111 protein-coding genes, 1 tRNA gene and 1 riboswitch (1 of these 113 only partly in view) are annotated in these 112,437 nt (G+C 55.8%); of the genes, 63 read left to right on the top strand and 49 right to left on the bottom strand.

Annotation, left to right across the window (positions count from 1 at the left end; genetic code table 11):
* The 7 genes from PLU01S_RS09660 to tcuC all read right to left on the bottom strand — a co-directional run.
* Nucleotides 1-1,071 carry the 5' portion of a hybrid sensor histidine kinase/response regulator gene (locus PLU01S_RS09660; protein ID WP_074827691.1) on the bottom strand. 45 nt of this gene lie to the left of the window's left edge, so 1,071 of the gene's 1,116 nt are visible here — the first part of the coding sequence; its start codon is at nt 1,069-1,071; its stop codon lies off the left edge, out of view.
* Nucleotides 1,064-2,824 carry an ATP-binding response regulator gene (locus PLU01S_RS09655; RefSeq protein WP_074827689.1) on the bottom strand — a complete coding sequence of 587 codons (1,761 nt, stop codon included), beginning with the start codon at nt 2,822-2,824 and terminating at the stop codon, nt 1,064-1,066. The genes PLU01S_RS09660 and PLU01S_RS09655 overlap by 8 nt, the downstream gene beginning before the upstream one ends.
* On the bottom strand, nt 2,817-3,803 hold the full coding sequence (locus PLU01S_RS09650; protein ID WP_083397946.1) for an ATP-binding protein: 987 nt from the start codon (nt 3,801-3,803) through the stop codon (nt 2,817-2,819). The genes PLU01S_RS09655 and PLU01S_RS09650 overlap by 8 nt, the downstream gene beginning before the upstream one ends.
* Complete coding sequence (locus PLU01S_RS09645; protein ID WP_010797537.1) at nt 3,794-4,192, bottom strand: anti-sigma regulatory factor; 399 nt, start codon at nt 4,190-4,192, stop codon at nt 3,794-3,796. Before PLU01S_RS09645 ends, PLU01S_RS09650 begins: the two co-directional genes overlap by 10 nt.
* Nucleotides 4,152-4,574, bottom strand: coding sequence for an STAS domain-containing protein (locus tag PLU01S_RS09640; RefSeq protein ID WP_010797538.1), 423 nt, complete (start codon nt 4,572-4,574; stop codon nt 4,152-4,154). Before PLU01S_RS09640 ends, PLU01S_RS09645 begins: the two co-directional genes overlap by 41 nt.
* A 9-nt stretch (nt 4,575-4,583) precedes the next feature.
* Nucleotides 4,584-5,423, bottom strand: coding sequence for an STAS domain-containing protein (locus tag PLU01S_RS09635; RefSeq protein ID WP_010797539.1), 840 nt, complete (start codon nt 5,421-5,423; stop codon nt 4,584-4,586).
* 277 nt (nt 5,424-5,700) lie between these two features.
* Nucleotides 5,701-6,990, bottom strand: a complete 1,290-nt coding sequence (tcuC, locus tag PLU01S_RS09630; protein ID WP_074827687.1) for an MFS transporter — start codon at nt 6,988-6,990, stop codon at nt 5,701-5,703.
* Between the two features lie 613 nt (nt 6,991-7,603).
* On the opposite strand from tcuC, the gene PLU01S_RS09625 reads away from it, so the two are divergent.
* Nucleotides 7,604-8,965, top strand: a complete 1,362-nt coding sequence (locus PLU01S_RS09625) for an OprD family porin (RefSeq protein ID WP_074827685.1) — start codon at nt 7,604-7,606, stop codon at nt 8,963-8,965.
* 36 nt (nt 8,966-9,001) lie between these two features.
* Here the strand turns inward: PLU01S_RS09625 and PLU01S_RS09620 are convergent, their stop codons facing one another.
* Nucleotides 9,002-9,724: an SOS response-associated peptidase family protein gene (locus tag PLU01S_RS09620; protein ID WP_074827832.1), complete on the bottom strand. Its 723-nt coding sequence runs from the start codon at nt 9,722-9,724 to the stop codon at nt 9,002-9,004.
* Between the two features lie 202 nt (nt 9,725-9,926).
* Between PLU01S_RS09620 and PLU01S_RS09615 the strand changes: the two genes are divergently transcribed.
* Nucleotides 9,927-12,152: a hybrid sensor histidine kinase/response regulator gene (locus PLU01S_RS09615; RefSeq protein ID WP_074827684.1), complete on the top strand. Its 2,226-nt coding sequence runs from the start codon at nt 9,927-9,929 to the stop codon at nt 12,150-12,152.
* Between the two features lie 244 nt (nt 12,153-12,396).
* Here the strand turns inward: PLU01S_RS09615 and PLU01S_RS09610 are convergent, their stop codons facing one another.
* From PLU01S_RS09610 to PLU01S_RS09585, 6 genes are all read right to left on the bottom strand, one after another.
* Complete coding sequence (locus PLU01S_RS09610; RefSeq protein ID WP_074827682.1) at nt 12,397-12,693, bottom strand: cyd operon YbgE family protein; 297 nt, start codon at nt 12,691-12,693, stop codon at nt 12,397-12,399.
* The gene (cydX, locus tag PLU01S_RS09605; RefSeq protein WP_010797545.1) at nt 12,690-12,800 is read right to left on the bottom strand and encodes a cytochrome bd-I oxidase subunit CydX; all 111 of its coding nucleotides are present in this window, start codon (nt 12,798-12,800) and stop codon (nt 12,690-12,692) included. Before cydX ends, PLU01S_RS09610 begins: the two co-directional genes overlap by 4 nt.
* A 95-nt stretch (nt 12,801-12,895) precedes the next feature.
* Entirely contained in the window at nt 12,896-14,038 is a 1,143-nt protein-coding gene (gene cydB, locus PLU01S_RS09600) for a cytochrome d ubiquinol oxidase subunit II (RefSeq protein ID WP_074827681.1), read from the bottom strand.
* 10 nt (nt 14,039-14,048) lie between these two features.
* A complete protein-coding gene (locus PLU01S_RS09595) occupies nt 14,049-15,656 on the bottom strand; it encodes a cytochrome ubiquinol oxidase subunit I (RefSeq protein WP_074827680.1) in 1,608 nt (535 codons plus the stop codon).
* Nucleotides 15,653-15,856: a cytochrome oxidase putative small subunit CydP gene (gene cydP, locus PLU01S_RS09590; RefSeq protein WP_010797548.1), complete on the bottom strand. Its 204-nt coding sequence runs from the start codon at nt 15,854-15,856 to the stop codon at nt 15,653-15,655. Before cydP ends, PLU01S_RS09595 begins: the two co-directional genes overlap by 4 nt.
* Nucleotides 15,857-15,973: 117 nt before the next feature.
* Entirely contained in the window at nt 15,974-16,267 is a 294-nt protein-coding gene (locus tag PLU01S_RS09585; protein WP_074827828.1) for a metal-sensing transcriptional repressor, read from the bottom strand.
* A 971-nt stretch (nt 16,268-17,238) separates the two neighbouring features.
* Between PLU01S_RS09585 and PLU01S_RS09575 the strand changes: the two genes are divergently transcribed.
* Nucleotides 17,239-18,468, top strand: a complete 1,230-nt coding sequence (locus PLU01S_RS09575) for a GGDEF domain-containing protein (RefSeq protein ID WP_074827825.1) — start codon at nt 17,239-17,241, stop codon at nt 18,466-18,468.
* On the opposite strand, the gene PLU01S_RS25340 is transcribed toward PLU01S_RS09575, so the two are convergent.
* Entirely contained in the window at nt 18,423-18,695 is a 273-nt protein-coding gene (locus PLU01S_RS25340) for a hypothetical protein (protein WP_139208847.1), read from the bottom strand. The genes PLU01S_RS09575 and PLU01S_RS25340 overlap by 46 nt on opposite strands.
* A gap of 139 nt (nt 18,696-18,834) precedes the next feature.
* On the opposite strand from PLU01S_RS25340, the gene PLU01S_RS09570 reads away from it, so the two are divergent.
* The 3 genes from PLU01S_RS09570 (at nt 18,835) to PLU01S_RS09560 (ending at nt 20,339) form a co-directional block, all read left to right on the top strand.
* Nucleotides 18,835-19,335, top strand: coding sequence for a UPF0158 family protein (locus tag PLU01S_RS09570; RefSeq protein ID WP_074827676.1), 501 nt, complete (start codon nt 18,835-18,837; stop codon nt 19,333-19,335).
* Between the two features lie 198 nt (nt 19,336-19,533).
* Nucleotides 19,534-19,863, top strand: a complete 330-nt coding sequence (locus PLU01S_RS09565) for a hypothetical protein (RefSeq protein WP_010797552.1) — start codon at nt 19,534-19,536, stop codon at nt 19,861-19,863.
* A 107-nt stretch (nt 19,864-19,970) separates the two neighbouring features.
* Nucleotides 19,971-20,339, top strand: coding sequence for a DUF1475 family protein (locus tag PLU01S_RS09560; protein ID WP_010797553.1), 369 nt, complete (start codon nt 19,971-19,973; stop codon nt 20,337-20,339).
* A 10-nt stretch (nt 20,340-20,349) separates the two neighbouring features.
* Here PLU01S_RS09560 and PLU01S_RS09555 read toward each other — a convergent pair.
* Nucleotides 20,350-20,423, bottom strand: a tRNA-Gly gene (locus PLU01S_RS09555).
* Nucleotides 20,424-20,597: 174 nt separating this feature from the next.
* On the opposite strand from PLU01S_RS09555, the gene PLU01S_RS09550 reads away from it, so the two are divergent.
* Both PLU01S_RS09550 and PLU01S_RS09545 read left to right on the top strand, forming a co-directional pair.
* The gene (locus PLU01S_RS09550) at nt 20,598-21,656 is read left to right on the top strand and encodes a M4 family metallopeptidase (protein WP_074827674.1); all 1,059 of its coding nucleotides are present in this window, start codon (nt 20,598-20,600) and stop codon (nt 21,654-21,656) included.
* Between the two features lie 10 nt (nt 21,657-21,666).
* Entirely contained in the window at nt 21,667-21,990 is a 324-nt protein-coding gene (locus tag PLU01S_RS09545) for a protealysin inhibitor emfourin (protein WP_010797555.1), read from the top strand.
* Nucleotides 21,991-22,003: 13 nt separating this feature from the next.
* Here the strand turns inward: PLU01S_RS09545 and PLU01S_RS09540 are convergent, their stop codons facing one another.
* The 3 genes from PLU01S_RS09540 to PLU01S_RS09530 all read right to left on the bottom strand — a co-directional run bounded on the left by PLU01S_RS09540 (nt 22,004) and on the right by PLU01S_RS09530 (nt 23,980).
* On the bottom strand, nt 22,004-22,990 hold the full coding sequence (locus PLU01S_RS09540) for an aldo/keto reductase (RefSeq protein WP_074827673.1): 987 nt from the start codon (nt 22,988-22,990) through the stop codon (nt 22,004-22,006).
* A gap of 67 nt (nt 22,991-23,057) precedes the next feature.
* The gene (locus PLU01S_RS09535; protein ID WP_074827671.1) at nt 23,058-23,759 is read right to left on the bottom strand and encodes a 16S rRNA pseudouridine(516) synthase; all 702 of its coding nucleotides are present in this window, start codon (nt 23,757-23,759) and stop codon (nt 23,058-23,060) included.
* A complete protein-coding gene (locus PLU01S_RS09530) occupies nt 23,759-23,980 on the bottom strand; it encodes a cysteine-rich CWC family protein (RefSeq protein WP_074827669.1) in 222 nt (73 codons plus the stop codon). Before PLU01S_RS09530 ends, PLU01S_RS09535 begins: the two co-directional genes overlap by 1 nt.
* A 249-nt stretch (nt 23,981-24,229) precedes the next feature.
* Here PLU01S_RS09530 and PLU01S_RS09525 point away from each other — a divergent pair, with 249 nt between their 5' ends.
* Both PLU01S_RS09525 and PLU01S_RS09520 read left to right on the top strand, forming a co-directional pair.
* Nucleotides 24,230-25,369, top strand: a complete 1,140-nt coding sequence (locus tag PLU01S_RS09525; protein WP_074827668.1) for a glycerophosphodiester phosphodiesterase — start codon at nt 24,230-24,232, stop codon at nt 25,367-25,369.
* A gap of 208 nt (nt 25,370-25,577) precedes the next feature.
* Entirely contained in the window at nt 25,578-25,994 is a 417-nt protein-coding gene (locus tag PLU01S_RS09520) for an NUDIX hydrolase (RefSeq protein WP_074827666.1), read from the top strand.
* Nucleotides 25,995-26,466: 472 nt separating this feature from the next.
* Here the strand turns inward: PLU01S_RS09520 and atzF are convergent, their stop codons facing one another.
* The 7 genes from atzF to PLU01S_RS09480 all read right to left on the bottom strand — a co-directional run bounded on the left by atzF (nt 26,467) and on the right by PLU01S_RS09480 (nt 36,301).
* Entirely contained in the window at nt 26,467-28,260 is a 1,794-nt protein-coding gene (atzF, locus tag PLU01S_RS09510) for an allophanate hydrolase (protein WP_074827817.1), read from the bottom strand.
* Between the two features lie 106 nt (nt 28,261-28,366).
* Entirely contained in the window at nt 28,367-31,984 is a 3,618-nt protein-coding gene (gene uca / locus PLU01S_RS09505; protein WP_074827663.1) for an urea carboxylase, read from the bottom strand.
* A gap of 224 nt (nt 31,985-32,208) precedes the next feature.
* Nucleotides 32,209-32,844, bottom strand: coding sequence for an urea amidolyase associated protein UAAP2 (locus tag PLU01S_RS09500; protein WP_074827661.1), 636 nt, complete (start codon nt 32,842-32,844; stop codon nt 32,209-32,211).
* Nucleotides 32,845-32,855: 11 nt separating this feature from the next.
* Nucleotides 32,856-33,581 carry an urea amidolyase associated protein UAAP1 gene (locus PLU01S_RS09495; protein WP_074827659.1) on the bottom strand — a complete coding sequence of 242 codons (726 nt, stop codon included), beginning with the start codon at nt 33,579-33,581 and terminating at the stop codon, nt 32,856-32,858.
* 10 nt (nt 33,582-33,591) lie between these two features.
* Entirely contained in the window at nt 33,592-34,365 is a 774-nt protein-coding gene (locus tag PLU01S_RS09490) for an ABC transporter ATP-binding protein (RefSeq protein WP_074827657.1), read from the bottom strand.
* Nucleotides 34,362-35,180 carry an ABC transporter permease gene (locus PLU01S_RS09485; protein ID WP_074827654.1) on the bottom strand — a complete coding sequence of 273 codons (819 nt, stop codon included), beginning with the start codon at nt 35,178-35,180 and terminating at the stop codon, nt 34,362-34,364. The genes PLU01S_RS09490 and PLU01S_RS09485 overlap by 4 nt, the downstream gene beginning before the upstream one ends.
* Before the next feature lie 56 nt (nt 35,181-35,236).
* Nucleotides 35,237-36,301, bottom strand: coding sequence for a putative urea ABC transporter substrate-binding protein (locus PLU01S_RS09480; protein WP_074827651.1), 1,065 nt, complete (start codon nt 36,299-36,301; stop codon nt 35,237-35,239).
* A gap of 54 nt (nt 36,302-36,355) precedes the next feature.
* A riboswitch (guanidine-I (ykkC/yxkD leader) is annotated at nt 36,356-36,455 on the bottom strand.
* Nucleotides 36,456-36,726: 271 nt separating this feature from the next.
* Between PLU01S_RS09480 and ung the strand changes: the two genes are divergently transcribed.
* Complete coding sequence (ung, locus tag PLU01S_RS09475; protein ID WP_074827649.1) at nt 36,727-37,416, top strand: uracil-DNA glycosylase; 690 nt, start codon at nt 36,727-36,729, stop codon at nt 37,414-37,416.
* Nucleotides 37,417-37,458: 42 nt separating this feature from the next.
* Here the strand turns inward: ung and PLU01S_RS09470 are convergent, their stop codons facing one another.
* From PLU01S_RS09470 to PLU01S_RS09455, 4 genes are read right to left on the bottom strand one after another with little or no spacing between them, the layout of a single operon-like run.
* Entirely contained in the window at nt 37,459-38,136 is a 678-nt protein-coding gene (locus PLU01S_RS09470) for a DUF4197 domain-containing protein (protein WP_074827647.1), read from the bottom strand.
* Nucleotides 38,137-38,150: 14 nt separating this feature from the next.
* On the bottom strand, nt 38,151-38,636 hold the full coding sequence (locus PLU01S_RS09465; RefSeq protein WP_074827645.1) for a YbaY family lipoprotein: 486 nt from the start codon (nt 38,634-38,636) through the stop codon (nt 38,151-38,153).
* Nucleotides 38,637-38,660: 24 nt separating this feature from the next.
* Complete coding sequence (gene plsB, locus PLU01S_RS09460) at nt 38,661-41,162, bottom strand: glycerol-3-phosphate 1-O-acyltransferase PlsB (RefSeq protein ID WP_074827644.1); 2,502 nt, start codon at nt 41,160-41,162, stop codon at nt 38,661-38,663.
* A gap of 16 nt (nt 41,163-41,178) precedes the next feature.
* Nucleotides 41,179-41,487 carry a hypothetical protein gene (locus tag PLU01S_RS09455; RefSeq protein ID WP_074827643.1) on the bottom strand — a complete coding sequence of 103 codons (309 nt, stop codon included), beginning with the start codon at nt 41,485-41,487 and terminating at the stop codon, nt 41,179-41,181.
* A gap of 74 nt (nt 41,488-41,561) precedes the next feature.
* Between PLU01S_RS09455 and PLU01S_RS09450 the strand changes: the two genes are divergently transcribed.
* Nucleotides 41,562-41,771 (top strand): cold-shock protein, encoded by a 210-nt coding sequence (locus tag PLU01S_RS09450; protein ID WP_010797575.1) that lies wholly within the window; start codon nt 41,562-41,564, stop codon nt 41,769-41,771.
* 58 nt (nt 41,772-41,829) lie between these two features.
* On the opposite strand, the gene PLU01S_RS09445 is transcribed toward PLU01S_RS09450, so the two are convergent.
* The 3 genes from PLU01S_RS09445 to dapE are packed head-to-tail and all read right to left on the bottom strand — an operon-like array spanning nt 41,830 to nt 44,173.
* Nucleotides 41,830-42,210: a hypothetical protein gene (locus PLU01S_RS09445; RefSeq protein ID WP_074827641.1), complete on the bottom strand. Its 381-nt coding sequence runs from the start codon at nt 42,208-42,210 to the stop codon at nt 41,830-41,832.
* Between the two features lie 20 nt (nt 42,211-42,230).
* Nucleotides 42,231-43,034, bottom strand: a complete 804-nt coding sequence (locus PLU01S_RS09440) for a putative RNA methyltransferase (RefSeq protein WP_083397950.1) — start codon at nt 43,032-43,034, stop codon at nt 42,231-42,233.
* Nucleotides 43,034-44,173: a succinyl-diaminopimelate desuccinylase gene (gene dapE / locus PLU01S_RS09435; protein WP_074827635.1), complete on the bottom strand. Its 1,140-nt coding sequence runs from the start codon at nt 44,171-44,173 to the stop codon at nt 43,034-43,036. Before dapE ends, PLU01S_RS09440 begins: the two co-directional genes overlap by 1 nt.
* Nucleotides 44,174-44,308: 135 nt before the next feature.
* On the opposite strand from dapE, the gene tcdA reads away from it, so the two are divergent.
* A complete protein-coding gene (gene tcdA, locus PLU01S_RS09430) occupies nt 44,309-45,106 on the top strand; it encodes a tRNA cyclic N6-threonylcarbamoyladenosine(37) synthase TcdA (RefSeq protein ID WP_010797579.1) in 798 nt (265 codons plus the stop codon).
* Between the two features lie 9 nt (nt 45,107-45,115).
* On the opposite strand, the gene mltF is transcribed toward tcdA, so the two are convergent.
* Nucleotides 45,116-46,588 (bottom strand): membrane-bound lytic murein transglycosylase MltF, encoded by a 1,473-nt coding sequence (gene mltF, locus PLU01S_RS09425; RefSeq protein WP_037030091.1) that lies wholly within the window; start codon nt 46,586-46,588, stop codon nt 45,116-45,118.
* 334 nt (nt 46,589-46,922) lie between these two features.
* Between mltF and purL the strand changes: the two genes are divergently transcribed.
* Together purL and PLU01S_RS09415 are read left to right on the top strand one after the other, a co-directional pair.
* A complete protein-coding gene (gene purL / locus PLU01S_RS09420) occupies nt 46,923-50,822 on the top strand; it encodes a phosphoribosylformylglycinamidine synthase (protein WP_074827633.1) in 3,900 nt (1,299 codons plus the stop codon).
* A gap of 64 nt (nt 50,823-50,886) precedes the next feature.
* The gene (locus tag PLU01S_RS09415; RefSeq protein ID WP_010797582.1) at nt 50,887-51,198 is read left to right on the top strand and encodes a YqfO family protein; all 312 of its coding nucleotides are present in this window, start codon (nt 50,887-50,889) and stop codon (nt 51,196-51,198) included.
* A gap of 50 nt (nt 51,199-51,248) precedes the next feature.
* Here the strand turns inward: PLU01S_RS09415 and PLU01S_RS09410 are convergent, their stop codons facing one another.
* A complete protein-coding gene (locus PLU01S_RS09410; RefSeq protein WP_037030094.1) occupies nt 51,249-51,752 on the bottom strand; it encodes a L,D-transpeptidase family protein in 504 nt (167 codons plus the stop codon).
* An 89-nt stretch (nt 51,753-51,841) separates the two neighbouring features.
* Nucleotides 51,842-52,384: an NUDIX hydrolase gene (locus PLU01S_RS09405; protein WP_010797584.1), complete on the bottom strand. Its 543-nt coding sequence runs from the start codon at nt 52,382-52,384 to the stop codon at nt 51,842-51,844.
* 113 nt (nt 52,385-52,497) lie between these two features.
* Here PLU01S_RS09405 and PLU01S_RS09400 point away from each other — a divergent pair, with 113 nt between their 5' ends.
* The 3 genes from PLU01S_RS09400 to purT all read left to right on the top strand — a co-directional run bounded on the left by PLU01S_RS09400 (nt 52,498) and on the right by purT (nt 54,646).
* Entirely contained in the window at nt 52,498-53,094 is a 597-nt protein-coding gene (locus PLU01S_RS09400; RefSeq protein WP_074827631.1) for a CoA pyrophosphatase, read from the top strand.
* Nucleotides 53,095-53,188: 94 nt separating this feature from the next.
* Nucleotides 53,189-53,380 (top strand): DUF1289 domain-containing protein, encoded by a 192-nt coding sequence (locus PLU01S_RS09395; protein WP_073450372.1) that lies wholly within the window; start codon nt 53,189-53,191, stop codon nt 53,378-53,380.
* 84 nt (nt 53,381-53,464) lie between these two features.
* Entirely contained in the window at nt 53,465-54,646 is a 1,182-nt protein-coding gene (purT, locus tag PLU01S_RS09390) for a formate-dependent phosphoribosylglycinamide formyltransferase (protein WP_074827629.1), read from the top strand.
* 43 nt (nt 54,647-54,689) lie between these two features.
* Here the strand turns inward: purT and PLU01S_RS09385 are convergent, their stop codons facing one another.
* Together PLU01S_RS09385 and PLU01S_RS09380 are read right to left on the bottom strand one after the other, a co-directional pair.
* Nucleotides 54,690-56,000, bottom strand: a complete 1,311-nt coding sequence (locus PLU01S_RS09385; protein ID WP_074827627.1) for an MFS transporter — start codon at nt 55,998-56,000, stop codon at nt 54,690-54,692.
* Between the two features lie 235 nt (nt 56,001-56,235).
* Nucleotides 56,236-57,036, bottom strand: coding sequence for a cytochrome C assembly family protein (locus tag PLU01S_RS09380; RefSeq protein ID WP_010797588.1), 801 nt, complete (start codon nt 57,034-57,036; stop codon nt 56,236-56,238).
* A 135-nt stretch (nt 57,037-57,171) separates the two neighbouring features.
* Here PLU01S_RS09380 and ffh point away from each other — a divergent pair, with 135 nt between their 5' ends.
* The 15 genes from ffh (at nt 57,172) to PLU01S_RS09305 (ending at nt 71,527) form a co-directional block, all read left to right on the top strand.
* A complete protein-coding gene (gene ffh / locus PLU01S_RS09375; protein ID WP_010797589.1) occupies nt 57,172-58,548 on the top strand; it encodes a signal recognition particle protein in 1,377 nt (458 codons plus the stop codon).
* 156 nt (nt 58,549-58,704) lie between these two features.
* Entirely contained in the window at nt 58,705-58,956 is a 252-nt protein-coding gene (gene rpsP / locus PLU01S_RS09370) for a 30S ribosomal protein S16 (RefSeq protein ID WP_010797590.1), read from the top strand.
* A 5-nt stretch (nt 58,957-58,961) separates the two neighbouring features.
* The gene (rimM, locus tag PLU01S_RS09365) at nt 58,962-59,501 is read left to right on the top strand and encodes a ribosome maturation factor RimM (RefSeq protein WP_074827625.1); all 540 of its coding nucleotides are present in this window, start codon (nt 58,962-58,964) and stop codon (nt 59,499-59,501) included.
* A gap of 3 nt (nt 59,502-59,504) precedes the next feature.
* The gene (gene trmD / locus PLU01S_RS09360; RefSeq protein ID WP_074827623.1) at nt 59,505-60,248 is read left to right on the top strand and encodes a tRNA (guanosine(37)-N1)-methyltransferase TrmD; all 744 of its coding nucleotides are present in this window, start codon (nt 59,505-59,507) and stop codon (nt 60,246-60,248) included.
* Between the two features lie 45 nt (nt 60,249-60,293).
* Complete coding sequence (gene rplS, locus PLU01S_RS09355; protein WP_019366570.1) at nt 60,294-60,644, top strand: 50S ribosomal protein L19; 351 nt, start codon at nt 60,294-60,296, stop codon at nt 60,642-60,644.
* Nucleotides 60,645-60,742: 98 nt separating this feature from the next.
* Entirely contained in the window at nt 60,743-61,162 is a 420-nt protein-coding gene (locus PLU01S_RS09350; RefSeq protein WP_074827621.1) for an acyl-CoA thioesterase, read from the top strand.
* 15 nt (nt 61,163-61,177) lie between these two features.
* Nucleotides 61,178-62,068, top strand: a complete 891-nt coding sequence (gene xerD, locus PLU01S_RS09345; RefSeq protein WP_372238859.1) for a site-specific tyrosine recombinase XerD — start codon at nt 61,178-61,180, stop codon at nt 62,066-62,068.
* Between the two features lie 55 nt (nt 62,069-62,123).
* Nucleotides 62,124-62,852, top strand: coding sequence for a bifunctional protein-disulfide isomerase/oxidoreductase DsbC (gene dsbC, locus PLU01S_RS09340; RefSeq protein WP_010797596.1), 729 nt, complete (start codon nt 62,124-62,126; stop codon nt 62,850-62,852).
* Between the two features lie 161 nt (nt 62,853-63,013).
* Complete coding sequence (locus tag PLU01S_RS09335; RefSeq protein ID WP_074827617.1) at nt 63,014-64,318, top strand: homoserine dehydrogenase; 1,305 nt, start codon at nt 63,014-63,016, stop codon at nt 64,316-64,318.
* 58 nt (nt 64,319-64,376) lie between these two features.
* On the top strand, nt 64,377-65,786 hold the full coding sequence (gene thrC, locus PLU01S_RS09330; protein WP_074827616.1) for a threonine synthase: 1,410 nt from the start codon (nt 64,377-64,379) through the stop codon (nt 65,784-65,786).
* Between the two features lie 94 nt (nt 65,787-65,880).
* On the top strand, nt 65,881-67,023 hold the full coding sequence (locus PLU01S_RS09325; protein WP_233432206.1) for a GGDEF domain-containing protein: 1,143 nt from the start codon (nt 65,881-65,883) through the stop codon (nt 67,021-67,023).
* 62 nt (nt 67,024-67,085) lie between these two features.
* Nucleotides 67,086-67,625, top strand: a complete 540-nt coding sequence (locus tag PLU01S_RS09320; RefSeq protein WP_074827614.1) for a YaeQ family protein — start codon at nt 67,086-67,088, stop codon at nt 67,623-67,625.
* A gap of 113 nt (nt 67,626-67,738) precedes the next feature.
* Nucleotides 67,739-69,454 (top strand): single-stranded-DNA-specific exonuclease RecJ, encoded by a 1,716-nt coding sequence (recJ, locus tag PLU01S_RS09315; protein WP_074827611.1) that lies wholly within the window; start codon nt 67,739-67,741, stop codon nt 69,452-69,454.
* Between the two features lie 98 nt (nt 69,455-69,552).
* Nucleotides 69,553-70,656 (top strand): NADH:flavin oxidoreductase/NADH oxidase, encoded by a 1,104-nt coding sequence (locus PLU01S_RS09310; RefSeq protein WP_074827610.1) that lies wholly within the window; start codon nt 69,553-69,555, stop codon nt 70,654-70,656.
* Nucleotides 70,657-70,810: 154 nt separating this feature from the next.
* Nucleotides 70,811-71,527 (top strand): tellurite resistance TerB family protein, encoded by a 717-nt coding sequence (locus PLU01S_RS09305; protein ID WP_074827607.1) that lies wholly within the window; start codon nt 70,811-70,813, stop codon nt 71,525-71,527.
* Here PLU01S_RS09305 and PLU01S_RS09300 read toward each other — a convergent pair whose 3' ends face one another.
* Nucleotides 71,528-72,442 carry a LysR family transcriptional regulator gene (locus PLU01S_RS09300; RefSeq protein WP_074827605.1) on the bottom strand — a complete coding sequence of 305 codons (915 nt, stop codon included), beginning with the start codon at nt 72,440-72,442 and terminating at the stop codon, nt 71,528-71,530. It abuts the gene before it with no gap.
* 132 nt (nt 72,443-72,574) lie between these two features.
* Between PLU01S_RS09300 and PLU01S_RS09295 the strand changes: the two genes are divergently transcribed.
* The 7 genes from PLU01S_RS09295 (at nt 72,575) to PLU01S_RS09265 (ending at nt 81,646) form a co-directional block, all read left to right on the top strand.
* The gene (locus tag PLU01S_RS09295) at nt 72,575-74,242 is read left to right on the top strand and encodes a GMC family oxidoreductase (RefSeq protein WP_074827603.1); all 1,668 of its coding nucleotides are present in this window, start codon (nt 72,575-72,577) and stop codon (nt 74,240-74,242) included.
* Nucleotides 74,243-74,364: 122 nt separating this feature from the next.
* A complete protein-coding gene (locus tag PLU01S_RS09290) occupies nt 74,365-75,987 on the top strand; it encodes an MFS transporter (RefSeq protein ID WP_010797606.1) in 1,623 nt (540 codons plus the stop codon).
* A gap of 250 nt (nt 75,988-76,237) precedes the next feature.
* Nucleotides 76,238-77,333 (top strand): peptide chain release factor 2 gene (gene prfB / locus PLU01S_RS09285; RefSeq protein ID WP_100217761.1). Its coding sequence is split into 2 segments (ribosomal slippage): nt 76,238-76,309 and nt 76,311-77,333, totalling 1,095 coding nucleotides; the frame shifts between segments, so codons are not numbered across the junction.
* Nucleotides 77,334-77,395: 62 nt separating this feature from the next.
* On the top strand, nt 77,396-78,898 hold the full coding sequence (gene lysS, locus PLU01S_RS09280; RefSeq protein ID WP_010797608.1) for a lysine--tRNA ligase: 1,503 nt from the start codon (nt 77,396-77,398) through the stop codon (nt 78,896-78,898).
* A 144-nt stretch (nt 78,899-79,042) separates the two neighbouring features.
* Nucleotides 79,043-80,338 (top strand): flavohemoglobin expression-modulating QEGLA motif protein, encoded by a 1,296-nt coding sequence (locus PLU01S_RS09275; RefSeq protein ID WP_010797609.1) that lies wholly within the window; start codon nt 79,043-79,045, stop codon nt 80,336-80,338.
* Nucleotides 80,339-80,376: 38 nt separating this feature from the next.
* Entirely contained in the window at nt 80,377-81,114 is a 738-nt protein-coding gene (locus PLU01S_RS09270; protein WP_074827601.1) for a TIGR00266 family protein, read from the top strand.
* A gap of 25 nt (nt 81,115-81,139) precedes the next feature.
* The gene (locus PLU01S_RS09265) at nt 81,140-81,646 is read left to right on the top strand and encodes an O-acetyl-ADP-ribose deacetylase (RefSeq protein ID WP_074827599.1); all 507 of its coding nucleotides are present in this window, start codon (nt 81,140-81,142) and stop codon (nt 81,644-81,646) included.
* Nucleotides 81,647-81,701: 55 nt separating this feature from the next.
* Here PLU01S_RS09265 and lptF read toward each other — a convergent pair whose 3' ends face one another.
* The 3 genes from lptF to PLU01S_RS09250 form a co-directional block, all read right to left on the bottom strand.
* Nucleotides 81,702-82,475: a lipotoxin F family OmpA-related lipoprotein LptF gene (lptF, locus tag PLU01S_RS09260; protein WP_010797612.1), complete on the bottom strand. Its 774-nt coding sequence runs from the start codon at nt 82,473-82,475 to the stop codon at nt 81,702-81,704.
* A 46-nt stretch (nt 82,476-82,521) separates the two neighbouring features.
* Complete coding sequence (locus PLU01S_RS09255) at nt 82,522-82,965, bottom strand: DUF4398 domain-containing protein (RefSeq protein WP_074827598.1); 444 nt, start codon at nt 82,963-82,965, stop codon at nt 82,522-82,524.
* A 245-nt stretch (nt 82,966-83,210) separates the two neighbouring features.
* Complete coding sequence (locus tag PLU01S_RS09250) at nt 83,211-83,549, bottom strand: hypothetical protein (protein WP_019366554.1); 339 nt, start codon at nt 83,547-83,549, stop codon at nt 83,211-83,213.
* A gap of 123 nt (nt 83,550-83,672) precedes the next feature.
* Between PLU01S_RS09250 and ppc the strand changes: the two genes are divergently transcribed.
* The 8 genes from ppc (at nt 83,673) to PLU01S_RS09210 (ending at nt 91,324) form a co-directional block, all read left to right on the top strand.
* Nucleotides 83,673-86,312, top strand: a complete 2,640-nt coding sequence (ppc, locus tag PLU01S_RS09245; RefSeq protein WP_074827594.1) for a phosphoenolpyruvate carboxylase — start codon at nt 83,673-83,675, stop codon at nt 86,310-86,312.
* A 275-nt stretch (nt 86,313-86,587) separates the two neighbouring features.
* Nucleotides 86,588-87,235 (top strand): adenylate kinase, encoded by a 648-nt coding sequence (adk, locus tag PLU01S_RS09240; RefSeq protein WP_010797616.1) that lies wholly within the window; start codon nt 86,588-86,590, stop codon nt 87,233-87,235.
* Between the two features lie 161 nt (nt 87,236-87,396).
* On the top strand, nt 87,397-87,585 hold the full coding sequence (locus PLU01S_RS09235) for a CsbD family protein (RefSeq protein ID WP_074827592.1): 189 nt from the start codon (nt 87,397-87,399) through the stop codon (nt 87,583-87,585).
* A 95-nt stretch (nt 87,586-87,680) separates the two neighbouring features.
* A complete protein-coding gene (tsaB, locus tag PLU01S_RS09230) occupies nt 87,681-88,358 on the top strand; it encodes a tRNA (adenosine(37)-N6)-threonylcarbamoyltransferase complex dimerization subunit type 1 TsaB (RefSeq protein WP_074827590.1) in 678 nt (225 codons plus the stop codon).
* Nucleotides 88,359-88,518: 160 nt separating this feature from the next.
* Nucleotides 88,519-88,875 (top strand): hypothetical protein, encoded by a 357-nt coding sequence (locus PLU01S_RS09225; RefSeq protein WP_074827589.1) that lies wholly within the window; start codon nt 88,519-88,521, stop codon nt 88,873-88,875.
* A 6-nt stretch (nt 88,876-88,881) separates the two neighbouring features.
* Nucleotides 88,882-89,739 (top strand): DUF72 domain-containing protein, encoded by an 858-nt coding sequence (locus PLU01S_RS09220; RefSeq protein ID WP_074827587.1) that lies wholly within the window; start codon nt 88,882-88,884, stop codon nt 89,737-89,739.
* A gap of 46 nt (nt 89,740-89,785) precedes the next feature.
* Complete coding sequence (locus PLU01S_RS09215) at nt 89,786-90,478, top strand: extensin-like domain-containing protein (RefSeq protein ID WP_074827585.1); 693 nt, start codon at nt 89,786-89,788, stop codon at nt 90,476-90,478.
* A gap of 60 nt (nt 90,479-90,538) precedes the next feature.
* The gene (locus tag PLU01S_RS09210; protein WP_074827584.1) at nt 90,539-91,324 is read left to right on the top strand and encodes a class I SAM-dependent methyltransferase; all 786 of its coding nucleotides are present in this window, start codon (nt 90,539-90,541) and stop codon (nt 91,322-91,324) included.
* Between the two features lie 3 nt (nt 91,325-91,327).
* On the opposite strand, the gene PLU01S_RS09205 is transcribed toward PLU01S_RS09210, so the two are convergent.
* The 4 genes from PLU01S_RS09205 to PLU01S_RS09190 all read right to left on the bottom strand — a co-directional run bounded on the left by PLU01S_RS09205 (nt 91,328) and on the right by PLU01S_RS09190 (nt 95,406).
* Nucleotides 91,328-92,332, bottom strand: coding sequence for an AbrB family transcriptional regulator (locus PLU01S_RS09205; protein WP_074827583.1), 1,005 nt, complete (start codon nt 92,330-92,332; stop codon nt 91,328-91,330).
* 67 nt (nt 92,333-92,399) lie between these two features.
* Nucleotides 92,400-93,917, bottom strand: coding sequence for a tripartite tricarboxylate transporter permease (locus PLU01S_RS09200; RefSeq protein WP_010797624.1), 1,518 nt, complete (start codon nt 93,915-93,917; stop codon nt 92,400-92,402).
* Nucleotide 93,918: 1 nt separating this feature from the next.
* The gene (locus tag PLU01S_RS09195) at nt 93,919-94,377 is read right to left on the bottom strand and encodes a tripartite tricarboxylate transporter TctB family protein (protein ID WP_074827582.1); all 459 of its coding nucleotides are present in this window, start codon (nt 94,375-94,377) and stop codon (nt 93,919-93,921) included.
* Between the two features lie 45 nt (nt 94,378-94,422).
* Entirely contained in the window at nt 94,423-95,406 is a 984-nt protein-coding gene (locus tag PLU01S_RS09190; protein ID WP_173869112.1) for a Bug family tripartite tricarboxylate transporter substrate binding protein, read from the bottom strand.
* A 348-nt stretch (nt 95,407-95,754) separates the two neighbouring features.
* On the opposite strand from PLU01S_RS09190, the gene PLU01S_RS09185 reads away from it, so the two are divergent.
* Nucleotides 95,755-96,426, top strand: a complete 672-nt coding sequence (locus PLU01S_RS09185; RefSeq protein ID WP_010797627.1) for a response regulator — start codon at nt 95,755-95,757, stop codon at nt 96,424-96,426.
* Nucleotides 96,427-96,484: 58 nt separating this feature from the next.
* Entirely contained in the window at nt 96,485-97,897 is a 1,413-nt protein-coding gene (locus PLU01S_RS09180; protein ID WP_074827813.1) for a sensor histidine kinase, read from the top strand.
* On the opposite strand, the gene PLU01S_RS09175 is transcribed toward PLU01S_RS09180, so the two are convergent.
* Together PLU01S_RS09175 and ygfZ are read right to left on the bottom strand one after the other, a co-directional pair.
* Nucleotides 97,891-98,727, bottom strand: a complete 837-nt coding sequence (locus PLU01S_RS09175) for an HDOD domain-containing protein (RefSeq protein ID WP_010797629.1) — start codon at nt 98,725-98,727, stop codon at nt 97,891-97,893. The two genes, PLU01S_RS09180 and PLU01S_RS09175, sit on opposite strands and share 7 nt — an antisense overlap.
* A gap of 33 nt (nt 98,728-98,760) precedes the next feature.
* On the bottom strand, nt 98,761-99,699 hold the full coding sequence (gene ygfZ / locus PLU01S_RS09170; RefSeq protein WP_074827581.1) for a CAF17-like 4Fe-4S cluster assembly/insertion protein YgfZ: 939 nt from the start codon (nt 99,697-99,699) through the stop codon (nt 98,761-98,763).
* Nucleotides 99,700-99,846: 147 nt separating this feature from the next.
* Here ygfZ and PLU01S_RS09165 point away from each other — a divergent pair, with 147 nt between their 5' ends.
* Both PLU01S_RS09165 and PLU01S_RS26130 read left to right on the top strand, forming a co-directional pair.
* Entirely contained in the window at nt 99,847-100,101 is a 255-nt protein-coding gene (locus tag PLU01S_RS09165) for an FAD assembly factor SdhE (protein ID WP_010797631.1), read from the top strand.
* Entirely contained in the window at nt 100,085-100,537 is a 453-nt protein-coding gene (locus PLU01S_RS26130) for a protein YgfX (protein ID WP_073450332.1), read from the top strand. Before PLU01S_RS09165 ends, PLU01S_RS26130 begins: the two co-directional genes overlap by 17 nt.
* Here PLU01S_RS26130 and nadB read toward each other — a convergent pair.
* Nucleotides 100,500-102,116 carry an L-aspartate oxidase gene (nadB, locus tag PLU01S_RS09155; RefSeq protein WP_074827578.1) on the bottom strand — a complete coding sequence of 539 codons (1,617 nt, stop codon included), beginning with the start codon at nt 102,114-102,116 and terminating at the stop codon, nt 100,500-100,502. The genes PLU01S_RS26130 and nadB overlap by 38 nt on opposite strands.
* Before the next feature lie 335 nt (nt 102,117-102,451).
* Here nadB and rpoE point away from each other — a divergent pair, with 335 nt between their 5' ends.
* The 11 genes from rpoE to pdxJ all read left to right on the top strand — a co-directional run.
* Nucleotides 102,452-103,033 carry an RNA polymerase sigma factor RpoE/AlgU gene (gene rpoE / locus PLU01S_RS09150; RefSeq protein WP_010797633.1) on the top strand — a complete coding sequence of 194 codons (582 nt, stop codon included), beginning with the start codon at nt 102,452-102,454 and terminating at the stop codon, nt 103,031-103,033.
* A 31-nt stretch (nt 103,034-103,064) separates the two neighbouring features.
* Nucleotides 103,065-103,667, top strand: a complete 603-nt coding sequence (locus PLU01S_RS09145; protein WP_074827575.1) for a sigma-E factor negative regulatory protein — start codon at nt 103,065-103,067, stop codon at nt 103,665-103,667.
* An 18-nt stretch (nt 103,668-103,685) separates the two neighbouring features.
* Nucleotides 103,686-104,618, top strand: coding sequence for a MucB/RseB C-terminal domain-containing protein (locus PLU01S_RS09140; RefSeq protein WP_074827573.1), 933 nt, complete (start codon nt 103,686-103,688; stop codon nt 104,616-104,618).
* A 208-nt stretch (nt 104,619-104,826) separates the two neighbouring features.
* Nucleotides 104,827-106,242, top strand: a complete 1,416-nt coding sequence (locus PLU01S_RS09135; protein WP_019366536.1) for a DegQ family serine endoprotease — start codon at nt 104,827-104,829, stop codon at nt 106,240-106,242.
* Nucleotides 106,243-106,382: 140 nt separating this feature from the next.
* Complete coding sequence (gene lepA, locus PLU01S_RS09130; RefSeq protein WP_010797637.1) at nt 106,383-108,182, top strand: translation elongation factor 4; 1,800 nt, start codon at nt 106,383-106,385, stop codon at nt 108,180-108,182.
* Nucleotides 108,183-108,186: 4 nt separating this feature from the next.
* The gene (lepB, locus tag PLU01S_RS09125) at nt 108,187-109,041 is read left to right on the top strand and encodes a signal peptidase I (protein ID WP_074827571.1); all 855 of its coding nucleotides are present in this window, start codon (nt 108,187-108,189) and stop codon (nt 109,039-109,041) included.
* A 14-nt stretch (nt 109,042-109,055) separates the two neighbouring features.
* The gene (locus PLU01S_RS09120; RefSeq protein WP_074827569.1) at nt 109,056-109,433 is read left to right on the top strand and encodes a DUF4845 domain-containing protein; all 378 of its coding nucleotides are present in this window, start codon (nt 109,056-109,058) and stop codon (nt 109,431-109,433) included.
* A complete protein-coding gene (gene rnc, locus PLU01S_RS09115) occupies nt 109,430-110,119 on the top strand; it encodes a ribonuclease III (RefSeq protein ID WP_010797640.1) in 690 nt (229 codons plus the stop codon). Before PLU01S_RS09120 ends, rnc begins: the two co-directional genes overlap by 4 nt.
* Nucleotides 110,112-111,011: a GTPase Era gene (gene era, locus PLU01S_RS09110; RefSeq protein ID WP_037030114.1), complete on the top strand. Its 900-nt coding sequence runs from the start codon at nt 110,112-110,114 to the stop codon at nt 111,009-111,011. The genes rnc and era overlap by 8 nt, the downstream gene beginning before the upstream one ends.
* Nucleotides 111,011-111,685: a DNA repair protein RecO gene (gene recO / locus PLU01S_RS09105; protein WP_010797642.1), complete on the top strand. Its 675-nt coding sequence runs from the start codon at nt 111,011-111,013 to the stop codon at nt 111,683-111,685. Before era ends, recO begins: the two co-directional genes overlap by 1 nt.
* Before the next feature lie 12 nt (nt 111,686-111,697).
* Nucleotides 111,698-112,437, top strand: a 740-nt coding sequence (gene pdxJ, locus PLU01S_RS09100; RefSeq protein WP_139803980.1) for a pyridoxine 5'-phosphate synthase, incomplete at its 3' end; no start/stop codon positions are given.

Raw genomic sequence — 112,437 nt, 5'->3', positions numbered from 1 at the left:
GTGGTCGTCAATATTCTTGAATTCAGCATGGCCGCCAAAGCTTTCACATAACGCCTTGACGATGGGAAGGCCCAGTCCCCAGCCGCGATCATCGCTGCGGGTGGAAATGAAATAAGGCGTTGCCAGGTTGACCAATACCTCGTCAGGCATCCGGCCCTGGTTGCGAACGCATAGGACAATGCGTTCGGCAGACATTTTCTGACTGACTTCAATTCGAGTGTCTGGAGCGCCATGCTTGGAAGCATTGATGACTAGATTATCGATGATTCGCAGGAAGGCGTGTTTGTCCCAATAGACGATTTGTTCGGGCGAATTGAGGGTTAGCGTAATTTCGTTCGTTATCTGAATACGCAGGTTGCTGACTGCCTCGCCAAGCAATGTACCCAGATTTAGCCTCTCGCCGTGTAGCTTAACGCCGCCACCCAGACTGGTATGGGAAATATCCAGTACGTTCGTGATCATCTGATTCATGCGCTGCAGGTTTTCCTCGAGCAGCTTCAGCATGTCATCGGTGCGTCGGGCAGGCGTGCGACGCATGAGGCTGGCTACCATGGTCGCGGCAGTCAGCGGGGAGCGAAGGTCATGGTTCAGCGAACGCATGAAGCGCTCCAGCATGATCTTTTCGGCCTCCAGGTTTTCACTGCGGGCAATGGCGACGTTGCGCTGGTTTTCGATGCTCGCCAGACGAGTGCTCGATTTGAGCAGGGACGAAATGGTAGCCAGGACTTCGTCCCGGTTGATCGGGTGGGTCAGATAGGCTTGGGCGCCCTGGTTGAGCCCCATAGCCTTGTCCTTGCCGCTGACGAACGTGGCCGAAATATTGATAATGGCCGGCATCTTGTTCTGATCCAGCTTCTTTTCAATGGCCTGAATCAGTTCGAAGCCGCTCATGTCCGGCAGGTTGATATCAATGATCACCAGGCTGGTCTGATCGTTGATCAGCTCGAGGCCAGCACTGCCGCTTCCGGCCTCGAGAATATCGAAGTCAGGCTGGGACAGCAGAATCTTCCGCAGCACATAACGGTTCGCATCCGTATCATCAATGATGACGATGCGCTTACGGTCACTCATTTCTCAAGCTCCTGGACAAACTCTGTACCTGACAGAGCAACTGCTCAAGATACCCAGGTTGGGATTTTTGCAGAATGGCATGGCAATAGGGTCTGAGACGGGCCAGCTCTTCATCATTAAGAGCCTTGGCCGTGTTGACCAAGACGCGACGGTGCATGGACCAGTCCATGCTCTCCAGCAGCTCTTCACCGCTGATATCCGGCAGATCGAGGTCACGGAAGATGATATCTGGTCGCACGGCATTGAGCTTGTCCATGCTGGCCTTGGCGCTATCAGCCTCGATCATGATCGGGGCGTAGCTTTCCAGGGCGCGGGTAACGATATAGCGATCGGCTTCGCTGTCGTCAATCAGCAGAATCGTCATGCCGGCGAGGGCGTTCTGCTCGAGCGTGGAGGCGTTTTCCTCCAGCGCTATCGGGATGCGCAGGTAAAACTTGCTGCCCACGCCTTCCTGGCTGGTCAGATCAATTTCGCCTTTGAGCAGGGTGGCCACCTTCTGCGCCAGGGACAAGCCCAGCCCCGTCCCTTCAATGTTCTTCCTGCCCGGTGATTTGATGCGGTAGAACTCGTCGAATACCTTTTTCTGGTTTTCTTCGGAAATGCCGATTCCGGTGTCGGCCACCATGAATTCGATCTGCTGGTCGTCCGGGCGAAAACAGCGAATCGTCACGCTACCCTTGGGCGTGTACTTGAAAGCATTGGAAATCAGGTTGCGCAGGATCTGGAACAGACGCTCCCGGTCCGTATTCAGAATGACGTCTTCCGGCAGGCGGTCGAGCCGGTAGCTGATATTCTCGTAGCGGAACGAAAGCGCGGCGGCAAAGGCTTCGATTCGCTCCAGAAGTTCATTCAGGCTGAACGGTTCAGCCATGACTTTCATTCGACCGGACTGCACTTCAGCCAGATCCAGTAGCTCATTGACCAAGGTTGAGAGTTCGGCAGCAGCATCACTGATGAATTTGACCTGACGGTACTGTTCTCCATTCAGTGGTCCGTCCTGACCGGAGATCAGGAGCTTCGAGATGTTCTCGATAATGTTGATCGGCGTCCGGAACTCATGGGTCATGTTGGAGAAGAAGCGACTCTTGGCTTCGCTGGCATCCTGCAGCTCCTGAGCGGTCTTTTCCAGCTCGGAGTACAGGGCCACAACCCCCTTGTTGGTTTCCTCCAGCTCCTTGTTGGTGTCCTCCAGTTCCTGCTGCTTGGCGCGCAGTTCCGAGGTGGTCACCAGCAGGTCTTCGCTCTGGAGCTGCATTTCCTTGTAAGGGTCCAGCGCACTCTTGTCGGTGAGCTGATGCAGCAACCGGCTCAGCTCCGCCTCGCTGGGAAAGGGCTTAGGTACGGACAGGTATTTGGCGGCGCGGATGCGGGTACCGCTCGAAGAGGTGTCAATCTGGAAATCATCCATCAGGCGCTGGGCGCCCCGCAGACCTACACCCATACCGGTCTGAGAGACGTAGCTGCCATTAAGGATATCGTCCAGATTCTGGATGCCTGCACCGTTGTCCTGCGCTTCAAATCGCAGGCCGTTCAGGCGCCCTTCGGCAGTGGTCATCATGTAAAAGCTGAATCGACCCTGTTTGGCGTACTGGTAGATATTGCGTGCCAACTCAGAAACCGTGGTGGCAACGCGAATCTGGTCGAGCCTGGGTAGCCCAATCCAATCGGCAAGCTGCTTGGCACGTTGGCGACACCAGACGATGTCCTGTTCGCTTTCGATGCGCAGGCTAGAAATCAGGCGGTCATTAGGCATGACGTACTACCAGCGCCGTGGCGTCATCCGTTGAACGCTTGAAATCACGATGAATCAGGGCGGCGATGATGGCGGGATGCTTGCCTAGCAGGCCGGTATACCCTGCAAGGTTGACCCGGGAATTGATACCATCCGAATTCATGACCAGCACGGTAGATTCATCCCAGGGATAGGAAAAGGATTGTACGCGGCCTATCTTGTAGCCAACAGTACCGTTGGCCGAGACCATGCTTCGCGGCCGATCTGCCATCAGGGTGCCGGCAATGTTGCCAACACCACAGAAATTGACAGTGCCTTGTTCCGGTAGAATTTCAGCAAAGGCCAGGGCTGCACCACGTGTACTTGTCAGGGCACGGTGCATGCGCTCCATCAGCTCGGTCAGGGGAAGGCCGGTGGGGTGGTTGAGAAATATATCCCGAGCCTTAGCACTGGCTTCTCTAGCCTGTGTGCCATGCCCAAGCCCGTCACACACCATAATCCGGTTGTTCAGCACAGCCCAGCTGTCGCCACAAACTTCCTCCCGCGGATGCGGGGTGCACAACACACCGTCTTCAAACCGCTTGCCTGGGGGCGAGGGCACCAGTTGCGTTCGGGAAAACACAATAGTGCCCTTGCCCGGCTGCGAGTAGATATCGAAGCGATCAGACATACGCCGGATCGCCCCCAGTCCGGCCCCCATCGTACCCTTGGTGGAATAGTTGTCGCTCAGGCACTGCGCCACGTTGACCATGCCTGGACCGCTATCGACCGCGATCAGGTCCAGCTCATGGTTATTATGGCTCAGGTACAACTCGCCTTCGCCGGCATGGTTGACCAGATTGCGTGCCAGCTCCTGGACAACAAGGGTCAGCTTGCCCAGCACTTCTTCGTCATCGGTCAGTTCGCGGGCATGGCGGATGACTGCCCGGCGCGCAGCATCCACGTGGGCGACATCGGAAACCGAGAATGTCTGGCTGCAATACAATGGGGTCAACGCCACTTCCACAACTCCACACGTGTACCCTGGCCGGGTGCACTTTCGATTGCGAATTCATCCACCAGCCGCTTGGCTCCACTCAGGCCCAGGCCCAGACCATTGCCTGAGGTATAGCCGTCCACCATGGCTTTGCTGATGTCATCGATTCCCTTACCCTGGTCGGTGATGACCAGATGAACGGCACTGCGGCCGTTACGCATCGTATCCTCGATCACGCATTCGCCACCGCCGCCGTAAATCAGAGCATTACGGGCAATCTCGCTTGCGGCCGTAACGATCTTGGTCTGTGAGACAAGCCCCAGCTTGGCTGTCTCGGCAGATTGGCGTACACGCTGCCGGATGAGGACGATATCAGTCTCCTGCTTCAGCGGAAGTATGTCTTTCTTCGCCACGCTCTAGCTCCAGGAGTTCATCATCCGCGACCATCTGTTCCAGACGGGCCATCCCTTTTTCTACATTCAGTGCCGTGGCAATGCCGTCGAGTGATAGGCCTAATTCGACGAGCGTGATTGCGACGGCAGGTTGCATGCCCACGACGATGACCTTGGCGTCAAGGATGCGAGAGACATTGGCAATGTGGGACAGCATGCGGCCAATGAACGAATCGACGATCTCCAGGGAAGAGATATCGATCAGCACGCCCTTGGCTCGGTGCTTGACGATTTGATTGGTCAAATCCTCCTGCAGGTCCAGGGCCAGTTGGTCGTGCATGTCGACCTGGATGGACAAGAGCAGGTATTTGCCCATTTTGAGAATAGGGATCTTGTCTACCATGGCGGCTCCTTAGCGTGCCGTAGCAGAAACGAGACGAACGTTGAGCTCTTTCAGAGCCATCTGGAATGCATCGGCCAGCGAGGCTTTGGTCACGACGTCACCGAGCTCTACGCCCAGATGGACGATGGTGGCGGCGATTTGCGGACGAATACCGCTGATGATGCACTTGGCGCCCATCAGCTTGGCGGCAGTCACTGTCTTGAGCAGATGCTGGGCGACCATGGTGTCCACAGTAGGCACGCCGGTAATATCGATAATGGCAAGGTCGGACTCGGTCTGGACGATCTTTTCCAGCAGGGCCTCCATCACGATCTGGGTACGGTTGCTGTCGAGCGAGCCGATCAGGGGGATGGCCAGGATGCCTTTCCAGAGTTCAACGACAGGGGTCGACAGCTCCAGCATGCTTTCCTGCTGCTCGCGAATAATCGCCTCCCGGCTTTCCATGTGGCTTTCAACACAGTACAGGCCGAGCTTGTCCAGTAATTTGCTGGCAATCCATACCACTTCTACGGGATTGGCGCACTGCGCTTGAATCCGTGCAAAAAGAGGCTCTTTCAGCGAGAAGACAAAAGTTGCCGTTTCAGACGGTGAGAATCCCTGCCGGCTCTGGCTGCGAGACAGACGATCCAGCATGGCTTTGACCGGGGTCCATTGGTCATGATGAAGATCATCCAGGCCTTCGGCAGCCGCAACGGTCAATAGCTTGAGCATTTCTCTGGAGTTGCTCTTGACCGTTTCTTCATCAATCAGATCGGTACGAATACCTGCTGAGCGTTGCGCAGTGATCCATTCCTCTAACAACTCGCGTTCATGCTGTTGTAAAAGCTCGGCAATAACAGATGCAGGCATTGCTTATCCTCGTAAGAAGAGCGAGGTCGCCAGACGCGTACCTCATGGACATCAGATTCAACCTGAGTGTCCATCATGCAGTATTTTGCGGGCTGGCATGATGGAATCGTGGCGTCGGGTCATTGATGCTGAATAATCAGCCTTTTAATGTGGCCTTCGACCCGCGATTCAAGGGATGGTGCACACACTGAATCAAAGAATTTCAGCGGCAGACAAGCGGAGGGTAGCGCGTGCAGGGCATGAAGCGGTATAGCGTTTCATGCCCTGCCAGGGAGAGTTACTGCGAGCTCAGTGCCTGCTGACCCGCGCCCTGCAGATCCTTGCGGCGGAACAGAACCAGCGTAGCCGTCAGGCCAAGTACGGCCGCCAACGTCAGCCAGATGCCCGGTGCGGCACGGTTATCCAGGGTATGGATCAGCCAGGTACAGATGACCGGGGTGAAGCCGCCAAAGGTCGCCGTGGCCAGACTGTAGGCCAACGAAAAGCCTGTAGTCCGTACGTCAGCCGGCATGACCTCAGCCAGGGCCACGACCATCGCGCCGTTATAGCTGCCATACAGGAAGGACAGCCACAGTTCGACTAGCAGCAGACGGGTGAACGAGGGTTCGTTCGTTAACCAGATCAGCGCAGGGTAGGCGGTAAAGATAGCCAGAACCGTTGCTACGATCAGCAAGGGGCGACGCCCGATCCGGTCCGATAGCGAACCCATCACAGGCAACCAGATGAAGTTCGAAACTCCTACGCACATGGTGACCAACAAACTGTCAATGTCGCTCAGGTGCAGTTCGGTCTTGCCAAAGGTCGGGGTATAGGCGGTGATCAGGTAGAAGGATGCTGTGGTCATCGAGACCATGGCCATCCCGGCGATGATCAGACCGAAGTTGCTGCCAATGGAGCGGATTACCTCGCCCAGAGTAGGACGGTGGTGACGCGCCTGGAACTCGGGCGACTCCTCCAGCGAACGGCGAATGATGAACAGCACGGGTACGATCAGGCAGCCAATCAGGAAGGGAATACGCCAGCCCCAGTCACCCATGTCTTCTGGAGACAGGAGACGATTGAGCATGACGCCCAGCAGGCCGGCAAAGACCACCGCTACCTGCTGGCTGGCTGACTGCCAGCTGACAAAGAAGCCGCGGCGGCCGGGCGTTGCGATCTCGGCTAGATAAACGGATACACCACCCAGTTCGACACCCGCCGAGAAACCCTGCAAAAGACGACCCAGCAATACCAGGATGGGCGCAAGCACGCCCAGCGTGGCATAGCCGGGCACCAGTCCAATCAGCAAGGTTCCGGTGGCCATCAGGGCCAATGTGATGACCAATCCCTTGCGACGGCCATGACGGTCGATATATGCCCCTAGAAAGATGGCGCCTAGAGGACGCATCAGAAAGCCCGCTCCGAAGGTTGCCAGGGACAGCATGAGCGAGGCGAGGGGGTTGTCGCCGGGGAAGAAGGTTTTGGCAATGGCGGTGGCATAGAAGCCATACACCATGAAATCGTACATTTCCAGGAAGTTGCCGCTGACAACCCGGAAGATGGCTTTGCCTTTGGAGTTGTTCGCCATGGGTACACACTCGATGTTGGAATAATCGGCCCTGACGTATCTGGTTACAAATATCAGGCTCTTTTGAGTCACACACTTGTAACCATATGTGTAATTGCTACCTTACGGCAAGGCTTGTCAGCATGCGCATTTCCAGTTATGGGTGTCTGGCATCACTATTTTGGAAAAGCAAGAGGGGCAGGCTCTGGCTTGAGACGCCAGACGGACGTGGGTCCGCCTTTCGGCAAGCCTTGGCGCTTACAAAATCGCTTGGCCGACAGCGGGTTTGTGCCCCATCAGTTTCGCTTTTGCAAAATGTGACCGTTTGGGCGTAGTGAGGAGGATTCAACCCGTTCATTCAGCGGGTTCGGCTTTAACTGTCCCGTTTAGCTCTGCTAAGACAGCACATCTCGGCCGGCACCGGTGTGCCTATAAGGTTAGTTTGCTAAGCAATTTAATGGCACACTGAGCGGGCAGCGCGTCGTCTGCACCGGGCTTTTGGCTGAATTGCCGAGCCGTGGAAAGCGATGCGTACCATAAAGACAAACGACAAATGAATTGAGTCTCGACTGCCAATGAGATCTTGCACCTCTCGATTTTTACGGTGCACCATTTTTAAGGAGAGCCACCCCTGATGAAGACCTTCAGACTGAGCACGCTAACCCTCTCGTTAATGGCTTGCAGCAGTACAATGGCCTTCGCCGGTCAAGCGGATTCCAATGGATTTATCAAAGACAGCCATCTTCAGCTCCTGAATCGCAGCATGTACTTCAATCGCCAGGTCAAAGGCGATGGCCACCACGAAAACGCGCATAACCAGCGTGATCCTCGCGATTGGTCCTATGGTCTTCTCGCCAATTATGAATCGGGGTTCACCCAAGGAACGGTAGGTTTCGGGGTAGATGCCTTCGGGTATCTTGCGCTTAAACTCGACGGCGGTAATGGCCATGCTGGCAGCGGCAATGTCCAGGTCAACTCGAGCGGCGAAACGCAGGATGAATATTCAAAGGCTGGCGGCGCGGTAAAGCTACGAATCTCCAACACTATTCTGAAGTATGGCGAAATGCAGCCGACGGCCCCGGTCTTCGCGGCAGGTGGTAGTCGGCTGTTGCCGCAGACTGCACGTGGTCTGAACATCATTAGCAAGGAAATCGATGGTCTGACTCTGGACCTGGGGCATTTCACGGCGGGTACCGAACCAACCTCTACCAGCACTGATGGCGGATTGTGGGCGACCTATGCTGGCGTCGAGACCCGCAAGGTCGACTACCTGGGTGGCGCCTATCAGGTTAATGACAACCTCAGTGTCTCGCTGTATGGCTCGGAATTCCAGGACCTCTGGCGTCAATACTACGGTAACGTTAACTATGCGCTGCCCTTGCAGGATGATCAGTCGCTAACCTTCGACTTCAACATTTACCGTACCAATGATGAAGGGCGTGCCGAGGCGGGCTCCATCAGTAACACGGCCTGGTCTCTGGCAGCGGCCTATAACCTAGGCGCGCATACCTTTACGCTGGCGCACCAGCGCATTCACGGCGATACGCCCTTTGATTACGTAGGCTTCGGTAACAATGGCGCAGGCGGCGGCGGTGATTCGATCTTCCTGGCCAACTCGATCCAGTGGTCTGACTTCAACGCACCGAATGAAAAGTCCTGGCAGGCGCGTTACGATCTGGACATGACGTCCTATGGCGTGCCAGGTCTGAGCTTCATGGCCCGCTACATCTATGGCTATGACATCGACGGTACTCATGCGGACGCTGGCGGTGCCTACGTATCCCGAGACGAGGCGGGTGCGGTAACAGGTTATGCCTATGATCATAATGACAAGGAGCGTGAAACCAACCTGGAGGCCAAGTATGTCGTTCAGGAGGGGCCGGCAAAGGATCTATCCCTGCGCGTTCGTCAGGCGTGGCACCGTGGCGCTGCCTCGACGGGCGGGTCGGTCAACGAGTTCCGCTTGATCGCGGATTACCCACTCGACATCTTCTGAATACGAAAGCCCGGCGCTGTCGGGCTTCTGATTGGCTTACACCAACGGTTTGGGTTCTCGCTCAAGCAGGGCAGGGCTGTCGTTACGAACACTGCCGACAGCCTTGTTCACCGGATACCACTCGAACTGATCGACAGAAATCGCGCCGTCCTGGGCGATTTCCTCGGCGCGCTCGGGTGAGAGGTCTGGCTCTATCCATTCCCGGGCCGCTTCAGGCGTCAATACCAGCGGCCGTCGGTCATGAATGTCGATCATGCCTTCATCGGCAGCCGCCGTGATGATGACGAAGCCATCATCTTCATGTTCGTGTTGGTCGGTCCGATGAAACTGTCCAATGGCGGCAAAGAACATCGGCTCGTCTGACTTCAGCTTGATGAAGTAAGGCTGCTTGCGCTTGGGGTCATCGGCATCCTTTTTCCATTCATACCAGCCATCAGCTGCTACCAGTGATTTTCCATGCTTCCACAGGCTGCGAAACATTTTACTGGTGGCCGCTGTTTCTACACGGGCATTGATGACAGGAGGCCGCTTTGGCTTGTGTGACTCGGGATCACGCGCCCAAAAGGGTGCATATCCCCACGGCACTGGATCGAAGCGGATGCCTTCGGCCTCTTCATGCAGCAATTGCACCCGGGTGCCAGGTGCCACGTTGTAACGGCCAATGGGCATGGGGTCGAGTCCGCCTGCAAATTCGACCGATGTCTTGAGCGCCTCGATATAGTCTATGGCGGTCCGGTATTGCGCAAATCGTCCACACATGAAGAAATGCCTGGCTGCTAGTACTGTCCAGTCGACAACACCGCCTGGCATAAGAGTTCATTTTTAGAAAAGGCGCAGCAGGGCAGCGGGCGGTGCATCCTGATACAGGAGGCGCTAGAAGGCCCTTGGCTAGTAATAGTCAAACTCCCTAAAGGGGCCTAGAATTTCAAGCATATTCACCTTTGAATAAGGTCGCAGCAGTATGTCGATCCGCGCCAAGCTTATTACGCTGGTAATAGCCATCTTGGCTCCGACACTGTTGGCTTCTACATTCGCCATCTACTACGTCTACCAGGATCAGCGAAGCAAGGTGGAAGAAAGCATGCGGGCCACAACCCGGGCGCTTTCGCTGGCCGTTGACCGTGATCTGCTCAGGCGTGATGCCATTATCTCGACTCTGGCCATTTCGCCTTCCCTTGAGCGCAACGACCTTGAGGCCTTCTACAAGCATGCGCGACGGATTACCCAGACCTGGGAAAACTCCATCATCCTGTTCGACCTGGACGGCCAACAGCTGATCAATACCCGTAGACCTTTTGGTGCAGACCTTCCCCATAGCATTAACGCTGAAATCAATGCCACCGACTTCAACAAGCCGTTACTGGTGAGTGGACTGTATGTCGCGCCTGTGGGGAAAGAGTACAGCTTTGCGGTCCGGCGGCCTGTTTTTCGTGATGGGCAGGTCGCCTACTTTATTGCAATGGGCTCGTTTGCCTCGCAGATGGATACGGTGCTTAAAGAGCAGCAGCTGCCCCAGACTTGGCTGGGCGTTGTCATGGATTCCAAGGCTCAAGTCGTAACCAGAAGTAGCCGTCCGCAGGACTTTGTAGGAAGACAGGCTTCAGGCCCCTTGATGGATCGACTGATGGTCGATAGTGAAGGGTTTCTCGATTCGGTCTCGCTGGAAGGCATGCCCATGCGCTCTTTCTTCAGCAAGGCACCCTTGTCGGGGTGGTCAGTGGTTATTGGCCTCCCACGCGCGGAAATTCAGCGTACGGCTATTCATGCCTCGATTGCTGTCATCGTAGGATCACTGATTCTGTTGGGGTGCGCTATTCTTCTGGCCTTCTGGATGGGGCGCAGAATCGCGCAGCCGCTTCGCCTGCTGGATCAGACGGCCCAGGCGCTGGGCCGGGGCGAGGCGATCAAGCCCATTGCAACAGGCATGGTTGAAACGGACCGCACTGCCAGCGTACTGGCAAAGGCCAGCGAGGAAATACAGAGCGCCAACGCCAAGATGAACCAGCGGGTGGATGAGGCGGTTGCTCAGGCCGAGCGCTCGCAGAAGGCGTTGCTGCAAGGGCAGAAACTGGAATCTCTGGGGCGCCTCACCGGCGGTATTGCTCACGACTTCAATAACCTGCTGCAAACGCTAACCATGGGGTTGGCGCTGGCTGAGAAGTCAGCTACGACGCCCCGCGCCCAAAAAGCGATCGAAGCCTGCAGCCGGTCTGTCGAGCGGGGCACCAAGTTGACTCGCCAGCTCATGGCGTTCAGTCGCAGCCGGGTTGATGAGGCTCGTACAGTGGACCTGCGTACGGTCCTGATGGGTATGGGCGATCTGCTGGATGGCGCCTTGCCCAGCCGTATAAGGCTCACGCTGGAAATACCGGACCAGTCCTGGTCGGTATTCCTCGATCCGCTTCAATGCGAGCTCGCCGTCTTGAACATGGTATTCAACTCCCGCGATGCCATGCCTGATGGCGGCGAAATCACCGTCTCGCTGGTGCGTAAGGTAATCCAGACCGGTGAAGTAGAGGGGTTGGCAGGGGGAGAATACGTGGCGTTGTGCGTGAAGGATAATGGCCATGGCATGAGTGAAGATGTGCAGGCCAGGGCCATGGAGCCGTTCTTCACGACCAAGGAGGTGGGGCAAGGTACTGGGCTTGGGCTTGCCCAGGTCTATGGGTTTGCCAGGCAAGCGCGGGGGACAGTGCTGATCGAAAGCGCTGTAGGCGTAGGCACGACCCTTACAATCATGCTGCCCCTAGGGGAGGCCGTATTGATCGAGCACCAGGAGGCCGCTTCCGACAGCGTGTTGCCTGTTGCGTCTGCCCGGGTGTTGCTGGTGGATGATGACGAGCAGGTGAGGGAGGTGGTCGGACCGATGCTGGAGGAGTTGGGGTTTGAGGTAACCACAGCCGCCAATGCCGACGAGGCCTTGCAGCGGTACGAAACGATGCTGTCCGGCTCGCCCAGCGTACGACCCAACATCATCTTTTCCGACATCATTATGCCTGGCCGTCTGGACGGCGTCGGACTGGCGTTGGCGCTACGCGAGCGCGATCCAGGTCTGCCGATTGTATTGGCCACCGGTTATACCGAGCACGCGGTAAAGGATTATGGCTTCAAGGTCCTTTCCAAACCCTACGATTTGAAGACCCTGGCGCAAACCCTGAGAGATGAACTCGACCGCTCTGCTGCCTGAATAGGCATTAAGCATTACTCGTCCAGGACAGCTGTTGGGTATCGCTGGGCTGTACCCAACCTGCTGAGCGGAGTGTAATGGAGAGAGCAATTAGGATGGGTTGAGCAATGCGATACCCAACTGGAGCGCAAGAACCGAATCAGTAAGGTATCCAGCAGAGCGGTTGAAAATTGCATCACGGCATCCAACCGACTCGCTTATGACCATAGGATGCCAGCCTTTAGTCAGGCTGGCATCTCATACGTCAACCCATTCGGGCCTGTATCAGCAGAGCATAGCCCAGCGCCATCAGCGTCCAGGCTAACAAAGGGCCAAAGGCCCACTTCCAGACTTTCGCCCGAGGGTCGAACCCTACGCCGTGCACAAAGCCGCCCGCCACGCCCCACATCACCAGCATAAGCATGCTATGGCTGTAACGGCCTTCGGCATTCAGAAACGCAGTGGGATAGATGAGCAGCAACAGGCACAGCGGCGAGGCGAGGAGCAGGGAGAGTATCCTGAACCCTCCTCGCAGCAGCACCGGGCGGGCGTGGGTGATCACGGCTGGATCTCCTCGTCGAGATTTTCAGTTGCTTCGAGCCACAATGCATTCATGATGCCGAAGCCGCACGCCAGAGCGATACCGAGAACCCAGGTGAAATACCACATGATGATGACTCCTGAAGATATTTAGGGCCTGTCCGGCCGATCCCTGGGACTGTTCTGAGCCTCCTCAGGGTCGGCCGAACGACTAGACGAATGAATCAATAAAGGCCGTGGGGGTTGTCGTTGATATGCGTGGTAGTCACCTTGCCCCACATCTTCACGTAACCCCACAGGGTATAGGTCAGGATGATCGGGACAAAGATGCAGGCTGCTACCAGCATGATCCCCAGAGTCCTGTGACTGGAGACGGCATCCCACATGGTCAGGCTCGCCGCGGGATCAAAGCTCGACGGCATGATGAAGGGGAACAGTGCAAAGCCTGCGGTGCACAACGTACCCACAATGGCCAGGCTGGAGCCGAGGAAGGCTACCCAACTGCGGCCGGAAGTCGAGGAGAGCAGGGCCATCAGCCCACCCACGATACCGATGACCGGGGCCAGCTTGGTCATTGGATATTGAGCGTAATTGGTCATCCAGCCGACGTTGGTCTGGGCGACTTCCTTGGCTAGCGGATTCAGTGCGGCGTTGGCGTCAAAGCTGGAAAGCAGGGCGAAACCGTTGATACCACCCATCCACAGCCAGACACCCGCCCCGATAAAGGTAGCAAGGAACGCAAGCGCCAGAATCTGCGAGGCGCGGCGGGCGCGTTGGCTGATGGCACCTTCGGTGCGCATCATCAGCCAGGTACCACCATGCAGGGCCAGCATGGTAAAGCTGACGATACCGGCCAGCAGGCCGAAGGGGTTCAGCAGTTGCCAGAAGCTACCGTGATAAGAGGCACGCAACGTGTTGTCCAGTTCCAGCGGTACGCCTTGCAGAAGGTTGCCAAAGGCCACACCAAACACGACCGAGGGCACGACTGCACCGGCGAACAGTCCCCAATCCCAGGCCTGACGCCATTGGGTATTTTCCAGCTTGCTGCGGTAGTCGAATCCCACCGGGCGTACGAAGAGTGCAAATAGCACTACCAGCATGGCCCAGTAGAAGCCTGAAAACGCGGCGGCATAAACCATCGGCCAGGCGGCGAACATCGCGCCGCCTGCTGTGATCAGCCACACCTGGTTGCCGTCCCAGTGGGGCGCAATGGTGTTGATCACCACGCGCCGCTCGTTGTCCGTACGGCCAACGATGGGCATCAGAATCGCCGCACCCAGGTCGAAGCCATCGGTCAGGGCAAAGCCAATGAGCAATACCCCCACCAGTACCCACCAGATCAGTTTAAGACTCTCGTAATCAAACATAGGGGTGTTCTCAGGCAATGATGGTTGGAGTCGGAGCCGCTTCCGGCGCCTGCGGCAGTTCGGTCTTTGCGCCTTTCTCAAAATGGTAGCGACCGGTGTGCAGGCTGGACGGACCGAGGCGAGCGAAGCGGATCATCAGGTACATTTCGATCACCAGCAGGCCGCTGTAGAAGACGATCAAGGCGATCAGCGAGCCCCAGACATCACCTGTAGAGACGCTGGAAGCTGACAGGTGAGTAGGAAGCAGCTCGCCAATGGACCAGGGCTGACGACCGTTCTCGGCGACAAACCAGCCCGTCTGGCCGGCAATCCAGGGCAGCGGCAGGCTGAACAGGGCAAACTTGAGCAGCCAGGTCTTGGTGGCCTCGTTGCGGCGTGCCACGGCGTAAAAGGCGCAGGCGAACAGGATCAGCATCAGGAAACCCGAGGCGACCATGATGCGGAAGCTCCAGAAGATGCCAGATACGTGCGGGATGGTGCTCTTGGCCGCTTCCTTGATCTGGGCATCGGTAGCCGATACCACATCGGGGGTGTATTTCTTCAGCAGCAGGCCATAGCCCAGATCTTTTTTCACATCGTTGAAGGCAGCGATGTTTTCAGGGGTCTTCTCACCGCCACGCAGTTTTTCCAGCAGACTATAGGCCACCATCCCGTTACGGATGCGGTCTTCATGCTGGTCGATCAGCTCATGAATACCGGTTACCTGCTTGTCCAGCGAGCGGGTGGCAATAATGCCCATGACATAGGGAATCTTCACCGCATAGTCGGTGCGCATGGTTTCCTGATTCGGGAAGCCGAACAGGGTGAAGGAGGCCGGAGCTTCTTCGGTATGCCATTCGGCTTCGATGGCGGCCAGCTTGGCTTTCTGCACGTCACCCACTTCGTAGCCGGACTCGTCACCCAGTACGATCACAGACAGTACCGAGGCCAGGCCGAAGGCAGAGGCGATTGCAAAGGAGCGACGCGCAAAGCCTACGTCACGCTTCTTCAGCAGGTAGTAACTGGAGATGGCCAGCACGAATACCGAGCCGGTCACATAGCCTGCCGCCACGGTATGCACGAACTTGACCTGCGCGACCGGGTTCAGCAGCAGGGCGCCAAAGTCGGTCAGCTCCATGCGCATGGTCTCGAAATTGAACTCGGCACCCACCGGGTTCTGCATCCAGCCGTTGGCGATTAGAATCCATAAGGCCGAGAGGTTGGAGCCCAGGGCTACCAGCCAGGTTACCGCCAGGTGCTGTTTCCTGGACAACCGGTCCCAACCAAAGAAGAACAGGCCGATAAAGGTCGATTCGAGGAAGAATGCCATAAGGCCTTCGATAGCCAGCGGTGCACCGAAGATATCGCCCACATAGTGGGAGTAGTACGCCCAGTTGGTGCCGAACTGAAATTCCATCGTCAGGCCGGTAGTGACCCCCAGAGCGAAATTGATCCCGAAGAGCTTGCCCCAGAACTTGGTCATGTCCTTGTAGACCTGCTGGCCGGTCATGACGTAAACCGTTTCCATGATGGCCAGCAGGAAGGCCATGCCCAGCGTCAGGGGAATGAAGATAAAGTGATACATCGCCGTCATGGCAAACTGCAGACGCGACAGGTCGACGACTTGTTCCGAGATCATCTCGGTGTCTCCTCAATTTTAAGCGAAGCGGGAGTGGCACCCAAAAGGCGTTGGCTCATTTCCACGGTGCCGTCCTTGGGAACGGTGGGCGCGTCGAACCAGAGGGCCTTGATGCCCATGAGCAGGGTCAGCTTGATCAGGAGAATCACGGCGATCTCCTTGGCCAAGCGGTGTTTAAGAAAGCTGAAGGGCGAGTTCATAGTCGATACTCCGTGGAGTATCGGCATTAGAGACGATGGCAGGGTGCTATCTATTGATCTGGCGCAATGAAATCAGAGTAGAAGCATCCCTCAAGGGATGGCAGTTTGCCGCAGGGGTCAGGTGTAGCGGATGAAAACCTCGCGAACCTTGGCCAGCGCCTCGGCACTGTCCTGATCGGGATCGCTCATGGCTTCTTCAATCAATGCTGTCAGCAGCAGGCGATACGCTTTTTCCAACGCACTGCGTGAGGCAGAAAACTGCTGGGCCAACGACTCGAAGCGCTCTCCGCGTCGGATCATGGCCTGAAGGCCCCGAATCTGGCCTTCGATACGGGCCAGCCGCTTGAGCATCACCTGCTGCGCTGTGGGGTGGTCGAGTAGATCATCATTCGCGGAAAGATTCGATTTCATGAAGCGCTCAGTAAACATAACGAGGCCACGCTCTTTGAAAGCTGTTATGCCATAGGGCGAGGCGGAAAAACGTAATCAAGATCATGGCTACTGCTTAAAGACACGTCTTATCCATTAATAAAGGAGGCGCCAAAGCGGCTGATAAGCAGCAGGGCTTCCGAGTTACCTCCAGATGGAAGGGCGCAGACTACTAGCCCAGGCCCATGAGAGCTGACGCTACAGTGGCTAGAGCCTCGCAAGGGTATGTCCGATGTAGCCTAGCAGGTGATGCCGGTAGCCCTTGCCTAGGCAGCGGACTAATTCGCTCTCGATTGACTTGAATCAATCGAGGTGACGGGCTGTGCTCTTCATGAAGCGGTGAGACGTGTTTACTGCGGTCTACGGGGTATCTGTACCAAGGCGGCTTGAATGACATCAATCGGGTCGCGGCACATGAGCACAGCGGTTTACTCAAGGCAGAAGAAACTCGCTGCGCTGCACACTTTGCAACACATGGCCACTAACCTTTCCGTGTTTATTCTTCTGTCGGATCAGGCCGCTGGTAGGCCTCTGAGTGCTACCGATTTGATATTGAAGGTAACAGTTCATGAACGGTATTGATTGATTTGATTAGTAAATTTTCATGATAAATCAATCGATTAACGTGTTTTCTTAATAAGGATTCAATTTAACGTTAAGGTTCTCAGCGAGACGGCCGTTACAGTAAAGACGATTACAGATTATTGGCGTCAAGGTGTATGCTCCGCACGCATGCTTGATATCGAATGGCCATCGCTCCGCGTGATGAAGCAGCTGTTGGCTGTGCAAGGTGCAGACAGGATCGTGCAGGTCAGGCTGCCAGGGTAGGCCAGTAACTATTCATTATCCGATTTGTTTCATCGCGTGGCGGTGAACGTAGTTATCAGGATTTTCTTGTGCGGAACCGCTTCTCTCAAAGCCCGATTCATTTTGCGCCGCCCTTGTTTCTGGCAATGGTGGCGTGGCTGCTTAGCCTGTATTGGCCGGGCACGGCTTTTATGGCATCGCTGTTCAGTGTACTCCCAACGCTTCTGGTGTTGTTGGGAGGAGCCTTTTGTGTGGTCTATCAGCGGCAGAGCCAACTGTTTTCTCTGGTCACGCTTTACATTGCACATTTTTCATTGTCGCTTCAGGTCAGCCATTATCAGCAGACCCATACGCTCAACCCTGAAACGCCCTTGGTCTTTCACCTTGCCACCGTCATGACTCCACTGCTGATTGGCATCTATTGCGTCTGGCAGGTCAAGGCGCATCTGCTGCAGGACAGCATTGCCCGGCTGACGCTACTGATTGTGGCAACAGTCGTCCCGCTGGCACTGAGCCGTGTCTATCCCGAGGCGATGCTGCACGCAGTCGATACCATCTATTGGCCCATGCTGCACGGCGACTGGATGAAGCTGGCGCAGCTGGCCTACTTCACTTTTATCGTGGGGTTGGGGCTTGTCATCACGCGATATGTTCTCTTGCCAAGGCCGCAGACGGCGGCGCCTATTGTAGCTATTGGCTGTCTGATGTGGATGTGGTCCAAGGTCTTTATCGAGCCCCAGACCCTGGATGTAATGATCAGCTTTGTTCAGCTCATCATCATCGGCTCGGTCATCCATGAAACCTTCTACATGGCCTTCCGCGACGAGTTGACCGGTATTCCGGGGCGCCGTGCGCTCAATGAGCGCTTGAGTCGCCTGGGCAGCCAGTACGTCATTGCCATGGCCGACGTGGATCACTTCAAGAAATTCAACGACACTCACGGCCATGATGTCGGTGATCAGGTACTCAAGCTGGTCGCCAGCAAGATGCGCAAGGTCGGCGGTGGCGGCAGTGCGTATCGGTATGGCGGCGAGGAGTTTACGCTGCTTTTTCCAGGCAAGACGCTGGAAGAATGCCTGCCGCATCTGGAAGCTGTGCGGCGTAGCATCGAAGAGTACCCTTTGCGTATCCGGGACAAGCAGAGCCGCCCCCAGGATGACGAGCGGGGCAGGGAGCAACGTGGCTCCGGTGAGGCCAAGACTGTCTTTATCACAGTCAGCATGGGCGTCGCAGAGCGGGGCGTGGCAGCGCGCACCCCTGAAGAGGTCATCAAATGTGCGGATCAGGCACTGTATAAAGCCAAGGGCGCTGGCCGTAACAATGTCATGCCTTATGGGCAAAACGCCCAACCTGCTTCACGGGTCAGGCGGGCCTGACCTTGGCGCCGTGCAGGGGCATGGTCGACAAGCCCGTCCAGTTCCTCTGAGGTAGATGAGGGGGCTGCACCTAGAGCGGCGCGGCGCTGGGCGCCTGGAATTACCATACCGAGCAGCATGATCAACGCCTCCCTGGAATCCGGTACATGCCAGCGTCCTGCCTGGATACTTGTAGCGGTAACTAGCACATCAGTCGCAGGCGGCAACGCTCTAAAGCGTCCACTCATGGCACAGGTGCGCCTCACCGAGAAATACCTCGCGCCGTAACCGGGAAAAGCCGCGGTATCTGCTTGTCCTATGTTGGGCACCCTCCGGCCATCCCTGGGTCATACCTGTATCGATAAGCCACAGTAAGTCAGTGCAGCCATGCGACCGATCACGATAAACCTCGAAGCGCTCAAATCAGTCCTCACCAGTGAGGCCCGACACGACCACGTACTCGATCTGGAAACCGGCAAGCTCCTGAATCTGACCGAGGATGACTTTGAAGCCGAAGAACTGCACGCCATCGAAACCCAGAAAGACCGCTACGTGCCCATCGAACCACTAGGCATCGCCGAGCGCGTAGCCATGCGCGAAGCCTTTTTGTTCGATCTTCATGACCCCCATGCACATCCGGTGCTCTCCCGCGCCTTGACCGACCGCAAGCCGCTGCGCACCTTTGACTATGAACTCAAGAATTTCCCCAAAGCCCAGAAAGCCTGGGAAGCCTATGAGGCTACTCAGGTCAGCCAATATGCCCTTATCTGGCTGCACGACCACGATCTGGAGCCCGTTTCAGAAGACTACGCTTCCCAGCCTGATGTTAAAGAAGGCGTGCCCGAAGGCATTCTGCGCCGCATGAACAAGAGCAACGTTCAAGAGTAGAGCGCTACCTGACAGCAGCAGGTGCCTGAATAGATGACTCAGGCACCTGCCTGGATACCTCTGATCCCCTCTACTGGCCCGCCCGTTCTGCACAAATAAATTTGATGAAGCTATCTAGCCAACCGAACTGTCATATGGGATAGATAGGATGGACAAAACATAACAAGAAAGTCATCTGTATAACGGGGGATGGAGACCATGCGTGGTTTAGTAGTAGTAAGTCTGATCACGTTACTGACAACCGGCTGCGTCATGAGCGGGCGCAACATTGACGAGCAACAGGTAGGGCAGATCGTCGAGGGCCAGACGACCCGCTCACAGCTCATCGCCATGTTTGGCGAGCCTCAATCCAAAATCCGCAAGTCGGGCTATGAGATGCTGTACTGGTCCTATTTCAATTCAGGCTTTCTCGCTGCCTCTGAACAATCCAAGGGCCTGCGCGTCCTGATCGATGAAGACGGTACGGTCAAGAAATACCAGGCAATCAACTCGAATACCAAGTCCGCACTGGCACAAAGCGATATCTAAGCGCATTCATACCATTTTCCTGTGCGTTGCTCAGTGGCAGCGCACGGGCAAACTCATGTCTTCTGCCTACAATCCTTACAGCAGGTATATATTTTTTGAGGGATGACATGCGGAAGGTAACGGCGCTAACGCTGCTGCTTGGGGTGGGATGGCTAGTGCTGGTCGCCATTACGCTTCGCGGTACTGTCGAGATGGGCTTAGTGACGGGCCTGTACACCTTTGTAGGCGACTTTGCTCATCCGTGGCGAGCGCAGTTCCACTCAGACCTGAGCCTGAACGTTTTTCTGATTGCCCTCTGGCTTCTCTATCGAGCCCGCTCCTGGCAGGTTGGTCTGCTATGGGGCTTGCTGGCACTCATGGCGGGCGCCTTGTTTACGCTGCCTTACGTAGTGATAGCAATGATTCGGGCGAAGGGGGATTGGCGAGTGCTGCTACTGGGAAGGCAAGCCAGGATGTCAGCCCCGCTTGAATCATGAGGAAGCGAATTGGAGCGGGCGAAGGGAATCGAACCCTCGTCATGAGCTTGGGAAGCTCAGGTAATGCCATTATACGACGCCCGCTTCGGGAGGCGTCCTTTGTACCAGAAGCCGAGCCTTGGGTGAAGCCTCTTGATAAGGTTTTTGTGCGAGGGAGTCTAGGGCGGGTTTTGCGGTCTAACCCTGTGCCACGTAGAGTGGCGTGAGAGGGGTAGTGTTGTGCTGCTCCAACGCTGGCTGCTTAGGGAGGGCGTTCGTATGCCTCGCTTGGGTTCTGTTCAAGGTTTTATCCCCCCGTACATCCTCAGCCGTATCGTTGATCATGGCGATGAACGCCAGCGCTCCTGCGCGTTGGGTACGCTGAGTCATGTACGTACGCTTTTGCATAATCCAGGCCCGCCTGGTGTGCGTCAGGCACCGGTAAGTGAGCTGGAGCGTACCGATGATGAGCGTGCACAGCGCAGTATCTATGATGCAAAAAATGGTAACCAGTTGCCGGGTGTGCTGGTTCGCAAGGAAGGCCAGCCTGCCGTAAGCGACATTGCTGTGGATGAGGCTTATGACCATCTCGGCGCCACCTTCGATTTCTTCTATCAGGTGCTGGGCCGCAACTCCATCGATAACCGGGGCCTGCCGCTCTCGGGCACGGTGCATTACGGACAGGACTATCAGAACGCCTTCTGGAATGGCGAGCAGATGGTATTCGGCGATGGGGACGGCGAGATCTTCAACCGCTTTACCATTTCGCTGGATGTCGTTGCCCATGAGCTTACCCACGGGGTGACGGAAAGTGAGGCGGGGCTGGTGTATTACAACCAGTCTGGCGCACTTAATGAGTCCGTGTCCGATGTCTTTGGGGTCTTGGTTAAGCAATACAGCCTGAAGCAGCGAGCCGAGGAGGCCAACTGGCTGATCGGGGAAGGGCTGTTGACCGAGAAGATCAATGGTCGTGGTCTGCGCTCGATGGCTGAGCCGGGTACGGCGTATGATGATCCGATGCTGGGCAAGGACCCGCAGCCTGGCCATATGCGTGACTTCATTGAAACGCGGGATGACAATGGCGGTGTGCACCTCAACTCGGGCATTCCAAATCGGGCATTCTATCTGGCGGCAACCGGGATCGGTGGATACGCATGGGAGACAGCGGGCCGCGTCTGGTACGACACCCTATGCGACAGCCGTTTGACCAACGATGCTGATTTTGCGGCCTTCGCTCGACTCACCGTTTCGAATGCCGGTCGCCGCTTCGGCGCAGAAGCGTGCGAGACCCAGGCAATTAACAAGGCCTGGGAAGACGTTGGGGTAGAGCTGACCTGAGGAGGTCATTATGAAAGAGCTACCAAAGTTGGGGCCGGATGCCTTGTTAAGGCTTTCTCGACAGGGCGGCTTTGCAGCGATCCATGCGCTGGCGCGCCCACGGGAGATCGATTTTTCCAGTTGCAATGAGGATGAGCGCGGACGAATCTGTTCCGTGCTCGAGCGTTCGCTGCCAGCCTCGGCGGAAAGCGTAGGGCGTGGCGATCAGCGGTATTACAAGATCGAGTTGCGCTTCAAGGACAAGCCCGACGAGATCACAATTACCGTTCCGGAAGACCGTGCACCCAACGAGCTGGTAAGGCTGTGGGATAAGGGCGACGCCAAGGTGCCCTGATCCCACTTCACGCCTAGTGTCTAGCCGTCTCGCCTGGCACCGGCGCATCAGGGGGCAGGACGCCCTGCTCCCGTAGTGTTGTCCAGAGTTCCTGCGGGATTGGTACCTGCATCAGTTCAACGTTTTCCCTGACCCGCTCAGGTTTGCTGGTGCCCGGGATCGTGGCGGCTACAGTGGGGTGTGCGATGCAGAACTGCAGGGCTGCAGCGCGTACATCGACATCGAACTGTTCGCAGACCCATTTGAGGTGCTTGGCTTTTTCCTTAATGGAGGAATCAGCCTCAGCATAGTTGTAGTTCTCGCCGCCCGCCAAAATACCCGAGTTGTACGGACCTCCTACGACAATACCTACACCGCGCTCCAGGCATTGCGGGAACAAGGTATCCAGCGCCTCGCGATGATCCAGCAGCGAATACCGTCCAGCCAGCAGAAAGGCATCTGGGTCAGCCTGTTCCAGGGCAAGACGGCAGGGCTCAACCATGTTCACACCCAGCCCCCAGCCTTTGATGAGGCCTTCTTCGCGCATCCGGGTCAGTGCAACCGCTGCGCCTTTCATGGCCTGGTCAAAATACTCTCGCCATGTGGGGCCGAACTGGTCTTCGGATACATCATGGATCCAGACGATATCAATCCGGTCGGTTTTGAGGCGTTCGAGGCTGTCTTCAATGGAGCGACGGGCACCGTCTGCGCTGTAGTCCAGAATACGGCGGTAGGGGCGCTCGTTGACGAACGGGGCCGCATTCTCAGGCTGGTCGGCCTTTTGCAGCAGACGGCCAACCTTGGTGCAGAGGGTGTATTCATCCCGGGGTTTTTGACTGAGCACCTCGGCAAAGCGAATTTCCGACAGGCCGGCACCGTAATGGGGTGATGTATCGTACAGGCGAATACCGGCCTCCCAGGCCGCTTCAAGCGTGGCGGAGGCTTGTTCTTCGGTGAGCTCATGAAACATGTTGCCCAGCGGGGCACCGCCAAAACCGAGGCGGGGAACGTGAATGCGCATACGGCTCTCCTGGCTGATGAACGATTCTTATGCCGACCGGAGTGCGCGACGAATGTTCCTCAGTGGTCTAGGCAGGGACGCCGCATGCGATTTCTGCAGCGGTAAGAGGGCGATATTCACCGGGTGCCAGGGCGGGGTCGAGCACAATGGGACCGATCCGCTCCCGGTGCAGGTGTAGGACCTGATTTCTAAAGTGCCCGAACATGCGTTTGACCTGATGATAGCGGCCTTCGATGAGAGTAAGCCGTGCGCTGCGCTCGCTCAGGATATCCAGATGGGCGGGCAAGGTAGTAAGGTCTTCAAACTTGAAGTACAGCCCGGCGGCGAATGTGGAGACGTATTCCGGCAGGATCGGGTTGGCCGTCTCGACGTAATACACCTTGGGCAGCTTGCTGCCGGGCAGGGTCAGGCGACGAGACCAGAGACCATCGTTGGTGATGAGCATGAGGCCTGATGTGTTCAGGTCCAGACGGCCGCTCAGGTGGAGATCATCCTTGTCCTGTTCGTTCAGCAGATCGATTACCGTGGGGTGATCCGGATGCTGCGTTGCGCTCACATACCCAACGGGTTTGTGCAGCATGAAGTAACGAGCAGCCTTGCCAGGTTGAAGCAGCTCGTCCAGCAGCTCGACCCGATCGAAGAAGCGTACCTCGTAGCGGCCATCACGCACAGGCACGCCATTGATCCGTACGTGTCCATGCGCTAAATGCACGCGTGCGTCCAGGCGGTTGAGGGTAGGTCGGTTACTGATGAAACGATCCAGGCGCATCAGCCGTTAGTATCCGTTTCATGTTCTAAGGTAGCACTGGCGCAGCGGGCGCACAGGCAAGCCACGTTGCGAGCGTCTTCCGGCAAGGTCTCGAGTGCTTCGGGAGCGATACGGGTGTGGAAGCACCAGCAGTCAGTCACCGGTTGGCTGCAACCGAGCTGAGCACAGCCATTGGGTTGCCCGCAGCGTGGGCAGAGGTGGGGTGGATAGGCTGTGTTCATGTCTGTCGCCTCGTGCGCCTGTAAGGGCGTACGGAAATCGAATGTAAATAGGGGTAGACCGTAATCGTACCCCGTGTGAGGCAGTACGGCTATGAAGACCAGCCGTATGGGCTACGCTTGCTTACGTTCTTTGACTGATGGCCCGCAAGGGTGGGGATAAGCGGTATCGTCACGTTAACGTCGTGTTCATGCCGCAGCATGGGCGTTGTGTATTCAAAATCCAAAAAGTCACAACAACGGGAGACACCGATGGATAGAGGTTTATGCAAGGGATTATTGGCAGGAGCGCTAATGGTGGCCATGGGGATGATGGGGCAGTCGGCTGGTGCCGCGAGCGAGCCGGTAGGCAAGGCGCTGAGCGAGAAGGCGGGCATTCCGTATCCGGCCGTGATTGCACACCGGGGGGCGTCATATGATGCACCAGAGTCCACCGCGCCCGCGTATATGCTGGCCCGTGACTTGGGCGCCGACTATCTCGAACTGGACCTGCAGCGTACCCGTGATGGCGTCCTGATCGCCCTGCATGACGACAACCTCAAGCGCACCACTAACGTTGCGCAGCGCTTTCCGGGCCGGGCGGATCAACCTGTCAGTAGCTTTACGCTGGAGGAACTTAAAAGCCTGGATGCCGGAACCTGGTTCAATACGACCCACCCGGATCGTGCGCGGCCCAGCTTTGCTGGCCAGAAAATTCTGACCCTGGATGAGGTGATCGATATTGCCGAAGGTGGACAGAACAAGCCGGGCCTGTACATCGAGACAAAGCAGCCCAAGCTATTCCCTGGCATCGAAAAAGATCTGAAGGACAAGCTTCAGGCGCGCGGCTGGTTAAACAAGCCTGCCGAAAAACCGGCCGATACACAGCACGTGCACGTGGCGTCCATGCCAGGTCGCGTAGTCCTGCAGACGTTCGAAAAGAGCAGTATGGAACTGTTGCAGCAGGAAATGCCGCAGGTGCCCAAAGTGCTTCTGCTATGGCTGGGCGATGGCAGTATCGAACCCAAGTCGAACGTGACCTTTGCCGAGTCCGGCGAAAAGGACAAGGCAGCCTATTATGCCAAGCAGGAAGTCAAATCCAAGGCTGAGTACGAACGCTGGCTGAACTGGGCGAAAGCGCATGGCGCACTGGGAATAGGGCCTTCCTCGGCACTGACAAGTGGCGGTGATCAGAGTTATGCGGATCTGGTGAAGCCCTGGATGAATCAGATGGCTCATGAAAAAGGGCTGATTGTGCATCCATACACGGTGGACGAGGCTGTGGACTTCAAGAAAATCAGCGATGCGGGCGTAGATGGCTTCTTTACCAACCGCACTGCCGAGCTGTTGAAGTTTTACAACCGCCCTGCAAAGGACGGCATCGACACGATACTGAAGCGCCACGGTTATTGATAAACGCCCTTTAGCTTTATGATGGGTACCGCGTTGCTCCACCCCACTCTAGAAGAGACCGGCTTGGACGTAGGAGGGGGCGCAGCGATACCCGTCATGTCGCCCCCCTTATCCGTACAACCGCCTATGCGCTCACCGCAGTTCGATCACAACATGGATAAATTGGCAGGGTGGGTCTGAAAAAGAGTCTGCCAACAGGAGAGCGGTAGTGAATGATTTTTCCGGGGCTAAACTTGCCTTGTTGTGTGGTGATCAACTCCTGACCTACAAGCGAGACGATAAAGACTCGATTCCCTTCCCGGGCTGCTGGGATTTTGCTGGCGGTGGTCGAGAGAGGAATGAAAGCCCAGTCGAGTGCGCGTTGCGAGAGTTAGATGAAGAGTTTTCCCTACAGCTGACCGAAGATCGGATCATTTGGGAAAGGCGCTACACGAGTTATACCCGTAAGCCTCTTGACGCCTATTTCTTCGTCGGCGAACTAACCGCTGAAGAGGTCGAATCCATACGCTTTGGTGATGAGGGCCAGTATTGGCAGATGATGCCAATAGCGGAGTTCCTGTCCTTGCCGGACGCAGTCCCTTATCTGCAAACACGGCTGCGCGACTACCTTGAACAGGAATCCTGATCTGAAAAATCTGGTTACGTTGCTTAATGCCAGCTGAATGCCTGGGTGATTACACAGGACAGGGTTTCGCAGAGCGGTAATATGCCATTACGCACCGTTTTTTAGGGCGTGGAGGATACTGTTTTGCGGCGTCTATTCTTGGCGTTAGCGTTTGCTCTACCGTTAAGCGGGTGTGTGGTCTACGGCGATAACCCTTACCGTCATACCACCACGACCTACTACCGCTCCTATACCCCTGTTTATGTAACACCGGCTGTTCCTGTTGGGCCGCCGCCTTCTGTCATTATTTATGACCGACCTGTGACACGTTGGCGCTCGAATTTCTATTATGGCCCACCACCGCCTCCGCCGCGGTTTCGCCCTGGTTGGGGCCCCGGTCCCGGCCCAGGCTATTGGCGTCATGGACCGAGACCGTACTGGGGGCCACCACCGAGACGGTGGTAAGCCCCGGCAAGCGATTAGCAAGCCCCTCCTATCGCTGGCTGGCCATATAAGCCCGCCAGCCACCGAAGTGGGTGATGTCCTTGGCGCCTTCCAACCCATAGGGCTCACAGATAAACCCGGTTTCCCAACTGCCATCAGCCAGCTGAACCTTGCCTAGGCCGAGCGGAGCAGGAATACCTGTCAAAAATGAGCCTAGCTCGCGGCTGGGCAGTTCCCAGATTTCCACGGCAATGGCTCGACCACCTTCGGCTACACGAACCATGCCCGGGCGGAAGGGCGGTCCACCGGCCAATGCGTACAGTTTGTAGTCGGGACTGCTTTCTGTACGTGAAACCAGTTTGCCGCCCCGCTTCACGAGTTGCCAGTTGAGCGGCAATCCCTCCAGATGCGCACCGCAGGCGACCACACGAGCATGATCATGGCGCGTGACTGTAGTAGAGGCAGGGGCGTCCATCTGTGCACCGTTTACCAGAGGTAATTGCTGCACACGCTGGAAGGCATCGGCCAGGCTCAAGAGGTACTGATCGGTGAAGGCGCGTCCGAACAGCGTCACGCCCCACGGCAGGCCGTTTTGCATAAAGCCGGCCGGCACCGCCACGGCGGCATAATCCAGCATGTTCATGAAGTTGGTGTAGTAACCCAGATCGGAGTTACGGGCGACAGGCTCGGCCTGCAATTCATCCAGAGTGACGGGGCGGGGGTAGGCAGGCGTCAGTACGCAATCCAGCTCGGCCAGCGCCTGGTCACAGACAGCCTTGAGTGCTTGCAGGCGGTACTGCGCCCGGAAGGCGTCTACGGCCGTCGTGCCGGGCGCCTTGGCCAGTACTGCCTTGATGACGGGCAGTACCGCGTCCGGTTGTTCTTCGATCAGCTCACCCGCCACGCTGTAGCGCTCGGCTACCCACGGACCTTCGTAGAGCAGCTTGGCCGCTTCGAGGAACGGGGCGAAATCCAGTTCGACTGCCTCGCCCCCGAGCGCTTCCAGCTGTCTTACCGTGTGCTCGAACAGCGCGGGACTTTCCGGACAGCCGAGAAATTCGAGCTGCCTGGGTACACCAAAGCGGAACGGGCGCGGAGTACCGAAGGCCGAGGCATCGTTCCAGAGCGGATTGGCGCGACTGTACGCGTCGCGTGGATCGTATACAGCGGTCAGGGCGAGCAGTTCGCTGGCCTCTTTAGCCGTGGCGGTGAAATAGGTGACGCAATCCAGTGTACGGCACGCCGGAACGACACCCGCCGTCGAGATTAGCCCTTTGGTGGCCTTGAGACCGACCAGGTTGTTCAGCGCAGCAGGTACTCGACCCGAGCCGGCCGTATCGGTACCCAGTGCAAAGGTAGCCACGCCCAGCGCTACGGCTAGGGATGACCCCGCGCTGGAACCGCCGGAAGGGTAGTCTGGATGAACACTGTTGCGGCAGGCGCCATAGGGCGAACGTGTACCGTTGAGGCCGGTGGCAAACTGATCCAGATTGGCCTTGCCCAAGGGAATCGCACCTAAGGCGATCAGCTGCTCGACAACGGTGGCCGAGCGCTCCGGTGTATAGGCAAAGGCTGGGCAGGCGGCTGTAGTAGGAATGCCCGCCAGATCGATGTTGTCCTTGATGGCAAAGGGGACGCCATACAGCGGAAGGTCCGCGGGGGACCTGCTTTCCAGTGCCGCCAGATAGGGTTCCAGCTCCGCCAGGGAGAGCAGATGGATGAACAGGTGAAAGTCGGGATTCAACTGCTCGGCCTTGTTGCGAAGTTCGGTAATAAGCGTGCGTGGCGTGGTGCGGCCTTCACGGTAGGCGGCGCGGAGGGTATCGAGGCGCAGGTCAGTCATAAAATAGTCCCTGGTAGTCTGGATAAAGCCATTGGCAATACCCAGCAATAGCGTTCTGAGCCGGGTATCGCCTTGCTCGACCCGCCTCTGGTTAAGTTAAGTTGGATCAGGCGTGCTCGATTACCATCATTCTTTGCCCGGCGCGTACAGGAGAGCCGGGCTGCACGCGAACGTCCTTTACGAGTCCATCGCAAGGCGAGAAGAGCGGAATCTCCATTTTCATGGATTCCAGAATCACCAGCACATCGCCGGCTTTGACCTCTGTGCCCGGTTCCACCTGTACCTGCCAGAGATTGCCGGCAATATGGCTTTCCACAGCGGTCTGCCCGGCAGTCAAGGGGGCATCCTCATCGGGCTCTGGCGTGACGTCTTCGCTTTCGAAGTGCGCCTGACCGGACTCGAGCCAGCGCTGGCGCTCGGCATTGAAGGCCGCCTGCTGGTGGGTGCGGAAGGTGTGAATAGAGTCCGCCTCTTTGGCAAGAAATGCTTGATAGTCCGCCAGGGACAGCTCGGTCTCTTCGATCTGCAGGGGATAGCGACCCAGCGGAAAGTCGGCGCGTATCGTGAGCAGCTCTTCTGCTGACACCTCATAAAAGCGAATCTGGTCGAAGAAGCGCAGCAGATAAGGCTGGCCGCAGAAGGCATCGACCTGCTTGTAACGGTTCCACATTTGCAGCGTGCGGCCCACGAACTGGTAGCCCCCCGGGCCTTCCATGCCATACACGCACAGGTAAGCGCCGCCGATGCCGACGGAGTTTTCCGCCGTCCAGGTGCGGGCCGGGTTGTACTTGGTTGTTACCAGACGATGGCGAGGGTCCAGCGGTGTGGCTACCGGGGCGCCGAGGTAGACATCCCCCAGACCCATCACAAGGTAGCTGGCTTCAAAGACGATTCGCTTCACCGCTTCAATGGAGTCGAGGTCATTAATGCGGCGGATGAATTCCAGATTGTTCGGGCACCAGGGGGCGTCCTTGCGGACAGTCGTTGCGTATTTTTCGATCGCCAGTTTGCACGCCGGGTCGTCCCAGGAAAGCGGAATATGGACGATACGAGAGGGTACGCGCAAATCGTTGGCGTTGCGTAATTCCCGCCAGGTTCGCTCGACCAGGATCAGCAGGTCATTGAGTGACAATTGCTCAGGGCGATAGTGAATCTGTAGCGAACGGATGCCGGGCGTGAGGTTGATGATACCCGGTAGGTCGAGGGCTTCTAGGGACTGCATCAGCGCATGCCCCCGGAAGCGCAGGACCAGATCCAGCTCAGCCGGCCCGATCTCTAGAAGCAAATGGGTATCACCAGAGAGCCGCGCTACCAGACGCTCGTCGTCGTGGCCGATGTCCAATACGATGGGGCTGATCAGCTTAGAGTCAGTACCGGTCAACGGCAACACGTCATAATCAACGTCTGGTATCAGCGATTCAGTCTCGGCATGACGCGCCTTGACCAGTAAACGTGCCGTCTCGATGCTGACCGGCACAAAGCGCACCTTGTCACCGGCCTTGAGCTGACCCATCTGCCACAAGTCTGCCTCAATGATTGTGACCGGGCAAACGAAGCCGCCTAGGCTTGGGCCGTCTGGTCCGAGGATGACAGGCATGTCGCCCGTAAAGTCGATGGCACCGATGGCGTAGGGATTATCGTGAATATTGGAGGGGTGCAGACCAGCCTCGCCGCCGTCTTCTCGTGTCCACTCCGGCTTCGGTCCGATCAAGCGTACACCGGTGCGGCTGGAGTTGAAATGCACTTCCCACTCGGTATCGAGGAAGCGCTGGATATAGGCCTCGCTGAAATATTCCGGCGCGCCGTGCGGACCGTAGATCACGCGCAGGGTGCGGGTATCCGTCAGCGAGGTGCACAATTCGGGCGAAAGGTTGGCACCTGCATGGTAGTCCTGCGACGGGTACAGGTGCAGCACATCGCCTGCCCGCAAGGCACGACCGCCATGCCCGCCGAACTGACCAAGAGTAAAGGTGCTCTTGCTGCCGAGGTAATCTGGTAGATCCAGGCCGCCTCTCAGGCAGAGATAACTGCGCGCGCCGGCACCGCTGACCGTACCCAGCGTCAAGGTTGCCCCGGCGGGGATGAACAGCGTGGTATTCATGGGTTGCGACACGCTATCAAGCTGTACAGGCAGGGCTGCCCCTGTCACGGCTACCACCGCAGGCGTGTTGAAGCGCAAGGCCGGCCCGGTCATGGTGATCTCGAGCCCCGCAGTGCCCTCAGGGTTGCCCAGCAGGCGATTGCCCAGGCGCAAGGCGCGATCATCCATGGGGCCTGACGGCGGAATACCCACCGCCCAATACCCCTGGCGGCCTGGGTAATCTTGTACGGTCGTCTGAGTGCCCGCGCTGATGACCTCAAAGGTAGTAGCTTGATAAGTCAGGTTCTCCAGGCAGCGGGTCCAGGGGTTGCCTGAGGCGAAGGGGGTATCGGTGAGGATCTGACGCAGGTAGTCGCGGTTACTTTCTACCCCGTAGAGGCGGGTGCGTTGCAAGGCAAGGTTCAGTGCACTGCGCGCGGCGTCTCGGGAGTCGGCCCAGGTAATGACCTTGGCGATCATCGGATCGAAGTAGGGCGGGATTTCACAACCCGCTTCCACCCAGGTATCGATACGCAGGGCGCGACCCTCCGAGGGCGGAAACTCGACAGCGGTCAGCAGGCCAGGGCTGGGCTGGAAGTCGCGGCCTGGATCTTCGGCATACAGCCGCGCCTGGATGGCGTGACCTTGGGGCTTTAAGTGCTTGGCAAGCTCAGCCAGCGGCGGTAGATCGCCTGCAGCCAGCTCGATCATCCAGCGTACCAGGTCCACGCCCCAGACTTGTTCGGTTACTCCGTGCTCGACCTGCAGGCGTGTGTTTACTTCCAGAAAATAGAAGTGCTGGGCTTCGCTGTCATACACGAACTCGACGGTGCCGGCGCTGCGGTAATTGACCGCCTTGCCCAGCGTGATTGCTGCTGTGCACAGGGCTTCCGTCATGCCGTCAGGCAGGTTAGGCGCTGGGGTCTCTTCCAGCACTTTCTGGTTGCGGCGTTGTACGGAGCAGTCGCGAACACCCAGGGCAATCACGTCGCCCTGGCCGTTGCCAAAAATCTGGACTTCCAGATGGCGGGCGCGCTGGATGTATTTTTCAATGAATACGCCCGCGTCGCTGAAATTGTTCTGACCCAGACGTTTGACGGCGTCGAATGCTTCAGCAAGTTCACTGGCCGAGCGGCACACCCGCATGCCGATACCGCCACCGCCAGCGGTGCTTTTCAACATGACCGGATAACCCACGGTCTCGCCAGCCTTTAACGCAGCCTCCAGATCCTCCAGAAGCTCTGTGCCTTCGAGCATCGGTACGCCTTGAGCCTTGGCCAGCGCGCGGGCCGTATGCTTGAGACCAAAGACACGCAGCTGCTCAGGAGTGGGGCCAACGAAGGCGATGCCGGCGGCCTCGCAGGCTTCGGCGAATGCGGCATTTTCGGAAAGAAAACCATAGCCTGGATGGATAGCCTGTACGCCGGCTGATGTAGCGATAGCCAGGAGCTTGGGCACATCCAGATAAGTAGCCGCGGCTGCGCCTTCCCCCAGGCTTACGGCCTCGTCAGCGTGGCTCACATGCAGGCTGGCGCGATCGGCCTCGCTGTAAACGGCTACGCCTTTTACCTGGAGGTCGCACAAAGTACGCAGAATACGGCAGGCAATGGCACCACGGTTAGCGATCAGGAGTTTGGTGAACATGTCGCACCCTCGAAAGGGAGGCGGGCCGTCCCGCCGTAATTTCACGCTCCAGGGTCGTCCCGGGAGCCAAGTCGTTGTCATGCATAGCTGGAGGGGGTATAGCGGGGCGATACCTGTCGTTTTCGGCGTCGCTCAGTCCCTTTTGCACTCAGAGCGTCGTGTATTCAAACACTGCCCGGAGCGGCTCTGGCAAAGAGTATGCAACCAGGTGCGTAGTCGCTGTTTCAGCTCCATATCAGCACCTCTGCCGGAGTCGGGTTCCAGCCGTTGCATGGGTTGTTGAGCTGCGGGCAGTTCGAAATCATCACAATTACATCCGTCTCGGCGCGCAGTTCTACGTACTTTCCCGCGCCGGAGATGCCATCCTCGAAGGTCAGCCCGCCTTCAGGCGTCACCGGAACATTCATGAAAAAGTTGATGTTGGCAGCGATGTCGCGCTTGCCCAACCTGCCGTCATGGTGGCAGGCGCAGAGAAAGTTATCGCGGCAGCTATGCATGTAGCGCTTCTCCAGCGCATAGCGCACGGTGTTGCTCTCTTGGGCGCAGGCGCCGCCAAGCGTGTCGTGTCGGCCACAGGTGTCGGCAACGATGGTCAGGAGTGGATTGCCCAGGTTGGAATACAACACGGTCCCGGTGGTGAGGTAGACCTTGCCCTGTCGACGCAGCGTACGCTGGGCGTCATAGCGCTCGCGCGGGTTCGTTGCGCTGTAGAACAAGGTATCAACAGCCTGATTGCCTTCGAGGTCATGAATGCGAATTGTCTGGCCGGCCTTGATCTCTTTCAGGTAAGGCGCACCCGCCGGGATGACCTCACGGTAGAGGGCATTTTCAGGACGTTTTTCGCTAGCGGTTACGGTCATGGCAGTCATCCTCACAGAAAGAAGCGTTCGGTGTTGATAAAGCCGCGAATATTCTCTTCACGGGATGTACGGCAGACGTCGGCCACGCCTGGGTCGGCGCTTTTCAATGTCAGCGTGACGGATTTCGGTGCGTATTTGGGTGTTGGGTCCAGCGGGTGCTGCAAGGCGGTGAGTACAACCAAGGTATTCATGGGTGCATACAGCTCGATGTAGTCACCGGCTGAAGAGTTGCTTTCGATGAAGTGGAAGACGCCTTCGGCATCCACGTCCACCCGGCTGAACAGGTTCAGTGTCATGAGTAAATCTTCCTGCCCCAGCCCCCACTTGCCCATCTCTACCAGCAGGTTGTCAGTACCGTTGCGGTGAAAGCCGTTGCGCAGCTCCTGATATCGGCCGGGGCCGTACTTTTCGACGACTTCCTCAGCATTTGCCACGCCGCCAAAACTGTCGTGCCAGCCACAGGTATCTTCGACAATGGCGGCCAGCACGCGGCCCATGTCTGAATACAGGCAATGCCCTTTGGTGAGCTTGGCAGTGTGCTGGCATTTGAGTGTATCCGGCAGGTTCAGGCGTTCGCTCTTCTCCTGGGCGTTGAACAGCATCAGGCTGACATTGGCGCCGCCCAGTTCGTCGGTGATCCGCAGCAACTGGCCGCGTTTGACGATGAGCGAGGTGTGACCGCCTCCGGGAACGTGTTCTTCGAGCAACAGGGAAGCAACAGGGCGTGTTTCATTCATAACAGGATCCTCAGTTGACGGCGGGTTGGCCCAGCAGGGTTTCCACCGACGTCAAGGCGCCGGAGGTTTTTCTGCGGTTTACCGGGATGTTGTAAGTAATGCGTGCGCCATAGGCGTTGGGCGCATGGGGATCGATACGCATCTTGTCGAATACCAACACGCGGCTGGCGAGGGTGAAGCCTTCGGAAAGATCATGGGTGACCATGAAGACGGTCAGCTTGTGCTCCTTCCACAGCTCGGTCAGCAACACATGCATGTCCTTGCGGATGCCAGGGTCGAGCGCACCAAAAGGCTCATCCAGCAGCAAAATACGTGGCTTCACAATCAGCGCCTGGGCGATGGCCAGACGCTGCTGCATGCCACCGGAAAGCTGGCTGGGGTATTTGTAGAGCGCATGGCCCAGACCGACCCTGTTCAGCATGGCCGCTGCCGTCTCGCGAAGGCGTCGCTTGTCGGTGCCGAACAGGCGACCCAGAAGACGTGAATGGGGGAGCTCCATGCCGATTACCACGTTATCCAGCACGGAAAGATGCGGAAATACGGAGTAGCGCTGAAAGACTACTCCACGGCTGGGATCGGGCTCGGCACAAAGCGGTTGCCCATCCAACAGGATGTGCCCGCGGGTGGGGCTTTCCTGGCCTAAGAGCATCCGTAGAAAGGTTGATTTACCGCAGCCGGAAGCCCCTACCAGGGCACAGAACTCACCCTCTTGAATGCTCAGGTTCAGGTGTTCCAGTACGACCTGATCACCGTACTGCTTCCAGACATTCTTGACCTGGATCATGAACGGGCTCCTGTGTCGTACCAGGGGAAAGCCCAGCGCGTCAGCTGTCGCAGGCCAACGTCCATGGCCCAGGCCAGCGCCGTGATCCAGACGACATACGGCACGATCACATCCATCGCCATGTAGCGGCGGACCAGAAAGATGCGGTAGCCGAGTCCGTCAGTGCTGGCAATAGCCTCGGCGGCAATCAGAAATAACCAAGCCGAGCCGAGCGCCAGGCGCAGCGCGATCAGAAGACGAGGCAGGACTTGAGGCAGTACCACACGCAGAATCAATGTCCAGCTGTTGGCGCCAAGGGTTTGTGCCTTGATCAAGAGTTCCTGTGGAATCTCGCGGACCCGCTGCTCCATGTCGCGAATAAGCACCGGTGTAATACCGATGACGATCAGCATGACCTTCGACAGCTCACCCAAGCCGAACACGATAAAGAGGATAGGGAGGATCGCCAGCGGCGGCACCATGGAGAGTACGGTTACCAGCGGAGAAAGCGGCGCGCCAAACAGCGGAATGGCACCTGTGGCGATACCGATTACCAGTGCGATCGAAGCACTGATGACCAGTCCGGTAGCCAAGCGGGAGAGGCTAGACGTTGTGTCCTGCCAGAACACATAGTCACCGGTGCGCTTGTCTTCCTTGAACGCCAGACGATCTATCGCTGCGGCCATTTGAGTCGCGCTGGGCAGGAGCTTATCGTTGGGGTTCTCCGCCAGGCGGGTAGCCGAGCCGCTGAAGTAAGCAAACAGCAGCAGGGCGAAAGGCAGCAGGACGAGAAGCAGACGACTTCCGCGATCAGGCTGGCGATTGATCAGGCGCATGGTGGATTACCTGTGTAGCGGATATGGGCCGGCCCAAGAGACAGCCCAGGCCTTAGTCAAAGCGTGCCGTCGGCAGCCATTTGCACGTACGTCGGGTCGAAGCGCAGCTTCATATTGCTGGTGTCGCCCACCGTTGCACCGCCGGCGAATGCCATGCCAATGGCATTCGCATCCGGCGCACCTTCGCCCAGCAACCCATGATCAAAGGAGAACCGGGCAATCTTTTCCATCGTCTTTGGTAGCTCTGGGCTGAGTACGAAGCTCAGGGAGTCCTGAGGGGCATAGAAGAGCCTTGTATTGGCCAGCTGCGCCTTGAAACCCGCTAGGTCGGTACCCGATGCATTCGCCATGGCCGTGAGTGCTGCCTGGCCTTCAGGCGTTCCGGCTGTCATCAGGGCAGTCATTTCATACCAGGCGCCGGTCAGGGCCTTGCCGAGATTGGGGTTTTCCTTCAACGTTTCGGTATTCACCACCATCATGTCCATGATCTCGCCGGGAATCTGGCTGGAGTTGAATACTTCTGTGGTGTCTGGCGAAGTTTTGATTTCAGCGAGCAATGGATTCCAGGTCGCTACGTTCTGTACGTCCTGCGTGTTGAACGCTGCTACCATGTCGGCATCCGAGGTATTGATCGTAGACAGGTCCTTCTCGCTTAGGCCGACTGTTTCCAGCGCCCGGGCGAGCAGGTAATGGGAAACGGAAAACTGTACGAGATTGACGGTCTGGTCCTTGAGGTCCGCAACGGTTTTACTCTTGCCCTTCATGACGACGCCATCGTTGCCGTTGGAAAAGTCACTGACGATCAGAGCGGTCGTATCCACTCCGCCGGCCGCTGGAATGGTCAAGGCGTCCATATTAGTCATGGCGCAGCCATCGAACTGGCCGGCGGTGTATTGATTGATGGATTCGACATAGTCATTGAGCTGTACCACATCGATCGTAATGCCGTACTTCTTGGCCCATTTGTCGATGATTCCCTGAGTCTTGGCTTCACCCCATGGCATCCAGCCGGCATAAATAGTCCAGCAGACCTTGAAGTCGTCGCGAGGTGCTGCCAGAGAGGGTAGGCTGACCCATGCAGTCAGACTGAGAGCGAGGGTGGCAAGCAAGCATTTACGCATGGAACCTCCGAATGAGTGGTGGGCAAGCAGGAGCAGAGCAGCGCAATGCGCGTCTTCTCCCGGGCTTTTGTCCCGCCGTGTAACCTCGTCGGAGGTCGATGACTCTCGGACCAGTCACTTACTTTCGTAAGCCGGAACCCTAGTCATCTATTTCGCCAAGTTGTGGTGCTGCGGTTCCGGCATGCCGGCTGCTCCTGCACATAGGTCGTATAGCTAGCACCATGCCAACTTCTCCAAACCCTGATAGCACATGGGTTGCGTTATACATTGGGGCATTTGGAAAGAGGTATCGTGCGCAACCTTGGGGCATTGCTCTATGCTTCGCACGTTTGTGGGGCGGGAGCCTGCTGGCAGGAAATGGGATGAATGGTTGACAGAGCAGACCACCTTTCCTACGGTGCGCTCGATTGACATGAGGACATAACGTGGACGACGACCGCATCAAACTGGAACCGCAGTGGAAAGCAGCACTGCGTGATGAATTCGATGCTCCTTATATGAAGCAATTGGGTGAGTTCCTGCGCAGCGAAAAAGCGGCCGGCAAGGTGATCTATCCGCCAGGCCCCTTGATCTTCAATGCGTTGAACAGTACGCCGCTGGATCAGGTAAAGGTCGTCATCTTGGGGCAGGATCCCTATCACGGCCCAGGGCAGGCCCATGGCTTGTGCTTCTCCGTACAGCCCGGTGTCCCTGCACCGCCATCCTTGCAGAATATTTACAAGGAATTGAAGCGGGACCTGAATCTGCCCATTCCCAATCATGGCTATCTACAGCATTGGGCCGAGCAGGGTGTACTGTTGCTCAATACCTCGCTGACGGTAGAACAGGCCAAGGCCGGCTCCCATGCCAATGCCGGCTGGCAGCGTTTCACTGATCGTGTGATTCAGGTGGTCAGCGAGCAACGTAACCATCTGGTCTTTCTGCTGTGGGGTGCTCACGCACAGAGCAAGGAAAAGCTGATCGACACACAAAAGCATTTGATCCTGCGCTCACCCCATCCGTCACCCCTCTCTGCCCATCGAGGCTTTATCGGCAACGGCCATTTCAGCCGGACGAACAAGTTTCTGGAGCAGTCAGGCCTTGCGCCCATCGACTGGGCGTTGCCGCCTTTGTAAGGCATCGGGCCGGGTTATTCGATTACTCGGCCCGTTATATCCTCAAAGCGTACTGAACACTTTTTTGGCAATGTTGGTAGCGGCGGCGGCCGGGTTTTCCCGGAGTGCGCGTTCCTGGTCAGCGATTACGGTGAATAACCCATTAAGCGCCTGGTCCGTGACGTAGCTTTCAACGTTTGCACTCTTGGCATCCACCGCGCCGAAGGCAGCAGCTTTGCCAGCCAGGGCGTTGTACTGCTGAGCCAAGCCTACCTTGTCCGTTGCCTGCTTGATGATGGGCATCAATTGAGCGCGAAGCTGGTCTCGGCTGGAGCGATCCAGATACTGCGTGGCCGCATTGTCTCCGCCGGTCAGAATACCCTTGGCATCCTGAACCGTCATACGTTTGACCGCATCGATCAGCAGGGCTTGCGCCTTTGGCACAGCGGCTTCAGCAGCCTGGTTCATGCTGGTTTCCAGCTGTTCTACCTGCGCACCCATACCGAACTGCTTGAGCAGGGCGGATGCTTTGCCCAGTTTTCCAGGCAGCTCAATACGGACTTCCGGGTTGTTGGTGAATCCTCCCGGTTTACCCAGTTGTTGAACCGCGATTTGCGCGCCCTGAGTCAGTGCGTCCTTCATGGCGCTGGCGGAATCTTGTTGGGAAAAGTCAGACAGACTCAAGGCAAAGGCGTTGACCGAGAGGGTTAAGGCCCCAAGCGTAAGCGCGAAACGTTTCATCTATATCCCTTGTATCAACGGACGGGGGTCAGCTTGATTTCAACCGGCTGGTCGTTGGTGCCATTGAGTTGCACCGGTATTGCCTTTGGCGTCAGGAACAGCGGGCGGCCACCCAGCAATACGCGAGCGCTGATGGCATAGCGCTGACCAGACTTGACCTTTGACGGATCGTAGTCCAGGCGGAAAGGGATAGGTGTTTCCTGTTTCACGAAAACGGTACGTTGTGCGAGGCGCCCTGAGGGCGTATCGCCCGTGGCCGCATTGTGCAGACTGACAGTCAGCTTGGCGGTAGGCGGCAAGGGTTCGGACTGTTCGAAATAGGCATCACCTTCCAGGCTACGTTTGGCCGGTGAAGGCGTACCGGGTTGCGGCATGATGACCGGAGGTTTGCTCGTGCTGGGAGTCGTAGGGGTAGGGCCAGGTTCGGAAACTGGGCGCAGCCCGCCGCTACAGGCCGTAAGCAACAGGCTGGTCAGACTTAACAGAACAATCTTGCGCATGACATAAGGTCTCTTCTGAATGGGTCAATCGGGCGTCGGAACTGAGGGCGGAATGCTGGGTTCATCGGGCCGTTCCAATGCCACGTGTCGAATCGACAAGCGTATTTCGGCTGGCAGCATTCGCTTGCCAGCCTCTTCGGCCAGCTCGCCCAGCAGTTCATGATGGCCAAGCTTGCCTTCGGCGTTCTTGTGCAGCACGCCTTCTTTCAATAGTGTTTCGATAAAATGCCGGAACAGGCTCTTGTCAAAGAATTCCGGTGCGTTCAAGCCATGCAGGATGGAAAGTCGCCGTGCCATGACGGTACACAATTCCTCCAGCTCGCTGGCGGTTAGTCTACCCTGGCCCTGGTTTAGCAGCAGCGCAATGGCCATGTAATAACGCTGTAGCGTTTGCTGAATGCTGCGGGCCAGCAGTGCCAGACGTACAAACTGCCGTGAGCTGGGAGGCGGGCGTTTGAAGGTCTCGTCCTCTTGTTGAAGCAGGTCATACTCCACCAGCGCTGCCAGCCACTGATCAATCATGGCGGGTAGCTCGTCGCGGTCCCAGCGGATGAACAGTTCGGCTTGTAAATAAGGGTATAGCGCCAGGGTAAACCGATGGATCTGCTCTCGGCTCATGCGAGGCGTGTTCTGGAAGAAGCTGGCCAGTAATGCCGGTAATGCAAAAATGTGCAGGATGTTGTTGCGGTAGTAGGTCATCAGGATGGCATTCTGCTCATCGAGGTAGAGGATACGGCCCAGCGCATCCTGTTGCTCGGCCAGCAGATTAAGACTCTTCACGTAGTCCACCTGTGCTTGTCCGTCACCCTCGGGCAGGGTTGCAGAGGGCGAGTAAGGGACCTTTCGCAAAAGCCCCAGGTAAAGGTCGAGTACGCCAACCAAAGCGCGCTCATCCATCGCCTGTCGATGGGTGGATAGCATGATCAAGGCCACCAGATTAACCGGATTGATGGCTACCGCATCGTTGATCCTGCGCGCCACCACCTCGCCCAGGCAGTGAGTCAGCGTGCTGAACCACTCAGGGCGGGCATCATGATCAAAGGAGAGATTACGCCAGCCTTCCTGGCGCTGGTCCAGAAACTGCGGCAGGCTCAGGGGCTCGCCAAAATTGACCCACACCTGACCGAAGCGCTTGCGCAAGGCCCCTACGGCCTTGAACACATCAAAGATAGATTCCTTCTTCTTGGCCGCTCCCCGCAGCTCGCCCAGGTAAGTGCGGCCTTCAAAAACCCGCTCGTAGCCAATGTACACTGGCACGAACACCAGCGGACGACGGGAGTCCCGCAAAAAGCTGCGCAGGGTAATGGCCAGCATGCCGGTGCGCGGCTGCAGCATCCGTCCCGTTCGCGACCGCCCGCCTTCTACAAAGTATTCGGTCGAGAAGCCCCGGGAAAACAAGGTGTGCATGTATTCATTAAAGACAGCGGTATAGAGCGCATTGCCCTTGAAGCTACGGCGCATAAAGAAGGCACCGCCACGGCGCAAAATATTTCCCACGACGGGCATGTTCAGGTTGATACCTGCTGCGATGTGTGGAGGCGTCAGTCCATTGTGAAATAACAGGTAGGACAGAAGCAGATAGTCCATGTGGCTGCGGTGGCAGGGCACATAAACGATCTCGTTGCCCTGCGCCACATTCTGGACGCGCTCGATATGATTTACCCGCAGCCCTTCATAGAGCTTGTTCCAGAACCAGGTCAAGATGACTTCAAGGCAGCGTACTACCGGATACGAGAAGTCCGAGGCTATTTCCTGGGCATACTCCAAAGCCTGCTGCTCGGCTTGTGCATGAGATGTGTTCCCATGCCTGGCTTCATGTTCGATTGCCTCACGAACCTGGGGGGCCTGGATCAGGCTTTTGACCAGATTGCGCCGGTGGGAGATATCAGGGCCGATAACCGCTGTTTTCAGGTTACGAAAGTGCACTCTCAGGATACGCAGCACCATGCGCTGAGTGCGCTCCTGCCCTTTGTTCTGGGTGACAAGCCGGCTCAAATGAATGGGCTCGGAAAACAACACCCGTGTCATACGGCCCAGAACAACGATGCGTGCCAGTTTGCGTAGCCGGCCTGTAATGACCCAGTTATCCGTCCAGAGCAGTTTCCATAGGCTCGTTTCACGGTCAGGCGACTGCCCCCAGAACACGCTGACAGGTACGATCTGGGCATCTTCAACTGTGCTTTGGCCAACAGCTTCAAGCAGTCGGGTAAGGCAGGGCGGAACGTTACGCCTGGTAGGACGACCCAGCCAGTCAGGTGAGGGTGTTGTATAGATATAGGCATTCGGTTCGACCACATCCCCAATGGTTACGGGTGTTACCGGGCGGGGCAGGCCATTTTTGATGCATTCGGCATCCAGGACGGCCAGATCGCTTAGCGAATGCTCCTGCAAGACATAGATCACCGGCTTGCTGCGGTCGAGCTTGAGGGTTACCGCTGACTGGTTGATAGTCTGCGAGCGAACCCAGGTGTACAGCAGGCGTTTGAAGGCGGCAAACAGCATGCGGCGAAAAGGGGAGCGATTCATGACATGTACCTGAAATTCAAGCGAGCAGTGTGCCGTAATGGCCCGATGGCGCAAAGCCCACGATCATCAGACTGAAACACTCGTCAGCAAAACTAAAGAGGCTCAGGCACTGCTTGATTGGCGCTCTTTTTTTGACATTTCGATTACGCAATTTGTTGTTATAAAGCACGAATTTTGTGCTTTCAGCTACGATTAATACGTAATTAGCACCAAAAAAGAGCATAAAGCATTTTAGTGATAAAACCTGTTGCAATTGCCTGGAAACTTTTGCTTTATACGCCGGTACGGCGGAAACGAGCATCAGTTGTTTGGCCTGGAAGGCCATGAGGATGACTTGGATCGGCTGGGGAGCTGTCCTGCAAGGGCACAGATAATAATTGCGAAGCTTGGAGAGTGGTAATGGCTGAACGTGAGACCGGAACCGTCAAGTGGTTCAATGACGCCAAAGGTTATGGATTCATTCAACGTGAGAGTGGCCCGGATGTGTTTGTTCATTACCGCGCCATCCGTGGCGAGGGGCATCGCTCGCTGATTGAAGGCCAAAAGGTGGAGTTTTCTGTGATTCAGGGCCAGAAAGGTCTACAGGCCGAAGACGTCTCCAAGCTTTGAATCCTGAAAAAAGAGCCCGTTAGTTCAACTGACGGGCTTTTTTATTACTGGCAAATCTTCAGGTTCGCCAGATGATTTCTTCTATGCCGGCTGAGGTGACTTTTATCCAGCGATCGGCATCATCCTCGCCCTGTTCCTCTTCCCAGCTCCCAGGGGCGCACCGTACCTGGATATCCAGTGCGGCAGCGGCTGCCTTGGCGCAGGCCAGATCGTCTTCCCAGGGGGTTGCATCGCTTTCCAGCAGAAGGCTGTTCCATTTGCCGACAGCTTTGGGTAGCCAGGTTACTGGAATCACGGTGCCCTGGTAGTCGACCATACACTTGTAGGTTTGCCCCTGCTGGCGCCACTCGCTGCAGGTACCCAGCGCCTGGCTCAGCCACTCGGTAATGGCAGGCTGGTCGGCATCCTTGAGGTAGATTTCAATGTCTGGCTGGCGCATGGTTAATCTCGATAGGGCTTTCAGGTCCGGGTAATCCAATCGTAGCGTACGGCAACGGTGACCTCGAAGGGTTCAGCCAGTACGCGTTCGCGACGCTCGGCATTAACACGCCAACCATGGGGTGTCATGGATAGCAGATCGGCTCGGGCTTCGCGAGTTTCCAGACTGAGGCGAAAATTCAAGGTTTCACTGTCGGCCAATGTCAGCGCCGAAGGTAAGCCCTGCAGGTGCTTGGCCTCGTCGTAATCACGCACATCATCGTACAGCCGCTGGCGCAGTTCGATCAGATGATCACGCGCCGGACCAAGGCGCAGTACGCCGCCGCCGGGCGTCAGCAAGCGTACGGCTTCAGACCAGTCAATCGGACTGAATACGCTGGTCAGGAGCTGGCAGCTTGTGTTGGGCAAGGGGATACGGGCCATGCTGGCAACCAGCCAGTTCACCTGCGGCGCCCGGCGACTCGCCCTGCGTACCGCCTCACGGGAGATGTCCAGCGCGTAACCATCGCTCTGTGGCAGTGCTTCTGCCAGACGCATGGTATAAAAACCTTCGCCGCAACCAATATCGACCCAGCGAGCCGGTGCTTTTTCCTGTGCCAGTTCCGCCAGACGCTGCGCCAGCGGAGCATAGTGGCCAGCATCGAGAAAGCGGCGACGCGCCTCAACCATCTCGGCATTGTCGCCAGGGTCACGGCTTTTCTTGTGCTGTACAGGCAGCAGGTTCAAATAGCCCTGGCGTGCACGGTCAAAACGGTGGCCTTGCTCACAGACAACACCTTGTTGTGCCTCGGTCAGCTGGGCCGAGCAGAGGGGGCAGATCAACATCATGCCAGCAGCCTTACCAGGGTCTGGTAGTACACCTCGGTCAACAAATCCAGGTCACTGGCCAATACTCGTTCATTGACCTGATGGATCGTAGCGTTAACAGGCCCGACTTCAACCACCTGTGTGCCAAGCGTGGCAATAAAGCGACCATCCGAGGTCCCGCCGCTGGTAGAGGCTTCTGTTGTAAGACCGGTAACCGCCTGGATGCTCGAGGCGATAGCGTCCAGCAATTCGCCAGGCTCGGTGATGAAGGGCAGGCCCGAAAGAGACCAGTCAATGTGCCAGTCAAGGTTATGCTTGTTCAGGATAGCCTCAACGCGCGCCTTGAGTCCCTCTTCGGTCGACTCGGTCGAAAAACGGAAGTTGAACAGGGCATTCAGCTCGCCCGGGATTACGTTATTTGCGCCTGTGCCCGAGTTCAGGTTGGAGATCTGGAACGTGGTGGGCGGGAAAAAGTCATTACCGGCATCCCACTGCTCAGCGGCAAGTTCTGCCAGCGCGGCTGCGGCCAGATGAATGGGGTTGCGGGCCAGATGAGGGTAGGCCACGTGGCCTTGCTTGCCACGAATCGTCAACTTGCCGTTGAGCGAACCGCGGCGACCGTTCTTGACGACGTCGCCCAGAAGCGTCGTACTGGAAGGCTCGCCTACAATGCACCAGTCCAGGCGTTCATTGCGTGCACGCAGACGCTCGACAACCGCGCGTGTCCCGTGCAGGGCAGGCCCTTCTTCATCACTGGTAATCAAAAAGGCAATGGCGCCTCGATGGTTGGGATGATCGGCTACGAAGCGTTCGACCGCGATGATCATGCTGGCTAGGCTGCCTTTCATGTCCGCTGCGCCACGCCCCAGGAGCATGCCGTCTGCGTCGACCTGAGCATCGAAGGGGCCTTGTTGCCAGGCCTCGACCGGCCCGGTCGGCACAACGTCGGTATGCCCGGCGAAGCACAACACCGGACCTTCGCCTCCCCGGCGTGCCCAGAAATTATCGACGTTTTCGATACGCATGGGCTCGAGCGCAAAACCTGCTGCTTCAAGCCGCGTCATCATCAGGGCTTGGCAGCCCTCGTCGACCGGTGTGACGGAGGGGCGGCGGATGAGCTCGCAGGCAAGCTCGAGCGTCGGGGTAAGGGTCGTCATGGATGAATCCTGAAGCAGCAAGGGCACGAAAAGTTGTCCATGGTAAAGCAAAACGCCATAAGGAGCGTCGCTCTTCGGTGATCAACAATGCCGTGGCATGTCTTTATACTATTAGCTCGTTGAGTGAGAGCCGTTATGAATATTGATCAACAACGCTTTGGTGGCATTGCCCGCTTGTATGGTAACGATGCGCTCGAGCGTCTGGCTGCCAGTCATGTTGCGGTAGTCGGTATTGGTGGCGTAGGGTCCTGGGCGGCCGAGGCCCTGGCGCGCAGTGGCGTTGGCCGTATCAGTCTGTTCGATCTGGACGATGTCTGCATCAGCAATACCAACCGACAAATCCATGCGCTGGAAGGACAGGTGGGACGGGCCAAGGTCGATGTGATGGCTGAGCGCATCCGGGCAATCAACCCGGCGTGCGCCGTCCATGCCGTGGCGGATTTCGTCACGCGGGAGACCATGGCGGATTACATCACGCCGGAGATGGATCTGGTGCTGGACTGTATCGATAGCGTCGCGTCCAAGGCTGCTCTGATCTCATGGTGCAAGCGCCGCAAGATCAACATCATCACAACCGGTGGAGCGGGTGGTCAGATCGACCCGACCCAGATTCAGGTCGTCGATTTGAACCGGACCTATAACGATCCGCTGGCGTCCCGCGTACGTTCACTGCTGCGCCGCGACTATGGGTTTTCACGTAACCCCAGCCGGCACTACAGCGTGCCGTGCGTGTTCTCGACCGAGCAGCTGCGTTATCCCAAGCCGGATGGCAGCGTGTGCCAGCAGAAAAGCTTTGTAGGGGAAGGGGTACGACTGGATTGCTCTGGCGGTTTTGGTGCGGTCATGATGGTGACCGCAACCTTTGGCATGGTGGCCGCAGCCAAGGCGGTAGATAAACTGATCGCCAAGTCTTCAAAGCCAAAGACGGTCTAGGCCCGTCAGCTACATTTCCTGCTCGGGTTCCTTTTCAGCGATACCGGGCAGGTGCATGCCGCTCTTGGCCAGCTGTGAACCTTCCATCTGCGGCTGGGTCACCCAGGTCAGAATGTCGTAGTAGCGGCGAATATTCTGCACGAAGTGCACCGTTTCGCCGCCTCGGGCATAGCCGTAACGGGTCTTGCTATACCATTGCTTCTGACTGAGTCGTGGCAACATGCGTTTGACGTCCAGCCAGCGATTAGGATCCAACCCTTCGTCCTGCGCCATCTTTCGCGCATCTGCAATATGCGCACTGCCAATGTTGTAGGTTGCCAGGGCGAACCAGGTCCGATCCGGCTCCTTGATCGACTCGGGAAGCTCGCCGCGAATCTGATTGAAGTACCGGGCGCCGCCCTCGATGCTCTGGAAGGGGTCGAGCCGGTTGGACACGCCCATGGCCTGGGCTGTGTTGTTGGTCAGCATCATGAGGCCGCGTACCCCGGTTTTTGAGGTCGCATCAGCCTGCCACATCGATTCCTGATACCCGATGGCAGCCAGAAGCCGCCAATCGACCTCCCGTTGCTGTGCAGCCTTGCGGAAGTGCTTTTCATAAACAGGCAGGCGTTGTTGCAGGTGCTGGGCAAAGGTGTAGGCGCCTACATACCCCAGAACATCCACATGACCGTAGTAGCGCTCCTTGAGGTGCTGAAGCGTATTGTCCTGCTTGGCCTTGTCGATAAAAGCGTTGATGGCTTTCATCAAGGTGCCGTCTTCGCGCTCGGCTGTTACCCAGGCGAGGCTTTGTCCATCTCCGAGATCAAAGGCGACGCGCACGTTGGGAAAGTAGACCTGATTCATGGCCAGCTCGTTGGAGTCGACCAGCGTAAGATCGATCTGGCCCTCATCGACCATCTTCAGCAGGTCAGCCACCTCGACCTGATCGGACTCTTCGTAGGTAAGATCCGGCTGCTGGGGTTTGAGCGCGGCCAATTGTTCCGCCTGGCTGCTTCCCTTGAGCACCATGATGCGCTTGCCTACCAGATCGCTTACCTGTGCAGGGCGCCGTGAGCCATTGCGGTAGATGACCTGCGGAACAACGTCAAGATAGGGATGTGAGAAGTGGAACTTCTCCTGCCGTGCCGGGCTGGGCGTCAGGCCTGCCGCTGCCAGGACTGGTCCTTCAGCACTGTCGAGACGGTTGAAAAGATCATCCAGGTTATCTGCAGTTTCGATCTGCAGTTTGAGCCCCATGCTGTCGGCGAAGCTTTTCACCAGCTCGTATTCGAAGCCGGTATCACCGTTACGGTCCTGGAAATAGGTCGCCGGGCTGTTGCGGGTAATAACGCGTAGAACGCCCTCCTTCTGTATCCGTTCCAGGGTAGTGGGTTGTTTGGGAGGAGCTTCGTCAGGCTCTTCGCACCCCTGGAGCAACAGAAAGATCGCAGTCGCCATGATGCAGGCGATTCGTTTCAGGCAAAGCGCATGGTGTGCAAACATCCACTCAGTATACGCAAAGCTATCCAAGTGCCATACCAGGGGAGCGCCACAGAATTTTCTATTGCCTGGATTCCACTCGTAACCAATTTTTGCTAAGCAAGGCCAAAATATCCGAGTGAAATGGGATCAGTCGCGATGATTCCGGGGTTTCCAAGAGGCATCTTCAAGCCGTCGAGAGGTCGTTATTTCTGGAGCGAAGCGTTTCTCAGGACGGCTGCATGAGTCGGTTTGACGCAGCATTAGCGAAACCTTTGTCGCCTAAAGGTGTCTCGCCGGGTCCTTTGCGGTAGAATACCGGCCCCTGAAATTCCTCTAGCCCCGAGGCTGTCCTACGATGCTGATCTTGCGCGGCGCTCCCGCTCTTTCTTCGTTTCGTCACGGCAAACTGCTCGACCAACTGACCCGTAAAGTGCCGGGTGTTTCCGGACTTTATGCCGAGCTCGCTCATTTTGCCGAGGTGGTCGGCACGCTTACCGCTGAAGAGGAGCACGTGCTTGAGCGCTTGCTCAAATACGGACCCAGTGTTCCGGTACAAGAGCCTGTAGGCCGGCTGTTCCTGGTAGTCCCGCGCTTTGGCACGATTTCGCCGTGGTCCAGCAAGGCCACTGACATCGCCCATAATTGCGGTCTGGCCAAGATCGAGCGCATCGAACGGGGCGTCGCCTATTATATTGCTGGCGATCTGTCCGATGCCGATGTTCAGGCTGTGGCTGCCACCCTGCATGATCGTATGACCCAGCTCGTGCTGGGAGGTCTGGATGAGGCAGAAGCCCTGTTCAGTCATGCGACGCCCAAGCCGCTGACGGTCATCGATATCCTGAATGGCGGCCGTGCCGCGCTGGAAAAGGCCAACAGCGAACTAGGTCTTGCCCTGGCGGATGATGAGATCGATTACCTGGTCAAGAGTTTCCAGGGACTGGGTCGCAACCCCCATGACATCGAGCTTATGATGTTTGCTCAGGCAAACTCCGAGCACTGCCGTCACAAGATCTTTAATGCCAGCTGGGATATCGATGGCGAAGGCCAGGAAAAATCCCTGTTCGGTATGATCAAGAACACCTATGAAATGCACCGTGAGGGCGTCCTGTCTGCCTACAAGGATAACGCTGCGGTGATCGAGGGATTTACTGCCGGTCGTTTCTATCCTGACCCGCAGACTCGTCAGTACAGCGCCAATCAGGAGCCGATTCATATCCTGATGAAGGTGGAAACCCATAACCACCCGACAGCAATTGCACCATTCCCTGGCGCCTCTACGGGTTCGGGTGGCGAAATCCGAGACGAGGGGGCGACCGGTCGTGGTGCAAAACCCAAGGCAGGTCTGACCGGTTTCACGGTTTCCAACCTGAATATCCCAGGTTTCGAGCAACCTTGGGAAAAGCCATACGGCAAGCCCGAACGCATCGTGACACCACTCGATATCATGATCGAAGGGCCATTGGGCGGCGCGGCATTCAACAACGAATTTGGCCGCCCGGCACTGGCAGGTTACTTCCGTACCTTCGAACAGGCGGTTGAAACCCCACGTGGCGAAGAGGTCCGGGGCTATCACAAGCCGATCATGCTGGCGGGCGGTATGGGTAACATCCGTGCCGACCATGTCCAGAAAGGTGATATCTCCGTAGGTGGCAAGCTGATTGTCTTGGGTGGCCCGGCCATGTTGATCGGCCTGGGTGGAGGCGCTGCCTCGTCGATGTCCACTGGCTCCAGCTCGGCAGACCTGGACTTCGCTTCCGTGCAGCGTGAAAATCCCGAGATGGAGCGCCGCTGCCAGGAAGTGATCGACCGCTGCTGGCAGATGGGTGACAAGAACCCTATCACCTTCATCCATGACGTAGGCGCAGGCGGTCTGTCCAATGCCTTCCCTGAGCTGGTCAACGATGCCGGTCGTGGCGGTCGCTTTGAGCTGCGCAACGTACCTAACGACGAGCCCGGCATGAGCCCGCTCGAGATATGGTGCAACGAGTCCCAGGAACGCTATGTGCTGTCCGTGGACGCCGAGAACTTTGAAACTTTCAAGGCCATTTGTGAGCGTGAACGCTGCCCGTTCGCGGTAGTTGGCGAGGCTACTGAAGAGCGTCGTCTCACGGTAGCGGACAGCCATTTTGAAAATAATGCGGTCGACATGCCGCTAGATGTTCTTCTGGGCAAGCCTCCACGTATGCATCGCTCCGCTACTCGCGAGGAAGCGCTGGGTGATGACTTTGACGGTGCCGGCCTGGAGCTCAAGGAGGCGGTAGAGCGCGTTCTTCGGCATCCAGCCGTTGCCAGCAAGAGCTTTCTGATCACCATCGGTGACCGGACCATCACCGGCCTGGTTGCGCGTGATCAAATGGTTGGTCCCTGGCAGGTTCCAGTGGCTGACTGCGCGGTTACAGCGACCAGCTACACCGCCTATACCGGCGAGGCAATGGCTATGGGCGAGCGTACGCCCTTGGCATTGCTGGATGCGGCAGCATCTGGCCGCATGGCGGTAGGTGAAACACTGACCAACCTGGCGTCGGCGCGTATCGAGAAAATCAGCGATATCAAGCTTTCCGCCAACTGGATGGCAGCCGCCGGACATCCGGGTGAGGATGCTCGCCTGTACGATACGGTAAAGGCAGTGGGCATGGAGCTGTGCCCGGCTTTGGGTATCACCATCCCCGTGGGCAAGGACTCCATGTCCATGAAGACCCGCTGGGAAGAAAACGATCAAGACAAAAGCGTGACGTCGCCTCTGTCGCTGATCGTGACAGGCTTTGCTCCAGTACAGGATATTCGTCAGACCCTGACGCCTGAGCTGCGCATGGATAAAGGCGAAACGGACCTGATCCTGATCGATCTTGGCCGAGGCCAGAACCGCCTGGGTGGTTCAATTCTGGCGCAGGTTCACAACAAGATCGGCCACAAGGCACCTGATGTGGATGATGCAGAGGACCTCAAGGCCTTCTTTGCCGTCATCCAGGGGCTCAATAAGGACGGGCTCATCCTGTCCTATCATGACCGTTCCGATGGTGGCCTGATCACGACGCTCGTGGAGATGGCATTTGCCGGTCACTGTGGCCTGTCTCTGAAATTGGATGCCTTGGCCGCTACCCGTGATGAACTGACCCGCGCCTTGTTTGCCGAGGAATTGGGTGCTGTGATCCAGGTGCCTCAGGATTTCACATCCGAAGTGCTGGCGCAGTTCACTGCTGCAGGTCTTGAGGATTGCGTGGCGGTCATTGGCCAGCCGGTAAACGGTTACGAGGTCAATATCACCTATAACGAGCAGAACGTCTTCAAGGCCGAGCGCCGCTCGTTGCAGCGTATCTGGAGCGAAACCAGCTATCAGATCCAGCGACTGCGTGACAACGCTGACTGTGCTCAGCAGGAATACGACGCATTGCTCGAAGAGAACAATCCGGGCCTGTCTGCCAAGCTGAGCTTTGATCCGAACGAAAACATCGCTGCACCTTATATCAAGACAGGTATACGGCCTCAGGTCGCGGTTCTGCGTGAGCAGGGCGTTAACGGTCAGGTCGAAATGGCTGCAGCGTTTGACCGTGCCGGCTTTGCCTCGGTAGACGTGCACATGAGCGATATTCTTGCTGGTCGTGTCGATTTGAATGACTTCAAGGGTGTCGTTGCGTGCGGCGGTTTCTCCTACGGTGACGTCTTGGGTGCCGGTGAGGGATGGGCCAAGTCGATTCTGTTCAACGCCCGTGCACGTGATGCGTTCCAGCAATTCTTCGAGCGTACGGATAGCTTTACGCTAGGCGTCTGCAACGGCTGCCAGATGGTCTCGAACCTGCGCGAGCTTGTCCCGGGCAGTGAATTCTGGCCACGCTTCGTGCGTAACCGCTCAGAGCAGTTCGAAGCGCGTATTGCCATGCTACAGGTACAGGAATCGCCATCCCTGTTCTTTGCGGGCATGGCAGGCTCGCGCATGCCGATTGCCATTGCGCACGGTGAAGGTCATGCCGAGTTCAGGGACGCCGCGGCCCTGCAGGCAGCAGATGCCTCTGGCACCGTCTCGCTACGCTTCGTTGACAACCATGGGCGTGTCACCGAGACGTATCCGGCCAACCCCAATGGCTCGCCGCTGGGTATTACGGGCCTGACCAGCCGTGATGGTCGCGTCACCATCATGATGCCGCACCCTGAACGCGTTTTCCGCGCAGTTCAAAATTCCTGGATTCCACGTGATTGGCAGGGCGAGGACGGCGGCTGGATGCGCATGTTTCGTAATGCGCGTGTCTGGGTAGACTGATAAGTCCGAGAAGGCCGGTCATACTGTTTCAGGTATGACCGGCCTTTTTGCATCTGGAGGATTTATGTACAAGCTATGCTTCTATGTGCCAGGTAGCCATGTGGAGTCCGTCAAGGACGCGGTATTTGCTGCAGGAGGTGGTCGCATCGGTAATTACGAGGCGTGCTGCTGGCAGGTCTTGGGGGAGGGGCAGTTTCGCCCATGTGCTGGAAGCAACCCTTTTCTAGGGAAGATTGGCGAGCTGGAGCGCGTGGCAGAGTGGAAAGTAGAGCTGGTCGTGACCGATGACTATGTAAAGCAGGCTGTCGAGGCGTTACGCAAAGCCCATCCCTATGAGACGCCAGCCTATGAGGTGTGGCAGCTGGCGTCATTCTAGGTCAAGGCCGAACGTTGTGACTCCTGTGCTTCAAGGTGTGTAACGGAGCTTCAGGGGCGTATCTCGATCAACGTACCGTCCTTGACCAGCGTCCAGATTTCACGCATATCCGCATTGGTTAGTGCAATGCATCCATTCGTCCAGTTCAGCGAAGAGAAATACCACTCCGGGTATTCTTCATCGATAGGGGTGCCGTGAATCATGATCATGCTGCCCGGTGGCACGCCTGCTGCTTTTGCGCGTGCCAGGTCCTGTGCATTGGGGTATGAGATGTGCATCGACAGGTTGAACTTGTCGCTCGTCTTTCGCCAGTCTATCCAGTAGAAGCCTTCTGGCGTGCGCTGATCGCCTTCGCGAAACTTGGGGCCCTTGGGGAATTTGCCCAGTGATACCCGGTAGGACTTGATGGTTTCGCCCTTGCTGAGCAGCTCAAGCTTGTTCATCGACTTTATGACCAGCACCTTGTCGATTGTCCGGCCATCAAGTGTTGTTGTCGTGCTGGCAAGGCAGAGGGTAGAGAAAAACAGGCAACAGAAAGCAGTAAGCCAATACATCCGGCGCATTTGAAAAATAATCCCTAGCTAAGCGACTGCAGAAAGCAGCCAAGGCGTGCTGCTGTTCACTCTGTATATATCAGCTGGAACTAGCGTTCCAGCATGGGTGCGATGCCTTCATGATGCACTGAATAGTGACCGGTTCGGCGATCAGCAAAAAAGCATTCTAGGGTACGCGCAATGGTCGGAAAAGCGAGTGACGACCAAGGGATATCTGCTTCGTCAAACAGGGCTGTTTCCAGGCTTTCTTCACCAATGCCAAACGACCCGCCGACAAGCTCGCCGCGGAACAGCATATAAACCTGATTGATATGGGGCAGGTCGAATAAGGTATAGAGCTTGAGGTTGCCGACGTTAGCGCAGGCTTCCTCCCAAGTCTCACGGGCGGCGGCCTGTTCGATCGTTTCGCCGTTTTCCATGAAGCCGGCCGGGAGTGTCCAGTAGCCGCGGCGAGGTTCAATGGCGCGGCGACATAAAAGTACTTTATCTCCCCAGACGGGCAGGCATCCCGCCACAATGCGAGGGTTCTGGTAGTGCACCGTGTGGCACTGTGTGCAGATGTAGCGAGGGCGCGTATCCCCCTCGGGAATGCGCTGAACCAGCGTGCCGCCGCAATAGTTACAGAATTTCATGATGCCTCCTCGTCGTCCTGCCATCTTGCGAGGAGCTGAGGCTGCAAGCAAGGGGTTGGGCAAGCTGGATATTCCATGCCATGATGCCTCAAGAGTAAGCGTGTGGAGAAAGCATCGTGGATGAGTTGCTCCATCGATTGCGGCATTATCGACCGCGTCACCTGGAGACTGATCGTACACACCCCGAAGCCGCCGTATTGTTGCCTATTATTCGAGGTGATGATCCTGAGCTGGTTCTGACGCTGCGCGCCAGCAATCTGTCGACGCATGGGGGAGAGGTCGCATTACCAGGTGGGCGACGTGATCCGGAAGATCCGGATCTTATTCATACAGCGCTGCGTGAGGCGTATGAGGAGATTGGTCTGCCGCCGGGGCTGGTTGAAGTAGTAGGGCCGTTGAGCCCCTTGATTTCTTATTACGGGATCAAGGTAACGCCTTATGTCGGCATTATTCCCGATTACGTGGAGTACACGCCCAACGACGCTGAAATCGCAGCCGTATTTACGGTTCCGCTCAGCTTTCTGTGCGAAGTGCCTCCAGAAGTCACGCTGAGGATCGATGAGCAAGGGCGACGTTCCTATATCCCAAGTTATCAGTACGGTGAGTATCGGATCTGGGGCCTGACGGCTGCCATTATCGTGGAGCTGGTCAACCTGCTTTATGATGCCGGCATTTCGCTCCATGAGCCGCCTCATTCAGTTGAGAAATGATGCCTTTTGATGCACTTCTGCCATCAGGCCAAGTAGAATTCATGCCAACGATACGTTATCAGGCCGCTGCCTGTACGAGATGACAGCCTTGGACATGAATGAAAACGAAAAGCCTGTTCGCTCTCCCTGCGTGCAAGTCTGTGTGCTGGATGAGGCCGATATGTGCACAGGGTGCCAGCGCACCGCTCAGGAAATATCTCAATGGGGACGCATGACCAACACCGAGCGGCGTAGGGTCTTGCAACTGTGTGAGGAACGTGCCTGCGCCGCTGGCCACTATTTCTAAGGGCACCTCAGATAGCGATCGAGTGCGTTGTCGCTATGGGGCAGCCCGGTTAAACCCATGACTGTATACACCAGAGGATGCTGCATGACCCAGATAGGAACTCCATTGTCACCTACCGCCACTCGCGTTCTGTTATGTGGCTCTGGTGAGCTTGGTAAAGAAGTTGTCATCGAGCTACAGCGTTTGGGTGTGGAGGTCATTGCCGTCGATCGTTATGCCAATGCACCGGCCATGCAGGTAGCCCATCGTAGTCATGTCATCAATATGCTGGATGGCGCCGCGCTTCGCGCGATCATCGAGCAGGAAAAACCTCATTACATCGTGCCCGAGATCGAGGCAATTGCCACGGCAACCCTCGTTGAGCTGGAGGGCGAAGGGTATACCGTCGTGCCTACTGCACGCGCTGCGCAGCTGACCATGAACCGCGAAGGTATTCGCCGTCTGGCTGCGGAGGAGTTGGGTTTGCCCACTTCACCGTATCACTTCGCGGACACCTTTGAAGAGTATGCCGCTGCCGTCGAATCTTTAGGCATGCCCTGTGTCGTGAAGCCGATCATGAGCTCCTCCGGCAAGGGGCAGAGCGTTATCAAATGCAGCGAAGACATTCAGGCCGCCTGGGATTATGCTCAGGAGGGCGGACGCGCGGGTAAGGGACGCGTCATTGTTGAAGGCTTTATCGACTTTGATTATGAAATCACCTTGCTGACAGTCCGTCATGTCAATGGAACATCGTTCTGCGAACCTATTGGTCATCGTCAGGTAAAAGGTGATTACCATGAGTCCTGGCAGCCGCAAGCGATGAGTCCCAAGGCACTTGCTGAGTCCGAGCGTGTTGCCAGGGCGGTTACCGAGGCGCTGGGCGGGCGTGGTCTGTTTGGTGTTGAGCTGTTTGTCAAAGGCGATCAGGTGTGGTTCAGTGAAGTCTCTCCACGTCCCCATGATACAGGCCTGGTAACGCTGATCTCTCAGGATCTCTCTGAGTTTGCCCTTCATGCCCGTGCCATTCTGGGATTACCGATACCGGTCATTCGCCAGTTTGGTCCATCAGCCTCTGCCGTACTGCTGGTTGAAGGACAATCTACCCAGACAAGTTTCGGCAATCTGGGTGCAGCGCTAAGTGATCCGGATACGGCCCTGCGCCTGTTTGGCAAGCCTGAAGTGGCAGGGCAGCGCCGAATGGGCGTGGCACTGGCTCGAGATGAGTCGGTGGAAGCGGCCCGTGAAAAGGCGACCAAGGCGTCGCAAGCCATCAGCGTAACGCTTTAATCCTTTGGGACGACAGCCCTGCCTGCACAGGGCTGTCGCTTGATTACAAATCCCGATCTCGTGTTTCCTTAAGGCACAGTACGGCAATCAAGCTGATCAGCGCCGCTGCGGAAACATAACCTCCTACCCAGCTCAAGCCTCCGGTATCGGCCAGCTTCTGCGCAATATAAGGCGCTACCGAGGCACCCAGGATGCCGCCAAGGTTATACGCGGCCGAGGCGCCGGTATACCTGACGTGGGTGGGGAAAATCTCCGGTAACAGCGCGCCCATCGGTGCGAACGTCATACCCATGAGAAACAGCTCCAGCGCTAGGAAAAGCGCAATGCTACCTGTTGAGCCATGGGTAAGCAGCGGCTCCATGGCAAAGCCTGACAGCAGGGCGGCGGCTGCACTGATTGCCAGAACTGGTTTGCGGCCATAACGGTCGGCAAGCCAGGCCGACAGAGGTGTAGCCAGAGTCATGAACAGAACGGCAAAGCACAGGAGCCCTAGAAAGCCCTCTCGGCTGAACCCTAGTGTTTTAACGCCATAGCTCAGCGAAAATACCGTTGAGATATAGAACAGCGCATAGCACACCACCATGGATAAGGCGCCCAGCAGCATGGGATGCCAGTGCTTGGTAATTGCTTCGGTTAATGGAAGGCGCAGCTTTTCGTGTCGCTCCATGGCTTTGGCAAACACTGGCGTTTCACTCAGTTTGAGGCGGACATAAAGACCAACCATTACCAAGGCGGCGCTCAGGATGAAAGGAATGCGCCAGCCCCAGGCCTTGAATTGCTCGTCCGATAGCAGCACGGCCAGCGCGAGAAACAAGCCGTTAGCCGCAAGGAAGCCGATAGACGGGCCCAGCTGAGGAAACATGCCAAACCAGGCTCGCTTGTTCTTCGGCGCATTTTCCGTTGCCAGCAGCGCGGCGCCACCCCATTCTCCGCCCAGCCCAAGCCCTTGGGCGAATCTGAGAACGCACAACAGCACGGGGGCCCAGCCACCTATGCTGGCATAGCCAGGGAGCAGGCCGATCAGCGTGGTCGAAACACCCATCAAGAGGAGCGAAGCCACTAGAGTGGATTTTCGACCAATCCGATCGCCGAAATGGCCAAACAGTGCAGAGCCGAGAGGACGGGCCAGGAAAGCGATGCCAAAGGTGATGAATGCGCTGAGTGTTTGCGCAATCGCAGATGTTTGTGGAAAGAACACCGGGCCGATGACGAGTGCGGCGGCGGTAGCGTAGACATAAAAATCGTAAAACTCGATAGCCGTGCCGATAAAGCTTGCCGTTGCGATACGGGCTGTAGAGTTTGCAGGCGCGGCAGGCGAAACAGGCTCCGCCTCGTAGGTTGCAGTAGCAGTCATTGGATGTCCCAGGCGCTGTCGTTTTTTATGGCCTGACTCGTACGCTTGCCCGGGTAGGGCACAGGTGCGTAATCATCCGGTGCGGATGTGAATCGTTAGCCTGTTATGACGCGGCTCTATCGGCGAGGGGGTAACCGCAGAGAGAGACGTTTAGCTGGGTAAGCCTTTGGATTATGGACAAGCCTTGCCGGAAACGGCAAGGCTTGCGAAGGGCAAAGGGCCTATGAGGCGATCTTCAGATGTGCAGGATGAATTCACGTACCAGTTTGCTGCCGAAATACGCGAGCATCAATAGGCAGAAGCCGGCCAGTGTCCAGCGGATGGCCTTGTGTCCACGCCAGCCCATGCGATGACGCCCCCACAGCAGGACGCCAAACAGGACCCACGCCACACAGGACAGAACCGTCTTGTGCACTAGGTGCTGGGCAAGCATGTCTTCGAGAAACAGCCAGCCGGAAATCAGGGACAAGGACAATACAGCCCAACCCGCCCACAGAAAACCAAACAGCAGGCTTTCCATGGTTTGCAGAGGGGGGAAGCTCCGGATCAGCCCCGATGGGTGCTTGTTCTTGAGCTGCCTGTCCTGAATCAATAGCAGCAACGATTGAAAAACAGCCAGTGTTAACAGACCGTAGGCAACAATCGAGAGCAGGACATGGGTTAATATGCCCGGCGTAATATCGATCGGTTGAACAGTGCCCGACGGTAACACGTCAGCCAGGAGCGTCGTGATGGCTCCTAGAGGATAAATCAGTACCAGTAATGTCTGTAGCGGCATGCGGATGCAGCCGAGCAGAATCAAAAGTATGGCTACCGCCGCGATCAGGCTGGACGCATCAAAAAAGTCCAGCGAAAGACTGCTGGGTAGAATCAGCTGAATGAACAAGGCCGCGCCATGGGCGAGCAACGCTACTACGCCCAGCGAGACCAAAAGGGTATTGTTGGGACGCTTGCGCGTGGTCAGACACACACTTTGATAGGCCGTGGCGACACTATAGAGAAGGGCAGCCGTCAGGCTGGGCAACAGGGATGACATAAATCCTTGAATCACTGAGCCGAAAGCGGATGAGTTTGGCACAGATGCCAGTGTTCAAGGAAGACTGTAGACGATGCCAGCCGACGTCCTCTTCGTTATACTTCACAACCTGCCGCCAGTTTTGGACGCATTTGCATGTTTGAAAACCTGACAGATAGACTCTCACAGAGCCTTCGCCATATCACTGGCAAGGCAAAATTGACCGAAGACAACATCAAGGACACGCTGCGTGAAGTGCGCATGGCGCTCCTTGAGGCGGACGTGGCGTTGCCGGTCGTCAAGGATTTCGTCAATAAGGTCAGGGACCGTGCCGTAGGCACTGAAGTCTCCAAGAGCCTCACTCCTGGCCAGGCCTTCGTGAAAATCGTTCGAGCCGAGCTCGAAGAGCTGATGGGGGCTGCAAACGAAGATCTGGCTCTCAATGTCTCTCCGCCGGCCGTTATTCTCATGGCCGGTCTGCAGGGTGCAGGTAAGACCACTACAGCAGGCAAGCTGGCGCGCTTCCTGAAAGAGCGCAAGAAGAAAAGCGTTCTTGTTGTCTCTGCTGACGTCTATCGTCCTGCCGCGATCAAGCAGCTGGAAACCCTGGCTCATGAGGTCGGCGTTACGTTCTATCCCTCCGATATCAGCCAAAAGCCTGTTGCGATCGCCGAAGCCGCTGTGCGTGAAGCCAAGCTCAAGTTCATTGATGTCGTAATCGTGGATACCGCTGGTCGTTTGCATGTCGATGCAGAAATGATGGCTGAAATCCAGCAGGTTCATGCCGCGATCAAGCCTGCCGAAACGTTGTTTGTTGTGGATGCCATGACGGGTCAGGACGCGGCTAATACCGCCAAGGCCTTCAATGACGCGCTTCCCTTGACAGGCGTCGTGCTGACCAAGGTCGACGGTGACGCCCGTGGCGGTGCGGCATTGTCCGTGCGAGCCATTACAGGCAAGCCGATCAAATTCCTGGGTATGGGAGAAAAGAGCGAGGCGCTGGATCCTTTCCATCCTGATCGTATTGCTTCCCGTATTCTGGGTATGGGCGATGTGCTCAGCCTTATCGAGCAGGCCGAGCAGAACCTGGATAAGGAAAAAGCCGAAAAGCTGGCCAAGAAGCTCAAGAAGGGCAAAGGGTTCGATCTAGAAGACTTCCGTGACCAGCTTCGCCAGATGAAGAGTATGGGCGGCCTTGGCTCGCTTATGGACAAGCTTCCTACCATGATGGGTGGTGTCAATTTGTCCCAGATGGGAAATGCTCAGGGAGCAGCCGAAAAACAGTTCAAGCAGATGGAGGCTATTATCGACTCCATGACGCCTGCTGAGCGCCGTGATCCAGAAACGATCAGCGGCTCGCGTAAGCGTCGAATCGCCATGGGTTCCGGAACCCAGGTACAAGATGTAGGACGCCTCATCAAGCAGCATAAGCAGATGCAGAAAATGATGAAAAAGGTGACCTCCAAAGGCGGCTTGTCAAAGCTTATGCGTGGCATGGGTGGCATGTTCCCAGGAGGAATGCCCAAGCTGTAAATCCCCAGGTTGCTGCCGTTGGGCGATCAGCCCTGCATACGATAGGGAAAAAGAGTTTGCAATCGCTCGGATTATCCTTAGAATATGCGGCCTTTCGGGCCTGAGGCCCAGCGTGCGTAACATTTGTAAAGCACCGACTACAGGAACAAAGTTCACATGTTAACCATCCGTCTTGCCCGTGGTGGCTCCAAGAAGCGCCCCTTCTATCACCTGACCGTGACCAACAGCCGTAACGCCCGTGATGGTCGTTTCGTTGAGCGCATCGGCTTCTTCAATCCGGTTGCTTCCGGTAATGAAATCCGTTTGTCTGTTGACTCCGAGCGCGCTAGCTACTGGCTGAGCCACGGTGCACAGCCGTCTGAGCGCGTTGCTCAGCTGCTCAAGGACTCTGCTAAGGCAACTGCCTGAAATTTATGAGTCAGACGCCTGCGCCTGAAGAGGACCTGGTTGTCCTCGGTAAGATTGTCTCGGTGTATGGCGTGCGTGGCGAAGTGAAGGTCTATTCCTTCACCGACCCCTTGGACAATCTGCTGGAGTATCGTCATTGGACCCTGCGTCGTGATGGCGAAATCCGTAAGGTAAGTTTGGTAAAGGGCAGCCTTCACGGCAAAGTCCTGACGGCCAAGCTTAAAGGTCTGGATGATCGCGAAGAGGCACGAGCCCTTTCAGGGTTCGAAATTTGTGTGCCTCGCCATGAGCTTCCAGGCCTGAACGAAGGTGATTACTACTGGTACCAGCTCGAAGGGCTGAAAGTGATCAACCAGGAAGGGCAGATGCTCGGCGTGGTGGATCATTTGCTTGAGACTGGTTCCAACGATGTCATGGTGATAAAGCCATGTGTCGGCAGTCTGGACGATCGCGAACGCCTGTTGCCCTATGTTTTGGAGCAATTCGTCAAATCGATTGATCTAGTGGCAGGTGAGATGCGGGTTGACTGGGACGCGGATTTTTAAATCATGCGTGTCGACGTCATCAGTATCTTTCCTGAAGTATTCACAGCCGTCCGTGATTTCGGAATTACCGGTCGTGCGGTCAAGCAGGGGTTACTTCAACTCAATTGCCTGAATCCGCGGGACTATACCGAAGACCGACATCAGACTGTTGATGATCGTCCTTTTGGGGGCGGTCCCGGCATGGTGATGAAAATTCAGCCATTGGAGCGGGCATTGAATGATGCACGCAGCAAGGCTGAGGGCTCGGTAAAAGTAATTTACCTTTCCCCTCAAGGGCGACAGCTGTCGCAGCAAGGGGTAAAGGAGCTGGCGAAAGAAGAACACCTCATTCTGATCGCTGGTCGTTACGAAGGTATCGACGAGCGCTTTATTAAAGCGCACGTTGATGAAGAATGGTCGATTGGTGACTATGTGCTGTCTGGCGGCGAGCTGCCAGCAATGGTCCTGATCGATGCGGTGACGAGGCTACTGCCTGGAGCGTTGGGGCATGTAGATTCCGCCGAGCAGGACTCGTTTACGGACGGTCTGCTCGATTGTCCTCATTACACTCGACCTGAGGTGTATGAGGGCCGGCGGGTACCCGATGTGCTGCTCAGTGGTAATCACGAGCATATCCGGCGTTGGCGTTTACAGCAGTCCCTTGGAAGGACCTATAAACGGCGCGCTGATCTTCTGGAAAGACGCTCGCTTTCTGGAGAAGAGCAGAAGCTGTTGGCGGAATTCCTTCGTCAACAGGACGATAGTTAACGTATCGATGGCAGGTCTGACGGCTTGTCTTAGGAGCACACTAGCATGACCAACAAGATTATTGCACAGCTTGAAGCTGAACAAATGAACAAGGAAATCCCGGCTTTCGCGCCCGGTGATACCGTAATCGTTCAAGTAAAAGTAAAGGAAGGCGACCGTCAGCGTCTGCAGGCCTTTGAAGGCGTTGTAATTGGCAAGCGTAACCGCGGCCTGAACAGTGCTTTCACCGTTCGCAAGATTTCCAACGGTGTAGGTGTAGAGCGTACCTTCCAAACTTACAGCCCCATGATCGACAGCATCAGCGTCAAGCGTCGCGGTGATGTTCGTAAAGCCAAGCTGTACTACCTGCGCGAACTGTCTGGCAAGGCAGCACGTATCAAGGAAAAGCTGGCTTAATTCAGCGATTCTACAAAAAAGCAGCCCTAGGGCTGCTTTTTTGTTGCGTGGATGAAAAGTCAGTATGGTGAGTTAGCTAAGCGAGTTCCCGGATGTCTATGACCCCCAGAGAGCAAGAAATCGCACGCCGAACAGAGCTGTCTGAAACGCGCGTGGCCAAAGCGGTATTTCCTCCTGATACTAATCATCATCACACGTTATTTGGCGGGCAGGCGATGGCGTGGATGGATGAAGTCTCTTTCATTACGGCGACACGGTTTTGCCGTTTGCCGCTGGTAACGGTATCGACCGACCGTATCGATTTTAATCACGCCATTCCAGGTGGCTCTATCGTTGAGCTGATTGGTCGAGTGATAAAAGTGGGTAATACCAGCATCAAGGTGGGTGTCGAGGTTTACCTCGAGAGTATGTATAACGAAGGACGTGAACTGGCGATCAGTGGTGCTTTTAGCTTTGTTGCGATCGATGAGGATAAGCGTCCCGTCGCTGTTCTGCCGGACTTCCCTCAACACTCCTGAGTTGTAACATTGCCGATGCGAGATCATCCGTACATCAATCGATTTTTGGATGCCTTATGGCTTGAGAAGGGCTTATCCGAACACACGCGTGACGCCTATTCCAATGATTTAGGGCAGTTCAACGCCTGGTTGACGGAGCAGGGCGTTTCGCTTGAAAAAGCTGGTCGAGAGATGATTCTTGATCACTTGGCCTGGCGGCTGGACAAGGGTTACAAGGCACGCTCAACGGCGCGTTTTCTATCGAGCGTTCGTGGTTTTTATCGATATGCGGTTCGTGAAGGGCTGATCGATGTTGATCCTACGCTACAGGTCGATATGCCTCGCCTTGGCGCCCCTCTACCCAAAAGCTTGTCCGAGGCAGATGTCGAGGCATTGCTTGCCGCACCGGATACTGATGACCCGCTGGGCTTGCGTGATCGAACCATGCTGGAGGTACTGTATGCAACAGGTCTTCGAGTCAGCGAGCTGGTTGGGTTGACGCTTCAGCAGGTAAATCTGCGACAGGGCTCGATGCGGGTGTTTGGCAAGGGAAACAAGGAGCGTCTGATTCCTTTGGGGGAGGAGGCTATCAATTGGCTGGAGCGGTATGTGAAGGAAGCGCGCGGCCTGTTACAGAACGGGTTGGCATCTGATGTGCTGTTTCCGAGCCTGCGTGGGACTGAAATGACGCGGCAGACCTTTTGGCACCGCATCAAGCTGCACGCCCAGGTGGCCTGTATCGATAAGCCGCTTTCACCCCATACGCTGCGCCATGCCTTTGCAACCCATCTGCTCAATCATGGTGCTGACTTGCGTACCGTACAAATGCTTTTAGGCCATTCAAGCCTTTCGACAACCCAGATTTACACGCATATCGCCCGGGCTCGTTTGCAGGCCCTGCATGCGGAACATCATCCTCGCGGTTAAATTGTAGTGTCGGCCTCTGTGGTAGGCTGGCAGCTATTGTTCACAGGAGTTATTCATGCGCATTACTCGTTTGGTGCTGGCGGTTTGCCTGGGGCTCGCAAGTACCTTTGCAATGGCTGAATCCGAGCAGGCTATCCGTAAGACCTTGAGTGCATTACAGCCTGATCTGGGTATCGAGTCGATTGGAAAAAGTCCTTTTGAAGGCCTTTATGAGGTTCAGCTCAAGGGCGGGCGTATCCTGTATGCCAGTGCTGATGGGCAATACATCGTTCAAGGATACCTGTACCAGTATAAGGATGGTCACGCCGTTAACCTGACGGAACAGGCTGAAAATGCAGCAGTGGCCAAGCAGATCAATGGTTTGGACAAGCAGCAGATGGTCGTCTTTCCGGCCGTGGGCGAGACGAAAGCTCACATTACCGTTTTTACGGATACCACATGCCCTTATTGCCAGAAACTACACGCTGAAGTTCCCAAGTTGAACAAGCAGGGTATCGAGGTGCGTTATCTGGCATTCCCGCGTCAAGGTTTAAATTCGGCGGGGTATAAGCAGCTTGAGGCAGTATGGTGCTCCAAGGATCGGGCCGAGGCGATGGAGCGCATGTTCGAGGGTAAGGAAATCAAGGCTGCCTCCTGTGATGATCCGGTTGCGAAGCAGTTCACTCTGGGGCAACAGATTGGCATTCAGGGCACGCCTGCCATTATTCTTGCCAATGGACATATGATCCCTGGTTACCAGCCAGCGTCAGAATTGGTAAATGACGCGCTGGCAGCCGGTAAATAGGTATAGTGCAGTCATGACGGCCGAGCTAAGCTCGGCCGTTTGGTCTTGACGATAAGCCTGAGCGATACGTGGCAGCCAAGCGGCGTGCTTGAGGTAAACTCCGTTTCCAAGTTTTTATCAGCCCGGGTGTTCTACCGAGGCCTACAGCAGGGGAATAAAGCGTGAAACCGGTAAAAGTGGGTATTTGCGGACTGGGTACCGTGGGTGGCGGTACTTTCAATGTGCTCAAACGAAACGCTGAAGAGATCGCACGTCGTGCCGGCCGTGGTATTGAAGTAGCACAGATTGCTCAGCGTCGTCCTAATCCCAAATGTGATACCGGTATTACCCCGATTACCGACGATGTGTTCGCTGTGGTGGATAACCCGGAAATCGATGTGGTGGTCGAGCTGATTGGTGGTTACACAGTGGCCCGTGAATTGGTCATGCGTGCAATCAACAACGGCAAGCATGTGGTTACCGCAAACAAGGCGTTGATCGCAGTGCATGGCAACGAGATTTTTGCCAGGGCGCGTGAAAAAGGCGTCATCGTAGCCTTCGAAGCGTCGGTTGCTGGAGGCATTCCTGTTATCAAAGCTGTGCGTGAGGGTCTTGCGGCTAACCGCATCAATTGGGTGGCGGGAATCATCAACGGTACTGGCAACTTTATCCTGACCGAAATGCGCGAAAAGGGCCGTACGTTCGAAGATGTACTCAAGGAAGCCCAGGCGCTCGGTTATGCCGAGGCGGATCCAACCTTTGATGTTGAAGGTATCGATGCGGCGCATAAACTTACCATTCTGGCATCCATTGCCTTCGGTGTTCCGCTTCAGTTCGATAAGGCCTACACCGAAGGCATTACCACGCTGACCACGGCCGACGTTGGTTATGCCGAGGCGCTGGGTTACCGCATCAAGCACCTGGGCGTTGCGCGCAGCACCGAGAAGGGTATTGAGCTACGTGTTCATCCCACCCTGATTCCAGCCGATCGCCTGATTGCCAACGTAAATGGGGTAATGAACGCCGTCATGGTTAACGGTGATGCGGTGGGTTCGACACTGTTTTATGGCGCGGGCGCTGGTATGGAGCCAACGGCTTCCTCCGTAGTGGCTGATCTTGTCGATGTGGTACGTGCCATGACGTCAGATCCGGAAAATCGCGTTCCGCACCTGGCCTTCCAGCCTGACGCCTTGTCCGATCATCCGGTATTGCCTATCGAAGCCTGTGAGAGCGCCTACTACCTGCGTATCCAAGCCAAGGACCATCCAGGTGTGTTGGCCCAGGTGGCAAGTATCCTGTCGGAGCGTGGCATTAATATAGAGTCGATCATGCAGAAGGAAGCCGAGGAACATGACGGCTTGATTCCCATGATTCTGCTGACCCACCGGGTACATGAACAGCATATGAATGAAGCCATCAAGGCGCTTGAGTCACTTGAGGATGTGGTAGGGGCTGTTGTTCGTATCCGAGTCGAACATCTGAACTGATCCAGGCCGGCCGGATGATGGATCCGGCTATCAGCTGCTCTAATTGAAGGTTAAATCGATGCGTTACATCAGCACCCGCGGCAATGCGCCAGCGTTGAATTTCGAAGACGTTCTGTTGGCTGGCCTGGCCAGTGACGGAGGTCTGTATGTGCCGGAAAATCTGCCGCGGTTTACTCAGGAAGAGATTGCTTCCTGGGCTGGGCTGCCCTATCACGAGTTGGCGTTCCGCGTCATGCGCCCATTCGTTGAGGGCAGTATCAGCGATACCGACTTCAAACAGATTCTTGAGGAAACGTATGGTGCATTCGCTCACAGTGCGATTGCGCCGCTGCGTCAGCTCAATGGCAATGAGTGGGTGATGGAGCTTTTCCACGGCCCAACCCTGGCGTTCAAGGATTTCGCACTACAGCTGCTGGGCCGTCTGTTGGATCATATTCTGCTCAAGCGGGATGAGCGCGTCGTGATCATCGGCGCCACTTCGGGCGATACGGGGTCTGCTGCTATTGAGGGCTGCCGTCGTTGCGAGAATGTAGACATTTTCATTCTGCATCCTCACCAGCGTGTATCTGAGGTCCAGCGTCGCCAGATGACGACCATCCTTGGCGAAAACATCCATAACATCGCCATCGAAGGCAATTTTGATGATTGTCAGGAGATGGTGAAGGCGAGTTTTGCCGATCAGAGCTTCCTCAAGGGCACGCGTCTGGTTGCCGTAAACTCGATCAACTGGGCGCGCATCATGGCCCAGATCGTTTACTACTTCCATGCAGCGCTGCAGTTAGGTGCCCCAGCGCGCTCTGTAGCGTTCTCGGTCCCTACCGGTAACTTTGGCGATATATTCGCAGGATACCTGGCGCGTAACATGGGGCTGCCTGTAAGTCAGCTTGTTGTAGCAACCAATCGCAACGATATCCTGCATCGCTTCATGAGCGGCAACCAGTATTTCAAGGAAACGTTGCACGCCTCGCTATCGCCTTCCATGGATATCATGGTGTCGTCCAACTTCGAACGTTTGTTGTTCGACCTGCACGGACGTAACGGTGTGGCGTTGGCCGAGCTGATGAGCACGTTCAAGGCCACGGGCAAACTCTCCGTTGAAGAAGATCGTTGGGTTGAAGCGCGTAAGCTGTTTGATTCATTGGCGGTAAGTGATGAAGACACGTGCGCTACCATCGCTGATGTCTTCAAGCGTACCGGCGAGGTGCTTGATCCGCATACAGCAATTGGCGTCAAGGCGGCGCGAGAGTGTCGTCGTAACCTGTCTACACCGATGGTAGTGCTGGGAACAGCACACCCCGTCAAGTTTCCTGACGCAGTCGAGAAGGCCGGTATTGGTAAGGCGCTGGAGCTTCCGGCTCACCTGAGCGATCTATTCCAGCGCGAGGAGCGCTGCACTGTGCTGCCTAACGCCATTGAGGCGGTACAGGCTTTTGTCGCTCAACATGGTAATCGCGGCAAGCCGCTCTAAATAGCGTTCAGGGGCGGATGCTGCTCTGGCATTTGCTCCTGACCAGCTTCCCCTTGCTCGTTTGATTGACACGCGTACTGCCAGGAGGGCTGCCGTGGCTTTGAGCATGCCTACGCTACTTGTGACCAATGTGTATGTACTCGTTCTGCTTGGTGTGCTGATGCTATTTGCATGGGCAAGAGGGAGCCGCGAGGCAACTCTAGGCTTTCTGTGCCTGATGCTATGGTCGGGCGCGCTGGGGCTGGTAATAGGTAGCCTGCGTGGACGAGGAATGGATGCGTTGCCTATCGTGCTGGGGAACGTGCTTGTTCATGTCTGTTATGCCATGGGGTGGACTGCCATGCGGGCTTTTTCCGGACGACGAGTACTCTGGTCCGGAGTGTGGGCTGGAAGTGTCCTATGGTTGCTTGCCTGTCTGATTCCCACCTTTTACGGCTCGCTGGCTGCGCGAATTCAACTGAGCTCGCTGGTAATTGTCAGCTATACCGTGTTGGCAGGTTATGAACTCTGGCGCTCCCGGAACGAAAATCAGGTATCGCTGGCGGCCTTGTTCAGTCTGTTTGGATTGCACAGTGCTTTTTATGTCGGTCGTTTCTTTCTGGATCGCTCACTGCCGTTCGCCGGGGAAAGTCATGGAATCGACTTTGCGGCGTTTCTGCTGCTTGAGACCTTGTTGTACAGCATTGGTCTGACGTTTGCGGCGACAGCCATGGTGCAGCAACGAACGGAGAGGCGTTACAGGCAAGCCTCGTTAACGGACTCGCTGACAGGTATTGGCAATCGACGGTCCTTCGTCGAAGACAGCGAAAACATGCTGCGTCACTGCCAGGTTCAGCATCGCCCTGTAACACTGCTGCTGTGTGATATGGATAATTTCAAGCAACTCAATGACAGGCATGGTCATCAGGCTGGAGACCATGCCCTGGTGGCCTTTTGCGACGTCACCAGAATGCGGCTCCGAAAGGGTGATATCTTTGGCCGTTTGGGCGGCGAAGAGTTTGCGTGCCTGCTACCAGACACCGCTACTGAAGCGGCGTATCAAATGGCTGAGCGGATACGGAAGGAATTTGCTTCATGCTCACGGGTAGCAGGGGTTTCCTTGAGTATCAGCATTGGTGTAGCCAGTTCGGCGGAGGCGGGTTATGTGCTTGATTCGCTGATTGCCCTGGCTGATAAGGGATTATATGAAGCCAAGGGGCTCGGCAAGAATCGAAGTGTCATTAGCCAGCCTGTCTGAGCAAGCCACTTTTCAGGCGTTTTCACGGTACACTGGTCAGCTTTACTTTCGAGCGGACATTCATGGCCCTGCAAGCCACGCCTTATAAAGTTGAACTTAACCTGACGGATCTGGACCGCAGCGTCTACGAGAACCTGCGTTTTACCGTTGCTCGTCATCCCTCCGAAACCGAAGAGCGTCTGGCTGTGCGCATCCTGGGGTACGCCTTGTGGTACGGCGAGCAGCTTGGGTTTGGTCGGGGACTTTCCGATGTAGATGAGCCTGCCCTTTGGGAAAAGAGTCTCGATGATCGTGTACTGCATTGGATTGAAGTTGGGCAGCCTGATGCTGAGCGCCTGGTCTGGTGTTCTCGCCGTGCGGAGCGGGTCAGCTTGCTTGCCTATGGCAATTTGCGAGTCTGGCAGAACAAGGTAGTCGATTCGGTGAAGATGTTGAAGAACCTGAACATTGCAGCGGTGCCTGTTGAGTCGCTGGCTGCATTGGCTACTGACCTGCCACGCTCGATCAGCTGGAGTGTAATGATCAGTGAGGGGACTGTGTTCGTGACGGACGAGCGTGGTCAACACGAGCTTCATCTCGACTGGTTGATGGGTGAGCGTTGATTCATCGGAAAACGCTTTAAAAGCCATTGAAGCAGACGCATCTTGAATCTATCCATGGCTTGAGCCGTCTGTTCGGCCTGTTCTCTATTTCTGTTGTAATACTTGAGTAATCGATGCGTATCGAACTTCGTTCCCTGCCGGATGAGTTGCCTGATCTGGGTGATCTTCCGCCGCTACTGACCCGTCTTTATGCCGCGCGTGGCGTGAAGAGTGCTGATGAGCTTGAAAAAGGGCTGGCGCGGTTACATCCCTATCGGTTGTTCAAGGGGATGGATGACGCCATAGAATTGCTGGTCGATGCGCTGGCCAAGCGTCAACGCATTCTGGTCGTGGGTGATTTTGACGCTGATGGCGCAACCGCTACCAGTGTGGCGGTTCTTGCCTTGCGCAGCCTGGGTGCCGCCTGGGTCGATTACCTTGTTCCTAATCGCTTTGAATACGGGTATGGGCTGACACCTGAAATCGTCGCGGTTGCCCGGGAGCGCCAGCCTGACCTGCTGGTGACCGTGGATAACGGAATTTCCAGCATAGACGGTGTCGAGGCTGCCAAAGCCGCAGGAATGCGCGTGCTGGTGACCGACCACCATTTGCCGGGCCATGAGTTACCCGCTGCCCATGCGATCGTAAATCCCAACCAGCCGACCTGCGAGTTTCCCAGCAAGTGTATTGCCGGCGTAGGCGTTATCTTCTACGTGATGCTTGCACTGCGGACGCGGTTGCGTGAAGAGGGCTGGTTCGATGCGCTGAGCATCAAAGAGCCGAATCTGGCTGAGCTGCTGGATCTGGTTGCGCTGGGCAGTGTTGCCGACGTGGTCCCACTGGATGCCAATAATCGGATTCTGGTGCATCAGGGGTTGGCGCGTATACGTGCCGGGCGTGCTCGCCCGGGGCTCAGGGCCTTGCTGGAAGTGGCCGGCCGGCAGCCGGGCAAGATCACGTCTACTGACCTGGGATTCATTCTGGGGCCGCGCCTGAATGCGGCTGGGCGGCTGGATGATATGTCGCTTGGAATCGAGTGCTTGCTGTGCGAGGACGAAGCCCTTGCACGGGACATGGCTGTCCAACTGGACCAGCTCAATAAGGATCGAAAACTGATCGAGCAGGGCATGCAGCGTGAGGCCTTGGCGCAGCTCAAGGAATTGCCCAAGGATGATATGCCGTTCGGGTTGTGCCTGTTTGATCCCGAATGGCATCAGGGCGTCATTGGTATTCTGGCGTCTCGTCTCAAGGAACGTTACCACCGGCCCACGCTGGCCTTTGCCGATGCCGGTGACGGCATGCTCAAGGGCTCGGCACGTTCGGTTCCGGGGTTTCATATCCGTGATGCGCTGGATGCTGTTGCGGCGCGTCATCCTGGGCTGATCACTAAGTTCGGCGGGCACGCCATGGCAGCGGGGCTATCACTGCCTCAAGAGAATTTCGGTGCGTTTGCTGCGGCTTTCGATGCGGAAGTCAGACGGCATCTGGTCGAGGATGACCTGACAGGGCGTTTGCAATCGGACGGTTCGCTGGAAACCTGCGATTTTCAACTGGAGATTGCACGTGCACTCAAGCATGCCGGCCCCTGGGGGCAGCATTTCCCCGAGCCGATGTTTCACGGTGTGTTTGAGGTCGTGCAGCAGCGTATTGTGGGTGAGCGGCATTTGAAGCTGGTTTTGAAGAGTGAGTGCGGAGGCATTCAACTGGACGGCATTGCGTTCAACATCAATCGCGAGATCTGGCCGAATCCGCAAATTCGCTGGGTCGAAGCCGCCTACCGCCTGGATGTGAACGAATTTCGTGGTCAGGAAAGCGTGCAGCTGATTGTGGTTCACCTGACGCCAAAGTGAAGTAATAGGCCTCATAAACATAGTTGCATTGCTATCGAAATGATCATTCCGGCAAAGTAAGGCTCTAATAGATTCAAGTCCTTGTGCCGAGAGCGATCATGAGCAAACTTTTTGAGCCTTTTACCCTTCGCCAACTGACGCTTCCGAATCGCGTTGTGGTTTCCCCCATGTGCCAATATTCGAGCGAAGACGGTTTCGCCAATGATTGGCACTTGGTCCACCTGGGCAGCCGTGCCGTTGGTGGCGCGGGTCTGGTCATCAGTGAAGCTGTTGCCGTTACGCCAGAAGGTCGTATTACTCCACAGGATCTGGGTCTATGGAAGGACGAGCAGATCGAGCCGCTGCGCCGCATCACTCAATTCATTCAGTCACAGGGCGCGGTACCAGGTATCCAGATTGCCCATGCGGGGCGTAAAGCCAGTACGTGGCGTCCTTGGGAAGGCAAGCACGGCAGCGTTCCTATCGCTGAAGGTGGCTGGGTTCCCGTAGCTCCGTCAGCGATAGCCTTTGACCCCCAGCACACACGTCCTACCGAGCTGGATGCTGAGGGTATTGCCGGTCTCACCAAAGCCTTTGTCGCAACAGCCGAGCGCGCATTGGCTGCCGGGTTCAAGGTTGCTGAAATCCACGCGGCCCACGGTTATCTGCTACATCAGTTTCTTTCACCGATTTCAAACCAGCGTAGTGATCAATATGGTGGCAGCTTCGATAACCGTATCCGTTTCCTGTTGGAGGTTACACAAGCCATTCGAGCCGTCTGGCCTGATGAGCTGCCTGTCTTTGTTCGGTTATCAGCAACCGATTGGGTCGAAGATGGCTGGAATGTGGACGAGACGGTAGAGCTGGCCAAGCGCTTGAAACCCTTGGGTGTCGATCTGATTGATGTCTCCTCGGGAGGTACTGCGGCAAACGCCGAAATCCCGGTAGGCCCAGGTTATCAAACGCAATTTGCAGAGCGGGTTCGCAAGGAGGCTGATATTGCCAGTGGCGCCGTTGGCATGATTACCGATGCGGCCCAGGCTGAGCACATCATTCGTACCGGTCAGGCCGATGTGGTACTGCTCGCACGCGAACTGCTGCGTGATCCGCACTGGCCGCTGCAGGCCGCTGAAGCATTGCGCGACAAGGTTTCCTGGCCCGCCCAGTACGTTCGCGCGGCACACCGGGATACGCCCCTTCGCAAGCCGCTATCGTTCGATTGACCCTGTCAGGGCGAGCTTCCAGTAGGTTCGCCCTGTTTAATCCTCCCTCCAGGCGTCCCTGCAATATCTCGCAGCAGAAGAGCCCTCCGCTGCATGAACCATCTGCCGGTGTGTCTTGCCCTAATAGGTATCTGCCATTATCTGGAGAGCAATGATGCAAACACGTGGCCTGCTGGATCAATTACTCAAGACAGGGCAGGACATGCTCGCCAAGCAGGGCGGCCTGTCCGGTGCACTTGGAAAGTTGAATCAAGGTAATGCGAAGTCTCAAACCCCTTCGTCGAAAGACCCTCTGGGCGGCATGCTGTCGAGTGCAGGCGGCGGAGCGCTGGCCGCCAGTGTGTTGGGGATGCTTTTGCGCGGCAAGGGCGCCAGCCGTATGGGAGGTGGCCGGATGGCCAAGTATGGTGGGCTGGTCGCGCTGGGTACCCTGGCCTACCAGGCTTATACAAACTGGCAGAAAAACCAGGCCAATGCGCCTCAGACCGAGCCTCAGACAGTGGATCGTGCGCCGGAAGGAAAGGTGGAGCAGCATAGTCAGGCCATTCTGAAGGCACTTATTGCGGCAGCCAAGGCAGACGGGCATATCGATGATCAGGAGCGTAAGCTCATTGATGACGAAATGAATCGACATGCAGATGATCCTGAGCTTCAGAATTGGCTGCGTCAGGAAATCAATAAGCCACTGGACCCTGCCGAAATTGCTGCCAGCGCCAAGACGCCGGAAATGGCTGCCGAGATTTACCTGGCAAGTCTGTTGATGGCCGATGATCAGCAAGTGATGGAAAAGGCCTATCTCGACGAGCTGGCGCGTCATCTAAACCTGGATCCCGCCCTCCGGGCTGAGCTGGATAGCAAGGCCAAGGGCTGATCATGTGTCCGGGCCGTCTTGCTCGGCGGCCTGGCCCATCAAGACATGTTGGTGTTGCTCGCACAGGCCAACCAGAAAATCCCAGACAACGCGCAGCCGCACCGTTCGATGAAGTTCTCGGCGCGATGATATCCAGTAGTGCCGAATGACTCGCTCCTGCGGCAGGACTGGTATCAACAGGGGATCGCGGCTTCCCAGGTAGTAGGGAAGGATGGCAATGCCGATTCCCGCCTGAGCCGCCATTTGCTGAGCCAGCACGCTGGTGCTCCGGAACGCTACTTGCGGGTGCTTGCACATTGTCTGGAGAAAAAGCAGTTCTTTGGTGAATATCAGGTCGTCTACGTAGCCAATCCAGCGATGGCGGGAGAGATCTTCCCGTGAGTGAAGGGGAGGCGCTTTTTCCAGATAAGCTGAACTGGCGTACAGTTGGAGACAATAGCTGCTGAGTTTTCGAGCGATGACCAAGTCAGCGCTAGGCCGCTCGAGCGTAATGGCGATGTCCGCCTCCCGGTTGGTAATACTGACAAAGCGGGGAACCGAGACCAGCTCGATTTCAAGGCCCGGATAGCGCTCCAGTAAGGTTGCCAGCCGCCCGGCGAGGAAGCCCGTGCCCAGTCCTTCCGTCACCCCAAGGCGAACCTGGCCCAGGGGATTTACGCTACAGGTCATTTCTTCCTGCGCCAGAAGGGCGGATTCCTCCATGGCCTCGGCATGCTTGAGTAATGCCTGACCGGCTGGTGTGAGCTGATACCCCTGGGTGTGCTGAACGAGAAGCTGCGTGCCCAGGGTGCGTTCGAGCGATTCGATGTGCCGAGCGACGGTCGTGTGGCTGGTTCCCATACGCCTGGCCGCGGATAGCAAGCGCCCGCTGCGCTGTAGCTCCAGAAAGAAGCGGAGGTCGTCCCATTTAAACATTCGCGTGACTCCTCACCTAGGTAACTGCTGTGCATTTTTGAACAACGGCTGCCTGAAAATGATTGTTCTTGTTCTGAAATACTCCGTCTAGCATGAAGAGCAATAACAAGTACAACAAGAGCAGATGTTCTGATGACCACTCTTCCGAATTCATACGACTATGTCATCGTTGGCGCAGGTCCTGCCGGTTGCCTGCTGGCCAATCGGCTATCGGCTGATCCTTCGGTTCGCGTGTTGCTTCTAGAGGCGGGCGGCCGTGATACCTATCCCTGGATTCACATTCCTGTCGGCTATCTCTACTGTATCAATAATCCCCGTACTGACTGGTGTTTCAAGACCGAGCCCGAACCTGGTCTCAACGGGCGGGCGCTGGGTTATCCGCGCGGCAAGGTGATGGGAGGTTGCTCTTCTATCAACGGCATGATTTATATGCGTGGTCAGGCGCGTGACTATGACGAGTGGGCGGCTGCGGGTAATGCCGGTTGGGGTTGGAAGGATGTCTTGCCGCTATTCAGGCGCATGGAGAATCACTACGCAGGAGCGTCTGAGCTGCATGGGGCGGGTGGTGAGTGGCGCGTCGAGAAACAGCGCCTGAGCTGGGATATTCTCGAAACATTCCGTCGCGCAGCGGCAGAGTCGGGCATTCCTTCGGTCGAAGACTTCAATACGGGTGACAATGAGGGCTGTGGTTTCTTTCAGGTCAATCAACGTAGCGGAGTTCGATGGAACGCAGTCAAGGCCTTTCTCAAGCCTGTCCGGCAGCGAGCCAACCTGACGATCGTGACCAATGCCGAGGCGGATCGGGTCATCTTGGAGGACGGACGGGCCCGTGCCGTTCAGGTCGTACGGAAGGGGCAATTGCAGCGCTTTATCGCGCGTCGGGAAATTATCCTGTGCAGCGGTGCCATAGGCTCTCCCGCCATCTTGCAGCGCTCGGGTATTGGCCCGCGACCGCTATTGGAGCGGCTCGGGATTGGTGTTCAACATGAACTGCCCGGCGTTGGTGCAAACCTTCAGGATCACCTGCAGTTACGTCTGATCTACAAGGTCTCGGGTATTCATACGCTCAATCAAATGGCCAGTAGCCTATGGGGTAAGCTGAACATGGGCCTGCAGTACGCATTCGGACGCCGCGGCCCGCTGGCCATGGCGCCGAGCCAGCTGGGTGCTTTTGCTCGCTCCGAGCCGAGCCAACTGTCTGCCAATCTGCAATACCATGTTCAGCCCTTGTCGCTGGATCGCTTCGGCGAGCCGCTGCACACCTTTCCAGCATTCACGGCCTCAGTGTGCAACCTGCGACCAGAGAGCCGGGGGCGAGTGGAAATTCGTTCGGCAGAACTTGATGCTGCGCCGCTGATCCAGCCGAACTATCTCAGCCATGAGGCGGATCTCAAGGTCGCTGCTGATGCTATTCGTCTAACACGACGTATTGTCGGCTCGCCGGCCCTGGCACCTTATGCACCGGAAGAGTACCTGCCGGGTCCGGTCTTTCAGACAGAGGAGCAGCTAAGAATGGCTGCCGGCAGTATTGGTACTACCATCTTTCATCCTGTGGGGACCTGCAAGATGGGGGCAGGTCCCGAGGCGGTCGTGGATGCTCAGTTGCGCGTTCATGGGGTACCGGGGCTACGTATTGCCGATGCGTCGATCATGCCCACTATCGTGTCGGGTAATACCTGCTCACCTACGTTGATGATCGCGCAGAAGGCGGCCGAACTGATAGTGGCAAGCCAGCGAGACGAGCGGCTGACCCATGCTGCCCAGACGATCCGACGTGAGCCGGAGCGGCTGGCAATCTGAGCAACACAAGGCAATCTCAACGAAGGCAGTACCGCTTGAACAGGCCGTATGGGGTTCTGGCGTCCCGCAGTGAATAACAATGACAACAGACACTGAGACCCCACGAGGGTCGGGAGACAAGCATGGCAGAATATGCCCAGGCCAGCGGCTACAGCCGCACCGTCAGCAGCACCCGTGAAGAGCGCAAGGTTATCTTTGCCTCTTCTTTGGGGACCGTGTTCGAGTGGTATGACTTTTTTCTTTATGGCGCCCTGGCGGCCGTGATCAGCAAGCAGTTCTTCGCAGGTGTCAACGAAACTACCGCCTTCATCTTTGCCCTGCTGGCTTTTTCGGCGGGCTTTCTGGTCAGGCCGTTTGGTGCACTTGTCTTTGGCAGGCTAGGCGACAAGATCGGCCGCAAATATACATTTCTGGCAACCATCCTATTGATGGGTGTTTCTACCTTTGGGGTTGGATTGTTGCCTACCTATGCCTCCATCGGACTTGCCGCCCCCATTTTGTTAGTTACGTTGCGATTGCTTCAGGGGCTGGCGCTGGGTGGCGAATATGGAGGAGCCGCCACTTATGTGGCTGAACACGCACCGGCTGGCAAGCGGGGTAGCTATACCAGTTGGATTCAGTCAACAGCAACCCTTGGGCTTCTGCTTTCGCTACTGGTCATTCTGGTCTGTCGGAAGCTGACCGGTGACGCATTCGAAACTTGGGGCTGGCGCTTGCCGTTCCTGTTTTCGATTGTGCTGTTGGGTATCTCAACCTGGATTCGTCTGTCGATGCACGAGTCCCCGGCGTTTCTCAAAATGAAGTCCGAAGGCAAGACGAGCCATTCTCCTATTAGGGATTCGTTCACCCGCTGGAGCAATTTGCGCGTTGTGTTGATTGCGTTATTCAGCATCAATGCCGGCCAGGCAGTAACTTTTTATACCGCGCAGTTCTACGTCCTGTTCTTTCTGACGCAAATGCTCAAGATGGACGCCGCCCTGGCTAATACGCTGCTTATCATCTCGATTGTCATCGGTGCGCCTTTCTTTGTCTTTTTTGGTTGGCTGTCCGATAAGGTCGGTCGCAAGCCGATTATGATGCTAGGACTGCTGCTGGCAACGGTTTGCTATTTTCCAATCTTCAAGGCTTTGGGGCATTACGCCAATCCGGAGATTGATATGGCCAGCCGGCAGGCACCGATTACCGTCGAGGCGGATCCTGCCACCTGTACCTTCCAGTTCGATCCTGTCGGCAAGGCACGCTTCGACAGTCCGTGCGATCGGGTCAAGGCACTTCTGGTAAAGCGCGGCCTGCCTTATCAGACCGCTGAAGGTGCCGCTGGCAGTGAGATCGTCGTACGGGTAGGGCAACAGGAAGTACGCGGTTATGATGCGGCTACCCTGAGCGCAGCAGTGGACGCAGCCGGTTATCCACAAAAGGCTGATCCGGCGGCCATTAATCAGGGCATGGTCGTGCTGTTGATCGTTGCGCTGATTTTGATCGCTACCATGACGTATGGTCCATTGGCAGCATTGATGGTGGAACTGTTTCCGACCCGTATCCGATATACCTCGCTATCGCTGCCATACCATGTTGGCAACGGCTGGTTCGGCGGTCTGTTGCCTACCGTGTCCTTTGCGCTTGTCGTGTATACCGGCGATATTTTTTATGGCCTGTGGTATCCAGTGCTTATTACTGGGGGCAGTCTGGTGGTAGGCCTGCTGTTCCTGCGTGAGACCCGTCATGTCGATATTCACGCAGATTAAGCGCACTCAAAGGTCTGGGCTGTGTAGGCCGCGCTGTAAACTGTGCCGCCTGTATCGGATGTCGTACCGGTAGGCGCCAAGCGGCATGAGTCGACCGGAGCCTGCAGCAGTGCTTTTCCATGCTGCTGTAGGCCATTCGGAGGGGCTGAATAACGGAGGGACGAACAAACACCGGCAAAGGCTGCCGGATCGGAGCCGGTTGCAGTATACTCGCAGGCTTTTCCACGTTTTCCGCGAGTGATTGCCAGCCATGGAAATCAACCCGATTCTGAACAGTATCAAAGACCTCACCGGACGTACCCAGACCATTCGGGGGTATCTTTGACTACGATCATAAAAAAGATCGTTTGACCGAAGTTGAGCGCGAGCTCGAAGATCCAAGCGTCTGGAACAAGCCTGAGTACGCTCAGAGCCTTGGCAAGGAACGCGCCCAGCTGGCTCAGGTAGTCGAAACCCTTGATGAGCTTTCCGGTGGTCTGGCCGATGCAAACGACCTGCTGGAAATGGCTGCCGAGGAAAATGACGAAGGCGCTGTCAACGATGTGGCCACCGAGGTCGAGCGTTTGCGCGAGATTCTCGAGAAGCTCGAGTTCCGTCGCATGTTCAGTGGCGAGATGGATCCGAACAATGCCTACCTCGACATCCAGGCTGGTTCCGGTGGTACAGAGGCTCAGGATTGGGCCAATATGCTGCTGCGCATGTACCTGCGCTGGGCTGACAAACACGGCTTCGAGACGACCATCATGGAGCTCTCCGAAGGTGAAGTGGCAGGTATCAAGGGCGCAACCGTTCATGTGAAGGGTGAGTATGCGTTCGGCTGGCTCAAGACTGAAATCGGCGTACATCGCCTGGTTCGCAAGAGTCCATTCGATTCGGGCAACCGCCGCCACACGTCGTTTACGGCCGTCTTCGTTTCGCCGGAGATCGATGACAACATCGAAATCGAGATCAACCCAGCCGACCTGCGGATCGATACCTACCGTTCCTCCGGCGCGGGTGGTCAGCACGTTAACACCACGGACTCGGCGGTGCGTATCACCCACGTGCCCACCAATACGGTGGTCAGCTGCCAGAACGAGCGCTCCCAGCACGCCAACAAGGACACCGCCATGAAAATGCTGCGGGCCAAGTTGTATGAGCAGGAAATGCAGAAACGTACGGCCGCTTCCCAGGCGTTGGAAGACTCCAAGTCCGATATCGGCTGGGGCCACCAGATCCGCTCCTATGTACTCGACCAGTCTCGGATCAAGGATCTGCGTACCGGCATCGAGAACAGCAACTGCGATGCGGTACTGGACGGCGACCTGGACGAGTTTATCGAGGCCAGCCTCAAGCAGGGCCTGTAACACTACCTTAAACGCCTTCTCCGACAGGAGAGGGCTGATCCCGTGATGGAAATACCCAGACCATGAGCGAACAACCTTTAGACCAACATGCCCAAGAGCAGGAACACAACAAGCTGATTGCCCAGCGCAAGGAAAAGCTTGCAGCCCTGCGCGCCGAGCAGCGCATCGCGTTCCCGAATGACTTCCGCCGCGACAGCTACTGTGCGGATCTGCAGAAAGCCTATGAAGGCAAAAGCAAGGAAGAGCTGGCCGAAGCGGGCATTAAGGTCAAGATTGCTGGCCGCATCATGCTCAACCGCGGTGCGTTCATGGTTCTTCAGGACATGACCGGCCGGCTACAGGTTTATGTAGACCGCAAGAAGCTGCCAGCGGAAACGCTGGAAGCCATCAAGACCTGGGATCTGGGCGATATCATCGCGGCCGAGGGCACACTGGCCCGCTCCGGCAAGGGCGACCTGTATGTAGACATGGACAATGTTCGTCTGCTGACCAAGTCTCTGCGTCCTCTGCCTGACAAGCATCACGGCCTGACCGATACCGAGATGCGCTACCGTCAGCGCTACGTCGACTTGATCGTCAACGACGACGTCCGCCATACGTTCCGTGTACGCTCGCAGGTGATCGCTCACATTCGCCAGTTCCTGCGGGATCGTGACTTCCTCGAAGTCGAAACGCCCATGCTGCAGACCATCCCAGGCGGTGCGGCGGCCAAGCCCTTCGAGACGCATCACAATGCGCTGGATATCGATATGTTCCTGCGTATCGCTCCAGAGCTTTATCTGAAGCGACTCGTAGTGGGTGGCTTCGAGCGCGTGTTCGAGATCAACCGCAACTTCCGTAACGAAGGCGTATCGACTCGGCATAACCCTGAATTCACTATGCTTGAGTTCTACCAGGCGTATGCCGATTACGAAGACAACATGGACCTGACCGAGGAATTGTTCCGCGAGCTGGCCATGGCGGTTCTGGGTACCACCGATGTGCCGTACCAGGGCAAGGTCTTCCACTTCGGTGAGCCGTTTGCACGCTTGTCCGTGTTCGACTCGATCCTGAAGTACAACCCCGAGATCAGCGCTGATGATCTGCGTGACATCGAGAAAGCACGTGCGATTGCCAAGAAGGCCGGTGCGGACGTCAAGGGCTTCGAAGGGCTTGGCAAGCTACAAACCATGATTTTCGAAGAGCTGGTCGAGCACAAACTGGAGCAGCCTACGTTCATTACTCAGTATCCGTTCGAAGTCTCTCCGCTGGCCCGTCGTAACGACGACGATCCAAGTGTGACTGACCGCTTCGAGCTGTTCATCGGTGGCCGTGAAATCGCCAACGCCTATTCCGAACTTAACGATGCGGAAGACCAGGCTGAGCGCTTCCATGCTCAGGTGGCCGATAAGGACGCCGGTGATGACGAAGCCATGCATTTCGATGCCGACTTCGTGGCGGCGCTGGAATACGGCATGCCGCCAACGGCAGGTGAGGGCATCGGTATCGACCGTCTGGTCATGCTGTTGACCGACTCTCCGTCGATCCGTGACGTAATTCTGTTCCCGCATATGCGCCCGCTGTAAGCAGTCGCTGTAAACAAAGAACCGCCTTTATGGCGGTTCTTTTATTTCTGGCGTACCCGAGATCTGTCGAACCGCCGTTTACCCAGGCAGTCGATACGCTATCCTGCATACGTCAGGGTTTGTCTTCCCTGTAATGAGGTGGGCATGAATTCACGCAAGGTGAAAAACCAGTACCAAGAGACGATTCGCACGCTTTCCGATCGTATCGTGGCGGCCCAGGCCCCCATCCGGATTCTCGATGCGGTGAAGTGGGAGGATGAGGTTAAACAGCGCTTTCTCGATGGCAAGGGCAAGATGCTACCCCCGGTGGATCGCGCCTACTATGAACAGCGGCCGTTAGGGTTCGACCCGGATGAGGTCAAGGGCGAGTTTCAAAGCATCGAGCGGGAAGTGACCCGGCACCTGGGGCAATTCAGCCCGGTGGGGCAAATCATGCGGCGTATGTGTCGTGAGTACCGCATGGTCGTGCGGATGCTTCAGGCGCGAGGGACGCGAGATTTTGGCCTGATCTCCCAGGAACTCTATGGGGCAGCGTCCGATGCCTTTCATGCCGGTGACCCGACTCTGGCGGATCTAGGCATGATGATGTCGGATTATCTGAACAACATCGATAAGCGCAGCGATCTCAAAGACGAGCCCAAGACACTCACCGCCAAGGAAGCTGCACCGATGCTGCAGCAGCGCCTGAATGCAGTATTTGGAGAAGACGAAGGCACTATCCGTGTGTTCGAATCAGATGGAATCGTTGCCGACGCTGCCGCAGGTGCGGATTACATCAAGATCCGGGCGGACGCCATGTTCAACGAACGTGATATTCGTGCGTTGGAGGTTCATGAGGGGTTGGTCCATGTCGGGACAACACTGAACGGTCAGAATCAGCCGATCTGCACCTTTCTCTCGAAAGGACCGCCATCGTCCACCGTTACGCAGGAAGGCTTGGCTATCCTCATGGAGGTCATCGCCTTTACTTCTTACCCTTCACGCCTGCGCAAGCTGACCAATCGTACCCGTGCTATTCACATGGCAGAGGAGGGTGCTGATTTTCTGGATGTCTTCCGCTTCTATGAGGAGCAGGGTTACAGCCTGGAGGATGGTTACCAGAACGCCAGTCGCGTATTCCGCGGTTCTACACCTTCCGAGTTACCGTTTACCAAAGACCTCTCCTATCTCAAGGGCTTCATTCTCATCTACAACTACATTCAGCTGGCCGTTCGTAAGGGTAAGGTAGAGCAGATTCCCCTGTTGTTTTGTGGCAAGACCACCCTGGAAGACATGCGCATCCTGAGCCAGCTGGTTGAAGAGGGTCTGGTCGCGCCGCCCAAATACCTGCCGCCCCAGTTCCAGGATCTCAATGCCTTATCGGCCTGGATGTGTTTTTCCAACTTCCTGAACCATCTCAGCCTGGATCGAATCGAAGCGGATTACGCCAATATCATTTGACCACGCCGACGCCTTGTGTCGGCTTACAGGAGTAAGCCATGCCCAGTCATGAGATCGATTACCGCATCATTGGTGAGTCCATGCAGGCGGTGGAAATCGGACTTGATCCCGGCGAGACCGTTATCGCCGAGGCAGGTGCCATGACCTATATGGAGGAGGACATAGATTTCACCGCCCGCATGGGGGACGGATCCGGCGGGGTGCTGGGCAAGCTGTGGAGCGCTGGTAAACGCATGATGGGCGGCGAATCGCTATTTATGACGCATTTCACCAATGAGGGGAAGCGCAAGCGTCATGTAGCCTTCGCTGCGCCTTATCCAGGACACGTTGTGCCGGTTGACCTCTCAGTTATTGGCGGTACGCTTTTCTGTCAGCGCGATGCCTTCCTGTGTGCTGCGCTAGGTACGCGTGTAGGCGTAGCGTTTACCCGCCGCCTGGGGGCCGGCTTCTTTGGTGGTGAGGGTTTCATCCTGGAAAAGCTGGAAGGCGATGGTCTGGCCTTCATGCATGCGGGCGGTACGGTCATTCGCAAAGAGCTCAATGGGGAAACGCTCCGGCTTGATACCGGGTGTCTGGTTGGTTTCACCGAAGGTATCGATTACAGCATTGGCTTGGCAGGCGGCCTACGCAGCATGCTGTTTGGCGGTGAGGGCTTGGTATTGGCAACCCTAAAAGGACACGGCTCCGTATGGGTCCAAACGCTCCCTTTTTCACGTCTCGCTGAGCGCGTCTATGAAGCAACGACCAAGGCGCAAGGCGAGAAAGGCAGTGAATAGCCATCCATCGCTCGTAGAGGTTTGAATGAAAATTCGGGTATGGCAAGGAGATATTACCGCGTTGGATGTTGATGTCATCGTCAACGCGGCGAATGAGCGTCTGCTAGGCGGGACTGGCGTTGATGGCGCGATTCACCGGGCAGCGGGTCCTGAACTCTTGGGGTATTGCCGACGACTGGGCGGATGCCCGGTAGGAGAAGCCAGGCTTACGCCTGGTTTCAATCTTCAGGCCCGCTTCATCATTCATACCGTCGGGCCGGTTTGGAGCGGAGGCAATTCAGGTGAGCCCGAGCAGTTAGCGCGGTGTTATCGAAACACGTTGGCGCTGGCTGAAAGTATCGATGCCCGTACCCTGGCTTTTCCTGCGATCAGCTGTGGTGTCTATGGATATCCTGCGGAGCAAGCGGCACGCGTTGCGGTATCCGTTCTCCAAGAGCCCAGACCGGAAGGTAGCTCGATTCGTGAAGTCATCCTGGTAGCGTTCTCCACTGAAATGGCAGGGGTATTAACTAACGCTACGCTCATTGATTGATCACCCGCCCATAAAAAAAGCCCGGCATTAGCCGGGCTTTTAGGATGGTCACCTATTACATGCGTGGTGCAACCGGATTCGCGTCGTTGGAAATAGTAACCTCTACGCGACGATTCATGGCGCGATCAGCTGCGGTAGAGTTGCTAGCTACCGGGAATGCCTTGCCATAGCCTCGGGTTACGATGCGATTAGGTGATATGCCCATGCTGACCAGCGCGGTCTTGATAGCATTCGCACGGCGCTCGGACAGCTGCTGGTTGTACGAGTCAGAACCCGTGCTATCAGTGTAGCCTTCAACAATGACCTGACGTTCTGGGTTCTGCTGCAGGAAGCTGGCCAGCTGCTGAACGTTGGTCATGCCTGCGGGCTTAAGTGTGGCCTGGTTCAGATCGAATAGTACGTTGCCGAAGGTTACGACAGTACCACGATCCGTCTGCTTGGCGTTAAGCTGGCTTTGCAGCTGCTTGAGCTGCGCAGTACGGGCATCCAGACGAGCCTGGGTACGCTGTGCGTCAACGCCTTGCAGCTGCTGCTCGGTCATGCGCAGCTTGACAGTTTGCATGGCCAGTTGAATGCGCTGGTTGGCCAGGTACGCTAGTTGGTCGACCTTCTCCTGCTTGTCGCCTTCACGGTAAGCACGGCTGGCCTTGTCTACCCAGTCACCAGCATCCTTGGTTTCCAGCGCAGCCAGCTGAGAGGACTGAGGCTGGGATTGTAGTGCTGCATAGTCAGCCTGGGCCTTCTCAAGGTTCGGGTTTGGTGGAGTCGAACAGGCAGCCAGGGCGATGCTCAGGGCAGATACGGCAGGGATAAGAAACTGTTTACGCATAACATTCATCCTTTAGGCATAAGACGGGAATAGGGGATGGGTCAGCTTATGGCTGGCGTTGGTTCTGCTTTTGCTGCAGCTCGCCGTTGATCATCCCTTCCTCGCGGATCTGCTGAATGCTCTTCTGAGCGTCCTGGAGGGCTGCATCAGCCTTGGCAGCCTGGGTCTTGCGAGTTGCCAGACGTGCGTCCCACTCGGCCTGCTCGGCCAATTGCTTGGCTTTTTCGTAGTTCTTTTCGTTCAGTGCTGTTTGAGCCTGTGTCCACTTGTCCTGGGCAGACTTGGTTTCCAGCGGAGCGTACTGATTGCCGCCACCACTTACCGCTTCATTGACTGCGGATTGAGTAACGGCCATCTGCTCACTAGGCGGATCACCTGCGCAGCCGGTCAGGATCAGTGCACTGCCTAGCGCCAGTGCAGCGAATTTCAAACCACAGGCTTTTTGTATCGATTTCTTGGCAGTCAATGTATTCATAGGGCTCAGCTCCATTAATAGTCCGAACAGCTAAATTGTTCCCTGGCTGACAGGGTAGCCGAGGCCTTTTATTACCTTCGCTATTTATCGGATCGAAGGTTATTGACAAAAAGCCTCTCATTTACTGGCTAACGTATGGACCGCTTCAAGTCACGAAATGTTCATCCCTTGTCTAAAAATCCATAGCACGCTAAGCGGTAAAACGGCATTTCAATCCAGCTAATGGCTTGTTCTGGCTAGGGTTATTGTGCGTCTGCCGATCATGTGGACGAATCGTTTTTGTTGAGCTCAGCCAGGTGCTTCTTCGACAGTTCCAGAAAGCGTGGCGTAGGGCCAACATCTTCATAAAGTGGATCACCCAGCTCGTCCGTTGCTACGACTCGCTGTCCCTTGACATAGGGAAAGCTGGCTTCAAGCTCCTCTAGCGCCGCGCCTACCAGCTCAGCCAAGAGTTCTTCTACGCTACGCTTTGGATACATTTCGTGGAGGGCATGCAACCGGGCCGCGGATTCAAGGTCCAGAACCAAGTTGTAGTGTGCGTGGGCCATACGGCCTGTAGCGTTCTGCTCCCATTCCTTTACGAGCTCGCTGATCTTCATGAGAATCTCCTTGGACTGACCGTTTCGTTGCAGTTCTACAAAAGCTAGACAGCAGAGTGTCGTACGAGGTCCCTGGCGCAGGTGTGCTAGAACAACAAAGAGAACAACGAAAGAGGGATAAACATGGTCGTCGAGATTGATGTTCGTCTGCGGGAAGATGTTCACCGACTGGGAGAGCTGTTAGGGCAGACCATTTCCGATCAGTATGGTCCTGCCTTTCTGGAAAAGATCGAGCGTATCCGAAAGGGCGCGAAAGCTTCGCGTGGCGGGTCGCTCCGTGGCGAAAGACAGCTGTCCGAGACGCTCAATTCGTTGGATGAGTCCGAACTGCTACCAGTTGCCAGAGCCTTCAATCATTTCCTGAACCTGGCCAATATCGCCGAGGAGTATCACCGTATCCGTCGGCGTAGCGCTGGCGAGCCGGCACCGCTGGAAGACCGGGTGCTCCAGGAAGTTCTGTCCCGGCTCAAACAGGCGGGGCACACTGGGCCAAAGCTTGCCGAGCAGCTGTCTCAGCTGAGTGTCGAGTTGGTTCTCACGGCGCATCCAACGGAGGTTGCTCGCAGAACGCTGATTCAGAAGTACGAGGAGATTACCGAACAGCTGGCCGCCCAGGATCACGATGATTTGACGGCTGCCGAGCGGCACGAGGTGCAGCAGCGACTGCGCCGCCTCATTGCGGAAGCCTGGCATACCGAAGAGATTCGCCGACAGCGGCCCACGCCTGTCGATGAGGCCAAATGGGGATTCGCCGTTATTGAAAACTCCCTTTGGCATGCAGTACCCAGACTGCTGCGGCAAGTAGACGAAACCTTACAGGAGGCTACTGGAGAACGTCTGCCGTTGCTGGCAACGCCTGTTCGATTCGCTTCCTGGATGGGCGGCGATCGTGATGGGAATCCGAATGTAACGGCTACGATAACGCGCGAAGTGCTGCTGTTGGCACGCTGGATGGCGGCCGACTTGTACATGCGTGATGTAGACCGCCTTGCATCGGAGCTTTCCATGCAGCGTGCCTCGGCTGAACTCATGGCAGAGGTAGGTGATACACCTGAGCCGTACCGCGCCCTGCTCAAGCAACTACGCGAGCGACTCAAGGCCACGCGCGACTGGGCTGCCCGAGCCGTTCATGAGCCTCATATCCCCAGCACAGGGGTGCTTGAGCACAATGAAGAGCTCCTGGGACCTCTCAAGCTCTGCTATGAGTCGCTCCATGCTTGCGGAATGGGCGTTATCGCTGACGGGCCGTTGTTGGATGCGTTGCGTCGCGCTACTACCTTCGGGCTTTTCCTGGTGCGGCTGGATATCCGTCAGGATTCGACCCGCCATGCGTCAGCCATGAACGAAATTACAGAATATCTGGGGCTTGGCAGCTATGCCGGCTGGGATGAAGCGCGTCGGCTGACGTTTCTGGAAACCGAGCTTTCCAATCGCAGACCCTTGCTGGCACCGGATTACACGCCCTCGGCAGACACTGCCGAAGTGCTTGCAACCTGCCGTGTAATTGCCGAGTCACCTGCAGCAGCGCTGGGGTCCTATGTGATATCAATGGCGGGCTCAGCGTCAGATATCCTGGCCGTGCAACTCTTGCTCAAGGAAGCAGGCGTACGTCGACCCATGCGGGTGGTACCTTTATTCGAGACACTGGATGATCTTGATCATGCAGGCGAGGTCATTGAAAGCCTGTTGGCGCTGCCGGGCTATCGCGAACGGCTTCAGGGGCCCCAAGAGGTCATGATCGGCTATTCCGACTCGGCCAAGGATGCAGGAACCCTGGCTGCGGCCTGGGCGCAGTATCGTGCCCAGGAAGCCTTGGTAGACATCTGCAGCCGGCAGGGTATCGAACTCATCCTGTTCCATGGGCGCGGAGGCACGGTGGGACGCGGTGGCGGTCCTGCCCATGAGGCGATCCTTTCGCAGCCGCCAGGTTCGGTCTGCGGCCGTTTCCGGGTAACGGAGCAGGGCGAGATGATACGCTTCAAGTTTGGTCAGCCCGATATCGCGCGGCAGAATCTCAACCTTTACCTGGCTGCTGTCTTGGAGGCTACATTACAGCCGCCTCCAGTCCCTGAGCCGGAGTGGCGGGCTGACATGGATCGTCTGGCTGCAGACAGCCTGAAGGCTTATCGTGGCGTGGTGCGGGAGCATCCTCAGTTTGTTGACTACTTCCGCAGGGCTACGCCTGAGCAGGAACTGGGCCGTCTGCCCTTGGGCAGCCGCCCGGCGAAGCGTCGTGAGGGCGGGGTGGAAAGCCTGCGTGCCATCCCCTGGATTTTTGCCTGGACACAGACCCGCCTGATGTTGCCTGCCTGGTTGGGCTGGGAAACAGCGTTGGCTAGGGCCCTGGAGCGGGGTGATGAACAGCGGTTACAGCAGATGCGTGAGCGCTGGCCGTTCTTTCGTACTCGCATCGATATGCTGGAAATGGTTTTAGCCAAGGCTGACGGAGACATTGCCCGGCTCTATGACGAGCAGTTGGTGCCGGAGCAGTGGCGTGCGTTAGGGCAAGAGCTCCGCGACCTGTTGTCGCAGGCAGAGCGCTCTGTACTGCGTCTGACCGGCCAGGCCGAGCTGCTGGCTCACAACCCTCAAACGCGGGCGTTCATTGCCGTACGTAATATCTACCTTGATCCGCTACACCTGCTTCAAATCGAGCTGCTGGAACGTTCTCGACAGGCTGGAGAGGGCACGGCAAGCCCCCTGGATCAGGCCCTGCTGGTCAGCGTTGCAGGCATTGCGGCAGGCCTTCGCAATACGGGTTGAGGGCCGGTTCTGTTGTTTGAAAACGTCCTGTCTGCTCCTCATGAGCGAGCAGCAGGACGGTCAGCCAGGCAATCCTTCCATTTCATCTGGAAAGCACGAATAAATCCCTGCGACTTTTAGTGGCTTGTGCCCCCTCGTGATGCTGTGTATTTTGAATCCCCTTGACCGTCAAACGGCCAAATAAAACATCGAGACAGCCTGAGGATCGCAATGGCTCTGTTGAGCGGGCCACTTCAAGGCAAGTCCTGGATACCATCATTTAAGGAGCGACGTGCATGCGCGTGATACTGCTAGGGGCGCCCGGTGCCGGTAAAGGTACTCAGGCTCGGTTCATTACCGAGAAGTTTGGCATTCCGCAAATTTCCACTGGGGACATGCTGCGTGCTGCCGTCAAAGCCGGGACTCCGCTAGGTCAGCAGGTCAAAGGCGTCATGGACAGTGGTGGCCTGGTTTCCGACGAAATCATTATTGCCCTGATTTCCGAGCGTATCCTGGAAGCCGATTGCTCCAACGGTTTCCTCTTTGATGGTTTTCCTCGCACCATTCCACAGGCCGAGGCGCTGAAGAATGCTGGCGTCACCATTGATCACGTGCTTGAAATTGCCGTGGATGATGAAGAGATCGTCAAGCGTATGTCGGGTCGTCGCGTACATCCGGCTTCAGGTCGTGTGTACCACACGCTCTATAATCCGCCGAAAGTCGAAGGTAAAGACGACGAAACCGGAGAAGATCTGGTTCAGCGTGAAGATGACAAAGAAGAAACCGTACGTAAGCGTCTCGATCTGTACCATTCCCAGACCAAGCCGCTGGTAGACTTCTACCAGAAGCTAGCAGATGCTGAAGGTACGCCGAAGTGCAGCCGGGTTGAAGGTGTCGGGTCGGTCGAGTCGATTACGGCCAAGGTACTCGAAGCGCTCAAGTAAAGGCGTTTCCATCTGTTGCCAAACGGTCCTTTCAGGGCCGTTTTTAGTATCTGAAGGGAAAATGCAAAAAGCCAAAAAGCAGCCTCTCAAACAGGAATAGTTGAACTCCTCTGCCTTGCGCTTAGTCCTAATAAGGCACACAACGAAATTAGGAGAACGCTATGAGCAGCACAACAGATAAGATCAAAGGCACTGCGAACGAAGTAGCGGGTAAAGCCAAGCAAGGTGTAGGTGAGGCCACCAATAATCAGAGCCTCAAGAATGAAGGCGATACCCAAGAGATCAAGGGTAAAGGCCAGAAAGTGGTTGGCGATGTCAAAGATGGCGTCAAGAAAGCCGGCAACTTGTAAGCATTAGAGATTCGATCAACGGCCATCTTCGGATGGCCGTTGTCGTTTCTGGAACTTATACTGGCAGACTTTGCTGTTTTGTCTGGATACCACCGATGCCTACGCTGTTGGCCATTGATACTGCTACCGAAGCTTGTTCTGTTGCGCTCCTCCATGAAGGAAGCGTCATGTGCCGCTATGAAGTGATTCCCCGTATGCATGCACAGAAAGTGCTGCCCATGGTTCAAGAACTCATGGCTGAATCAGAACTTGCGCTAACGGCCATAGACGCCATCGCATTCGGTCGCGGTCCTGGCGCATTTACCGGCGTGCGTATTGCGATTGGTGTTGTTCAAGGCCTGGCTTTCGGTCTGGACCGGCCAGTGCTGCCGGTGTCCAATCTGGCTGCACTGGCGCAGCGGGCTTATCGTGAGCGAGGCGTTAATCAGGTAGCCGCCGCTATCGATGCACGTATGGATGAGGTCTACTGGGGTTGTTATCGCTTGGAGCAAGAGGTGATGCAACTGGTTGGAGTTGAAGCGGTGCTTCCTCCCGAGCAGGCGCAGCTTCCAGCAGGCAGTGCAGGAGAATGGTTTGGGGCCGGTACAGGATGGGGGTATGTTGGCCGCATAGCCGCTTCTGTTGCCGAAACGGATGGTAATCTTCTGCCCCATGCCAAGGATATCCTGACCCTGGCGACGTATGCATGGAGTCAGGGAGGCGCCGTATCAGCAGAAGAAGCGCAACCTGTCTATTTGCGTGATCAAGTTGCCACGCCTAAGCAGCCACGCTGATCCGGCCTCGACAGCAACAGGCGACAGGCGGTAAAACCCTGTGTGTATTACTGAGGTCAACAGATGAACTGCTGATTTCATCGACCGTATGGTATTTGAGATAGTTTGCTAAGCGCAGGCGATCTCATACATTGGCGATACTGGCAAAAGGGCATTAATCATGCGTATCGATAGCTACACTTCCTCTTACTCATTAGATCGTCCTGGTCGTAATCGGGCGGACAGCTCGTATCATGAGATACAGAATGAGGAAGAAGTCCGTCGTGAGCAGCCCGCTACGGGTAGTGTTTCCTCGCAGGGGCTGGGTACTGCGCTACTGATTCGTAGAGTCGAGTCAACCCAACCAGATGATGAAGTGACCAGTGATGCTCAGCTGCTGACAGCGCGGGAATATGTTCTCTATGAACAGCCGATCAGCGCCCGTAGCGCACGGGCCATTGCCAGTTACGACAGCATTGCCATGTTGCCACGAAATACTGGGGCCGCTCAGGTAGTAGGCCTGGACTTTTATGTCTGAAGCTTGATGCTGCCTTATTACATTGGTTGCCCATCATGGAGTGATCCTCACTGGCGAGGTTCACTCTATCCAGCATCTACACGATCCTCGGAATTTCTTCCGCGCTATGCTCAGGTGTTTAACGCGGTAGAGGGAAACACCACGTTCTATGCCGAGCCCTCTGTCGAGACGGTATCGAGATGGGCTGAGTTGATGCCGGATCACTTTCGCTTCTGCGCCAAGTTTCCTCGCGAGATCAGCCATGACGGTGATCTAAGAGCCTGCTTATCCCATGCGCATTCCTTCATGCAGTTGCTGGTCCCGTTAGGGAGGCGTGTCAGCCCATACTGGCTTCAGTTTTCTTCAAGCTTTGGTCCGAATCGACTGGCCGAGCTGGCTGATTTTCTGGATGCACTGCCTTCCTCAGGGCGAATAGCAGTAGAGGTGCGACATGACGATTTTTTCAGCAAGGGTATGGCTGAGCGTGAGCTCAACAATTTGCTGATGGCCAGAAATGTCGAGCGTATCGGACTGGATTCCCGTGCCTTGTTCAGTAGCGAACCGGTCTCCGATGTCATTCGTGACGCGCAAGCCAAAAAGCCTCGCGTGCCTGTCCGTGTTCCTGCTTTTACCCAATCACCACAGATCCGCTTCATTGGTCGGTTGGAACTTGAGGCTAATGATATCTATCTAGAACCTTGGGTGAATAAATTTGCAGAGTGGATCAAGGAAGGGCGTACCCCTTACATATTTCTGCATACACCTGACAACCGTCATGCTCCTGAACTTGCCATGCGTTTTCATGCGCAACTGCAGGAGCGCTTGCCGGAACTACCGCCATTGCCAGTCATGGCTGAGCCTGTCGAGCAGCTAGGCTTGCTGTAAGCCAGATCATATACGCCAGTCATGACCGCTCACCGTCAGGACAGGTATGCGTTACGTCTTTGTTCTAATGTGCTTGATCATTCTAGTGGCCGGGATCGGTCTGGCCTATGACTGGATCCGTGTTCCGCCTCAATGGAATCCATTTAAGCCGCTTGATGTGCGACAGCCACCCAATTTTCTGACCCGATACAAGCTGATGAGGCTGCAACACGATCCTGAGCTATGCGCACAGGCGTTGCAGACGTCACCGCTGCGCTACGCCCAGATGCCTGCTAATGCCGGGACCAAGCAGTGCCCGCTGGAGAATGTCGTTAGGGTGCAACGCTCCAATGTAGCCTTCAGCGGCAGTTTCCTTGCGACATGTCCTTTAGCAACAGCCTACGCCTTGTTTGAACTGCACACGTTACAACCAGCAGCAGAGGCCGTTTTCGGGCAGCGTGTCGTCAGTGTCGAGCATTTTGGAAGTTTCGCCTGCCGCAATATCTATCATCGTGCCAATGCCCGTCGTAGTGAGCATGCTACCGCCAATGCGTTGGACTTGGCTGGCTTTCGCCTGGAGAACGGACAGCGCATTACCGTAGCGCGTGATTGGAAAGGGGACGATAGCAAGGCACGGTTCTTACATTTGCTTCGAGAAGGAGCCTGTAGATCCTTTAACACGACGCTGTCTCCAAATTACAACGCGGCGCACCATGACCACTTTCATCTCGACATGGGGAGCTTCCATGTGTGCCGTTAAGCGTGCCTATCCGGCAGCGCTCTGGCAAAATGCGGGCTTTGTTTCTTGATTGACCTTGTCATGATTACTGATCCAAGTGCTGTCGCCGTTTCCATCCAACCGCTTGATGCCGCATGGCAGGGACAGGCAGATGCCTTGGGCCTGCAGCTAGGCCTGCCTGTCACTCAAGCGCCTGAGACGGATTTTGTGCTTCAGTTGGGGGAGTCGGGTCTTCAACTGATTCAGCGTGGCCCAGATGCGCCAGGACCGGTGCGGGTTGATCTTTTGGAAGGTGCAGCAGCGCATCGGCGACGGTTTGGAGGCGGCAGTGGGCAGATGATTGCCAAGGCTGCCGGTGTTGGCACAGGCATACGTCCGAGTGTACTCGACGCCACGGCCGGCCTTGGCCGTGATGCCTTCGTTCTGGCGACGCTGGGCTGCGCGGTCACATTAATCGAGCGCCAGCCCTTGATTGCTGCTCTGCTTGAGGACGGTCTAAGGCGTGCAACAAGCGATGAGGAAGTCGGTGCTATCGTGGCGCGCATGACCCTTCTCAAGGGAAATGCCATTGAGCTGATGCGGAAGATGCATGAGGCACCTCAAGTGATCTACCTCGATCCCATGTTTCCCCATCGTGATAAATCGGCGTTGGTAAAAAAGGAAATGCGCATTTTTCGTCCCTTGGTAGGTGATGATCCTGACGCACCAGCCTTGCTTGAGGCTGCCCTCGGGTTGGCCAGTCATCGCGTGGTGGTGAAGCGTCCACGCAAGGCGCCTCCTATCGAGGGGGCGAAGCCCAGTTATAGTCTGGATGGCAAATCCAGTCGCTACGATATTTATCCCAAAAAGGCGTTGGGCAAGGGCTAGTCGCTAGTCAGTCGCTCGGCGCATCCAGAGCCGGTAGACCGGTTGTGCCAGGAAAAGAACCAGCAGCAGCCGAAGCACCTGCATGGCGGTGACCAGCGGTACCAGCAAATGCAATGCTTCGGCTGTCAGGCTCATCTCGGCAATACCTCCAGGTACCATCCCCAGCAAAAGCGAGCGGGCATCGAGTCCGGTCAACCAGCCCAGTCCCATTGCAATAGGGGTGGCAATGAGGATGGCCAAGCAGGTAGCCAACACCGTGCGTGCCATGAAGGCGGGCGCCTGGCGAAAGAAGGGGCGATCGAAATAGCATCCTAGTGAGCTGCCAATGAGCCACTGGCCGATGTCCCCCGCTCCTGCAGGTAAGCCGATATTCAAATTGAATGTCACGCTGGCTGTAATGCTGGTCAGGAGAGCGCCCAATTGCCAGGCGTTTGGCAGTCGCAGCTTTTGAAAGATGAATGCCAGACCGGCACCGGCCACCATGATGGGCAATAACCAATAAAAACTGACTTCAATAGTGTGCGAAACAAGAGCATGCTCGCCAGCAAATAAATACTTGTAAGCTGCCGGAACGCTTAACAGCACAAACACCATTCTCAGGCTCTGAGCAGCGGCCACTCGAGCCAGTATGGCGTCGTTGCGTTTGGCCAGATTGACCATTTCATTGGCGCCCCCAGGCATGCTGGCAAAAAAAGCAGTTGCACGGTCCTCGCCGCTGCGTCGTAATAAGACGATGCCTATCACACTGGCGGTGACGGTCAGCACCGTGCCAAGCACAATGATCAGCGCGTGCGCTGCAATCTGCTCAACAATGGTTTGGTTGAAATGCAGGCCAATGCCTGTGGCGATCACCCATTGGCCTCCTTTGCGCGCGTGAGGCATTTCCTGAGTTAGCCAGCCACAGCAGCGGATAGCGATAACTCCAAGCAGTGAGCCGATCATCCAGGGAAGGGGCCAGTTCGCGAGACTGGCCAAGTATCCTCCGGCTGCTCCGGCCAGGGGAGTCATCCACCAGGGCCGGAGCGAGACGATCAACGTGTGACAGAAACGCTTCACTGTTTGGTTTTTGCCTTTATCACGCGTTGGCCAAGTTGGCTTTACGGCGAAGAGAGCGACGACGCCAGATGCGAACTATCGGCAGGATCAACATGACGATGACCAGCAGCCATACGATTTGGCTGATGCCACTGGACCATAGAATGTCCATGCTGCCATTGGAGATCGAAAGCGCCCGGCGCAGGTTCTGTTCCATGAGGCCGCCCAGAATGAAGCCCAGCAGCAGCGGCGACAGTGGGAAGTCCAGCTTGCGCAGGATGTATCCAATGATTCCGATTATCACCATGAGGATCAGGTCAAACGTTGTCGCGTGCACGGCATAAACGCCAATTGACGTGATGATGGCAATGATGGGGACCAATGCCCAGTTCGGCACGGCCAGGATCTTGGTGAAAACCTTGATCATGGGTACGTTCAGGATGAGCAGCATCACGTTGGCAATGAACAGCGAAGCGATCAGACCCCAGACCAGCGTGGGCTCGTTCTGAAACAGAAGCGGGCCAGGAGTGATGTTGTACAGCGTAAGGGCGCCAATCATGACTGCTGTCGTTCCCGACCCTGGAACACCCAGCGTCAGCATAGGGATCATGGCGCCACAGCAGGACGCACCGATTGCGGTTTCCGGCGCAGCAAGGCCGCGAAGGTCTCCTTTGCCAAACTCACCCTTTTCACCAGCCATGCGCTTTTCAGTCATGTAGGCCAAGGCGCTGGCCAGTGTCGCACCCGCACCGGGCAATACACCCATGACAAAACCGCCAACAGCGCAGCGAAGGTTGGTCAGGAATACCGACTTGGCTTCCTTGAAGTTGAACAGCATGCGACCTGTTGCCTTGACAGCTTCCTGGCCATGGTGGGTTTTCTCAAGCAGCAATAACACCTCGCTTACTGAAAACAAGCCCAGGACCAGCACAACAAACTGGATGCCGTCTGCCAGATGGATGCTGTCAAAGGTGAAGCGATAAACACCACTGTTGGCATCAATGCCGATGGCTGCCAGGAAAAGCCCTAGCAACGAGGCGACCAGCGTTTTGACGGGTTTGTCACCCGCCATGCCTGCCAGACAGACAATGGCAAAGACCATCAGCACGAAGTATTCAGCTGGGCCAAAGGCAATTGCCCATTTAGCCAGCAGCGGGGCAAACAGTACCATGCCGCATGTCGCCACGAAGGCGCCAATGAAGGAGCTCCAGGCCGACAAGGACAGGGCTACGCCGGCCAATCCTTTACGGGCCAGTGGATAGCCGTCCAGGGTGGTCATGAGCGTTGATGCTTCGCCCGGGATGTTCAGTAGAATCGACGAAATACGTCCGCCATATTCACAGCCAAGGTAAACCGCTGCCAAAAGAATCAAAGCGGATTCAGGCGGCAGACCTAGCGCAAACGCTACCGGGATCAACAGGGCCACCCCGTTGATAGGGCCTAAGCCTGGGAGCAGGCCAACCACGGTTCCGATCAGCGTACCGATCAGGGCGATAATAAGGTTGGTAGGCGTTAAGGCAACACCAAAGCCTTGGGCAAGAAAATTCAAGGTTTCCATCTTAGATCTCCAGGCCGTCTAGGATGCCCAAGGGCAGTGGAACGTCCAGAATGCGATCGAACAGGATGTATAGGCAGATGGACATGACAATGCTGGTCACGAGGCTGGGCAACCAGCGCCCGCCATAGAGTCGAGCAAACAGAAAGCCTGCAGCGATGCTGCTGGGAACAAAGCCGAATGGCTCGAACAGCAGGGCGTAAGCCAGTAGCAGCAGAACGCAGCTGACTACCTTGCGCGCAGTCGGTGCATCCATGGGTTGTTCGTCATGGGCGTGATCAATTGGCGTAGGCTTGATCAGAAGGTAAGCCAGCCCTGCTGACATCAGTCCCAGCATCAGCATGGGATAGGCGCGGGGGCCGACCGGCTCGTAAGAGAACGGTGCCTGATAATCCAGGGCAAGGTACATCATGACCAGGCCGGCAATTAGCCAGACGCCCAGAAAGAGACGTTGAAAAAGCATGGCATTTCCCTCGGACGCTCCGCCTGCGCGGAGCGTCAGGTAGCGTTATTGGATCAGGCCAAACTCTTTGGCCATGCCCCGGTACTTGGCAACTTCCTTCTGTACGTAGGCATCCAGCTCACTGCCAGTCATGGCAAATGGGAAAAGCTCACGCTGGTCGCGTAGTTTGGCAAAGTCATCCGAAGCCAGCAGTTTGTCGAAGGAGGCTTTCCACCAGTTGTAGTCTTCATCACTGACTTTCGGGCCGAGGTAATAGCCGCGCACTACAGGCCATACGATGTCGTACCCCTGCTCGCGAGCGGTGGGGATGTTGGCCATGGCAGGCTCATCCAAACGGTTTTCGGAAAAAACCGCCAGGATTCTCATATCACCGCTCTCGATGTGAGGCATGGAGTCGGAAATATCCGTACTGCCCACTTGAATATGCCCACCCAGCAGAGCCGTTGCGATCTCGCCACCGCCTTCCAGTGAGACATAGCGGAGGTCACGCGGATTGATACCCGCGGCCTTGGCAACGAGGGCGGTCTGCATCCAGTCCTGGCTACCGACAGTTCCGCCAGAGCCAATGACCACTTTGCCTGGATCCTTTTTAAGCGCTTCGACCAGATCGCCAAGGGTCTTGTAGGGGGAATCATTCTTTACGGCGATGGCACCGTAACTGGTTCCTACCGCTGCCAGCCATTTGACGGCCTTTTCATCGAAGCGGCCAAACTTGCCCTGCGCCAGGTTGAGCAGGGAGCCGCTTGAAAACGCAACGATTGTTCCACCTTCCTTGGGGCGTTGTGCCACGACAGTATTGTAAGCCACTGCGCCTACACCTCCTGGCATGTAGGTAACCCGCATAGGTTTTTCTAGCAGCTTGGCGTTTACCAGCGCGCTCTGGGCAAGTTTGCAGGTCAGGTCGAAACCACCGCCTGGAGAGGCTGGTGCAATACATTCAGGGCGTTTGGGTTCAGCTTGCAGCTGTGTGGAGAGCATTGCTGCAACAGCAGCGATTGCCAGGGGGCGTAGGGATAGGGCCATGGTTATCTCCTTTTGTTTTTATAGTGCGGAACGGCAACAGAGCAGTGTGATTCCATTGCTGAAGCAATCTTGCGTCAGTTGAAAACTGATACGTAAACAGGTAGCGAGCCTGGCGGCTGGCGAAGTGCGTAAGTAGGGTAGGGCGGAAGAGTTTCCGACGAGGCGAGTACGCGACGAGTCTGCATGATGGGATTCCGTATTGTTGTTTTTGTAGGGCCTTTGGTGCGTATAAGGCTTATTAACCTGATCGTAGTGGCACAAGCTTTCACGAAGCTTTCAATCTGAAAGGATCTAGACCATTTATCAGTCGCTCTGGGTACACTGAGACGATCTAACACGATTTCGGAGAATCGAGTGCGTATCTTGCTCGTCGAAGATCATCTGTCACTGGCTGAAAGTGTGGCGCAGGCGCTGAAGGGAGAAGGTTGGACTGTCGACGTCATCAATGACGGTGTCGCTGCTGACCTGGCACTGGCAAGTGAGGAATACGCATTGGCCATTCTGGATGTTGGGTTGCCGCGAATGGATGGCTTCGAAATCCTGGCCCGTCTTCGTGAGCGGGGTAACCGTTTGCCGGTATTGATGCTGACGGCGCGCGGGGAAGTGAAGGATCGGGTTCAGGGGCTTAACCTAGGGGCTGACGATTACCTAGCTAAACCCTTCGAACTTACCGAGCTCGAAGCTCGAGTCAAGGCGCTGCTTCGACGCAGTGTGTTGGGCGGTGAGCGCCAACAGCGCTGCGGCCCGCTCGTCTATGACCTCAACACCCGACGCTTCACGCTTGATAATGAACCCTTGACCCTGACCTCGCGTGAGCAGGCAGTGCTTGGCATTCTGATTGCCCGCCCCGGTCGGGTGATGAGTAAGGAACAACTGGCTTCCCAGGTCTTTGGTCTAGATGAAGAAGCCAGCCCTGAAGCCATCGAAATCTACATACATCGTTTGCGCAAGAAGCTTGAGGCCAGTGCTGTTCGTATCGTGACCTTTAGAGGGCTGGGCTACTTGCTGGAGTTTTCAGGTGCTTGAGCGCAGGGAAGGCGTGCGGGTAAGCCCGGAAAGTTCTGAAGCCAATAGCAGTGTTGTCATCGAGGGCAGTCTGCGAGGTCGATTGCTTGGCCGTCTGGCTGTTTTGCTGGCCTTGTTATTGATCGTGAGCAGCCTTAGCGCCTATATCAATGGTCGGCAGGTTGCCGACACCGCCTATGACAGGACGCTTTTGGCATCAGCCCGAACCATCGCAGCCGGGCTGTCCGCAGAGGACGGTACCCTGAGGGCCGATGTGCCCTATGTCGCGCTGGATACCTTTGCTTATGACAGTGCCGGCCGAATCTATTATCAGGTGCTCGACATTGAAGGGCATCTGACCTCCGGGTACGAAAATCTTCCGCCACCGCCTCCGGGTACGCCGCTGACTCAGGACTATCCTGCCTTGGCGCGCTTCTATGACGGACAGTACCGGGGGCAAGGTGTACGAGTTGTCAGTTTGATGCAGCCGGTCAGTGAAACCAACATGAACGGCATGGCTGAAATACGGGTAGCGGAGACAGAGCAGGCTCGTGAAAACATGGCGCGTAGCCTGCTGGTTGATACCTTGTTGCGGCTCTGCCTTCTTTCCGTGGGAGCTTTGCTGCTGGTTTGGTGGGTTGTAAGCGTAGCGCTTCAGCCGCTTGAGCGATTAAGGGCTGCGGTTGAGGAGCGTCAGGCGGACGATTTGCGTCCACTGCCTAGGGTGGTGATTCAGCGGGAGCTGTTTCCCTTGGTAAGCGCATTGAACCAGTTTACGGTCAGGCTGAGAGGGCTCTTCGAGCGTCAGGCTCAGTTCATTGCCGACGCCGCCCATGAATTACGTACACCACTGGCCGCGCTAAAGGCTCGTCTTGAGCTGGGTGTTCGTGAGCAGAGCCCGCAGCAATGGCATGCAACCCTGCTTGATGCCCAGCGCAATACAGACCGTTTGGCTCATCTCGCCAATCAGCTCCTGTCCCTGGCAAGGATCGAAAGCGGGGCACAGGCCATTGCCGAAGGTGGAGCAGAGCGCATCGAATTGGGAGCCTTGGCCAGAGATCTTGGTCTTGCGCTTGCGCCGTTGGCCTATAAGCGAGGTGTCTCGCTGGAGCTGGAAGCGGAAGCTGAGGTATGGGTAAAGGGCGAGCCGACCTTACTCAATGAGTTGTTATCCAACCTTATTGATAACGCACTGGCTCACACGCCTGAAAATGGTACGGTCATAATCCGGGTGCTCACACCCTGTATTCTTGAGGTTGAGGATGATGGCCCGGGTATTCCTGCCGATGCGCGAACGCACGTTTTCGAGCGATTCCACCGGCTGGATCCTCAGCGGGGCGGTGCCGGGTTGGGATTGGCTATCGTGGGAGAGATCTGCCGCGCTCATCAGGCTGCTATAACCTTGCATGATGGCGCGGCGGGAGGGCTGCGTGTAAGGGTTGTATTCCCTGACGAGCGCGTGATCCCCAATATCGATTGGACGGCCTATTGAAGGAAGTGCTTGGACTGTTCCAGTGCTTCCCCTAGATCCTCATCGGCCTTGATGTCGGTAGAAGGATCCAGCCCCAGCTTTCTGAAGGAAGCAATAGGCGTCCAGTCCATTTTAGTCAAGGGGTGCTCCGTGCCGCTAAGGCTCTGCAGGTAAGCAACCTGAACAATGTCGGCGTAATCCACCTTGGGCGTATTGCGCTCGAAGTCCAGATAATCCTGAGGCACGTTGACAATGGACTCCTGGAAATCCCAGGCTTTCAGAATCCGCTTTCCTATCTTGGGATGGATTTCCTCGATTACACGATCCAGTGTCAGCGAGTTGGCCAGCAGTGAACTGTGTTCTTCGGCATACGTCAGGATGGGTAGCACACCGATCTGATGCACCAGACCCGCCAATGCAGCCTGATCGGGAGAAAGGCGAGTGAAGTGCTTGCACAGAACATAGCTGATGCCCGCGATTTCCGTACTTTTAGCCCATACCTCACGCATCTTATGATCAACCGCGTCGGTAGTAGCTTGGAACATCTGCTCCATTGCAAGTCCGATTGCAAGATTGCAGGTGTAGTTGATACCTAGCCGATTGATAGCGGTGTGAAGATCCGTGATCTCGTTGCTAATTCTGAGCAGCGGACTGTTTACTACCTTAATGATTCGCGCCGTCAATGCCGTATCGTTGCCGATGAGCTTGCCCATGTCAGCGCTTGTGACATCCGGATCCTCGGCGGCCTCGCGAACACGCAGGGCCACTTCAGGTAACGTTGGCAGAACCAGCTGATCGTTTTCAATGGCCTCGTTGAGCTCTTGAGCTACCTGTTCGGCAAGCATGATCATTCTTTATCCCTCGAAAAGCATTCGTCTGATACGTCAGCGTTGAATTTCGCGATCCGTATCGATTACATAAGGCAGATCCAAGAGCTCGCACACGGGGCCCTCGTTAGATGCGAGATGAATGCGGCCATCCTCTTTCGCATCGATTTGTAAAACAGCCAGAAACTCTGTTCTACCGTCATCCCGCGCAGCCAATACCACTTCTCCCACGCTGCTATTATGCACCGGAGAAAACAGCTCGGTGCCAGGCGCTGGTGCATCAGCGTCTACCTTTAGGCGATAGAGTCGGCGCTTCAGTCGCCCAAGGTATTGCATGCGTGCGACGATTTCCTGACCGGTATAGCAGCCTTTTTTGAAGCTGACGCCATCCACGGCCTGCAGGTTGATCATTTGAGGAATGAACAGCTCGCGGGTGGGGCCGAACACCTGTCCGATTCCCTCGCGTATCTGGCCCAGCAGCCAGTGCTCTAGGGCGACCTCAGGCGCTATGCTGCTTAATTGCTGATGGAAGGACTCAGCAAGCGCGCTAGGAGTCCAGATTTCGATACGCTGTCCACTCAAACGTATCGCCAACATGCCGTCAAAATGAGCAACACCATTAACCTGTTCGGGAAGAGTCAATGACGGCAGTGCTTTCTGCGCTGTCTCAACACTGGCGCCGAATCGCACCCATTCAGCACTTTCGTCTGCCAGCGTCGACTTGGAAAACACTGCGTATTTCTTTAGGTCCGTCAACTGCGGCTCTACTAATTCCTTCGCCATCGCCAGCAGGTATCCTTCCTGGATTTGCACGATGCGAAAGCTCGAAACCATTCTTCCCTTAGGCGTACAGCGAGCACCCAGGCTGGATGTTTCTGCATTGAGATAATTGATGTTGCAAGTCACTTGGCCTTGCAGGAATTTTCCCGCGTCCGCTCCGCGAATCGCCAGGATGCCTTCATGAGACAGTGCGCAAAAATATAAGGAGTCAGCCATAGAGCATCAACGGCAAGAGAATGAACGCTCATCATAGAACGCAGGCGTGTTCTTGTCAGTTGCGATAACAACAAGATGCCTTCCTGCAGGTAGAGCTGAGCAATCTGATGAACTCGCCTATAATGCGCCCAACTTTGAGGAGCCACCATGACAGACGAAACCGAACTCAAGCGACTTTTCTGGCACAGCCGTCGCGGCATGCTTGAACTGGACGTGTTGCTGGTACCTTTCGTTCAGGAAGTTTACCCTTCACTGAGCCAGCAGGATCAAGACCGCTACAAAAAACTCCTCGACTGTGAAGATCAGGACATGTTCGTCTGGTTTATGCAGCGGGGCGAGCCTGAAGATCCAGACCTAAAGTATATCGTTCGGATGATTCTGGATCGTGTCCAACCGGATTGAGCCGTTTGAATGCCACTGGCAGCACTCTCGACAATTATTTTGTGTCTATTGTGCGACCTTGCTGTTGGCCTTCGTCTCGTTATTTATGGCCAACATTCCGACATGGGCGGCCATCATGGGCGCTCTCATGTGTGTCGCCCATGCTGCCTGGGTAATTCCGGGCGCCATATTGTTGCATCGGCCAAATGAGCCGCGCCGCCTGAAACATGATGAGAGCGGATGGCAACTCTGGTCTCCAGGGCAGGGGTGGCACCCTGTTCAGCTATGCCGGGATAGCATGGCGCTGCCGCTTATTATCGTGTTGCGATATCGGCGTGTAGATGAAAAGTGGACCCGGGCAGTTTGTATCCCGTCCGATGCTATGACGCCGGATGCTCACCGGCGTCTGCGGGTCAGGCTCAGGTTTGCGCAGCGACGTTGGGCGGCACCAGAATAGTATCCTGTACCTGATTGCACGGCCTGGGATAATCCAGTGTGTAGTGCAGGCCACGGCTTTCCTTGCGCGCCATGGCGGAGCGGACAATCAACTCTGCTACTTGGGCAAGATTTCTAAGCTCAATCAGATCACGGCTTACTTTGTAATTGCTGTAGAAGTCATCTATTTCTTTCATTAAAAGCTGTATGCGGTTGTAGGCGCGTTGCAATCGCTTGTCGGTTCGGACGATACCTACATAGTTCCACATGAAGCGGCGCAGCTCCTCCCAGTTGTGCGTAATAATGACATCCTCATCCGAGTCGGTTACCTGGCTGGCATCCCAGTTGGGAAGGTGGGGAGGGTGCTCTGTCTTGTCGAGCTGACTCTCGATATGCCTGGCCGCCGATCGCGCATAAACGAAGCATTCGAGTAGTGAGTTGCTGGCCATTCGATTAGCACCATGCAATCCCGTAAAACTGGTTTCTCCGACGGCATAGAGCCCCGGCAGGTCAGTACTTCCGTTTTCATCTACGCATACCCCGCCGCAGGTATAGTGAGCAGCCGGTACGACAGGGATTGGCTCGTGGCGAATGTCGAAGCCCAGGCTCAGGCATCGCTCATAGACCGTAGGAAAGTGTGCAGTAATGAAGTCGGCCGGCTTATGGCTAATATCGAGATGGACATAAGGAATGCCAAGTCGCTTCATCTCATGGTCGATCGCCCGGGCTACGATATCGCGTGGCGCCAGTTCGGCTCTCTCGTCAAAGCGCGGCATGAACCGCTCACCGTTTGGCAGCTTCAGAAGAGCCCCTTCGCCTCGCAGTGCTTCCGTAATCAAAAAGTTGCGGGCCTGCGGATGATAAAGGCAGGTAGGGTGGAATTGATTGAATTCCATATTGCTTATACGGCAGCCGGCTCGCCATGCCATGGCAATGCCGTCACCGCAGGCGCTTTCTTGGTTGCTGCTGTAGAGGTACACCTTGCTTGCTCCACCGGTCGCTAAGACTGTGAAGCGTGCACCGTATGTATCAACTTCACCGGTGTTTCGGTCAAGTACGTATGCACCTAGGCAGCGGTTGTTTTTTAGTCCGATCTTGATGCCTGTAATCAGATCGACCGCAACCTGTTGTGAAAGCAGATGAATATTAGGCCGTTCCTTAGCGGCAGCCAGTAGAGTATCGAATATTGCAGCGCCAGTTGCGTCGGCAGCGTGGATGATCCGCCTATGGCTGTGGCCACCTTCACGGGTCAGATGAAGAGGAAACCTTTTCTGTGCGTCTCCTTCGCTTCGAGTAAAAGGAACGCCTAAGTCGATTAGCCATTCCATGGCCTCACGGCTTCTTTCCACCGTGAAACGAACAGCCTGTTCGTTGCATAATCCAGCACCCGCTATCAATGTATCCTTGACGTGGGAGTCTATGGTGTCGTCCTCATCCAGCACAGCGGCTACACCACCCTGTGCCCAGTAGGTTGAGCCATTAGAAAGGTTGCCTTTGCTGAGAACTGCGATCCGAAGGTGCGAGGGTAAGGTTAGTGCCAGGGTGAGGCCAGCAGCGCCGCTGCCGATGATCAGAACATCATGATCGATGTGTTGGCCCATATATCGTCTCTTTTTGTTGGTTTAGCTATACGATTAACTAGCGTAATGGCGATGTCATTCTATGGAGGAAGGAACTTTATAGGGCCCGGAGCCGTCCATGTGAGGATAATTTTCCACACGGACAGTAAAAAGTGGCCGAGAGAATGAATAGTGGAATGACTGCTAATAGCTATCAGCGGATGTCGGCGGAAGACCGGCTTACCGATCAGCGAATCGAAGACAAGGTTCGCCCGATATCTGCCGTGGGGAGAACTTTTACGCAGCACCCTGGTCTATCCAAACAACAGGATGAGAAGGGTGAAGCGGGTCTCCTTCGGAATCAACAAGGAGCTCCCATGCAAACCCAGGAACAGGATCAGCAGCTTGTCGAGCGCGTGCAGCGAGGCGATAAGCGTGCATTTGATCTCCTGGTGCTGAAATACCAGCACAAGATTTTAGGGTTGATTGTGCGCTTCGTGCACGACACCCAGGAAGCGCAAGACGTAGCGCAAGAAGCTTTCATCAAAGCCTATCGCGCGCTAGGGAATTTTCGTGGTGATAGTGCGTTCTATACCTGGCTATATCGCATTGCGATAAACACAGCAAAAAATCATCTGGTTGCTCGTGGTCGTCGTCCACCGGACAGTGACGTAAGCGCAGAAGATGCTGAGTTCTATGAAGGTGATCATGCCTTAAAGGATATTGAGTCGCCTGAGCGTTCGTTGTTGCGGGACGAAATTGAAAGTACCGTTCATCGCACCATTCAGCAATTGCCAGAAGATTTAAGAACCGCGCTAACTTTGCGTGAATTTGAAGGTCTTAGTTACGAGGACATTGCAAATGTGATGCAGTGTCCAGTAGGTACAGTACGCTCGCGCATATTTCGTGCGCGGGAAGCCATCGATAAAGCCCTGCAACCTTTGTTGCGGGAAGCATGAGACAGCGGCGACAGCTATGAGAGAGGTTGATATGAATCGTGAAGCTCTGCTGGAATCACTGTCCGCTGTTATGGATAACGAAGCGGACGAACTGGAAGTCAGACGTGTACTCGCGGCGACAAGCGAGGACGCTGAACTCCGTGCTACTTGGTCCCGTTATGCAATGGCTCGTGCAGTCATTCGCAACGAACCCATCATGCCAAAGCTTGATATCGCATCTGCAGTATCGGCTGCGCTGGCTAACGAAGAAGCGCCTGTGGTGACTACACCTGCTGCAGTGGCTAAGCCCAAGGTAAGCCGGTGGAGTGCGATCAGTCGAGTGGCAGTCGCGGCTTCTGTAACAGTGGCTGTGTTGGCAGGTGTGCGGCTGTATAATCAGGAAGGCGTCTCTGAACAGATGGCCCAACAGGCTCCAGCACCTATCAGCGTACCGCAGGTACAGAGTCCTGCTGTATTGGCTAATTACAGCGAAGAAAGTGCTCAGAGCGCTGAGTCCAAGGCGGCTAATCCGTCTGCAGTGGCCAACCCACAGCTGCCTGGCTACATTCGTCAGCATGCACAGCAGGCTACTTTCAACAGTGTTGAAGGTTCCGCGCTTCCTTATGCACGTGGTGCTAACGCAGAAACTCGTTAATCCCTGATAAGGAAGAGTATGCGGTTTGCTCCAGTTATATATGGAATAGGCGGTTTGTTACTGATAACTCAATCAGTACAAGCCGCCGAGTCAACGGATTGGTTGAACAAGCTATCAACCAGTGACAAGGTTAATTCCCAAGGTTCTTTTATCTACGAGAGCAATGGGAATCTAACTTCACATCATATCGCCAGAAAAGTCGATTCCAATGGGGATGTTAAAGAGCGTCTCTACCGGCTTGATGGCACTCCTTATGAAGTAGTGCGTGATAATAATCGCATTGTCTGCAGTACTTCAGCAGATGATCAGGTTGATGTGGCAAAAAGCCTTGCTCCCAAATTGAGGCCTGATCAAATCGATAAAGGCTATACCCTCAAGCATCTCGGAGAGTCGCGCGTTGCAGACAATCCCACGGATGTCATAGCGTTTATTCCCAAAGATTCCTATCGATACGCTTATGAAATGCAACTAAGCAAGTCGACTGGACAGGTCCTCAAATCCACCACATTCGATCAAAAGGGTAATGCGCTGGAAAGACTTCAGTTCATTACTTACTCGTCGCTTGCGCCAAGTACAGCTGAGCTTGATCCTAAAGGTGACTGTGCTCCTAGCGCAGAAGCGGAAGAGGCGAGCCATGCAGACCAAGCTACATGGGCGGCTTCCTGGCTTCCCTCCGGCTTCGAGCAGGTACGATCATTGAAGAGCTGGCAGGCAGGTGGGGACGGACGACCTGTACAGTACCTTCTATACAGCGATGGTCTGAGTAATTTTTCTGTATTTGTTGACTCTGATAGTCATACAGCGATGACCGATAGTCGAAACCAGTTTGGTCCTACCAGTGTCGTATCCAAGCGCATCAATCCATCTGACAAGGATGTGTTGATTACTGTTGTAGGCGAAGTTCCTGCCGGTACGGCCGAGCGCATAGCGTTGTCCGTACGGCCCGACTAAGTCTGTGCCGCTAATAAGTACATGTTTCCTGATACTCATAGGGAGTATCAGGAAACATTCAGCTTTTCTATGGTATTTCGTCAGGTGACTCTTTTTAAGGCGGTTCGTCTGCTGCCTGAAGTAGTGATGCGGTGGGTACTGCACCATCGCTTGGTAAAAGCTAACTGTTAGCACTGTCTGTCCCCTGCAAGAACGGGAGCTGTATTTCATGCGAATGTTTAAACATTACCTGGCAGCCTTGATGGCAACATGGGCGCTAGGCGTATCGCTATTGGCCCATGCGGATCTTCCAGACTTTACTCCGCTGGTAGAGTCGGCAAGCCCTGCCGTTGTTAATATCAGTACTCGCCAAAACCTGCCGGCTAGCCGTGGCGGTGCCATGTCCATGCCTGATCTCGAAGGGCTGCCGCCAGGTATTCGTGAATTCTTCGAGCGAAGCATTCCTCAAATGCCGCAAGGGCCGGACAGTCGTCGGCGAGAAGCCCAGTCGTTGGGGTCCGGTTTTATTATCTCGGCTGATGGTTATGTTCTGACCAACAACCATGTGGTAGCCGATGCGGACGAAATCATCGTGCGCCTTTCTGACCGAAGCGATCATACTGCCAAATTAATTGGTGCTGATCCGCGTACAGATGTGGCGCTCCTCAAGATTGACGCCAAGAATCTTCCGACCGTTAAGTTAGGTAATTCTGACAAGCTCAAGGTCGGTGAGTGGGTGCTGGCTATTGGTTCGCCCTTCGGGTTCGACCACTCCGTGACAGCCGGTATCGTAAGCGCCAAGGGGCGTAGCTTGCCAAACGAGAACTATGTTCCATTCATCCAGACGGATGTTGCGATCAATCCTGGCAATTCTGGTGGCCCGCTGTTCAATCTGAGCGGGGAGGTGGTAGGTATCAACTCTCAGATATTTACGCGTTCGGGCGGCTTTATGGGGCTTTCCTTTGCTATCCCGATCGATGTGGCTATGAACGTGGCCAATCAGTTGCGTACCGAGGGTAAGGTGACACGCGGTTGGTTGGGAGTTGTCATTCAAGAAGTAGACAAAGACCTGGCAGAGTCCTTTGGCTTGGAGAAGCCAGCCGGCGCTTTGATCGCTCAGGTTTTGGAAAACGGACCTGCAGCCAAGAGTGGCTTGAAAGTGGGAGATGTCATCCTGTCGGTTAACGGGCAACAGATTGTTGAGTCAGCAGATCTGCCTCATCTGATCGGTAACCTGAAGCCTGATGCCACCGCGGAAATGAATATTGTGCGTGAAGGCGCACGCAAGACCGTATCCGTTAAGGTCGGTGATATGCCCGATGATGATTCTATTGCTGCCTCAGGTCAGCCCGGCGCTGAGCGTAGCAGTAATCGAATGGGGATTGCTGTTGCGGATCTGACTGATGAGCAGAAGAAAAGCCTTCAGTTGCAAAGTGGCGTGGTAATCAAGCAGGTAACGGACGGGCCGGCTGCCATGATTGGCTTGCGTCCGGGCGATGTGATTACTCATTTGAATAATCAGCCGGTTTCCTCGGCGCGCCAATTCCAGGACACAATGAAGAAGCTTCCTGCCGACAAGTCCATTTCCATGCGCGTCATGCGTGATGGACGAGCCAGCTTTATTACCTTTAGGCTGCCCAAGTAAGGCCTATGAGGCGAGGTGGAAACACCTCGCCTTTTTACCTTATGTAAGTCCGTGCGTGACGGGTTTCCATAGTATCGGGTAAACTCCCAGGCTATTTTTTCCAGCGGGCATTCCGCTGCTGGCCTTTCGAGTGTTGATCCGTGAGTGACCTAAGTCATATCCGTAACTTTTCCATCATTGCCCACATTGACCATGGCAAGTCGACGCTAGCCGACCGCTTTATTCAAATGTGTGGCGGCCTGTCCGACCGCGAAATGGAAGCCCAGGTGCTGGACTCCATGGACCTCGAGCGCGAGCGCGGAATTACCATTAAAGCCCACAGCGTGACGCTGCACTACAAGGCGCAGGATGGTAAAACATACCAGCTCAACTTTATCGATACCCCTGGGCATGTCGACTTCACCTATGAAGTAAGCCGCTCTCTGGCTGCCTGTGAGGGCGCTTTGCTTGTTGTTGATGCTGCTCAGGGCGTTGAGGCTCAGTCCGTAGCCAACTGCTATACAGCGATTGAGCAAGGTCTTGAAGTCATGCCTGTGCTCAACAAGATGGACCTACCCCAGTCCGAGCCAGAACGCGTTAAGGCAGAGATCGAGCACATCATTGGTATCGATGCCACTGACGCGGTTCCCTGCTCAGCCAAGAGTGGCATGGGTGTTGTCGATGTCCTGGAGCGACTGGTCAAGGTAATCCCTGCTCCTGAAGGCAATATCGAGGCGCCTCTACAAGCATTGATCATTGATTCCTGGTTCGACAATTATCTAGGTGTTGTGTCCTTGGTACGCGTCAAGCATGGACGTGTAAAAAAAGGCGACAAGATTCTGGTGAAGTCCACCGGCAAAGTACATCAGGTGGACAGCGTTGGCGTCTTTACGCCTAAGCATACCGAAATGCAGGATCTTAAGGCCGGTGAGGTAGGCTTCATTATCGCTGGTATCAAGGAGATCCTGGGGGCGCCAGTAGGTGATACGCTGACGCTTTCCAGCACGCCAGACGTAGCTATGCTGCCGGGCTTCCAAAAGGTCAAACCTCAGGTCTATGCAGGCCTCTTTCCGGTCAGCTCGGATGATTTTGAAGACTTCCGCGAAGCGCTGCAGAAGCTGACCTTGAACGATGCGTCTTTGCAGTACGAGCCTGAAAGCTCAGAGGCACTGGGCTTTGGCTTTCGCTGCGGTTTCCTCGGTATGCTCCATATGGAGATTATCCAGGAGCGTTTAGAGCGTGAATACGATCTAGATCTGATCACGACTGCACCGACTGTAGTGTTTGAGGTCGTGCATAAGAATGGCGAAATCGTATACGTAGACAACCCCTCAAAGCTGCCTGATCTTGCGTCGATTGCAGAAATGCGCGAACCGATCGTGCGGGCCAATATTCTTGTGCCTCAAGAGCACTTGGGCAACGTCATAACCCTGTGTATTGAGAAGCGTGGTGTGCAGCGGGACATGCAGTTCCTCAGCAGCCAGGTTCAGGTTAGTTATGATCTGCCTATGAATGAAGTTGTTCTGGACTTTTTCGATCGACTCAAGTCCGTTAGTCGTGGGTATGCTTCGCTGGATTACAGTTTTGATCGCTTCGAGGCTTCTAATCTGGTCAAGCTTGATGTCCTTATTAATGGTGAGAAAGTCGATGCGCTGGCATTGATCGTTCACCGAGACAAGGCTCACCACAAAGGTCGAGCTCTGACAGAGAAAATGAAGGAGCTGATTCCACGTCAGATGTTTGATGTGGCGATCCAGGCAGCTATTGGTGGACAGATCGTAGCGCGGACAACCGTAAAGGCATTACGTAAGAACGTATTGGCCAAGTGTTACGGTGGAGACGTATCCCGTAAGCGTAAGCTGCTGGAGAAGCAGAAAGCGGGTAAGAAGCGGATGAAGCAGGTTGGTAGTGTGGAAATTCCACAAGAAGCCTTCCTGGCTGTACTCAAAGTGGATAGCTGAGAATATGTCATTCAATTTTCCTTTGCTTTTGGTTATCGCTGTCGCAGTGTGTGGCGGTTTGGCACTGTTTGATTTGGTCTTTCTGGCGCCACGCCGGCGTACAAGAATTGCGACATACGAAGGGCAGGTTACCGAGCCCGATCCAGTTGCTTTGGATAATTTGAGGAAGGAGCCACTCTTGGTCGAGTATGGGAAGTCATTCTTTCCTGTGCTCGCCATCGTTTTGGTTCTGCGGTCGTTTCTGGTGGAGCCTTTCCAGATTCCTTCGGGCTCAATGAAGCCCACATTGGAAGTGGGCGATTTCATTTTGGTAAACAAGTTCGCCTATGGAATCCGTTTGCCGGTTATCGATACTAAGATCATCCCGGTTGGAGACCCGCAGCGTGGTGATGTCATGGTATTTCGCTATCCCAGCGACCCCTCCGTTAATTACATCAAGCGTGTTGTAGGCTTGCCTGGCGACACCATTCGCTATACTCCAGAGAAGCAGCTTTTTGTGAACGGTCAATTGGTCTCAAAGCAACTGATCGGAGAGGAGCCTGGCTCTTTGGGTAGTGCAAAGCTATACAAAGAGAAATTAGGCGAAGTAGAGCATGTCATTCGTGAGGAGATGACTCGTTATAACCTACCGGCGGATAGTCAGTGGGTTATACCGGCTGGTCATTATTTCATGATGGGGGACAACCGGGATAACTCTAATGACAGTCGTTACTGGAACGACCCTGGCATTCCACACGAACTGCTTGGCATGGTTCCCGATAAAAATATTGTTGGCAAAGCCTTCGCTGTCTGGATGAGCTGGCCTGACCCAAAGGTCAAAAATTTACCTAACTTTTCCCGTGTAGGGATCATTCATTAAATAGGAAATGCGTCATGTCTATGTCGCACAGGCAAAAGGGACTTTCCTTCATAGGCTGGCTGCTAATGCTGTGCATTATTGCTTTCTTGGCAAGCACAGCCTTTAAGCTTATTCCTCATTATCTGGATTATCAGGCGATGACCAAAGTCATCACCTCTATAGAAAGTGAGAAAGCGATGAATATTCATAGCGTGCCCGATGTGTATTCGTATGTAAGCAAGGGCATGCAGGTTAATAGCATTAATGATATTGACCTTGATAAAGCCATGCAGGTGAAGACTGAGGACAATAGATTCCTTATCCATCTGGATTATGAAAAGCGTGAACCTCTAATCCGTAATATTGATTTAGTGGTTCATTTTGAACGCGACTTCCATATAAGTATCCCGTGAACCCACCCTTAGATCGTCTCGAGCGCCGGCTCGGTTACACCTTCAAAGACCAGGGCCAAATGGTCCTGGCTCTCACTCATCGCAGTTTTGCCAGTAAGAATAATGAGCGTCTTGAGTTTCTAGGAGACGCTATTCTTAACTTTGTGATTGGCGAAGCGCTCTATCAACATTTCCCTCAAGCCCGTGAAGGCCAGCTTTCTCGCCTGCGCGCAAGATTGGTAAAGGGAGAGACCTTAGCTGTCCTGGCCCGTAGTTTTGAGATTGGAGACTATCTCCGGCTAGGCTCGGGCGAGTTGAAAAGTGGCGGCTTTCGCCGCGAGTCTATTCTGGCAGATGCGATGGAGGCTCTGATTGGCGCTATCTATCTGGATGCTGGGATGGAAGCGGCCAGAGATCGGATCATGGCTTGGCTAGGGCCGCAACTTCGTGAGCTTACGCCAGTCGATACGAACAAGGATCCCAAAACACGCCTTCAGGAGCATCTGCAGGCGCGGGGATGTGAGTTGCCAAAGTATGAAGTGGTCGCGATCGAAGGCGAGCCACATTGTCGCGTCTTTTTCGTCGAGTGCGACATATCGATGCTAAGCGAAAAAACCAGTGGCCAAGGGCCCAGTCGCCGCATCGCAGAACAAATGGCTGCAACAGCCGCGTTGATTGCTTTAGGAGTAGAGAATGGCCATGACTGACCCGGTATCCCGTTGTGGATACGTAGCTATCGTTGGGCGTCCTAACGTGGGCAAATCTACTCTGCTGAATCATATCTTAGGACAGAAGCTTGCTATCACCTCTCGAAAGCCCCAAACGACACGTCATACGTTGTTGGGTATTAAGACAGAAGGGGATGTTCAGGCTGTTTATGTCGATACGCCTGGTATCCACAAAGAGAATCAAAAAGCTCTCAATCGCTATATGAATAAGACCGCATCCGCAGCCCTCAAAGATGTAGATGTAGTTATCTTTGTGGTGGATCGCATGCGCTGGACTGAAGAGGATGCGTTCGTTCTAGAACGAGTCCGCCATGTCAAATGTCCGGTGATTGTGGCGGTTAACAAAACGGACCGCATGGAAGATAAAGCAGAGCTTCTACCTCAGTTGAAGTGGCTATCCGAGCAGTTGCCTGAAGCAGAGGTTATCCCTATCTCTGCGCAAAATGGTGTGAATCTGGATTCCCTCGAGAAGCTTGTAGCGGATCGGCTGCCTGAGGGAGACCACTTCTTTCCTGAGGATCAGCTTACTGATCGTAGTAGTCGTTTTCTGGCTGCAGAGCTCGTACGTGAAAAAATTATGCGTCAGCTGGGTGCTGAACTTCCCTATCAGGTCACGGTTGAAATTGAGGAGTTTAAACAGCAAGGGAATGTGTTGCACATCCATGCGCTGATTCTGGTAGAGCGTGATGGACAGAAAAAGATACTCATCGGAAATGCAGGTGAGCGAATCAAGCGGATTGGTCAGGATGCTCGGAAAGATATGGAGGCCCTCTTCGATTCGAAGGTCATGTTGAACCTTTGGGTGAAGGTAAAAAGCGGCTGGTCAGACGATGAGCGCGCACTCCGCTCTTTGGGATACGCAGATCTTTAATGCAAGAACCTGAGAAAGTCTTCGTTCTTCATGCTCGGCCCTTCAGGGAAAGTAGCACGCTCGTAGACTTTTTTTCATTGCGTGGGAGGTTTCGAGCAGTCTATCGAGGCGCTCGTGGAAAATCTGGCAGTGTTGTTCGGCTGTTTCAGCTATTTGAAGGGCAGTTCCGGGGACGTACTGAATTAAAGACAGTTCACCGTATGGAGCCTTTGGCTCCTCCCTTTCTTCTGAGCGGAGATGCTCTGTTTAGTGGCCTTTATCTCAATGAGCTCATCGTACGTCTTCTTTTGCCAGAAGAGCCGCACCCGGCGATCTTCCATCAATATGCAAATACCTTGCGTGCATTGAGTAATCATGCAGACGTGGAACCTCCGCTAAGGAACTTCGAGTGGACGTTTCTCGATGAGTTGGGTTACGGCTTTTCATTAGAAGTGGATAGTCGCGGCAACGCTATAGATCCCAAAAATATCTATCGTTTTGTTCCAGATGAAGGCCTTGAATGTATACCTGTGTATCAGCCTGGTGCATTCCAAGGTAGTGAGCTGCTGGCCTTGTCTGGCGCTGACTGGAATGATGCAGGTGTCCTTAAATCAGCTAAACGACTCATGCGCCAGGCTTATGCTCCGCTGCTTAGTGGCAAGCCGCTTATTAGCCGTGAATTGTTTCTTAAGTGAGAGTTGAATGCGATGTTTGCTAGCCGACTTTTATTAGGCGTCAACATTGATCATGTGGCAACTTTGCGCCAGGCGCGCGGTACACGTTATCCCGATCCTCTTAAGGCAGCGCTTGATGCAGAGGAGGCTGGTGCAGACGGAATTACACTGCATTTACGTGAAGACCGTAGGCATATTCAGGAGCGAGACGTTCGCCTCTTCAAGGCAGCCCTTCAGACGCGCATGAATCTTGAGATTGCAATAACTTCGGCGATGCTGGATTTGGCCTGCGATGTCAGGCCGGAGCATGTCTGTCTTGTACCTGAAAAAAGGGAAGAATTGACGACAGAGGGTGGCTTGGATGTTCTAGGGCAAGAACATCGGATAAGGGAAGCTATCGCTAGGCTTGCGTCGGCAGGTTGTCAGGTATCACTTTTTATCGATCCCGATCAGCAGCAAATAGAGGCCGCCGCGAGAGCTGGCGCTCCTGCCATTGAACTTCATACAGGAAAGTACGCGGATGCAGCGAGCGAAAAAAGTCAAACCCTCGAACTTGAGCGTATTAAAGACGGTGTTGAGGCAGGTTTGTCTAGCGGGTTAATAGTGAATGCAGGTCATGGCCTTCATTACCATAACGTAGAGCCAATAGCGTCAATCCCAGGTATTAATGAGTTGAATATAGGTCACGCCATTGTGGCCCATGCTGTGTTCGTTGGCTTTAAGCAAGCAGTAGTAGAAATGAAAGCGTTAATGTATTCGGCTTGGCTCAAAAA

The sequence above is a fragment of the Pseudomonas luteola NBRC 103146 genome (assembly GCF_002091675.1).
Classification (GTDB): domain Bacteria; phylum Pseudomonadota; class Gammaproteobacteria; order Pseudomonadales; family Pseudomonadaceae; genus Chryseomonas; species Chryseomonas luteola.
The sequence above is the reverse complement of the archived record's forward strand: the minus strand, read 5'-3'. Positions and strand labels throughout refer to the sequence as shown.

Excerpts from the sequence above, each read along its gene's own strand:
- PLU01S_RS09135 (WP_019366536.1), top strand. The coding sequence starts at position 104,827 with ATGCGAATGTTTAAACATTACCTGGCAGCCTTGATGGCAACATGGGCG.
- PLU01S_RS09415 (WP_010797582.1), top strand. The coding sequence starts at position 50,887 with ATGTACAAGCTATGCTTCTATGTGCCAGGTAGCCATGTGGAGTCCGTC.
- PLU01S_RS09235 (WP_074827592.1), top strand. The coding sequence starts at position 87,397 with ATGAGCAGCACAACAGATAAGATCAAAGGCACTGCGAACGAAGTAGCG.
- PLU01S_RS09625 (WP_074827685.1), top strand. The coding sequence starts at position 7,604 with ATGAAGACCTTCAGACTGAGCACGCTAACCCTCTCGTTAATGGCTTGC.
- PLU01S_RS09560 (WP_010797553.1), top strand. The coding sequence starts at position 19,971 with ATGCGGAAGGTAACGGCGCTAACGCTGCTGCTTGGGGTGGGATGGCTA.
- tcdA (WP_010797579.1), top strand. The coding sequence starts at position 44,309 with ATGAATATTGATCAACAACGCTTTGGTGGCATTGCCCGCTTGTATGGT.
- PLU01S_RS09275 (WP_010797609.1), top strand. The coding sequence starts at position 79,043 with ATGAATTCACGCAAGGTGAAAAACCAGTACCAAGAGACGATTCGCACG.
- PLU01S_RS09570 (WP_074827676.1), top strand. The coding sequence starts at position 18,835 with ATGCGACCGATCACGATAAACCTCGAAGCGCTCAAATCAGTCCTCACC.
- PLU01S_RS09525 (WP_074827668.1), top strand. The coding sequence starts at position 24,230 with ATGGATAGAGGTTTATGCAAGGGATTATTGGCAGGAGCGCTAATGGTG.
- cydB (WP_074827681.1), bottom strand. The coding sequence starts at position 14,038 with ATGTTTGATTACGAGAGTCTTAAACTGATCTGGTGGGTACTGGTGGGG.
- thrC (WP_074827616.1), top strand. The coding sequence starts at position 64,377 with ATGCGTTACATCAGCACCCGCGGCAATGCGCCAGCGTTGAATTTCGAA.
- recJ (WP_074827611.1), top strand. The coding sequence starts at position 67,739 with ATGCGTATCGAACTTCGTTCCCTGCCGGATGAGTTGCCTGATCTGGGT.
- PLU01S_RS09470 (WP_074827647.1), bottom strand. The coding sequence starts at position 38,136 with ATGAAACGTTTCGCGCTTACGCTTGGGGCCTTAACCCTCTCGGTCAAC.
- PLU01S_RS09320 (WP_074827614.1), top strand. The coding sequence starts at position 67,086 with ATGGCCCTGCAAGCCACGCCTTATAAAGTTGAACTTAACCTGACGGAT.
- PLU01S_RS09640 (WP_010797538.1), bottom strand. The coding sequence starts at position 4,574 with ATGGTAGACAAGATCCCTATTCTCAAAATGGGCAAATACCTGCTCTTG.
- rpoE (WP_010797633.1), top strand. The coding sequence starts at position 102,452 with ATGCAAACCCAGGAACAGGATCAGCAGCTTGTCGAGCGCGTGCAGCGA.
- lepB (WP_074827571.1), top strand. The coding sequence starts at position 108,187 with ATGTCATTCAATTTTCCTTTGCTTTTGGTTATCGCTGTCGCAGTGTGT.
- PLU01S_RS09465 (WP_074827645.1), bottom strand. The coding sequence starts at position 38,636 with ATGCGCAAGATTGTTCTGTTAAGTCTGACCAGCCTGTTGCTTACGGCC.
- lptF (WP_010797612.1), bottom strand. The coding sequence starts at position 82,475 with ATGCGTAAACAGTTTCTTATCCCTGCCGTATCTGCCCTGAGCATCGCC.
- PLU01S_RS09255 (WP_074827598.1), bottom strand. The coding sequence starts at position 82,965 with ATGGAGCTGAGCCCTATGAATACATTGACTGCCAAGAAATCGATACAA.
- PLU01S_RS09385 (WP_074827627.1), bottom strand. The coding sequence starts at position 56,000 with ATGACTGCTACTGCAACCTACGAGGCGGAGCCTGTTTCGCCTGCCGCG.
- PLU01S_RS09165 (WP_010797631.1), top strand. The coding sequence starts at position 99,847 with ATGACAGACGAAACCGAACTCAAGCGACTTTTCTGGCACAGCCGTCGC.
- PLU01S_RS09210 (WP_074827584.1), top strand. The coding sequence starts at position 90,539 with ATGATTACTGATCCAAGTGCTGTCGCCGTTTCCATCCAACCGCTTGAT.
- PLU01S_RS09295 (WP_074827603.1), top strand. The coding sequence starts at position 72,575 with ATGACCACTCTTCCGAATTCATACGACTATGTCATCGTTGGCGCAGGT.
- PLU01S_RS09620 (WP_074827832.1), bottom strand. The coding sequence starts at position 9,724 with ATGTGTGGACGATTTGCGCAATACCGGACCGCCATAGACTATATCGAG.
- PLU01S_RS09490 (WP_074827657.1), bottom strand. The coding sequence starts at position 34,365 with ATGATCCAGGTCAAGAATGTCTGGAAGCAGTACGGTGATCAGGTCGTA.
- cydP (WP_010797548.1), bottom strand. The coding sequence starts at position 15,856 with ATGAACTCGCCCTTCAGCTTTCTTAAACACCGCTTGGCCAAGGAGATC.
- PLU01S_RS09635 (WP_010797539.1), bottom strand. The coding sequence starts at position 5,423 with ATGCCTGCATCTGTTATTGCCGAGCTTTTACAACAGCATGAACGCGAG.
- PLU01S_RS09200 (WP_010797624.1), bottom strand. The coding sequence starts at position 93,917 with ATGGAAACCTTGAATTTTCTTGCCCAAGGCTTTGGTGTTGCCTTAACG.
- PLU01S_RS09195 (WP_074827582.1), bottom strand. The coding sequence starts at position 94,377 with ATGCTTTTTCAACGTCTCTTTCTGGGCGTCTGGCTAATTGCCGGCCTG.
- lysS (WP_010797608.1), top strand. The coding sequence starts at position 77,396 with ATGAGCGAACAACCTTTAGACCAACATGCCCAAGAGCAGGAACACAAC.
- xerD (WP_372238859.1), top strand. The coding sequence starts at position 61,178 with ATGCGAGATCATCCGTACATCAATCGATTTTTGGATGCCTTATGGCTT.
- PLU01S_RS09270 (WP_074827601.1), top strand. The coding sequence starts at position 80,377 with ATGCCCAGTCATGAGATCGATTACCGCATCATTGGTGAGTCCATGCAG.
- PLU01S_RS09225 (WP_074827589.1), top strand. The coding sequence starts at position 88,519 with ATGCGTATCGATAGCTACACTTCCTCTTACTCATTAGATCGTCCTGGT.
- PLU01S_RS09140 (WP_074827573.1), top strand. The coding sequence starts at position 103,686 with ATGCGGTTTGCTCCAGTTATATATGGAATAGGCGGTTTGTTACTGATA.
- PLU01S_RS09655 (WP_074827689.1), bottom strand. The coding sequence starts at position 2,824 with ATGCCTAATGACCGCCTGATTTCTAGCCTGCGCATCGAAAGCGAACAG.
- era (WP_037030114.1), top strand. The coding sequence starts at position 110,112 with ATGACTGACCCGGTATCCCGTTGTGGATACGTAGCTATCGTTGGGCGT.
- cydX (WP_010797545.1), bottom strand. The coding sequence starts at position 12,800 with ATGTGGTATTTCACCTGGGTTCTCGGTATCGCTCTGGCGTGCGGCTTC.
- PLU01S_RS09405 (WP_010797584.1), bottom strand. The coding sequence starts at position 52,384 with ATGAAATTCTGTAACTATTGCGGCGGCACGCTGGTTCAGCGCATTCCC.
- PLU01S_RS09250 (WP_019366554.1), bottom strand. The coding sequence starts at position 83,549 with ATGAAGATCAGCGAGCTCGTAAAGGAATGGGAGCAGAACGCTACAGGC.
- PLU01S_RS09540 (WP_074827673.1), bottom strand. The coding sequence starts at position 22,990 with ATGCGCATTCACGTTCCCCGCCTCGGTTTTGGCGGTGCCCCGCTGGGC.
- dsbC (WP_010797596.1), top strand. The coding sequence starts at position 62,124 with ATGCGCATTACTCGTTTGGTGCTGGCGGTTTGCCTGGGGCTCGCAAGT.
- plsB (WP_074827644.1), bottom strand. The coding sequence starts at position 41,162 with ATGAATCGCTCCCCTTTTCGCCGCATGCTGTTTGCCGCCTTCAAACGC.
- PLU01S_RS09205 (WP_074827583.1), bottom strand. The coding sequence starts at position 92,332 with ATGACTCCCCTGGCCGGAGCAGCCGGAGGATACTTGGCCAGTCTCGCG.
- PLU01S_RS09535 (WP_074827671.1), bottom strand. The coding sequence starts at position 23,759 with ATGCGCCTGGATCGTTTCATCAGTAACCGACCTACCCTCAACCGCCTG.
- PLU01S_RS09440 (WP_083397950.1), bottom strand. The coding sequence starts at position 43,034 with ATGTTGATCTGCCCCCTCTGCTCGGCCCAGCTGACCGAGGCACAACAA.
- PLU01S_RS09530 (WP_074827669.1), bottom strand. The coding sequence starts at position 23,980 with ATGAACACAGCCTATCCACCCCACCTCTGCCCACGCTGCGGGCAACCC.
- PLU01S_RS09265 (WP_074827599.1), top strand. The coding sequence starts at position 81,140 with ATGAAAATTCGGGTATGGCAAGGAGATATTACCGCGTTGGATGTTGAT.
- PLU01S_RS09145 (WP_074827575.1), top strand. The coding sequence starts at position 103,065 with ATGAATCGTGAAGCTCTGCTGGAATCACTGTCCGCTGTTATGGATAAC.
- nadB (WP_074827578.1), bottom strand. The coding sequence starts at position 102,116 with ATGGGCCAACACATCGATCATGATGTTCTGATCATCGGCAGCGGCGCT.
- rplS (WP_019366570.1), top strand. The coding sequence starts at position 60,294 with ATGACCAACAAGATTATTGCACAGCTTGAAGCTGAACAAATGAACAAG.
- rimM (WP_074827625.1), top strand. The coding sequence starts at position 58,962 with ATGAGTCAGACGCCTGCGCCTGAAGAGGACCTGGTTGTCCTCGGTAAG.
- PLU01S_RS09220 (WP_074827587.1), top strand. The coding sequence starts at position 88,882 with ATGCTGCCTTATTACATTGGTTGCCCATCATGGAGTGATCCTCACTGG.
- PLU01S_RS25340 (WP_139208847.1), bottom strand. The coding sequence starts at position 18,695 with ATGAGTGGACGCTTTAGAGCGTTGCCGCCTGCGACTGATGTGCTAGTT.
- trmD (WP_074827623.1), top strand. The coding sequence starts at position 59,505 with ATGCGTGTCGACGTCATCAGTATCTTTCCTGAAGTATTCACAGCCGTC.
- PLU01S_RS09485 (WP_074827654.1), bottom strand. The coding sequence starts at position 35,180 with ATGCGCCTGATCAATCGCCAGCCTGATCGCGGAAGTCGTCTGCTTCTC.
- PLU01S_RS09500 (WP_074827661.1), bottom strand. The coding sequence starts at position 32,844 with ATGACCGTAACCGCTAGCGAAAAACGTCCTGAAAATGCCCTCTACCGT.
- recO (WP_010797642.1), top strand. The coding sequence starts at position 111,011 with ATGCAAGAACCTGAGAAAGTCTTCGTTCTTCATGCTCGGCCCTTCAGG.
- PLU01S_RS09575 (WP_074827825.1), top strand. The coding sequence starts at position 17,239 with ATGGTGGCGTGGCTGCTTAGCCTGTATTGGCCGGGCACGGCTTTTATG.
- uca (WP_074827663.1), bottom strand. The coding sequence starts at position 31,984 with ATGTTCACCAAACTCCTGATCGCTAACCGTGGTGCCATTGCCTGCCGT.
- PLU01S_RS09595 (WP_074827680.1), bottom strand. The coding sequence starts at position 15,656 with ATGATCTCGGAACAAGTCGTCGACCTGTCGCGTCTGCAGTTTGCCATG.
- PLU01S_RS09545 (WP_010797555.1), top strand. The coding sequence starts at position 21,667 with ATGAAAGAGCTACCAAAGTTGGGGCCGGATGCCTTGTTAAGGCTTTCT.
- adk (WP_010797616.1), top strand. The coding sequence starts at position 86,588 with ATGCGCGTGATACTGCTAGGGGCGCCCGGTGCCGGTAAAGGTACTCAG.
- PLU01S_RS09395 (WP_073450372.1), top strand. The coding sequence starts at position 53,189 with ATGAATGAAAACGAAAAGCCTGTTCGCTCTCCCTGCGTGCAAGTCTGT.
- rpsP (WP_010797590.1), top strand. The coding sequence starts at position 58,705 with ATGTTAACCATCCGTCTTGCCCGTGGTGGCTCCAAGAAGCGCCCCTTC.
- atzF (WP_074827817.1), bottom strand. The coding sequence starts at position 28,260 with ATGACTGACCTGCGCCTCGATACCCTCCGCGCCGCCTACCGTGAAGGC.
- PLU01S_RS09615 (WP_074827684.1), top strand. The coding sequence starts at position 9,927 with ATGTCGATCCGCGCCAAGCTTATTACGCTGGTAATAGCCATCTTGGCT.
- PLU01S_RS09455 (WP_074827643.1), bottom strand. The coding sequence starts at position 41,487 with ATGGCCTTCCAGGCCAAACAACTGATGCTCGTTTCCGCCGTACCGGCG.
- PLU01S_RS09480 (WP_074827651.1), bottom strand. The coding sequence starts at position 36,301 with ATGCGTAAATGCTTGCTTGCCACCCTCGCTCTCAGTCTGACTGCATGG.
- mltF (WP_037030091.1), bottom strand. The coding sequence starts at position 46,588 with ATGTTTGCACACCATGCGCTTTGCCTGAAACGAATCGCCTGCATCATG.
- PLU01S_RS09445 (WP_074827641.1), bottom strand. The coding sequence starts at position 42,210 with ATGCGCCAGCCAGACATTGAAATCTACCTCAAGGATGCCGACCAGCCT.
- PLU01S_RS09120 (WP_074827569.1), top strand. The coding sequence starts at position 109,056 with ATGTCTATGTCGCACAGGCAAAAGGGACTTTCCTTCATAGGCTGGCTG.
- ygfZ (WP_074827581.1), bottom strand. The coding sequence starts at position 99,699 with ATGGCTGACTCCTTATATTTTTGCGCACTGTCTCATGAAGGCATCCTG.
- PLU01S_RS09380 (WP_010797588.1), bottom strand. The coding sequence starts at position 57,036 with ATGTCATCCCTGTTGCCCAGCCTGACGGCTGCCCTTCTCTATAGTGTC.
- PLU01S_RS09350 (WP_074827621.1), top strand. The coding sequence starts at position 60,743 with ATGACCCCCAGAGAGCAAGAAATCGCACGCCGAACAGAGCTGTCTGAA.
- PLU01S_RS09565 (WP_010797552.1), top strand. The coding sequence starts at position 19,534 with ATGCGTGGTTTAGTAGTAGTAAGTCTGATCACGTTACTGACAACCGGC.
- ppc (WP_074827594.1), top strand. The coding sequence starts at position 83,673 with ATGGTCGTCGAGATTGATGTTCGTCTGCGGGAAGATGTTCACCGACTG.
- tsaB (WP_074827590.1), top strand. The coding sequence starts at position 87,681 with ATGCCTACGCTGTTGGCCATTGATACTGCTACCGAAGCTTGTTCTGTT.
- PLU01S_RS09215 (WP_074827585.1), top strand. The coding sequence starts at position 89,786 with ATGCGTTACGTCTTTGTTCTAATGTGCTTGATCATTCTAGTGGCCGGG.
- dapE (WP_074827635.1), bottom strand. The coding sequence starts at position 44,173 with ATGACGACCCTTACCCCGACGCTCGAGCTTGCCTGCGAGCTCATCCGC.
- purT (WP_074827629.1), top strand. The coding sequence starts at position 53,465 with ATGACCCAGATAGGAACTCCATTGTCACCTACCGCCACTCGCGTTCTG.
- PLU01S_RS09290 (WP_010797606.1), top strand. The coding sequence starts at position 74,365 with ATGGCAGAATATGCCCAGGCCAGCGGCTACAGCCGCACCGTCAGCAGC.
- PLU01S_RS09495 (WP_074827659.1), bottom strand. The coding sequence starts at position 33,581 with ATGAATGAAACACGCCCTGTTGCTTCCCTGTTGCTCGAAGAACACGTT.
- PLU01S_RS09550 (WP_074827674.1), top strand. The coding sequence starts at position 20,598 with ATGCCTCGCTTGGGTTCTGTTCAAGGTTTTATCCCCCCGTACATCCTC.
- purL (WP_074827633.1), top strand. The coding sequence starts at position 46,923 with ATGCTGATCTTGCGCGGCGCTCCCGCTCTTTCTTCGTTTCGTCACGGC.
- tcuC (WP_074827687.1), bottom strand. The coding sequence starts at position 6,990 with ATGGCGAACAACTCCAAAGGCAAAGCCATCTTCCGGGTTGTCAGCGGC.
- ffh (WP_010797589.1), top strand. The coding sequence starts at position 57,172 with ATGTTTGAAAACCTGACAGATAGACTCTCACAGAGCCTTCGCCATATC.
- PLU01S_RS09300 (WP_074827605.1), bottom strand. The coding sequence starts at position 72,442 with ATGTTTAAATGGGACGACCTCCGCTTCTTTCTGGAGCTACAGCGCAGC.
- PLU01S_RS09310 (WP_074827610.1), top strand. The coding sequence starts at position 69,553 with ATGAGCAAACTTTTTGAGCCTTTTACCCTTCGCCAACTGACGCTTCCG.
- PLU01S_RS09410 (WP_037030094.1), bottom strand. The coding sequence starts at position 51,752 with ATGTATTGGCTTACTGCTTTCTGTTGCCTGTTTTTCTCTACCCTCTGC.
- PLU01S_RS09175 (WP_010797629.1), bottom strand. The coding sequence starts at position 98,727 with ATGATCATGCTTGCCGAACAGGTAGCTCAAGAGCTCAACGAGGCCATT.
- PLU01S_RS09450 (WP_010797575.1), top strand. The coding sequence starts at position 41,562 with ATGGCTGAACGTGAGACCGGAACCGTCAAGTGGTTCAATGACGCCAAA.
- PLU01S_RS09305 (WP_074827607.1), top strand. The coding sequence starts at position 70,811 with ATGCAAACACGTGGCCTGCTGGATCAATTACTCAAGACAGGGCAGGAC.
- PLU01S_RS09585 (WP_074827828.1), bottom strand. The coding sequence starts at position 16,267 with ATGAAATCGAATCTTTCCGCGAATGATGATCTACTCGACCACCCCACA.